Source organism: Candidatus Methylacidiphilales bacterium (assembly GCA_028713655.1).
Lineage (GTDB): Bacteria > Verrucomicrobiota > Verrucomicrobiia > Methylacidiphilales > JAAUTS01 > JAQTNW01.
On the sequence record JAQTNW010000002.1, the window covers coordinates 14,627 to 129,969 of the forward strand.

105 protein-coding genes and 1 pseudogene (1 of these 106 cut by a window edge) are annotated in these 115,343 nt (G+C 55.4%); 61 read left to right on the forward strand and 45 right to left on the reverse strand.

Features of this window, described 5'->3' with window-relative positions; all coding sequences use genetic code 11:
• Positions 1-278: 278 nt before the first annotated feature.
• The 4 genes from PHD76_00810 to PHD76_00825 all read left to right on the forward strand — a co-directional run bounded on the left by PHD76_00810 (position 279) and on the right by PHD76_00825 (position 4,993).
• Positions 279-1,502, forward strand: a complete 1,224-nt coding sequence (locus tag PHD76_00810; GenBank protein MDD5260365.1) for a hypothetical protein — start codon at positions 279-281, stop codon at positions 1,500-1,502.
• A gap of 355 nt (positions 1,503-1,857) precedes the next feature.
• Positions 1,858-2,607: a DUF1638 domain-containing protein gene (locus PHD76_00815; GenBank protein MDD5260366.1), complete on the forward strand. Its 750-nt coding sequence runs from the start codon at positions 1,858-1,860 to the stop codon at positions 2,605-2,607.
• Positions 2,604-4,262 carry an ASKHA domain-containing protein gene (locus tag PHD76_00820; GenBank protein MDD5260367.1) on the forward strand — a complete coding sequence of 553 codons (1,659 nt, stop codon included), beginning with the start codon at positions 2,604-2,606 and terminating at the stop codon, positions 4,260-4,262. The genes PHD76_00815 and PHD76_00820 overlap by 4 nt, the downstream gene beginning before the upstream one ends.
• Complete coding sequence (locus PHD76_00825) at positions 4,259-4,993, forward strand: AraC family transcriptional regulator (protein MDD5260368.1); 735 nt, start codon at positions 4,259-4,261, stop codon at positions 4,991-4,993. Before PHD76_00820 ends, PHD76_00825 begins: the two co-directional genes overlap by 4 nt.
• A gap of 93 nt (positions 4,994-5,086) precedes the next feature.
• Here PHD76_00825 and PHD76_00830 read toward each other — a convergent pair whose 3' ends face one another.
• Complete coding sequence (locus tag PHD76_00830; GenBank protein MDD5260369.1) at positions 5,087-6,277, reverse strand: uroporphyrinogen decarboxylase family protein; 1,191 nt, start codon at positions 6,275-6,277, stop codon at positions 5,087-5,089.
• 9 nt (positions 6,278-6,286) lie between these two features.
• Complete coding sequence (locus PHD76_00835) at positions 6,287-7,306, reverse strand: fatty acid desaturase (GenBank protein MDD5260370.1); 1,020 nt, start codon at positions 7,304-7,306, stop codon at positions 6,287-6,289.
• Between the two features lie 59 nt (positions 7,307-7,365).
• Between PHD76_00835 and PHD76_00840 the strand changes: the two genes are divergently transcribed.
• Positions 7,366-8,298, forward strand: coding sequence for an AraC family transcriptional regulator (locus tag PHD76_00840; GenBank protein MDD5260371.1), 933 nt, complete (start codon positions 7,366-7,368; stop codon positions 8,296-8,298).
• 268 nt (positions 8,299-8,566) lie between these two features.
• Positions 8,567-9,148 carry a hypothetical protein gene (locus PHD76_00845; protein ID MDD5260372.1) on the forward strand — a complete coding sequence of 194 codons (582 nt, stop codon included), beginning with the start codon at positions 8,567-8,569 and terminating at the stop codon, positions 9,146-9,148.
• 265 nt (positions 9,149-9,413) lie between these two features.
• Here PHD76_00845 and PHD76_00850 read toward each other — a convergent pair whose 3' ends face one another.
• The 3 genes from PHD76_00850 to PHD76_00860 all read right to left on the reverse strand — a co-directional run bounded on the left by PHD76_00850 (position 9,414) and on the right by PHD76_00860 (position 12,509).
• Positions 9,414-10,424: a uroporphyrinogen decarboxylase family protein gene (locus PHD76_00850; protein MDD5260373.1), complete on the reverse strand. Its 1,011-nt coding sequence runs from the start codon at positions 10,422-10,424 to the stop codon at positions 9,414-9,416.
• An 11-nt stretch (positions 10,425-10,435) separates the two neighbouring features.
• Positions 10,436-11,278, reverse strand: a complete 843-nt coding sequence (locus PHD76_00855; GenBank protein ID MDD5260374.1) for a homocysteine S-methyltransferase family protein — start codon at positions 11,276-11,278, stop codon at positions 10,436-10,438.
• Positions 11,279-11,447: 169 nt separating this feature from the next.
• Entirely contained in the window at positions 11,448-12,509 is a 1,062-nt protein-coding gene (locus tag PHD76_00860; GenBank protein ID MDD5260375.1) for a glycoside hydrolase family 5 protein, read from the reverse strand.
• Positions 12,510-12,831: 322 nt separating this feature from the next.
• On the opposite strand from PHD76_00860, the gene PHD76_00865 reads away from it, so the two are divergent.
• The 6 genes from PHD76_00865 (at position 12,832) to PHD76_00890 (ending at position 18,478) form a co-directional block, all read left to right on the forward strand.
• The gene (locus PHD76_00865) at positions 12,832-13,467 is read left to right on the forward strand and encodes a corrinoid protein (protein ID MDD5260376.1); all 636 of its coding nucleotides are present in this window, start codon (positions 12,832-12,834) and stop codon (positions 13,465-13,467) included.
• A gap of 24 nt (positions 13,468-13,491) precedes the next feature.
• Positions 13,492-13,788, forward strand: coding sequence for a hypothetical protein (locus PHD76_00870; protein ID MDD5260377.1), 297 nt, complete (start codon positions 13,492-13,494; stop codon positions 13,786-13,788).
• Positions 13,789-13,811: 23 nt separating this feature from the next.
• On the forward strand, positions 13,812-15,191 hold the full coding sequence (locus PHD76_00875) for a methyltransferase MtaB domain-containing protein (GenBank protein MDD5260378.1): 1,380 nt from the start codon (positions 13,812-13,814) through the stop codon (positions 15,189-15,191).
• Positions 15,192-15,202: 11 nt separating this feature from the next.
• Complete coding sequence (locus tag PHD76_00880) at positions 15,203-16,231, forward strand: uroporphyrinogen decarboxylase family protein (protein ID MDD5260379.1); 1,029 nt, start codon at positions 15,203-15,205, stop codon at positions 16,229-16,231.
• A 38-nt stretch (positions 16,232-16,269) separates the two neighbouring features.
• Entirely contained in the window at positions 16,270-16,869 is a 600-nt protein-coding gene (locus PHD76_00885) for a hypothetical protein (protein MDD5260380.1), read from the forward strand.
• Positions 16,870-17,110: 241 nt separating this feature from the next.
• On the forward strand, positions 17,111-18,478 hold the full coding sequence (locus tag PHD76_00890) for a hypothetical protein (GenBank protein MDD5260381.1): 1,368 nt from the start codon (positions 17,111-17,113) through the stop codon (positions 18,476-18,478).
• Positions 18,479-18,629: 151 nt separating this feature from the next.
• Here the strand turns inward: PHD76_00890 and PHD76_00895 are convergent, their stop codons facing one another.
• The 4 genes from PHD76_00895 to PHD76_00910 are packed head-to-tail and all read right to left on the reverse strand — an operon-like array spanning position 18,630 to position 22,512.
• Complete coding sequence (locus tag PHD76_00895; protein MDD5260382.1) at positions 18,630-19,418, reverse strand: sugar phosphate isomerase/epimerase; 789 nt, start codon at positions 19,416-19,418, stop codon at positions 18,630-18,632.
• A gap of 18 nt (positions 19,419-19,436) precedes the next feature.
• Positions 19,437-20,513: a Gfo/Idh/MocA family oxidoreductase gene (locus PHD76_00900; GenBank protein ID MDD5260383.1), complete on the reverse strand. Its 1,077-nt coding sequence runs from the start codon at positions 20,511-20,513 to the stop codon at positions 19,437-19,439.
• A gap of 18 nt (positions 20,514-20,531) precedes the next feature.
• Positions 20,532-21,314, reverse strand: coding sequence for a sugar phosphate isomerase/epimerase (locus PHD76_00905; protein ID MDD5260384.1), 783 nt, complete (start codon positions 21,312-21,314; stop codon positions 20,532-20,534).
• 25 nt (positions 21,315-21,339) lie between these two features.
• A complete protein-coding gene (locus PHD76_00910; protein MDD5260385.1) occupies positions 21,340-22,512 on the reverse strand; it encodes a Gfo/Idh/MocA family oxidoreductase in 1,173 nt (390 codons plus the stop codon).
• Between the two features lie 61 nt (positions 22,513-22,573).
• Between PHD76_00910 and PHD76_00915 the strand changes: the two genes are divergently transcribed.
• Genes PHD76_00915 through PHD76_00935 form a run of 5 tightly spaced genes read left to right on the forward strand, consistent with a single transcriptional unit; the run spans position 22,574 to position 27,676 of the window.
• Complete coding sequence (locus PHD76_00915) at positions 22,574-23,623, forward strand: LacI family DNA-binding transcriptional regulator (protein ID MDD5260386.1); 1,050 nt, start codon at positions 22,574-22,576, stop codon at positions 23,621-23,623.
• A gap of 24 nt (positions 23,624-23,647) precedes the next feature.
• The gene (gene uxaC / locus PHD76_00920) at positions 23,648-25,051 is read left to right on the forward strand and encodes a glucuronate isomerase (protein MDD5260387.1); all 1,404 of its coding nucleotides are present in this window, start codon (positions 23,648-23,650) and stop codon (positions 25,049-25,051) included.
• A 35-nt stretch (positions 25,052-25,086) separates the two neighbouring features.
• Entirely contained in the window at positions 25,087-25,896 is an 810-nt protein-coding gene (locus tag PHD76_00925) for an SDR family oxidoreductase (GenBank protein ID MDD5260388.1), read from the forward strand.
• Positions 25,881-27,179, forward strand: a complete 1,299-nt coding sequence (locus PHD76_00930; protein MDD5260389.1) for a lactate racemase domain-containing protein — start codon at positions 25,881-25,883, stop codon at positions 27,177-27,179. Before PHD76_00925 ends, PHD76_00930 begins: the two co-directional genes overlap by 16 nt.
• The gene (locus PHD76_00935) at positions 27,176-27,676 is read left to right on the forward strand and encodes a gluconokinase (protein ID MDD5260390.1); all 501 of its coding nucleotides are present in this window, start codon (positions 27,176-27,178) and stop codon (positions 27,674-27,676) included. Before PHD76_00930 ends, PHD76_00935 begins: the two co-directional genes overlap by 4 nt.
• A gap of 19 nt (positions 27,677-27,695) precedes the next feature.
• On the opposite strand, the gene PHD76_00940 is transcribed toward PHD76_00935, so the two are convergent.
• The 3 genes from PHD76_00940 to PHD76_00950 form a co-directional block, all read right to left on the reverse strand.
• Positions 27,696-28,208: a hypothetical protein gene (locus PHD76_00940; protein MDD5260391.1), complete on the reverse strand. Its 513-nt coding sequence runs from the start codon at positions 28,206-28,208 to the stop codon at positions 27,696-27,698.
• Between the two features lie 378 nt (positions 28,209-28,586).
• Complete coding sequence (locus PHD76_00945) at positions 28,587-28,880, reverse strand: virulence protein (GenBank protein ID MDD5260392.1); 294 nt, start codon at positions 28,878-28,880, stop codon at positions 28,587-28,589.
• A gap of 257 nt (positions 28,881-29,137) precedes the next feature.
• The gene (locus PHD76_00950; GenBank protein MDD5260393.1) at positions 29,138-30,454 is read right to left on the reverse strand and encodes a glycosyltransferase family 87 protein; all 1,317 of its coding nucleotides are present in this window, start codon (positions 30,452-30,454) and stop codon (positions 29,138-29,140) included.
• Between the two features lie 55 nt (positions 30,455-30,509).
• Between PHD76_00950 and PHD76_00955 the strand changes: the two genes are divergently transcribed.
• From PHD76_00955 to PHD76_00965, 3 genes are all read left to right on the forward strand, one after another.
• Entirely contained in the window at positions 30,510-31,070 is a 561-nt protein-coding gene (locus PHD76_00955) for a hypothetical protein (GenBank protein ID MDD5260394.1), read from the forward strand.
• Positions 31,071-31,586: 516 nt separating this feature from the next.
• The gene (locus PHD76_00960) at positions 31,587-32,009 is read left to right on the forward strand and encodes a hypothetical protein (GenBank protein MDD5260395.1); all 423 of its coding nucleotides are present in this window, start codon (positions 31,587-31,589) and stop codon (positions 32,007-32,009) included.
• A 74-nt stretch (positions 32,010-32,083) separates the two neighbouring features.
• Positions 32,084-32,326 carry a hypothetical protein gene (locus PHD76_00965; GenBank protein ID MDD5260396.1) on the forward strand — a complete coding sequence of 81 codons (243 nt, stop codon included), beginning with the start codon at positions 32,084-32,086 and terminating at the stop codon, positions 32,324-32,326.
• A 254-nt stretch (positions 32,327-32,580) separates the two neighbouring features.
• On the opposite strand, the gene PHD76_00970 is transcribed toward PHD76_00965, so the two are convergent.
• Positions 32,581-34,254 (reverse strand): hypothetical protein, encoded by a 1,674-nt coding sequence (locus tag PHD76_00970; GenBank protein MDD5260397.1) that lies wholly within the window; start codon positions 34,252-34,254, stop codon positions 32,581-32,583.
• Between the two features lie 116 nt (positions 34,255-34,370).
• Here PHD76_00970 and PHD76_00975 point away from each other — a divergent pair, with 116 nt between their 5' ends.
• Positions 34,371-35,126, forward strand: a complete 756-nt coding sequence (locus PHD76_00975) for a glycosyltransferase (GenBank protein ID MDD5260398.1) — start codon at positions 34,371-34,373, stop codon at positions 35,124-35,126.
• Positions 35,117-35,839, forward strand: a complete 723-nt coding sequence (locus PHD76_00980; GenBank protein MDD5260399.1) for a class I SAM-dependent methyltransferase — start codon at positions 35,117-35,119, stop codon at positions 35,837-35,839. Before PHD76_00975 ends, PHD76_00980 begins: the two co-directional genes overlap by 10 nt.
• A 196-nt stretch (positions 35,840-36,035) precedes the next feature.
• On the opposite strand, the gene PHD76_00985 is transcribed toward PHD76_00980, so the two are convergent.
• The 3 genes from PHD76_00985 to PHD76_00995 are packed head-to-tail and all read right to left on the reverse strand — an operon-like array spanning position 36,036 to position 40,372.
• Positions 36,036-37,820 (reverse strand): hypothetical protein, encoded by a 1,785-nt coding sequence (locus tag PHD76_00985; GenBank protein MDD5260400.1) that lies wholly within the window; start codon positions 37,818-37,820, stop codon positions 36,036-36,038.
• A gap of 50 nt (positions 37,821-37,870) precedes the next feature.
• Positions 37,871-39,700 (reverse strand): hypothetical protein, encoded by a 1,830-nt coding sequence (locus PHD76_00990; protein ID MDD5260401.1) that lies wholly within the window; start codon positions 39,698-39,700, stop codon positions 37,871-37,873.
• Positions 39,701-39,721: 21 nt separating this feature from the next.
• Positions 39,722-40,372 carry a DUF4410 domain-containing protein gene (locus PHD76_00995; protein MDD5260402.1) on the reverse strand — a complete coding sequence of 217 codons (651 nt, stop codon included), beginning with the start codon at positions 40,370-40,372 and terminating at the stop codon, positions 39,722-39,724.
• Between the two features lie 393 nt (positions 40,373-40,765).
• Here PHD76_00995 and PHD76_01000 point away from each other — a divergent pair, with 393 nt between their 5' ends.
• The 3 genes from PHD76_01000 (at position 40,766) to PHD76_01010 (ending at position 43,149) form a co-directional block, all read left to right on the forward strand.
• Positions 40,766-42,388 (forward strand): response regulator, encoded by a 1,623-nt coding sequence (locus PHD76_01000; protein ID MDD5260403.1) that lies wholly within the window; start codon positions 40,766-40,768, stop codon positions 42,386-42,388.
• 53 nt (positions 42,389-42,441) lie between these two features.
• On the forward strand, positions 42,442-42,861 hold the full coding sequence (locus PHD76_01005) for a YlbF family regulator (GenBank protein ID MDD5260404.1): 420 nt from the start codon (positions 42,442-42,444) through the stop codon (positions 42,859-42,861).
• Between the two features lie 117 nt (positions 42,862-42,978).
• On the forward strand, positions 42,979-43,149 hold the full coding sequence (locus PHD76_01010; GenBank protein ID MDD5260405.1) for a hypothetical protein: 171 nt from the start codon (positions 42,979-42,981) through the stop codon (positions 43,147-43,149).
• Position 43,150: 1 nt separating this feature from the next.
• Here PHD76_01010 and PHD76_01015 read toward each other — a convergent pair whose 3' ends face one another.
• Entirely contained in the window at positions 43,151-43,843 is a 693-nt protein-coding gene (locus PHD76_01015; GenBank protein ID MDD5260406.1) for a type I 3-dehydroquinate dehydratase, read from the reverse strand.
• A 48-nt stretch (positions 43,844-43,891) separates the two neighbouring features.
• A complete protein-coding gene (locus PHD76_01020; GenBank protein MDD5260407.1) occupies positions 43,892-44,749 on the reverse strand; it encodes an AraC family transcriptional regulator in 858 nt (285 codons plus the stop codon).
• Positions 44,750-44,923: 174 nt separating this feature from the next.
• Between PHD76_01020 and PHD76_01025 the strand changes: the two genes are divergently transcribed.
• From PHD76_01025 to PHD76_01045, 5 genes are all read left to right on the forward strand, one after another.
• A complete protein-coding gene (locus PHD76_01025) occupies positions 44,924-45,787 on the forward strand; it encodes a phytanoyl-CoA dioxygenase family protein (GenBank protein ID MDD5260408.1) in 864 nt (287 codons plus the stop codon).
• Positions 45,788-45,805: 18 nt separating this feature from the next.
• Positions 45,806-46,996: a hypothetical protein gene (locus tag PHD76_01030; protein MDD5260409.1), complete on the forward strand. Its 1,191-nt coding sequence runs from the start codon at positions 45,806-45,808 to the stop codon at positions 46,994-46,996.
• A 122-nt stretch (positions 46,997-47,118) separates the two neighbouring features.
• Complete coding sequence (locus PHD76_01035) at positions 47,119-47,700, forward strand: sigma-70 family RNA polymerase sigma factor (GenBank protein MDD5260410.1); 582 nt, start codon at positions 47,119-47,121, stop codon at positions 47,698-47,700.
• Positions 47,701-47,740: 40 nt separating this feature from the next.
• Complete coding sequence (locus PHD76_01040; protein MDD5260411.1) at positions 47,741-48,100, forward strand: hypothetical protein; 360 nt, start codon at positions 47,741-47,743, stop codon at positions 48,098-48,100.
• 13 nt (positions 48,101-48,113) lie between these two features.
• Positions 48,114-48,653, forward strand: a complete 540-nt coding sequence (locus PHD76_01045; GenBank protein ID MDD5260412.1) for a hypothetical protein — start codon at positions 48,114-48,116, stop codon at positions 48,651-48,653.
• Between the two features lie 52 nt (positions 48,654-48,705).
• Here PHD76_01045 and PHD76_01050 read toward each other — a convergent pair whose 3' ends face one another.
• Positions 48,706-49,008 carry a hypothetical protein gene (locus tag PHD76_01050; GenBank protein MDD5260413.1) on the reverse strand — a complete coding sequence of 101 codons (303 nt, stop codon included), beginning with the start codon at positions 49,006-49,008 and terminating at the stop codon, positions 48,706-48,708.
• Between the two features lie 488 nt (positions 49,009-49,496).
• Here PHD76_01050 and tatC point away from each other — a divergent pair, with 488 nt between their 5' ends.
• Positions 49,497-50,270, forward strand: a complete 774-nt coding sequence (gene tatC, locus PHD76_01055) for a twin-arginine translocase subunit TatC (GenBank protein ID MDD5260414.1) — start codon at positions 49,497-49,499, stop codon at positions 50,268-50,270.
• 113 nt (positions 50,271-50,383) lie between these two features.
• Here tatC and PHD76_01060 read toward each other — a convergent pair whose 3' ends face one another.
• A complete protein-coding gene (locus PHD76_01060; protein ID MDD5260415.1) occupies positions 50,384-51,562 on the reverse strand; it encodes a hypothetical protein in 1,179 nt (392 codons plus the stop codon).
• A gap of 279 nt (positions 51,563-51,841) precedes the next feature.
• On the opposite strand from PHD76_01060, the gene miaB reads away from it, so the two are divergent.
• A complete protein-coding gene (gene miaB / locus PHD76_01065; protein ID MDD5260416.1) occupies positions 51,842-53,200 on the forward strand; it encodes a tRNA (N6-isopentenyl adenosine(37)-C2)-methylthiotransferase MiaB in 1,359 nt (452 codons plus the stop codon).
• Positions 53,201-53,358: 158 nt separating this feature from the next.
• Here miaB and PHD76_01070 read toward each other — a convergent pair whose 3' ends face one another.
• The 8 genes from PHD76_01070 to PHD76_01105 form a co-directional block, all read right to left on the reverse strand.
• Positions 53,359-55,002: an ATP-binding protein gene (locus tag PHD76_01070; protein MDD5260417.1), complete on the reverse strand. Its 1,644-nt coding sequence runs from the start codon at positions 55,000-55,002 to the stop codon at positions 53,359-53,361.
• Positions 55,003-55,078: 76 nt separating this feature from the next.
• On the reverse strand, positions 55,079-56,161 hold the full coding sequence (locus tag PHD76_01075) for a TRAM domain-containing protein (protein MDD5260418.1): 1,083 nt from the start codon (positions 56,159-56,161) through the stop codon (positions 55,079-55,081).
• 74 nt (positions 56,162-56,235) lie between these two features.
• Positions 56,236-56,604, reverse strand: coding sequence for an exosortase system-associated protein, TIGR04073 family (locus PHD76_01080; GenBank protein ID MDD5260419.1), 369 nt, complete (start codon positions 56,602-56,604; stop codon positions 56,236-56,238).
• Positions 56,605-56,662: 58 nt separating this feature from the next.
• Positions 56,663-57,985: a hypothetical protein gene (locus PHD76_01085; protein ID MDD5260420.1), complete on the reverse strand. Its 1,323-nt coding sequence runs from the start codon at positions 57,983-57,985 to the stop codon at positions 56,663-56,665.
• Positions 57,975-58,562 carry a hypothetical protein gene (locus tag PHD76_01090; protein MDD5260421.1) on the reverse strand — a complete coding sequence of 196 codons (588 nt, stop codon included), beginning with the start codon at positions 58,560-58,562 and terminating at the stop codon, positions 57,975-57,977. Before PHD76_01090 ends, PHD76_01085 begins: the two co-directional genes overlap by 11 nt.
• 355 nt (positions 58,563-58,917) lie before the next feature.
• On the reverse strand, positions 58,918-59,490 hold the full coding sequence (gene pgsA, locus PHD76_01095) for a CDP-diacylglycerol--glycerol-3-phosphate 3-phosphatidyltransferase (GenBank protein MDD5260422.1): 573 nt from the start codon (positions 59,488-59,490) through the stop codon (positions 58,918-58,920).
• 45 nt (positions 59,491-59,535) lie between these two features.
• Positions 59,536-60,453: a helix-turn-helix domain-containing protein gene (locus PHD76_01100; protein MDD5260423.1), complete on the reverse strand. Its 918-nt coding sequence runs from the start codon at positions 60,451-60,453 to the stop codon at positions 59,536-59,538.
• Between the two features lie 13 nt (positions 60,454-60,466).
• A complete protein-coding gene (locus PHD76_01105; protein ID MDD5260424.1) occupies positions 60,467-62,911 on the reverse strand; it encodes a DNA translocase FtsK 4TM domain-containing protein in 2,445 nt (814 codons plus the stop codon).
• A gap of 86 nt (positions 62,912-62,997) precedes the next feature.
• On the opposite strand from PHD76_01105, the gene PHD76_01110 reads away from it, so the two are divergent.
• On the forward strand, positions 62,998-64,191 hold the full coding sequence (locus PHD76_01110) for a DUF3095 family protein (protein ID MDD5260425.1): 1,194 nt from the start codon (positions 62,998-63,000) through the stop codon (positions 64,189-64,191).
• Positions 64,192-64,300: 109 nt separating this feature from the next.
• Entirely contained in the window at positions 64,301-65,524 is a 1,224-nt protein-coding gene (locus tag PHD76_01115; protein MDD5260426.1) for a SpoIIE family protein phosphatase, read from the forward strand.
• A 170-nt stretch (positions 65,525-65,694) separates the two neighbouring features.
• Here the strand turns inward: PHD76_01115 and PHD76_01120 are convergent, their stop codons facing one another.
• Entirely contained in the window at positions 65,695-66,639 is a 945-nt protein-coding gene (locus PHD76_01120) for a class I mannose-6-phosphate isomerase (GenBank protein MDD5260427.1), read from the reverse strand.
• A gap of 45 nt (positions 66,640-66,684) precedes the next feature.
• Positions 66,685-67,554: an FHA domain-containing protein gene (locus PHD76_01125; protein MDD5260428.1), complete on the reverse strand. Its 870-nt coding sequence runs from the start codon at positions 67,552-67,554 to the stop codon at positions 66,685-66,687.
• A gap of 294 nt (positions 67,555-67,848) precedes the next feature.
• Between PHD76_01125 and PHD76_01130 the strand changes: the two genes are divergently transcribed.
• From PHD76_01130 to PHD76_01155, 6 genes are all read left to right on the forward strand, one after another.
• Entirely contained in the window at positions 67,849-69,438 is a 1,590-nt protein-coding gene (locus tag PHD76_01130; protein ID MDD5260429.1) for a DUF1800 family protein, read from the forward strand.
• Between the two features lie 19 nt (positions 69,439-69,457).
• Entirely contained in the window at positions 69,458-70,774 is a 1,317-nt protein-coding gene (locus tag PHD76_01135; protein ID MDD5260430.1) for a DUF1501 domain-containing protein, read from the forward strand.
• Positions 70,775-71,253: 479 nt separating this feature from the next.
• Positions 71,254-73,080 carry a GreA/GreB family elongation factor gene (locus PHD76_01140; protein ID MDD5260431.1) on the forward strand — a complete coding sequence of 609 codons (1,827 nt, stop codon included), beginning with the start codon at positions 71,254-71,256 and terminating at the stop codon, positions 73,078-73,080.
• A 55-nt stretch (positions 73,081-73,135) separates the two neighbouring features.
• Complete coding sequence (gene eno / locus PHD76_01145; protein MDD5260432.1) at positions 73,136-74,416, forward strand: phosphopyruvate hydratase; 1,281 nt, start codon at positions 73,136-73,138, stop codon at positions 74,414-74,416.
• Positions 74,400-74,792: a septum formation initiator family protein gene (locus PHD76_01150; GenBank protein ID MDD5260433.1), complete on the forward strand. Its 393-nt coding sequence runs from the start codon at positions 74,400-74,402 to the stop codon at positions 74,790-74,792. Before eno ends, PHD76_01150 begins: the two co-directional genes overlap by 17 nt.
• A gap of 92 nt (positions 74,793-74,884) precedes the next feature.
• The gene (locus PHD76_01155) at positions 74,885-75,874 is read left to right on the forward strand and encodes a malate dehydrogenase (GenBank protein ID MDD5260434.1); all 990 of its coding nucleotides are present in this window, start codon (positions 74,885-74,887) and stop codon (positions 75,872-75,874) included.
• Positions 75,875-76,161: 287 nt separating this feature from the next.
• Here PHD76_01155 and infA read toward each other — a convergent pair.
• A pseudogene (gene infA / locus PHD76_01160) lies at positions 76,162-76,377 on the reverse strand (translation initiation factor IF-1).
• A 295-nt stretch (positions 76,378-76,672) separates the two neighbouring features.
• Between infA and PHD76_01165 the strand changes: the two are divergent.
• The 10 genes from PHD76_01165 (at position 76,673) to PHD76_01210 (ending at position 87,903) form a co-directional block, all read left to right on the forward strand.
• Positions 76,673-77,452, forward strand: coding sequence for a hypothetical protein (locus PHD76_01165; GenBank protein ID MDD5260435.1), 780 nt, complete (start codon positions 76,673-76,675; stop codon positions 77,450-77,452).
• Positions 77,453-77,708: 256 nt separating this feature from the next.
• On the forward strand, positions 77,709-79,268 hold the full coding sequence (locus PHD76_01170) for a response regulator (GenBank protein MDD5260436.1): 1,560 nt from the start codon (positions 77,709-77,711) through the stop codon (positions 79,266-79,268).
• A gap of 275 nt (positions 79,269-79,543) precedes the next feature.
• Entirely contained in the window at positions 79,544-82,663 is a 3,120-nt protein-coding gene (mfd, locus tag PHD76_01175) for a transcription-repair coupling factor (protein MDD5260437.1), read from the forward strand.
• The gene (locus PHD76_01180) at positions 82,639-83,649 is read left to right on the forward strand and encodes a peptidylprolyl isomerase (protein MDD5260438.1); all 1,011 of its coding nucleotides are present in this window, start codon (positions 82,639-82,641) and stop codon (positions 83,647-83,649) included. The genes mfd and PHD76_01180 overlap by 25 nt, the downstream gene beginning before the upstream one ends.
• A gap of 271 nt (positions 83,650-83,920) precedes the next feature.
• Complete coding sequence (locus PHD76_01185) at positions 83,921-84,817, forward strand: 4-hydroxythreonine-4-phosphate dehydrogenase PdxA (protein MDD5260439.1); 897 nt, start codon at positions 83,921-83,923, stop codon at positions 84,815-84,817.
• Positions 84,814-86,082 (forward strand): hypothetical protein, encoded by a 1,269-nt coding sequence (locus PHD76_01190; protein MDD5260440.1) that lies wholly within the window; start codon positions 84,814-84,816, stop codon positions 86,080-86,082. Before PHD76_01185 ends, PHD76_01190 begins: the two co-directional genes overlap by 4 nt.
• Before the next feature lie 334 nt (positions 86,083-86,416).
• The gene (locus PHD76_01195) at positions 86,417-86,896 is read left to right on the forward strand and encodes a hypothetical protein (protein ID MDD5260441.1); all 480 of its coding nucleotides are present in this window, start codon (positions 86,417-86,419) and stop codon (positions 86,894-86,896) included.
• Positions 86,897-87,058: 162 nt separating this feature from the next.
• A complete protein-coding gene (locus PHD76_01200; protein ID MDD5260442.1) occupies positions 87,059-87,250 on the forward strand; it encodes a hypothetical protein in 192 nt (63 codons plus the stop codon).
• Positions 87,247-87,426 (forward strand): type II toxin-antitoxin system HicA family toxin, encoded by a 180-nt coding sequence (locus PHD76_01205; protein ID MDD5260443.1) that lies wholly within the window; start codon positions 87,247-87,249, stop codon positions 87,424-87,426. Before PHD76_01200 ends, PHD76_01205 begins: the two co-directional genes overlap by 4 nt.
• Positions 87,427-87,549: 123 nt before the next feature.
• Positions 87,550-87,903 carry a hypothetical protein gene (locus PHD76_01210; protein ID MDD5260444.1) on the forward strand — a complete coding sequence of 118 codons (354 nt, stop codon included), beginning with the start codon at positions 87,550-87,552 and terminating at the stop codon, positions 87,901-87,903.
• Between the two features lie 193 nt (positions 87,904-88,096).
• On the opposite strand, the gene PHD76_01215 is transcribed toward PHD76_01210, so the two are convergent.
• On the reverse strand, positions 88,097-89,323 hold the full coding sequence (locus PHD76_01215; protein MDD5260445.1) for a family 16 glycosylhydrolase: 1,227 nt from the start codon (positions 89,321-89,323) through the stop codon (positions 88,097-88,099).
• Positions 89,324-89,597: 274 nt separating this feature from the next.
• Between PHD76_01215 and PHD76_01220 the strand changes: the two genes are divergently transcribed.
• The 4 genes from PHD76_01220 to PHD76_01235 all read left to right on the forward strand — a co-directional run bounded on the left by PHD76_01220 (position 89,598) and on the right by PHD76_01235 (position 94,216).
• Positions 89,598-90,767, forward strand: a complete 1,170-nt coding sequence (locus PHD76_01220) for an outer membrane beta-barrel protein (protein MDD5260446.1) — start codon at positions 89,598-89,600, stop codon at positions 90,765-90,767.
• Positions 90,768-90,798: 31 nt separating this feature from the next.
• Positions 90,799-91,557 (forward strand): FecR domain-containing protein, encoded by a 759-nt coding sequence (locus tag PHD76_01225; GenBank protein ID MDD5260447.1) that lies wholly within the window; start codon positions 90,799-90,801, stop codon positions 91,555-91,557.
• A gap of 72 nt (positions 91,558-91,629) precedes the next feature.
• Entirely contained in the window at positions 91,630-92,262 is a 633-nt protein-coding gene (locus PHD76_01230) for a polysaccharide biosynthesis/export family protein (protein ID MDD5260448.1), read from the forward strand.
• A gap of 4 nt (positions 92,263-92,266) precedes the next feature.
• A complete protein-coding gene (locus tag PHD76_01235) occupies positions 92,267-94,216 on the forward strand; it encodes a polysaccharide biosynthesis tyrosine autokinase (GenBank protein MDD5260449.1) in 1,950 nt (649 codons plus the stop codon).
• Here PHD76_01235 and PHD76_01240 read toward each other — a convergent pair.
• Positions 94,113-95,459 carry an O-antigen ligase family protein gene (locus PHD76_01240; protein MDD5260450.1) on the reverse strand — a complete coding sequence of 449 codons (1,347 nt, stop codon included), beginning with the start codon at positions 95,457-95,459 and terminating at the stop codon, positions 94,113-94,115. The genes PHD76_01235 and PHD76_01240 overlap by 104 nt on opposite strands.
• Before the next feature lie 23 nt (positions 95,460-95,482).
• On the opposite strand from PHD76_01240, the gene PHD76_01245 reads away from it, so the two are divergent.
• Together PHD76_01245 and PHD76_01250 are read left to right on the forward strand one after the other, a co-directional pair.
• Positions 95,483-95,635 (forward strand): hypothetical protein, encoded by a 153-nt coding sequence (locus tag PHD76_01245; protein MDD5260451.1) that lies wholly within the window; start codon positions 95,483-95,485, stop codon positions 95,633-95,635.
• Positions 95,632-97,050 (forward strand): exopolysaccharide biosynthesis polyprenyl glycosylphosphotransferase, encoded by a 1,419-nt coding sequence (locus PHD76_01250; protein MDD5260452.1) that lies wholly within the window; start codon positions 95,632-95,634, stop codon positions 97,048-97,050. Before PHD76_01245 ends, PHD76_01250 begins: the two co-directional genes overlap by 4 nt.
• Here the strand turns inward: PHD76_01250 and PHD76_01255 are convergent.
• Genes PHD76_01255 through PHD76_01305 form a run of 11 tightly spaced genes read right to left on the reverse strand, consistent with a single transcriptional unit; the run spans position 97,032 to position 108,947 of the window.
• Entirely contained in the window at positions 97,032-98,192 is a 1,161-nt protein-coding gene (locus PHD76_01255; GenBank protein MDD5260453.1) for a glycosyltransferase family 4 protein, read from the reverse strand. The genes PHD76_01250 and PHD76_01255 overlap by 19 nt on opposite strands.
• The gene (locus PHD76_01260; protein MDD5260454.1) at positions 98,189-99,421 is read right to left on the reverse strand and encodes a glycosyltransferase family 4 protein; all 1,233 of its coding nucleotides are present in this window, start codon (positions 99,419-99,421) and stop codon (positions 98,189-98,191) included. Before PHD76_01260 ends, PHD76_01255 begins: the two co-directional genes overlap by 4 nt.
• Complete coding sequence (locus PHD76_01265) at positions 99,418-100,290, reverse strand: hypothetical protein (protein MDD5260455.1); 873 nt, start codon at positions 100,288-100,290, stop codon at positions 99,418-99,420. The genes PHD76_01260 and PHD76_01265 overlap by 4 nt, the downstream gene beginning before the upstream one ends.
• Complete coding sequence (locus tag PHD76_01270) at positions 100,280-101,341, reverse strand: hypothetical protein (GenBank protein ID MDD5260456.1); 1,062 nt, start codon at positions 101,339-101,341, stop codon at positions 100,280-100,282. The genes PHD76_01265 and PHD76_01270 overlap by 11 nt, the downstream gene beginning before the upstream one ends.
• Before the next feature lie 8 nt (positions 101,342-101,349).
• Entirely contained in the window at positions 101,350-102,669 is a 1,320-nt protein-coding gene (locus PHD76_01275) for an O-antigen ligase family protein (GenBank protein MDD5260457.1), read from the reverse strand.
• 50 nt (positions 102,670-102,719) lie between these two features.
• On the reverse strand, positions 102,720-103,817 hold the full coding sequence (locus tag PHD76_01280; protein MDD5260458.1) for a hypothetical protein: 1,098 nt from the start codon (positions 103,815-103,817) through the stop codon (positions 102,720-102,722).
• 60 nt (positions 103,818-103,877) lie between these two features.
• Positions 103,878-104,831: a sulfotransferase gene (locus PHD76_01285; GenBank protein MDD5260459.1), complete on the reverse strand. Its 954-nt coding sequence runs from the start codon at positions 104,829-104,831 to the stop codon at positions 103,878-103,880.
• Between the two features lie 37 nt (positions 104,832-104,868).
• On the reverse strand, positions 104,869-106,107 hold the full coding sequence (locus PHD76_01290; protein MDD5260460.1) for an ABC transporter ATP-binding protein: 1,239 nt from the start codon (positions 106,105-106,107) through the stop codon (positions 104,869-104,871).
• Positions 106,108-106,115: 8 nt separating this feature from the next.
• The gene (locus PHD76_01295) at positions 106,116-106,934 is read right to left on the reverse strand and encodes an ABC transporter permease (protein ID MDD5260461.1); all 819 of its coding nucleotides are present in this window, start codon (positions 106,932-106,934) and stop codon (positions 106,116-106,118) included.
• Positions 106,935-106,961: 27 nt separating this feature from the next.
• Entirely contained in the window at positions 106,962-107,975 is a 1,014-nt protein-coding gene (locus PHD76_01300; GenBank protein MDD5260462.1) for a glycosyltransferase, read from the reverse strand.
• Between the two features lie 27 nt (positions 107,976-108,002).
• Positions 108,003-108,947: a hypothetical protein gene (locus PHD76_01305; protein MDD5260463.1), complete on the reverse strand. Its 945-nt coding sequence runs from the start codon at positions 108,945-108,947 to the stop codon at positions 108,003-108,005.
• 187 nt (positions 108,948-109,134) lie between these two features.
• Here PHD76_01305 and PHD76_01310 point away from each other — a divergent pair, with 187 nt between their 5' ends.
• A complete protein-coding gene (locus PHD76_01310; GenBank protein ID MDD5260464.1) occupies positions 109,135-109,551 on the forward strand; it encodes a hypothetical protein in 417 nt (138 codons plus the stop codon).
• 276 nt (positions 109,552-109,827) lie between these two features.
• On the forward strand, positions 109,828-112,866 hold the full coding sequence (locus PHD76_01315) for an autotransporter domain-containing protein (protein ID MDD5260465.1): 3,039 nt from the start codon (positions 109,828-109,830) through the stop codon (positions 112,864-112,866).
• A 138-nt stretch (positions 112,867-113,004) separates the two neighbouring features.
• Here the strand turns inward: PHD76_01315 and PHD76_01320 are convergent, their stop codons facing one another.
• Positions 113,005-113,946, reverse strand: a complete 942-nt coding sequence (locus PHD76_01320) for a hypothetical protein (GenBank protein MDD5260466.1) — start codon at positions 113,944-113,946, stop codon at positions 113,005-113,007.
• Positions 113,947-114,260: 314 nt separating this feature from the next.
• On the opposite strand from PHD76_01320, the gene ssb reads away from it, so the two are divergent.
• The 3 genes from ssb to PHD76_01335 form a co-directional block, all read left to right on the forward strand.
• A complete protein-coding gene (gene ssb / locus PHD76_01325) occupies positions 114,261-114,740 on the forward strand; it encodes a single-stranded DNA-binding protein (GenBank protein MDD5260467.1) in 480 nt (159 codons plus the stop codon).
• 112 nt (positions 114,741-114,852) lie between these two features.
• A complete protein-coding gene (locus PHD76_01330) occupies positions 114,853-115,116 on the forward strand; it encodes a hypothetical protein (GenBank protein MDD5260468.1) in 264 nt (87 codons plus the stop codon).
• A protein-coding gene (locus tag PHD76_01335; GenBank protein MDD5260469.1) for a PIN domain-containing protein crosses the window boundary here: on the forward strand, positions 115,091-115,343 show its 5' portion. The gene runs 158 nt beyond the window's last position; the window shows 253 of its 411 coding nt (coding positions 1-253); it begins with the start codon at positions 115,091-115,093; its stop codon lies off the right edge, out of view. Before PHD76_01330 ends, PHD76_01335 begins: the two co-directional genes overlap by 26 nt.

A 115,343-nucleotide genomic window follows, 5' to 3' on the forward strand; every position in this document is an offset into this window, starting at 1 on the left:
CTTACAGGGCTTGGGGTTTTTGCATTCTTCGTATTCCTGGGGCGATGCCCCAGGCTGGTATAAATCCCGCGCTTTCAGCGCTCCACGAGTCCAGCAAACATCCGCGGTTAATAAATCCTTTGCGTGCGCAAAATCCTAGTTCCCCCCTTATCAGACGGATGCACTTTGTTTAACCCTCGCGTCTCGCGTCTTTTGCCCCCTTGCTCGCGACGCATGTCGGAGTTTGCGGCTTGGCGTTAAATTCTCTTACTATCCAAGTCGGGAGTGACAGTTCCGGGATGTCTGATACAATTCTCCACTCAGTCATGTCAGTAACTTTCAAAATCGTCGTGCTGACCTATGCCGCTATTTGCCTCGGTTTTTCGGCAATCGGACGCGCAGCAGACACGGAAAAGACGGCAACGCTTGCCGAGGTGCATACCTGGGGTGACTTGCTGGCACAGAAGCCGGTCACGTTGCAAATAAAAGCATCTCCAGCGGAAAAACAAGATGCGACGTCCGTTGAGAAAAAGCCCCTCAGCTTCCGCCTCGGAATTGATCGGACCCACGCAAAACTCTACGGGGCCGTCGTGCTTTACTGCCTTGCACAGGGCGACATCGGACAAATGGATGGCAAACTACCAGATAGAAATCCATCTATTGGGCCATTCCGGATCGATATTCAAAGACCAGTCAAATATGCAGAACTTGCAATGGGGATTCAGCATTTAAAACTTGTTACAACCTATTTCAATGCACTTTTCATACAGACCGTTCCACTAAACCAAACGGGTTCCTACACCATCACTTTCAAACAGTTGATCAACGGCGAAAAGGCTTGTGACATCGCCATGGTGAATGTGGCTGTTTCTTCGGAATCGGAAACGCTCTGGTCACCTTGGGTAGAGCCGGAGAGCAATACTGCGAAAAATGCGGAACCAGCCAATGGGCGCGACTATTGCATGATGGATGTTGCCAATCCTTCGAGTGGGATTGCATTGCCGAAATCGGAGGGCTCCGAACCAATATTTCTCAACAACATTCCCAATGCCAAATCCCCTCTTCCGGAATTTATTCCTTCCAAGCCGTATGAGGGCATTCAACTGTCCCTGAAAGGCAATGAACTCATCGTGAAGCTCGACGAGAAGGAAGGCCTTACAGATTGTTTTCCCGATGAATATTTCCTCACACGCTGGTGGATCAACGGAAAACCTTTCATACCCAAACTGGAGATTCCTACGAATGCCATCAAGCTTCGCGCCTGGTGCGGCCATGTATCCCCCGTAAAAGAAATGCATTTCAGAATGGAATTTCATCCGGAAGTTCTTGGCGTGAAAAAAGGAGACAGAGTCGGCATGCAGCTTCTCTATTGTCCTCGCGGCTGGGAATATGTCGGGCCTGTGCAAATGGACCAAGCACTGAAGGCACAAACAGAAGACGAGTATCCCAAACCCATCTCCCGCCTGTCGAACCGCATCGACTTTATCTATTCCGGCGATCCCAAGTCGATTGCGCAGCCTTAACCCGGCGTGTCTCGCGTGCTTTTGAATAGCCACGTGTTAGTGCGCCCTTACAGGGCTTGGGGTTTTTGCATTCTTCGTATTCCTGGGGCGATGCCCCAGGCTGGTATAAATCCCGCGCTTTCAGCGCTCCACGAGTCCAGCAAACATCCGCGGTTAATAAATCCTTTGCGTGCTTTGTGCGAAATCCTAGTTCCCCCCTTATCAGACGGATGCACTTTGTTTAACCCTCGCGTCTCGCGTCTTTTGCCCCCTTGCTCGCGACGTATGTCGGAGTTTGCGTCTTGGCGTTAAATTCTCTTACGCATCCAAGTCGGGAGTGACAGTTCCGGGATGTCTGATACAATTCTCCCTCATAATGTCAGCAACCCCCAGAATAGCCCTGCTTGCCTGCGCGGTGTTCGAACGCGAAATCGAACTGCATGCCGCAGGCGCATCCCACATCGCCGAGACACGTTTTTTCGAGGTCGGCTTGCACGACCGACCGGACAAACTCCGCGAAGCCTTGCAGGCCGCGCTGGATGAACTTGACGCCCGGAATGACATCGACGCCGTCGTGCTCGCCTACGGTCTTTGCGGCTGCGGCACGGCGGGCTTGCAACCGCACCGTCACAAATTCGTGATTCCGCGCGCCCACGATTGCATCACGGTTTTCATGGGCAGCAAGGAACGCTACGCCGGGCAACAAAAGAGTTGTCCGACTTGTTATTATTACACGCCCGGCTGGAACCGCGAGCGGCGCGTGCCCGGCCCCGACCGGCTCGAATCGCTCCGGACCGAGCTTTCCAAGCAGTTCGACGAGGACAACGTGGATTTCCTGCTCGAGTCCGAGCGCGAGCAATGGGCCCTGCATGACACGGCATTCTATCTCGACCTCGGCACCGATGACGCGGAGACCGAGGCGGAATACGCCCGCCGCTGCGCGGACTCGCTCGGCTGGAAATTTGAGCGCATGCGCGGCGATCCGGCGTTGCTGCGTGATTTGCTCTGGGGCAACTGGGATTCCGAACGGTTTCAAATCATCGAACCGGGCTCGCGGCTTGCGAACTCCACCGACGCGAATGTCATGCGCGCCGAACCTGCTGACAAAAAAACAGACGCTCCATGAGCAGCGGAACGCCGGTCATTATTGAATCCGAAGACGGAGCATCGCACGAGTTTGCCGTGTCCCCGCAGGCGGGCGGGCGTTCACTCGCGGATCTGCTGGCGGAACACGGCTTTCCATTGAACACCCGCTGCGGCCAGCGCGGGTTGTGCCGCGGCTGCGAAGTGCAGTTGCGCGAGGGAAAAGTGTCCATCGGCCAGGACGCGGCTTCCGCTCCCGCAACCATTCAAACATGCAAGGCGCGGATCACAGAGCGCGTCGTGATCCGGATACCGGCGCGTTCGAGGATCGAACACCGGCCGCAGGTGATCGACACTTTCCGCATTGATGTCCCCTGCGCGCACCAGCCCTTGTTTGAGCCTGTCGCAGGCAAACGGGACACGGCCTTCGCCGTCGATGTTGGAACGACAACCGTCGCCGTGCTGCTTGTGGATCTTGCAACGGGCGAGGTGCTCTCGCGGGCCGGCGGATTCAACGAGCAAATCCGCTTCGGCGACAATGTCCTGACACGGATCGATGCCGCGCGTTCCCGGGACGCACTAACAGCCATGCAATCCGCCGTCGTCACCGGTACAATAGTTCCGCTCTTATTGCGGGCGTGCGAACGCGCCGGGCGCACACCCTCGCGGCTGGCTGGCGGGACCATCGCGGGCAATACGACCATGCTGCATCTTCTTATTGGCGAAGATCCCTCATCGCTTGGAGTTGCGCCCTTCGTGCCTCGCTTTATCGAAGGCAAACGCCTGACAGCTTCCGGCATCGGCCTGGCCGCGGGCAAAAACGGGGACGCGCTTGCACCGGACACACCGGTGCAGCTTTTGCCCGGAATCGCCGCCTACATTGGCGCGGACATCACCGCGGGCGTGTATGCAACCGGAATGATTTTTGACGAATTGCCGAGCCTGCTGGTCGATATCGGCACCAACGGCGAAATTGTGCTTCAAAGCAGCGGACGCCTAACGGCCTGCGCTACGGCCGCGGGACCCGCTTTTGAAGGCTCCGGGCTCCGCTGCGGGACCCGGGCGCGCGAGGGCGCCATCAGCGGAATCGACCTTGCTCTGAACCCATTCCGTGTCGATGCGGTAACGATTGGAAATATTCCGCTTGCGCGCGCAGCCGGCATCTGCGGGTCGGCGTATATTGATTTTCTCTCTGTTGGGCGGCGCAGCGGACTGCTTCTTGAATCGGGGCGCTTCGATCCGGAAGTCTGGCAATGCATTCCCACCAGCCACCGGGTTGAGGCGGACGGCGAGCGCGCATTAAAAATCGCAGGGGCGAATGGCATAGGCGAACCGGTCATAAGCGAGGTGGACATCGCCGTGCTGTTGCAGGCGAAGGCTGCAATCGGAGCGGGCATCGAGACCCTGCTCAAGACGGCGCGAATCGAAGCCGGTGATATTTCACGGGTCTATCTGGCCGGGGGGTTTGGGATGCATTTGAACGTTGGCCACGCCATCGCGGCGGGACTGCTGCCCGGTTTCCGGGAAGAACAGGTACGCGTCGTGGGAAACACAGCGCTGGCCGGCGCATTGCTTGCGTTGCTGGACCGCACGACGCTCGACGAGATGGAAGCGTTGCGCGCGCAGGTGGATGTGTTGGAATTAAACCTTCAGGAAGGTTTCGAAGACCGCTTCGTCGATCACCTGATGCTTCCATGAACGATTTTCCCGCAGTTCCGTTGCTCGAACACCGGCCTTATGACCGGATTCGGGAATTTTACCTGTATCAGGAACCTGCACTGCTGGCGGCGATTCAGCGCGGCGACCGCGGGGAAGCCATACGCATCATCAACCATATCCTGGTCCACATCTACAGTGCGGGCCAGGAACGAAACGACCTTCTCAAAGGATTGCTGCTGGAACTTGTCGTAATGATGTCGCGAGCGGCTGTCGAGGCTGGCGCGACCCAGGCCGACGTTCTCGGAATGAATTATCATTGCATCACCGAGCTTGCGGGGATTGACGACGACGAACAGCTTGCAAAATGGCTGCGGGCAACACTTGAGCGGCTGTTCGCCGCCATGGAGCGGCAGGAAGACTTCACGCCGCCGCTGCTGATCACAAAAGCCCTCAATTACATCCGCGAGAACCTGCACCGCGATGTCACCCGCGATGAAACCGCGCGGTTCGCCGGGATTTCGCCCAGTCATTTCTCGCGCCTGCTGCGCGAGCGCTCAGGCCGTTCTTTCACCGATCTGCTGCGGCAATGCCGCGTCGATCTGGCGTCCGAACTTCTCCAGACGAGCGACCAATCACTCGCCGAGATTGCCGGCGCCTGCGGCTTTTGCGATCAAAGCTATTTCACGCATGTTTTCCAGCAGGCAAAGAAGATGACGCCCAAACAATTTCGCGCCGCGAATCAGGCGGGCGGGAACAAGACGGCGGATTAAGCGCATTTCACCGCCAAGAACGCCAAGGGTTGGCGGTAAAGAATCAAAGAACACAAAAGGATAATTCCTTGGCGATCTTGGTGTTCGATAATCTCAACCGGCCAACACTCCAAACTCACGGCCCGCGTGATACATCGCCTCGGTGTTTTCCAGCGGAGTGCCGGGCGGAAGATTGTTGCCTTCCCGCAGCACGAATTGCCCTCCCTCGAGTATGCCGGATTGCAGAATGCGACGGACTTCCTCACGGACTTCAGGGGGCTTGGCCCGCATCAGGAATTCCACATGCGGCCCGCCCTGGATGCGGACATTCGGCCCCAACTCGCGGCGAAGCGTTCCGAAATCAACCGGGAACCCGGTGTCAAAACCCTGGACATTCAGTTCATCCCGCAGCGTGCGAAAATGGCGGGTTGCATCTCCGCAGAGATGCATGCCGCGAGGCTTGGCTGTCGCAAGCGCATCGAAATACCTCCGATGATGGGGCAGAATATGTTCGCGATACATCGGGGTTGAGATCAACGCAATGCTATCGTCGTTAAGGCCGCAATTGTCATAGGGAATCGGCAGGCCTCCGAGCTTGCGCCAGGCCGTGATGCGCCGGATGATCGCCTCGGTGATAAAGTCCAGAAGCTTGCACAATCGGTCCGGATCATCCGCCATGGTTTCACAAACAAAGCCGGCTCCGAACAAGTTGCAGGCGCCCGTCATTGGCCCGTCCGTGCCGAGAAATGGAACTCCTATCTCAATCGGCCGGTCGAGAAATGTTTCCTTTTTTGCCCGCGCCTTGAAATGCTCCCAATATTCCAGCCCGCGCGCCATCAATCCGCCAAATGGGTCCGGGATTCCTTTTTCCATGATCCGCTCCGGTGCGTCGACAAAATCCGGCAGGGTGTCCGGGACCTGGTCTGGAAAGTAATGAACTTTGCATCCAAGCCAACCTGACTCGTAGTAGTTCTGAAAATCGGGGCCAAGGGTCCATTTTTCAGGCAGCCCCAGTTCGAAATCCTGAAGCAGGTTGAAGCGTATCCAGCGCTGGAATCGGAGCTGCGCGTCGAACATTGTGTCCGGATCTTCCGAATACTGCTGGAAATCCAAGCGGCTGGGATTGGCGGCCTGGGTAAACATGCAATAGCGCGTGTTCGTGCCGAGAATAATCGGGATGCGATGCGGCGGGCGCCGGGAATCGAGCGCGGCCCAGATTTTCCGGACTTCCTCATTGTGCCGTTTGAAATCAAAACCGGCAAGGCGGTCGGGTGTTGTATCAGGCGCGAGTTGGGTGGCGCTCATATATATCGCTCAAGAATTCGGCAGGGGCGCCGCATATTGATAGGCAGGATCTTCATCCTGCCGTTTTTGGATTTCAATGATTTCCTTCCATGTGGCGATCAAGCCATGGGGACAGGGCGGGAGGTCGTGCTTGATCAGCTCATGCAGTTTTCCAAGCCTGTAACAGGGCACAGCGGCATACATGTGATGCTCGGTATGATAGTTCATGTGCCAGTAGAGAAACTGCACAACCGGATTCAGGGTAAATGTTCGACAGCAAAGCCGGAAGTCCGGCACGTTGTCCTGGAGCCCGATGTGCTGGGTGTTGTTGCAGAGCCAAAACAGCCAACCACCATAACATGGCGCAAGTGTCACCAGCACGGGCAATAACCAGAGTTTGAAGTAGATCGAGATGCCAAGAATCAGCCCGTGCCCCACGAGCAGCGTGCGCGCCCAACAGATCGGACGGCGCCTATCGAGGTTTGATTCCGGGAACAGCGCCAGTTCCCATTCGCCCTGGAACTGTCCGCGCGCAATGCGGAAGGATCCCTTCAAGTTGTTCCAGGCTGCCATCGGATTCACAAATCCTTCTTTCAGAAAATTTTTGACCAGGGCCCGCATGGGCAGAACAACTTCAAGATCATCGGGGGGATGCAGCGTGTAACGATGATGGCGCGCATGGCTAACCTGGAACATTTCAAAATTGATCCAGCCCGGGAACGCCAGAATGTGGACGAAGAACCCGTTCAGCCATTTGGTTTTGAAAACCGTGCCGTGGCCCAGTTCATGAACGCCATTGATCAGAAAAGCGCAACCCATACCATGCAGAAACATCAGCAGCACCGTTGCTGGCAAAGGCCAGTGGAACGAGGAATAAAAGGCCGCGGTTCCAGTCAGTGCGATGGTGCCGAGGTACGACAGCGTCTGGAGCAGTCCCAGGAAGTCGCTCCGTTCATGAAGGCCCTTGAGAAACTTCGGATCGACAGGGCTTCTGTACCAGGCGACGACGCACGGTGCTTCCTTTTTCGACATTGTTATTGCGTAGCTCATACAACAAGCATAACCACTCTTGCCGAATCGGGCTTTCAAGTTAATATCGCAGTACGCGATTGAACATTCGAAACGCCATTCTGCAGCAAACATCCGAGCGGGTGATGCTTGACCTGCGCCATCTCGGCATCCCAGAGGTGCCGATGATTGGCCGCTACCGGTATTCCCGCGCTCACACAGGATTGGAGCAGCATGCGCACACCGGGGCGGTGGAAATCTGTTATCTCGCCAAGGGGACGCAACTCTACCGCGTGGGTCGGCGCGACTACGTGCTTCGGGGCGGCGATGTCTTTGTAACCTTTCCGGATGAACAGCACAGTACCGGTGAAGCGCCCGAGGAAAAGGGGTCGTTGTACTGGCTGCATCTTATTCTGCCGAGGCGCCCGTCACGCTTTCTGAATTGCGCTCCGGCTGATGCGCGGGTATTGGTTGGGCAGCTACTGGCGATCCGGCACCGCCATTTCAAAGGCGCTCCCATTCTCCAAACGCTGCTGGATGAAATCATTCTCGTCGGCTCTGCCAAACGCAATCCGCTCGGCAGAATAGCCATTTCAACCAAACTGGCCGCGTACCTTTTGAAAGTCATTGAATGTTCCCGGCGCCATCCCAAGCCTGCGCTTTCTCCGGCGACCCATCAGTTGCTCCGCATGATTGAGACGCAGATTGAAGGGCCGCTGGCCATCCGGGATCTGGCCGCGCGCATGGGGTTGTCGGTTTCGCGTTTCAAAACGCGTTTCAAACAGGAGATCGGAATTCCGCCCGCCGAGTACGTCCAGCGCTGCAAGATCGTCGCCGCAAAAATATTGCTGTCCAACCGAAAACTTACGATCACGGACATCGCCTTTCGCCTGAATTTTTCCTCATCCCAATATTTCGCAACCGTTTTCAAGCGATACACCGGCCAATCGCCGCGTACGTGCAGGCGGCAGGTTGTACCCTCTGGCAACACTCATACCACCTTCCGCGAAACACAGAGGACCTTCAGCGCATAGCGATGGTTGCTAAAACTCAGGCGCATTTTTGAACCGAAGGCGGCGCTTAGATGGCGAGCGGTGAGCACTTTCTCTTTTTCGCCCGCAGTGAGGACACGGCCCTCTTTCAAAATCAACACATGCGTGAAAACAGGCATGATTTCCTCAACGTGATGCGAAGGTTGGAGATGTCGAGGATCGGCTTCATGGGAAATGGAATGAGGATGGCAAAAGGATATCGAAAAGTGTGAAATATCCAGATTAATCCGCGGGCTAATTTTGAATTTTTATGCCAGATTTAGCATCACTGCATATTCCATGGCCTGTCGAATTCACGAAAATATTGTGGAAGGCGAAATTGACAACCGCGTGCGCGGACGTGTTGTTGGGCGCATCCGGCTTGCCGGGCGCGAGGAGCCGCTCATGCTTGACTTGTCCGGCAACTGCCTGCGCGACCTTGCGGGATGCCTTATCCAGTTCAAAAATCCGGCCGCAATCCGGCAACATAATCGCTCTGAACACACGGCAAAGCGGACGCGTCGGCGACATGACCGCTTCGCGCAAGGTGCGCGTCCTCGACGTACCACCTGCAGAGGCGCTGTGTTTGGCAAAGTCAGGCAAACCGGTGCCGGAACACATGGGCAACTGCCTGTATCTTGAATGGTTTAGTGATACCAACGGCCGGGTCGTCATCGAAAGCACCGATTACAAGCTTACCGTTTCCGCGCAGGAATGGACGCTTTCAACGGATGAGGAAAAAGAGCAAGCCGGAGCGAACCATGAAGCGATTCGCGACTGGTTTGATCAATTGGAAAAAGCATTCTCCGAGGAATCCAATCCAGAAGAAGACAAGCCGCCTGACTACTGTTGATTTGATCCGGATCAGCCCGGATGTTTCACACGCTTCTGCCCCCCCTGCAAAGTGTCTTGCTCCAAAGTGTGGCTGAAGCCGAGGGTGCGTTACATCCGAGTTACAAGCAAAACCGCCTAAATTGGCATTTTTTGATTTTTTGAATTGGAACCATCTTATTTCGAGGCGGTTTTGCAAGAGCCTGCATATCTCCAGCGTGTGTCTTCCCGCTGTTGCCTAAGAGTGCTAAAAGGCTGATTATTAAAATGGGTATGAAATATGCAGGCTAGCGCGCCAGAAACGGAATCGGCTCGCAAAGCGCGCGCAGATTTTCCTCCGGTGTGCCCGGTGGGATTTCGCAGCCGGCGTTGACCATGCAGGGATTGCCGACCTGCGCGTAAATTTCCAGGGACTTTCGGCGAATGTCTTCAGGCGTCCCGCGCAGAACGGCATTGACCGGATCGAGGTTGCCGGCGAGGACCTTGCCCGGTCCGAGCGCTTCGCGCGCGTGGCGCATATCGACCATCCAGTCAATATCCACAATGTTCACTTCGAGCTGTTTGATGAACGGCAGCAGATGCGTGATGTTGCCGCAAATGTGCAGCCGCACGCAGGCGCCCATCGCGCGAATCGCGCTCACAAGCCGCTGCTCGCGGGGCCAGACCAGTTCGTGGTATAAATCCACCGACATCTGGCTGCAAATGGCATCACCGATCCCGATGGTGTCGGCGCCGCTCTCAATCTGGATGCGGGCAAAATCAATTGCCACCTCCACGCAGAGGTCCATCAACTCGCCGCTCAACTCCGGTTCTTCGATCAGGTCGCATAGAAAATTTTCCATTCCGCGCAGATCACCGGCCTCGGCGGCCGGACCTTCGACCCAGCCCATGATGGAATATTGACCGCCGACGCGCCGTTTGTATTCACGTACCGCGTCGATCCGGTCGCGCATGCGGGACGCGGTGAGCGGATCCGGTTTCTTGATGGAAGCCGGGTCGAGCGCTTCATCAAACGGCGGTCGTACGCAATGTGGCACACCGTTTTTTTCATAGATGATTTCCGCACCGAAGCCCTGCGTCTCGCGATACGGATCGGACATGGTGTTCATCTGGTCGATGCCGAACGCCTCCGCGCAACGAATGTTTGCTTCCACGAGTACGCGGTAATCCGACGCGAACGCCGCGTAATTCGAGCCGATATAGTCCGCTGCAAAGGCCATCAAGATTGGCAATCGCGGGACAATATCCACGTCGTGGTTTTCGATCATGCCTGTGTAACGCTCAAAAGGAGTCATCATAAGTTATGGAGTCAGATTCTTGTTTTGATTGCAGCGCTGATGGCTGCAAGATGTTCGGGCGTGGTACCGCAACAGCCGCCGACTATCCGGACACCGGCGCCGAGCAGTTGCAATGCGGTTCTGGCCATTTGATCCGGCGTGGCGTCATAGACGGTGCGCCCGTCTTCCGTGCGAGGGGAACCTGCATTCGGCTGGATGATCACATGCGCGCCACCCGCAGCGCTAACGATTTGTTTTGCGAGCTCGACGTAGTCGTCAAGTCCCAGCGATGTTCCGCAGTTTGCGCCGACAATCTGCGCTCCAGCCCCGGTCGCGAGGCGGATGGCATCCCCAACACTGGTCCCCATCATCGTACGAAATTCGCAGGGCGCGGTTTTTTGAAAAGCATAGGTCACAACCACCGGAACATCCGGGTTGCAGGATTTTGCGGCTTCAACGCCAACGACCGCCTCTGCGGGATCGCTCATGGTTTCGACGAGGACCGCATCCGCGCCACCCGCGAGCAGCGCTTCAATTTGCGCGTGGAAAATGTCCCGGAGTTCATCCGCTGTCGTATCCCCCGCCGGTTCGAGAAAATCGCCAAAGGGTCCGACGTCGCCAAGGACCCAGCCGCTTTCGCCGGCTGCCGCTCGGGCAACCTGTGCGGCGGCGCGGTTGAGTTCCGCCACGCGGCCGGCCAGGCCGTGCCGTTCCAGTGCAAACGCCGAGCCACCGAAGGAATTCGTTGTAATCAAGTCGCACCCGGCGTGCCGATAGGCGTCATGGACCGCCTGGATATCGTCCGAGCGATCCACATTCCACAACATGCCGCATTCGCCGCTTGTTAGCCCGCGGGCGAGGAGTTGGGTTCCCATTGCGCCGTCGCAACAAAGGGGGCGAATCGCCAATGAGCTCAAGAGACTTGCCATTCGACCTGGCGCCATGTTGGACGGGATCATTGACTTGGCAGCCAGGCCATGTGTGTGTGGCGGATGAAAAAGCGAATGCCGGGCGGGGTCATGAGATCAGAGCATATATTGTTCTTCATCTGATATTATTCAATGTTTTCTTGGGCGGATGTTTTAATATCACGTTCATCTGCTGTGCATCCTGGGTATAGTTGTCATAAGGGAATACGCTTTTCGGATCGTTCATCCAGATGCCTGCGGCGAAATAGGTGGCGTCCATGCCGGCCGCATCCAGTTCCTGATAAACACTGTCAAGCAACGTCTGCCACCTGGGATCAAGATCCGGCTTCCTGCACTGCTTGTTGCCGGGCACCGAGAATTCGCCGAGGTAACCCCGCACCCCGTTGCGCCTGCACCAGTCCACAAACGGCTTCAAGCGCCGACGGCCGATATCGGCCATATCAGGGTTTTTGGCCAGTTCTTCTGCATAAGTCAGTGGATAAGTCCCGCTGTTGCCGCTGTCGAAGTATTGGTGGGCCGAGTACAGGATTTTATCCGCCGGGTCCTTGATCCAGGGGGTTTTCGCCTGGTCAGCTTCCCAATAGAGGGCACTGGAGTAATTCGAGCCGCGTCCACCCTCGATGACGATCAGGGTATTGTCGCCATTGCCGCGGATTGCATCGACGACCTGTTGTTGAACGATATTGAAATCAACCCCGCCCATGCTGTGCGGCTCGTTCATCAGGTCATAGGCATAGATGGCTGGGTTGTTATTGAACTCGTTTGACAGCTTCACCCATACGTCAGCAAAGTTGGACGTTGTCACCCAGACTTTTCCATTCGCATCCGGCGAATCAATGATGTGGGTATTCCCTCCGTAGCGGCCGTAGTTGTGGAGATCGAGAACCACTTTTAGCCCGTACTTTCCGGCCCATGTGATGTTCTCTTTGAGTTGCCTCAGGTATTCTGGCGCCAGAGGACCGCCAAGTGTGGGCTGCAGGCGCTCCCAAAGCATCGGCAGCCGGACCAGATCGAAACCCTTCCGCTCGAAATAGCGAAAAATGTCCTCGTTATTATGGGTATAGGTAAAATTCAACTTGTCCGGGTGTCCGAGCGGATACTCCAAGCCCTCGATTTGGAGCCCTCGATGATAGCCTTGGTCAGCCGCACTGGCAAAAGCCGGGCAGATCAGTGTCAATGCAAGAATAGTTGGGCATTGCAGGAGTGAATGGGCAATTTTCCGTTTGAAGCTTGAAGGCACGAGGATCTTCTTTTTATTTTGTTTTGGGAACAAGGAGGGATTTTGTCAACAACCGACAATGAAGAACAATTTGCGCCCAGTCAGTGAGGTTCCACATTGGAATCCACGTACAGAATTCCGATCTTCGGCAAGATACAACTAAAACTCTCTGATCTCACGGTCGGGGTATGTTTTAAACGCTGCTAAAGAGCACCAGATCACCAAAGATACGTTCCAGATCACAAGAATCACCGCGTCGGCCGTGTTACTCTATCAACACATGAACGAGCCACATCCTCTCACGCAAGCGGTGATCAATGGACGCCGCAAGGAAATCCCCGAACTGGTCAAACAGTGCCTGGACGCCGGCGAAAACGCCAAGTCCATCGTCGAGAACCGCCTGGTACCCGGCATGGCGATCGTTGGCGAACGATTCAAGAAAAACGAAATTTTTGTGCCTGAGATGCTCGTCGCCGCCCGCGCAATGAAGGAAGCCTTGAAAATTCTCGAGCCACAACTGGTGGCCGCAGGCGTGAAACCGGAATACACCGCCATCATCGGGACCGTCGAGGGCGACCTTCACGACATCGGCAAGAACCTCGTCGCCATGATGTGGAAAGGCGCCAACATGGAAGTGGTGGATCTTGGCGTGAACGTAACCGCTGCGAAATTCGTCGAGGCTGTCGCGCAACACAAGCCGAATCTGATCGGGCTATCCGCGCTGCTGACGACAACCATGCCGGCGATGCGCAGCACGGTGAAGGCAATCCGCGACGCAGGCTCCCAGGTAAAGATCGTCATCGGTGGCGCCCCTATCACGGAGGAATTCGCCAAGGAGATCGGCGCCGACGGATATTCCCGGGACGCCGGTTCGGCGGTGGACGCGGCCATGGCGCTGTTGCACGGGAAGGCCTGATCTTCCGCCAACAACCCAACGTCCATGACACTCGCCTCCCAGGCCATCGTCAATCCGTCCGCAGCCGCGCTGCCTCCACGGTTTTTTCTGGATCTTGCTGCCCGCGGCGTTCGAATGCCGATTGGCACCGAACTCGTGCTCAGCGAGAAACCCGACCCGGATGCCATCAAGCAAGTCAGCGAACTGGGCCGGGAAATCGCAACCCGGATGCGCGCAACACGCCATCCCTTCATTCTTGGAAGCGAATGCGATGTGTTAAGCGTTCCCGGTTCGGAACAAACCATCCGCGCCAAAGTCGCAGCCTTCCTGCAGGACGCTTAGACCGCAGCCATGACAATCTTACCATGAAATACAACTCCCTGGCCATCAGCGATCCGGCCGAACTGATATTCGGCATCGCACCACATCCACTCACCACCCGCAGCGGAATGAAAATCGGCGGCGGTACGGTTTATCCGGAACTCAATTTCACACTTCCGCCGATGACCATCGACGCGGCCAACATGCCGGATGTGCGCCGCAACTACGAGCAGATCATCGAAGGCGCACTCACCCGCGCCGCGGAACTGAATGCTCCCGGCGTTGTGATCGAGTTCGAAACATTGCCGCCGATGACCGAACATCCGGAGTGGGGCCTGGAAATTGCGAACATCCTGCTCGATGGAATGGAGAAGGAAAAAAGCCGCAGCGGTCTGAAGAGCGTCCTGCGCATGACCCCAAACGACAACCGCGAGTTCGAACGCCCGCCGCTCATGCGCCGCGGACGGTATTGGGAGGCAATGCTCCAACTTTTCGAGGGTTCCGCGGCTGCCGGCGCTGAGTTGCTGAGCATTGAATCTGTCGGCGGCAAGGAATTGCACGACGAGGCGCTGGTCAATGGCGATCTCGCAGCGAGCATCTTTTCACTCTGCATACTCGGCGCGCGCGACATGCGGTTCCTGTGGACACATCTCGAGACCATCGCGAAAAAACACGGCGTTCACTGCGCGGGTGATACGGCCTGCGGATTCGGCAACACCGCAATGGTTCTGGCCGAGCAAAAAATGATCCCGCGCGTGTTCGCCGCCGTGGTGCGCGCGGTGACCGCCGTCCGTTCCCTCGTGGCCTATGAATGCGGCGCCGTCGGGCCCGGCAAGGACTGTGGTTACGAAAATCCGATCTTGAAGGCAATCACCGGGTTCCCCATGGCGATGGAGGGCAAGACTTCCGCCTGTGCGCATCTGAGCCCGATGGGCAATCTCGCCGCCGCCACATGCGACACCTGGTCGAATGAATCCGTCCAGAATATCAAGCTGCTCGGAGGCATGGCCCCGACCTGTTACATGGAGCAGCTCATCTACGATTGCCGCTTGATGAACGGCGCCCGATCCGATGGCACAAAATCCGCGCGCCTGCTGCAACGCTGGCTGGTCGAGTCCGATGTGGCCACCGATCCCCAGGCGTTCATCATTTCTCCGGAATCAGCCGTTGAACTGGCGCGCGCCATCGTCGGGTCCGACACGCATTATCACGCCGGTATCGCCGTTGCCCGCAAAGCCGTTTCTCTTTTGCAAAATGCGCACAGCGCGGGACGGCTGCATATCGCCGCCAACGAGGCGGGCTGGTTTGACACCCTGAACGACACGCTGGACGATTTGCCCGAAAGCGAGGATGAGTTTATCTCCCAACAACTGGCATTGGCCGATCCCAAAAAATTCATCCCTGCGGAATACGGACTGTCCTGATTTCAAACTCCATGAGCACTCAGCCAACCAAACGCGAAGTCATCAAAATGGTGCTGAAAGGCGCCCGTCCCCCCTACGTACCGTGGTCGTTCAAATTTACCCAGGAGGCCGCCGAACGGCTGGAGAAGCACTATGGCACGCATGACCTTGAAACTGCCGTGGAAAACCACATTGCCCGCCTCGGCAGCGATATCGGTTTTTTTAAAAATATCGGCGGTGACCTATGGCGCGATGTTTTCGGCGTGGTCTGGGACCGCAGCGTGGACAAAGACATCGGTATTGTGAAGGAGTATCCCCTGCAGGAAGCGGCTCTGAAGGGTTATACGTTCCCCAATCCGCTTGACCGCCGCTTCTTCGAGGACATTCCGTCGAAGCTGAAGCAATACCACGATCGCTTCCGCGTCTTTGAACTTGGCTTTTCGCTTTATGAACGCGCCTGGACCCTGCGCGGCATGGAAAACCTGCTCATGGATTTTTATGACAACCCGGAGTTTGTACACGAGCTTTTCAATGCCATTGCCGATTACAATATAGCCCAGGTGCGCGAGGCATTGAAATACGACATCGACGCCGTGTATTTCGGCGACGATTGGGGCCAGCAACAGGGTTTGCAAATGGGCCACGATCTCTGGCAAAAATTCATCCTGCCCGCGCTCAAGCGGATGTATGGCGAGGTCCGATCGGCGGGCAAATTTGTCATGATCCACTCCTGCGGGGATGTGGACGAGTTGTTCGACGAATTGATCGGAATCGGACTCAACAGCTTCAACCCGTTCCAACCCGAGGTCATGGATGTCGCCGCTCTGTTGAAGCGTTATCACGGGCGGCTCGCGTTCCACGGCGGTCTTTCCACGCAAAAGACACTCCCCTACGGGACCGTGGAGGATGTCCGCCGCGAATCCCAGTGGCTGCTGGGCCTGGGCCGCGATGGCGGCTATATCTTTTCACCTGCTCACTCCGTCGAAGGCGACGTATCGCTTGAAAACATGCTCGCGTTCATCGATGAAGCGCGCCGCCAACCCGAATATCATTCCAAATAACCAACCCAAACAATCAAACCATCAAACAAAATACCATTATGATCCCTGCATTCATCCTGTTCGTCTTCGCTGTTATTTACCGTGTCGTCCTCGGTTTTATGGGAGGCGGCGATTCCTGGCTTCCAAACTTCGCGCCCGTTGCCGCCATCGCGCTTTGCGCGCCATGCCTTTTCCCGCGCCGCGCCGCCCTGGTCCTGCCGCTGGCCATTCTCCTGGCTTCGGATGTTGTCTTAAACTGGCACCTCAGCGCCGCCTTGATTACTGGCGAAATGTTTGCGCGCTACATCGCGCTGTTGGCGATCGCCATGGTCGGCCTGCATCTCAGCACAAACCCTCGTATCGGCCGTTTCGTGTTCGCAAGTGCAGCCGGCTCCACGGGCTTTTACCTGATCACGAATACCGCCTCCTGGTTTGCCGCGCCCGAATATGCAAAGACCCTCGGCGGCTGGGTCCAGGCCCTCACCATCGGGGTGCCCGGCTATCTCCCGACCTGGATGTTCTTCCGGAACACACTGGTGAGCGACATGGTGTTTACGCTGCTCTTCGTGGGTTGCTTTGCCTTGGACCGGCATCTTTCGGCCAAAAAGGCGGGTCTTGCGCAAGACCCATCAACAGCAGCCGGAAATGGTTTGAATTGAACCACGAAAACGGATTTGCCGCGCGAACTCCGACGCATATCGCGAGTTCGCGTTCTTCCTGTAAACGTGTTAAAGCCTCCCGTTTTCCATCTGCGGGTATCTGTGTAATCTGCGGTTAAAACATGTTCTTTTTTGCGTCTTGGCGCCTTTTGCCCTCCGCGTTAAATCTTGCTTGCTCCCTGCGACTGAGTGATGAGTAAATAGAACTCGCAGAATGATCCGCGCACGGTAGTTTCGCCCTATGAGCCGGGCGTGGCGTGTAATTCTGATCTTGGGCGGGCTGATGCTTCTTAGCTTGTTTGCGGCTGCTGCAGTTCTCTACTGGCAGGCGGCCCAATACCTGCGGAGCGAATCCTTCCTGAAGCTGGTTTCGCAGGCGACTGCGAATGCCCTCCAGGTCCGCGGCGAATTTTCACCGATCCAATGGACCGGCACATCGGCCTACGCGGACAGTTTCACCGCCAAGGGCCTGCCCGGCGGCGCCATCAAATCCCTCAAAGCCTATCAAATTCGTACGGAACTGGATTGGTTCGACCTGATATTCGGCAAATGGCATCTGACCACGATTGAAATTCGCTCGGCAGAGTTGCAACTTCAGGATTCTCCCGCGTCCACAAACCCGGCCGCGCCCGCCGCCGCCACCACAGAGCCCGGCTTGGAAGGCGCGGCCTCCCTCTCATCCGCAGGTTCGAGGAAACCTGTTTTGATCGACAAGATCCTCATTCAAAATGCCCGCGTTCTCTGGCCGATTGCCCCCGCTCCGGGGTCCGGATTGATCTCCGACACCAGGATAACCCTGACATCCGAAGGCAAATCCTGGCTGGTCACGCTTGCGGGGGGCAAAGTTCAGCAGGCCGGTTTTCCGGAATTTACCCTGCGTGAAGGCAGCCTGCGCTGCCATCAGGATATTATTTACATTCTCAATACCGTCCTGCTGCACCCCGATCACGGCCAGATTGCAATCACCGGGGAGGCCCGCCTGCAACCCACCCGTCAGTTGCAACTCGATTTTGATGTCCAAAAAATCCCGGTCACCTCCCTGCTTTCGGGAGACTGGCGCGCCCGGCTCACAGGCGATCTGAGCGGGACCATCCACCTTCGCGATCCCGACGGGACTACTCCCGCCAGCCGCCTCTACGGAAGCATCCAACTGGAAGACGGACGGTTGGAAGCATTGCCCGCTTTGGACCAATTGGCCGAGGTCACAGGAACGCGGGATTTTAAAAGCCTGCGACTGCATACAGCCCGTACCGACTTCGAAAAGAGCGGAGCCAACCTGAGTTTTTCAGGGATCAAGATTGAATCGGAATCGCTCCTTCGTCTGGAAGGCCGACTTGACATCACAGGCGGCACACTCAACGGCCTGCTGGACGCCGGCACGGTCCCCTCCGCCCTGCAATTGTTGCCGGGCGCCGCCGATAAAGTCTTCACGCGCAAGGCCGACGGCTATATATGGGCGGTTCCGGCAGTGGCCATTACCGGGACGCAGGACCAGCCGGTGGAGGATTTATCACCGCGCATCAAACAGGCCGCCATCGAAAAAATCACCGAAAAGGCCGGCGACGTGATCAACAGCGCCCTCGACTGGCTCAAGCCCTACATCAAATAGCAGCCTGCTCAAGATTCATCGGAGTTTACTCGCAATGACTATCGGAGTTGAGTCAATTCACGCTGGAAATCCATGTAAATTATAATTTATATGATAAAACACATTCAATTTTTTTTATTCAAATCCAGCCTCATTCCAGGTCCGTTTCAGCTTACATCAATCCTGCGGAAGCAGCCTGTTTTCTCAATACGCTGAAAGAATTTCCAACTTCAGCGGCCATCTCTTTCCAGCCCCCGGCTTCGATGGAAATCGGGCCGCTGTAACCAACGTCGCGCAGCGCGCGAAAAAAGTCGGAGAAATCGTCGCCAGCGGTTCCCGGCGGTGTGCGTTCTGCTCGTTCGGCCACATGCACATGATGCAGCAATTCTCCAAATTTTATGATTTCGCCAGGCCCCTCTCCCTCATGCAACATGTGAAAAATATCAGCCAGCAACCGGACATTTGAATGATCAACACGGCGCACGATTTCCGCGCCTTCAGCCAGAGTGTTGATGAAATTGCATTCGCCGGAATTCAAGGGTTCGATGACAACCGTAACGCCGTGACGTTGCGCCAAGGGTGCGAGGACTTTTCCAAATGCGATCAATTGTTCAATGGCATGCTCCTTGGGAAAACCATCCTGCAGTTGCCGGGCGCCGCCGCTGCCAAACACAATCGTATGGATGCCCGCCTTTTCCGCGCGGACGAACGCCACTGCGGCGTAGTTTGCAAGGCGAGCTTCATCAACCCGCGGGCCGGTACATTTAAGGCCGGCCGGCAGGAAACAATTTGCCGCACGAACCGGAAACGGCCCGCTTTTCGCGAGATCCAGGTTCGCCTGGAATTCGGCTTCGCTTTTTTCCGGGACGAGGAAACTCTGCACATTTTCTTCGACAAAATTGAAGACGCCCGCAGGAAGGGATTGGACTGCGCTGAGGGAGGTACAAAGACCGAAGAGCATAAAATATGCAGTTAAAGCTTACTCCAGCTTTTGAGCAGCGGCCTGTGCCAGCAGACAAAGTTCCGCGGCTTTGAAGGCGTGCTCCTGCGTCATTGCAGTTTCCGTTCGATTAAGGCTGTCCAGGATCAGCCGGCCAAAAAATGGAAAGCCTGTCTTTCCGCTGACATTCATGAATTTTTCGCCTTCATCATTGACCAGAATGAGGTTGTCGCCCTGGCAGGGCTCGCGGCCCACATCGATGTATTTGCGAAGTTCGATAAAACCTTTCGTGCCAAGGATGATCGTGCGGCCATCACCCCAGGTGCGCAATCCATCGGGAGTGAACCAATCCACACGGAAATAATTCGACGCTCCATTGTCAGCCACAAGGGAGGCTTCGCCGAAATCCTCCAGCTCCGGATGCTCGGGGTTGTTGAAATTGGCGACGGCGGCGTTGCTCACCCGGGCGTCTTTCGCTCCGGAGTAATATAGAAATTGCTCGATCTGATGGCTGCCGATGTCGCAAAGGATGCCTCCATATTTGACTTTCTCAAAAAACCACGCGGGACGGCTGGCAGCGCTCAGACGGTGCGGGCCAAGGCCCAACACCTGAATCACGCGTCCGATGGCACCGCCCTCTATGAGTTCTCCTGCCGCAATCGCGCATTCGACATGCAGACGTTCGCTATAATAGACCATGTATTTGCGGCTTGTCTTTTGTACCACTGCCCTCGCTTGAGCCAATTGCTCAAGCGTGGTGAAAGGACTTTTGTCAGTGAAGTAATCCTTGCCCGCTTCCATCACGCGGCAGCCAAGCGGCCCGCGATCACAAGGCACGGCGGCGGCGGCGACCATGTGTACCTGCGGATCATCCAGGATTTCGTCAAGACTCCGCGCAACCCTGGCCTGGGGATGGCTCTTTCTGAGGGCCTCAACCTTATTCGCGTCCGGATCGTAAATCCATTTAAGTACAGCCCCGGCTTCGGTCAGGGCGTTGCACTGGCCGTGAATATGCCCATGATCGAGATGGGCCGCGGCCAGGATAAATTCGCCGGGCTTGACCACCGGAGCGGGTTTGCCCTGTGGCGCATAATTCATTCCGTCGGCTTTGTTCATAGAGGATTGTACCATCAATCACCCCGCAAAGAAATTCGAGGACAAATAGTCGAAGCTCATTTTGATTGAGTCGAAAGGATCTCCGGGGCAGGTGTCTTGCTCAACGATATAGTATTCACACCCTGATGCCTCGGCAGCGGAAAGAATTCGATTCCAATTGAGCGTCCCCGAGCCGATTTCGGCATAGAATGGTTTGTCTTCAATGTTGTATCCGTAATCCTTGAGATGCAGCAGTGGCAACCGTCCCTTGAGTTTTTGGCACCATTCCACCGGATCGCCGCCGCCATATTGCACCCAGTAGGTATCAATTTCCGCGAGTACATTTTTCGGGTTCGTGCGGCTGTAGATGGCATCCAGCGCGATTTGGCCGTTGGGAAGTTTTACAAATTCAATGGCGTGATTGTGATAGGCGAGAACCTGTCCTGCGGCGCGCAATTTGGCTCCGGCGGCATCGAGCTCGCGAACCAACAAATCGACGTCCTCCTGCCTGTTGCATTTTACTCCGGCGGGATAGGGGTAGGCGGTATATTTGACGCCGAGTTTTTGCAGGCGCGCGATCACTTTCTCCGGCTCCTTGCGGATGATATCCGCAGGTTCATGAGTGGCGCAACAAACAAGGCCCTCTCCGTTGAGAATCCGGACGACTTCCTCCTCGGGTATGGATCCGGCGCCGCTGAGCTGGATCGTTTTGTAGCCGATGGCGCGAACTTTTTTGCAGGTGACTGCAAAATCGGCTGCCGTCGCGCAAAAATTGCGCAAGGTATAAAATTGAAGGGCGAGCTGGGATGGTTTCAGGCGCATTTTGGATGGCAGGCTAGGGATTTATCTAGGGGTTAAGGTAAGGTCTGTTGCCGAAGGATTTGCCAATGTCAACGGCGTGCGCGTTCCTGGGCTCCTTCTTTTTGATTTTCGAATTCGCGATCATTCCCTTAAGCCATTTTTCATAAACGGCGGATTTCATGGGAAGTTCAATGGTTTTGGCGCGCGCGGACGAAAGCAGCATGGCGTTGGCCAGTTCGACGGAATGAATGCCTTCGGCTGCCGGAGCGATCAGCCGTCCCTTGTCGAGAATGGCGGCGGCAAAATTGTTGATGATTTCCACATGCTGCCCGCCATGGCTCTTGCAGGGAATGAGCACATCCCAGGTTTCCGGCACGCTCCAGAACTCCTTGGTGGTCCGGCTGAATTCGCCCATGGGCGTTTCATTTCGCAAAAAGCGGAGTTGGTCGTTTTCATAGACGATCCGGCCGTTTTCGCCGACGACTTCCAGGCGGTTTGTGCCGGGTGCCTCACCGGTGGAGGCGATCCAGACACCGGTCATTCCGTCGGCATATTCGAGGTAGGCGGTCACATCATCCTCGACCTCGATTTTGTGATAGCGCCCGTAGGTGCAAAAGGCGCGGATGCGTTTCGGCATTCCGAACATCCACTGCCAGAGGTCCAGGTTGTGCGGGCATTGGTTCAAAAGCGTGCCGCCGCCTTCTCCGCCCCAGGTGGCGCGCCAGCCGCCGGAGTCATAATAGGCGTGCGAGCGGAACCAGTTGGTGATGGTCCATTGTACACGCCGGAGCTTGCCTAGCTCACCACTGCGGATAAGATTCCGCAACTTGATGTAATACGGATCGGTGCGCTGGTTGAACATGGCCGCAAAAACCTGCTTTTTATTCGTGTGGGCCTTGATGAGGCGCTCGCAATCGGCCTTGTGGACGGAAATCGGTTTTTCAACGAGCACATGCAGGCCCGCCTTGAGCGCGGCAATGCCGAGGGTGGTATGGGAATAATGGGGCGTGGCGATGAGCACGGCGTCGCACTTGCCGGACTGGATGAGGTCCATGCCGTCCCGGAAAAAATCCACCTGTGGGAATTTTTTCTGATGCTCGGGTTTGAGATCCGCGACGGCGGCGAGCTCGCAGCGGGGTGATTGGTTTTGGAGGATGGAATGGGAATGGGTGGTTCCCATGTTGCCGAGGCCGATGATGCCCAAACGCAATTTTTTCATAGGGTGTGATGGTTATCCTGCTTGACCCCACACGTGTAAGGTCTTAGCGTCACCCTGTCAAATGAAATCTTCCATCCAGTCCACCGCCGGCCTCGCCCAGGAACTCGGCCTCTCCCGGTGGTCCGTCTCCCGCGCCCTCAATTTCCAGCCCGGCCTCAACAAATCCACCGCGGATAAAATCCGCGAAACCGCCCGCCGGCACGGCTTCACCCCAAGCCTGCTCGGACGCGGCCTGCGCTCCGGTAAAACCGACCTCATCGGAGTTTGCGCCCCCAACCTTGTGGATTATTTCCTGACCGACAAAATTTCACGCCTCCGCGAGGCCATGTCGAAACGCGGGCTCCGCTGTGTCATGCAAATCATCAGCACCCTTCCCGCTGAGGAAAATGCGGCCTTGGTGCATTTTGCGGCCATGCGCTGTGCCGGAGTGGTGTCCCTGGCATCGAGCCTTCGCCTCGATGATGCCGGCATTCAGAGTCTGCATTCGGCCGGCATTCCGCTGGTACGGCTCGATCCACTGTTGGATGAATTCCACGGGGAAATAATGACCGACCGCGCTTTTGCCATGCGCCAGGCCGTCGAACATCTCCATTGCTTGGGCCATCGCAGACTGGCTGTGATGGGGATTAATCCGAACCACGCCTACGGCAGGCAAAGAATCCGGGGACTGCAGCAAGGCTGCCGGAAACAGGGCTTGGATTTCAACCGGGATGTCATTTTGTTGAACCGGGACGATTCCGGCGCAACTCCGGACTTTGAACTCGGCGCAATCCTCTCCCATGATTATATTTCACTCGGCAAAAAACGCCCCGCCGCGATTCTTGCCCTGAACGACCGGGTTGCGCTCGGCGCGATGCATCAACTGCAAAAGCAGGGAATCCGTGTGCCGCGGGATGTCTCAATCCTCGGATATGACAACGCCGATTTTTGCCCGCATGTCACACCCTCGCTTACCTCATTGGATTTACAGGCGCCGGTCCTGATCGATAACGCCGTGAAAATGCTTTTGCCGCCAAGTTCAAACAAAACCCGCACCGAAAGCGCAGGGGTCCGCATCAAGCCCCGGTTGATCATCCGGGAATCAACGGGACCCGCGCCACGAAACAGGTAATTCAATCCAGATGCCTCCAAATCCATGACTAACACCTTGATTCACCCGGATTTTCTTCTCGAAAATAAAACAGCCCGCCGACTTTATCACGAAGTCGCCGCGGAACTGCCCATCATCGACTACCACTGCCATTTGCCTCCGGCAGACATCGCCGCCGACCGGCGTTTCGCGAATCTTTATGACATCTGGCTGGAGGGCGACCACTACAAATGGCGGGCACTGCGGAGCAACGGAATCGCGGAGAATTTGATCACCGGCAACGCTGCGCCAAAGGAAAAATTTATGGCCTGGGCGCGGACACTTCCCATGCTTTGGCGTAATCCGCTCCATCATTGGACCCAGCTTGAACTCGCCCGTTACTTTGATATTTATGAGCCCTTGGATGAAACAACGGCCGGCTCCATCTGGGAACGCGCCAATGCGCGCCTTGCCGAACCGGATTTTACCGTGCGCGGAATTTTGAAAAAAATGCGCGTCAACGTTGTCTGCACCACCGATGACCCGACCGACTCCCTGGAGCATCATCAGGCTGCGAATGCCTCCGGATTGCCGGTCAAAATCCTGCCGACCTTCCGGCCTGATCGAGCCATGGCTATTCAGGATACAAAGACATGGAATGAATGGGTGGACGCACTCGCTGCAAGGAGCGGAGTGAGCATACGGGATTTTGGCGATTTTCTGGCAGCCTTGCGCGCGCGCCATGATTTTTTTCACAAAATCGGAGGACGGCTATCCGACCATGGGTTCAGTTGCTGCCCGAGTGCGGCGGCCACCAATGCGGAACTGCAATCCATTTTCGCAAAAGCCCGGCAGGACGGCACCGTAACGGATCATGAAGCGGAACAATTTGCCACCCGAATCCTGCTCGATGTCGCTCGCTGGAACCATGAGAAAGGCTGGATCCTCCAGCTTCACCTGGGTCCGATGCGCAACAATAACACCCGGAAAATGCGCCAGCTTGGCAGGGACTCCGGCTTTGATTCCATCGGCGACTGGCCGCAGGCGGAAAAACTCAGCCGCTTGCTCGATGCTCTGGATGCCACAGATCAACTGCCCCGGACCATCCTCTACAATAACAATCCGGCGGATAATTATGTTTTTGCGTCGCTGATTGGCAATTTCCAGGACGGATCCATCCCCGGCAAAGTCCAATTTGGCGCAGCCTGGTGGTTCCTGGACCAAAAGGAAGGCATGGAATGGCAGCTCAATGCGCTTTCCAATCTCGGTTTGCTCCGGCATTTTGTCGGGATGATCACCGATTCCCGGTCCTTCCTCTCCTACACGCGCCACGAATATTTCCGGCGCATCCTGTGCAATCTTCTGGGGCGCGACGTGGAAGCGGGCCTGGTCCCCAATGATAAAAAGCGGCTTTCGGAATACGTAACAGCAATTTGTTATGAAAATGCGCGCGCGTACTTTAAATTTTAACCCGGCAATGATCCACCCCAAACAAGGCAACTTCTATGAATCCACTCTTTACCCTCGAAAATGAAGCCGCCGTCGTGATCGGCGGCACGGGCGTGCTCGGCGCCACCATCGCACTGGCATTGTCGGAAGCGGGCGCGCGCGTCGCTGTGTGCGGACGTTCCGAAGAACGAGGTGCGGTCTGCGTCGAAGCCATCAAAAAGGCGGGTGGCAAGGCGGTCTTTGTCAAAGCGGATGCCCTGTCCAGGGAAAGCCTGGCGCTGGCTCATCGTGAAATTGAAACCCGTCTGGGCCGCCCAAGCATTCTCGTCAATGCGGCAGGTGGCAACGATCCCAAAGCGACGGTATCTGCGGATCATCCCTTTGACACAATCAACCTTCCCGACTGGCAGGCCTGTTTTGATGTCAATCTCGTCGGCGGCGCGCTGCTCCCCTGCCAGGAATTCGGCGCCGCAATGGCCTCACGCGGCAAAGGCAGCATCATCAACATCGCCAGCGTCTCCGCGCATTTGCCGCTCTCGCGGGTGGTGGCCTACTCCGCGGCCAAGGCGGCGGTGCTGAACCTCACGCAATTCCTCGCGCGCGAATGGGCGCCGCACGGCGTGCGCGTCAATTCGATCACTCCTGGATTTTTCCCGGCCGAACAAAACCGGCGTCTGCTTTTCAACGAAGACGGCACGCCGACCCCGCGCTCCAGGTCCATCCTCGGCCATACTCCGATGGCGCGATTCGGCGAACCGCGTGAACTCACCGGCGCCGCCATTTTTCTCGCATCACAAAAAGCCAGCAGCTTTGTCACCGGTTCGGATATCCGTGTGGACGGAGGCTTTTTATGCCAGACAATCTAAAACCAGTCGCTGGAGCAAGAACAGCAAAGGGCGCTGCGCTGGCTGACAAGGAAGTCCGTGAAATTATCGGCCGTGCGCTTGATCCGGCTGCCTATCAGGGCAAGCGCATCCTGCTGATTGTTCCCGACGGCACCCGCACCGCGCCGGTCGGGTTGTTGTTTCGGGAAATTTTTGAGAGGCTCTCAACCGTTGCGGCCAAAATCGACGTCATGATCGCCCTCGGCACGCATCCGCCGATGAGCGATGAGGCGATTCGCGCCCGCATGGAAATCAGCCTTGAGGAACGCCGTTCCAAATATGCTCGGGTCGAGTTCATCAATCACGCATGGAATTCACCCTCCGCGCTCCACCGGCTGGGGGTCATTCCCGCGAAGGAAATCAGCGATTTGTCAGGCGGGCTCTTCGCCATGGACGTGCCGGTCGAGATCAACCGGCGGATTTTCGATTACGATCAATTGATCATCGCAGGGCCGGTTTTCCCTCATGAGGTCGTCGGCTGCTCGGGCGGCAACAAATACCTCTTCCCCGGCATCGCCGGACCCGAAATTCTCAATTTTTTTCACTGGCTCGGCGCGGTGATCACCAATCCGATGATTATCGGGAACAAATGGACGCCCGTCCGCAAGGTGGTGGATCGCGCAGCCGCCATGGTGCCGGTGGACAGGTTTTGCTTTTGCATGGTCGTGGACCAGGCGGGGCTGGCCGGCCTTTATGCCGGAACACCCGAAGCCGCGTGGGACGCGGCCAGCGATCTTTCCCGCGAATTGCACATCGTTTACAAGGAACACCCGTTCCACACCGTCCTGTCCTGCGCCCCGAAGATGTATGACGAGCTCTGGACCGGCGGGAAATGCATGTACAAACTCGAACCCGTGGTCGCCGACGGGGGCGAGCTGATCATCTACGCCCCGCACATCACGGAAGTTTCGGAAGTGCACGGCGCCCTTATCCGGGAAATCGGCTACCATTGCCGCGATTACTTTGTGAAGCAATGGGACTGTTTCAAAAATTATCCCTGGGGCACTCTGGCCCATTCCACGCATGTCCATGGGATCGGCACGTACAAGGACGGCATTGAAACCCCGCGCATCCGGGTCACGCTGGCCACCGGCATCCCGGAAGCGGTCTGCCGCAAGATCAACCTCGGCTGGCGCGATCCGGCTTCGATCGACGTGGAAAGTTTTGCCAACCGCGAGGACGAAGGCGTCCTGCTTGTCCGAAAAGCAGGGGAAATGCTTTATCATCTGGACAACCCGCCGGGCTGGGCCGGGGGAAAAGCATGAGCCTTTTCGTGGTCATGGGTGTCTCGGGCTGCGGCAAGAGCAGCGTTGCGGATCTGCTGGCGAAAAAAACCGGCGGCCAATTTCTCGATGCCGACAGTTTCCATCCCGCTGCTAACAAGTCAAAAATGGCCGCGGGCATTCCTCTCACCGACGAGGATCGTTGGGATTGGCTGGACACCTTGAATCATGAATTGAAACGGCAGGCCGCATCGTCGGCGCGTCCTGTTTTTCTGGCTTGTTCCGCGCTACGCCAGGCTTACCGCGACCGCCTGGCCGACGGGTTGGATCACTTGCGTTTTATTTACCTGAAAGGCTCGAAGGAATGCATTCGCGCCCGTTTGGAAACCCGGCAGAATCACTACATGCCGCCCACGCTGCTGGAAAGCCAGTTCGCAACCCTTGAGGAACCTGAAGATGCGATTCTTGTGGATATCGAGCGGCCGCTGGCTGAAATCATCGGCAATATTTTGCCACAACTTTCCCGGTCCAAACCTTGAAACCCTTGCGGTATGCCCGCTATTTGGGAGCGTCAGGCTTGTAGGTGGTTTCCTTGTAATTGCGCCAGGCTGATTCGACACTCTTGAACAGGGACAACACCTGCTCCTCGCTGATAAGCCGGTATTCCACGGTCTTGGCATGGGTCGTTGTCGGGTAGTTCTTGATCACCGTGGTTTGCAGGTTTCCCTGTCCAGTTTTGTCCATCAGGTCTGAAAAGTGTTGCTGGATATCCCCCTTGATCGACTCTCCGATGCCGCCAGGGGCGTGTACATCCACGGGCGCCAGATAATAAAAGCGGGCCGTCGTATTGCCCGTGGTATCGACGGTCAGTTCCTTGACGCGGATTGTCCCATCCACCAGATACTCATGTGTGCTGACGGATGTGATGGAATCCAAGGCAACCACATAACTGCCTCCCGGCAGATCGACTCTCCAAAAGGGCTTTGCCTGGGCTGCGGACAGGCACACACAAAAAAGCAGGACCGGAATGGCGATGAAGAGGATGCGTTTCACGAGGGTGAGCCTAGACATTTTATCCGGCGTATTCGAGCCCTTTATTTTGCATCTCATGTGGCTTGGGCGAGAGGTGGTCGGCCCTGTACGACCTCATTGTTTGAATAGACTCTTCACGGAATAGAAAATAAAATAGGCCAATCCAAAAATCGCTGTAAATGCTGTGGCCCAGAACCCAAAGGGGCCTGGGGAGTAAATACCGCTCGCAATCCAGGAAACATCCTGATGCGATCTATGCGCGAGGAAGCAATCGATTAAATAAAATATTCCGCTCGCCAGAAAGACACACGCACCGACGATAGCCTTGTCTCGGTTGGTCTTCATATTTCTGACGAACGGTATATTAGGCTGAAACGTCTTTGTAAGATAACCACCCCACGACGTGAGGGGCAAAGATTATTTGTCCATCTGGATGGCGGGCATGAGGTCGTTATTTTCCTCGATCCGCATCATGCGAATGTCCCGGACAGAGGCGGCAAACCAGGGCAAGGTTTTTGATAATTCATTGATGGCGACGACGCAGGTGACGGCATTGACGACTTCCGGCTTGCCAAAATAGACGCTGCCCTGCTGCCAATCAAATCCCCTGGCATGGAGGATTTTTTTAATCTCCCCGTAGGCATTGTTATAGGGATCGCCATAGGTTTGCTTGAGAATTTCAATATCGAGGTCAAAAGCAACTGCGTACATACGTTGTTTTCCAGGAGGCGGAAGTGACGACTGGTCTTCCGACAACGGGACATGGAGTCCTTTTTTAGGAAGGATGGGTGTCGGGTTCACGCTCAATCACTAGCAAAACACACCGCTAAAAGCAATGGAATTATATTCCCATGCCGGGAGGCGCAACCTGTTTTCAATGTTCAACTTTGTGATCTTCGCGACCTTCCTGTAAAAAGTGTTGTGCTTTTCTTTGTGCCTTTGCGGACCGCGTGGTCGCGGGCTTTGCGTTAAGTGTTGCTTTCTCGGCACAAAAACTTTCGCAGAATGTTACAATCCTCCAGACAACCGGCCTTCAATTGCCGCAGCCGCGGTTGGTACACGATCCAGAACCCGCCCGCCAGCCAGGCCAGCAACAGAGGCGCCGTGGGGGCAACTTTCCAGCCTTCGAAGTTGATCGAAAACAGCGTGATCCCCCAGAAAAACAAAAGCAGCAGATTGCGACGAAGCTTCAGTCCGGAATCCGAACTGGCCATGACCGCAATCCACCAGCCGGCGCCCAGCAAAAGATCGTAATACATCACATAGGGCGAAATCAGCAAAACCAGGCTGATGGCAAACAGCAGCGCATGTTGGGAGCCGACAGCGCGCAACGGCCGCGACCAGCGCACAAGCAAAGCGGATGCGGCGAACAGCAGCATGGAAAAAACGGAAAAGGCAGCTTCGGCCAATCCCCGCGCCGTGGGCGAGGAATCGTGAAGGCTCAAAAGAAAATAACGCAGGCTCTGGTTCAGATTGAAGATTTGGTTCTGGCCGCCGCAGAGCAGATTTTTCATGACACCCAGCCAGGCCAGATGGGAATCGATCCCGCAGGTCCAGAGGCCGAGCAGGAGAAATCCCAGCGACCCGAGGCAGAGGCCCGAAAAATAGCGCCAATGCCCGGCAAGCAACATGAAGACACCCGGAGCCAGAAGGAATTGCGGTTTGTAAAAAAGACAGGCGGCGAGCAAGCCGGCGAGAAAGGGGCGGTTCCGGCAGAGCAGGAGCGCAGCCCCGGCGTAGATAAAAAAAGAAAGGGCGGCGTTTTGTCCGACAATCAAGCCATAAAAAAACACCGGCAGGCCCGCCATGAAAAGCAAGCCCGGCCTTCCCGCGAGAGAGGGGAAGCATTTCAAAATGAAATAGGCCCCTGCCAGGTAAAGGCCGACAGAAGCTGCCAGCCACAGGGCTGCAAATGTTTTATAAGGCAGTGTCACGAGCGACGAAACCATGAGAGCGTGCAGGGGCGGATATAAATAGTTGAACCCGCTGGTCTTCCCGAAATTGGGGCCTCCAAAAAGTTCACCCATGCGGTCGCCAAGTTTGCTGTCCCGGTAGAGATCCTGCATCCGGCCTTCGGCCACCATTTTTCCAGCGGCGTAGTGCTGCGTCAAATCGCTGCTGAGGATGCGCCCGTTCGTGGCATTAAATCCACTGGCGCCAAACCAAAAGGCGATCAGCCCGGCGCTGAAGATGCAGATGGAGGCGAGGCTCAGGACCTTCAGAAGCAGGAGTCCGGGGTCCGAAAAGGGACTTTTTGAAAGCGGTGTTGAATCCGAGGAAGGCATGGCGTGATAAAAAATATTTTGTGAACCTGTCGGGCTGTGCTTATGATCTCCATTTATGAGTGGAATTGCCAGTCCGGAATGGAACATCAAAACACGGTCCTCAGTCTGCCAAATCAGCGGCCGCGCCTTCCAGGAGGATGAACCTTTTTATACATTGCTGATCGACACACCCGAGGGCCTGTTGCGGACCGACATGTGCCAGGAAGCATGGGAGAGCCGCCAGCCTGCGCCGGAGATGGTTTCGAATTGGAAATCGATCTTCAAGCCCGACCCGCCGGTATCGCCGGATGCCGTGCGCAAGGAGGATGCGGAGTCCGAATTGCGGCGACTCCTGGAAAACCTCACGCCGGAAAACCACAAGACCTGTTATCTCCTGGCCCTGCTGCTGGAGCGGAAGCGCATTTTGAAGTCGCGCGAAAAAATCATGCGGAACGGGCAAAAGCTTGTGGTGTACGAGCATGCGGTGACGCAGGAAACGCTGCTGGTGCCGGAGATTGAGTTCAAGCTTACGGAAATGGACGGGCTGATCGCGGAAATCAGCAGTGGACACGGGATGGTGTTCCGGGTGAACAATCCGGTGGAGCCAATTCCCGAGGAAGCGACCGCCCAGACGTAAGCAGTTTTTGACCTTTTACCGCTGAGAACGCGAAGTGTTTAACACCAAGACGTCCGCCAGAGGACGGATTCGCCCCGTGTGCGAACAAGAGATGCAAAAATGAGGTGAAAGCTTAAAACCTGTCTTAAACCATCCCCCTGACAAGGGGGAAGAAAAGGGGTTTTATTTTGCCCGCGAAACACGCGAAAATCACAAAAGGAAGCCAAAATCCATTTCTCTCACAAAGCCGCGGAGGGCACGAAGGGAAACGGATGGAAATGAAGAATTCAGGATGTGGAATTCAAACTTCTGGATTTGATCTTGTTTCGGAAGTGCAAGCGCACAAACTGCCTTGATGCAGCGCCAACGGCAGGTTGTTCACAATTGGGTTGCCTTTGCAAGAGTTCTACAACACGTTGCAATTGCCGCGCGCGGTTGAACAATACTGTGAGGTCAAAAAATATGCCGCTATATAACATCGCAGCCCTCGTAATCCGGTTCTTTACACTGTCCTGGCTAATTACCGGATTATGCACTATGATTCCCCAGATGGTGTCTATTCCCTATGACTTTTCGTTGGGCACAGCATGCTGTCTTTCTACGCCAGTATTTTTATTTGCTCTGGCTTTTGTGTTTTGGCGTTTTGCCCCTTCTATATCGCGCCTTATGATTCGAGGTATCGAAACTGACATTACGTTTACAACCCTCACAAGAGCGGATTTATATTGCTTTGCCTTTGTTTTGGTTGGCCTTTGGTATTTTTTATCCAGCATTCCCAACGCCCTTAACTGGATACACTATTTACTGAAGATTGCTGCAGAGGGTCAAAAAAATGAGACTTTAGGGAGTTCTGATATTTACGCGCTGTCTCAAGCCATGATTTCTATGGTCTTTGGTGTTGCATGTATTGTAGCCGCCCCCCGTTGGGCGAAACTTTTATTAAGAAATGAAAAGAACTAACCAGACTGCGGAGAGCGTCGCCCGCCGAAGCTAGCGAAAGTTGGCCATTACGAACGCGACGGAATAAAAACATTATGATCAAACTCTTTATATCGTTAGCAACTCGTTATGCGCGTTTCTCGCTTCGCAATTCATCAGGTCCCCGAGTATCGGCATTTGTCTGTGCCGCATTACTCTTTGCCGGTTCACGTCACATATGGATTTACTTTGTTAAATCAGAAGGTGATTCCAATTTATGGTTTGGAGCACTGATGATTGTTGTTGCCTTATTTAATTTTCAAAACCTGGGATTTAAACAACTGTTTGATGAGAAATAAAAATATCGAGCCAGGCCGCCGAATCCTTCACACACCGGCACTTTACGGCTTGTGCCGGTTTTAAGTTCCTAAGTTTTACCTTCCTCTGCGCTGGTTCTAGCCTTTTGCGTCTTTTGCGCATTTTCGCGGCCAAAGCCAGTTTCTGGTTTTCCTCCGCGGCTTTGTGCGAGATTCTGTGTTAGCTTTCAAGAGTTTGAGATGGAGTAAGAGTAGGATTAAGAGTAAGATTTCCATCCGCGTTTGAGAACGGTTTTTTAGGGAATCTCCGACAGGCGCCAGGCCTGGTCCTGCCAGGTGATCCGGTAGTTGCGGCCACCGGCTTTTCGTACAAGTACGCTGGTGTTGCCCGGTTTATCGAAGGACAGGAAAATCAATTGCTCGCGATGTTGTAGGCCGGACAACTGCTCTTCGTAAAAACCCATGTAAAACGGCTGCGGCCCAAACCGATTGGAGGCGTTGGCGCGGGTGAGCGAATACCCGATGGCGCAGGGCACACGGAACAGGGAGCCATAGTTGCAGGAACCCAGCAGTATCGAGGCTTCGTCGTCGCGCGGGTTTCTGAACGGCAGCACCGCCGCAAAGTATTCGCCGGGAGCCTGCAACTGCCGGGCCAATTGCCAGAAGGATTCCGCTTTGCCTGACAAATAAAAATTGCGGTCGGCATTCAGAGGCTGGATGGTCGGCGCCGGGGAGGAAAACAGGGTGCCGCAAAACACAATCATCCCGATACCGAAATATAAAACGGCTTTTTTCCAGAAAATGCGCATCCCGTAGATGGACATCCAAAGGTGCAGGCCGAACAACAGCAAAAAGCCTTCCTTGAAAGGCCAGCGCAGGGAACGGAATACGGGCAGGCTGGAAAAAAGGTGCTGCACCGGCGCCGGGCGGACAAGAAGAACGAAGGCAAAGGCGATAAACAACGCCAGGCAGATTGTTTTGCCCGTCCAGGAGGCAGGCCGGCACAACAGGAGGCAAAAGGCGGCGGGACAGAATAACAAGCCGCAAGCATCCGCTTGTGGACCACCGACGGCAAGAGGCGCGCCGTCCAGGGCGCTAAGGCCGCCAAGAAACCAGGAAAGCGGGACGTGCCAGAACGGGATTTTTCCCTCCTGCAGCATCGAGGCTGACAACCCGTCGGCACGCGTGGCATGGGCAAACCCTGACAAGAATGGCAGGACAAAGGGCAGCAGAATGATGAATGCCAGGGCAAGTGAGCCAAAACAGCGCGCAGCCGGGACGATGTCCCGTTCCGCAACCGAAAGGCCCAAAGCCAGCAGCAACACTGCGAAGTTTTCAAACAGGAACGGCCCGGGATGCCCTCCCATGCAGGCATGAAGTTCCGCAAGGACGAAAACAGCAATCCCGATTTTGGTGTCGCGGCAAAGCAAGCCATAGAGCAACCACGGCAGGGCTGAGGTATTTGCCAGATAGAGCACCCAGGAAGAGCCGATCAGCAATTGGTACACGCCATAAGTCCAACTCAGGCTCAGGAGAGCCGACCAGCAGGGTGAAACCGCGCCCACCCACCGCTTCTGGGCTTCCAGGGCGCAGAAATAAAATCCCAGCGACTGAACGATCAACAGAAAAGAACCCCAGAGTTCCACAATCCAGCGTTCAAGGCCCGCGGAAGCCAGAAGCGAAATCAACAGCAAAACGGGGTGCCAACAATTGATGAAGCTGGGGTCGCGCAGCAGGCAATAGCCCCCGCCAAAGATATAGTCATTGTAGAAAGGATTTTGAAAATGCGCGAGGCGGCGTCCGATTTCGGCCATGACCGGCTGGAAATAGCACAGGTTGTCGTTCGTCAAAAAAAAGAACGGGCGCCACAACTGGAGCAGGAGCAGGACAAGCAGATTGGCTGCCAGCAGGCAGTGCGCGGGACGGGGGATGCCGCCCCATTTTGCAAAACCGGTTTGAGTGGAAGTCATGGTTGAATTTTCATGGCATGTGTGAGATAAGCAGGCTAAGCTGAGATTCACATACACGAGCCCAAAAGTCAAAGGCTGGTTGACATTCAGATCGCTAACGCTAAATGGCACATAAAATGAATGAGGATGCCCGCCCGCCCGATTTTTTCCTGGTTATACCCAGCTACAATGAAAGCGGCCGGTTGCCCGCTTATTTAAGCTCCCTGCTCGAGAACCTGTCCGCCCTGCCCTTCAGCACGGTTGTGCGGGTGGTCGATGACGGCTCCGACACCGGCGATTTGGAAAGCTTGAAAAAAATGCAGCGTTTCCCACAGACAACCGGAAATTGCAAATGCCCGGCCATCCTTGAGCTTCCGAAAAACCTCGGGAAGGGAAATGCCATCCTGGAAGGCTGGCAAAGCTCCGGTGGCGCAGCCTGGGTGGCTTTTGTGGATGCCGACGGCTCGATACCACCCGAGGAAGTCTGCCGCCTGTTTCAATTGGCGCGGCAAAACCCGGGTTTCTCCCTTTTTGCTTCGCGGGTTAAAATGCTGGGCCGGAAGGTTGAAAGAAAATTCTCCCGGCACCTGCTGGGCCGTTTTTTTGCCGCAATGGTCGGCTGCTCGATTTGCCCCGATATCTACGATTCCCAATGCGGTTTTAAAATTATCCCGAGGGAACATTACAATCGGATTTCCACGCTGTTGACGGAACGGAAATTTGCCTTCGACCTGGATTTGCTGATGGCGCTCCTGTCGAACCAACTGCCTGTCATAGAGGTTCCCATCGACTGGCTGGAACGGAAAGGCAGCAAAGTCAAAGTGCTGCGTGACTCGCTCGCGCTGGCGGCCAGCGTCCTGCGTCTCAAACGCAAATATCAACCATGGACCTGATCGAATCGCAACAGCTTGGCCCCGAGCAGGCCTGCTCCCACTGGTATTACCGGAGCAAGTTTAAATTGCTTGAAAAAAGCCTGGCATCCGTTTTGCGGAATCATCCGTCGCCGAAGCTGGCCGATTTTGGGTGCGGGGACGGGATTTTTTTGAAACTCATTGAGCGTTCCGGATTGATGAGCGCGGAGCAGATGACGGGCATTGACTCCGGCTATGCCCGGGCGCAGCAAAGCGGCGAAATCCGGATGCTGCCTGAATTTCCGCCTGGTGGAAAATTTGACGTCATTCTGATGATGGACGTGCTTGAGCATGTCGAGGATGAGCAGGCTGTATTGGCGGAAGTGCTCAAGCATCTGAACAGCGGCGGCACACTTTTTATCACCGTACCCGCATTGCCGATCCTCTGGTCGCGCCATGACGAAATCCTTCTGCATTACCGGCGCTACACGCTCAGCAGCCTCAAGAGTCTGTTGTCTGCTTTTCAGGAGCTGAAAATTTTCAGGCTGCATTATTATTACGGATTGCTGCTTCCCGTGGCGGCGCCGCTGCGCTTTTTCAAACGGCATTCCACGGAAACGCAGACGGACCTTCAACCTGCGCCCGCATTGCTCAACCTTTTGTTGGTAGCGCTTTTCGAGTTGGAATTGCATGTGGCGCGTTGGAATCGCCTGGCCGGACTTTCGGCCGTGGCGGTTTGCCGGTTGGAAAAATAGCAATTCAACCGCAAAGAGGCATTCACCGCAAGTCGCCGAGAGCGCAGAAAAACACATTTCTATCAGCAGATTAGGCATATCTTGGGAAGCCTTCAGCACTCGGCGAGGCGGGTGGCACACCCCCCGAAGCGGTCGCCGCAGCGACCATTCTGCCCCTCTTGATGGAGGGGATTTGGATCGCTTAGCAAAGCATACCTCAACGCGCGGCAGGCAGGTTGACCCGGTAAAGGCGGTAGCCTGAGGCAAGGTGAGGCGGGAGCGGCACGGGAATGAGCCAGTCCGGACATTGCCCGTTCAACAACTGGCTGTAGAAAACCGTTTGATTCCCGGGTTTGGAATACACCATGGGTTCGCCCGAGTGCGGAGCGAGCAGCAACAGGGTGATATGTTTCGAGGCAAGGAGTTGCCGGGTTGTATCCGCATTTGAGGCCGTCATGGCATGGTAGGCAAACAGAATGCCATCTTCATTCCGGTGGTTGGGCGTGGCGACAACCTCATAGGGAGTACGATAAATGATCTCGGTTCCAAAATCCTGGAACGCCAGGATGCGCTGTTTCGGAGGCAATCCGCTTTCCCGGTTGAGCCAATCACACAAGGTGTGGATCGATTCAACTTTCCCGGGGGACGAGGCGTTGGTTGCGGCGGGTGCTGTCTTTTCAGCCAATGCCAGCTTCAAGCCGAACCCGAGGAACAGGTTGGCGGTAAAAAAGGCCCCCATCATTGAAACTCTCAAGATGGAAAGCCTGACGCCCTGGTATCGCTCGGAAACCCATTCGAGGCAAGACCCTGTCAATTGCACAAAAAGAGGCAGCGCAACGGCCTCGGCGTACAAGACCCATCTGTATTGATAGAGCGCCAGTCCGCAAAAGACGAGCGTGGCAAGCAACAGATACAGGTCTTCCGTTTTGAATGCCGCGCCGCGCACAAAAAGACGCCAGACGGCCCAGGGTATGGCGAAGAGGCATGGAAACAGCCAAAGGATGACGGCCCCAGGGAAATCGTGCCAGGAGGAAAAAAGAGGGCGCTGTTCCTGGACCAGGTTCGCCCAGATTTTCATGGCTTCGGGGCTGACATTGGCCAGCGGCCCCAGAAGGAAGCGCGGGTTGGCCAGTTCGGCTGCGACGGCGGCAACGCCTGCTCCCGCAAGCCCGGCAACAATGCAAGCTGTTAGGGACTGCGGACACCGGCCTTTGCTATTCATAAAAGCCAGTACAGCCCAGAATGCGGCGACAACCGAAAAAACAAGCAAATGCACCAGCGACATCCTGTCCAATTCCCCGGCATTCCATTCATCAGGCCGGGTTTGAATGGAATAGAGCAGGGTGCTGCAGGCCAGGAGGCTGGTACTAAAGAAAAGATTTTTGTGCAGGGCGAGTTTTTCCCCCCGGAGCCAGAGCATGCCGAGTACCAGGAAGTTAATGGCTGTGATGACAAGTGTTTCGATGCTGATGGAAAGCGAAACGGCCTGCACAAGCCCGGCGACCCAGGCGGCTTTGGGTGAAAAGGGCAGGCACAAACAGCGAAGCATGCAGCCCATGTTCAGGGCCAGCAGGAAGAACAGCAGGGCATGGTGGTCGGGGCGCCCCGCTGCGCAGTAAAGAAGTATGCCCGGTTGTGTGGCTAGCAGAGGGCAGAGCATTCCCAGCCAGCCTGGCTTAACGACAGGTCGGCAGGCCCAGACGATGGCCAGGAGGCCCAGAACATAAAACAGCGGGCTGATCAGGATACCCGACCAGAGCAAGGCGGTTTTGAAATCCGTGAAGCAGCTTCCGGCCCCGGCGCAGAGCAGCAGGATCAAATCCAACAGGCGGCTCCATTGTGACGTTTCCGATTTGTCAGGGTTGCTGCGCGGAACGGTCGTGTCATACCAGTTGCCGGTATCGCGCAGGTGTTGGACGCGCATGAGGCGCGTGTAACCGTCCGCGTCGAGGAAATCACCAGGCTTGGCAAATATTCCAGCCTGATAAATGAACATCTGCATGAGAAACAGGCAGAGTCCGAAGCCAAGAACAGTTGTTAGCCGGATGCTTTTTATGGTTTTTTTACCCGGAAGAGATGATAGTCGGCCTGCAGGCCGGGCGGCAAAGGTATTTCCGAAAGCCAAACCGGGATTTTTTTATCCAGCAATTGGCGGTAGAACGAATTTTTGTTCCCGCTTTGATCGTAGAACCCGGCCTCGGCAGGGCTCCCGTCGATCAGTACAAGCGTGACTCCCCGTTTGTCCAAATCGAACCTTGCCTCGTCGGGATCGCTGCGATTCATCAGGTCATAGGTAAACAGCACGCCGTCCGCATTGCGGTGGTAAGGCGAACCCACCACTTCGATCCCCGTGCGGTAGAGGATCTCCGGGCCGTAATCGAGGTGGGTCAGGATGCGCTGGTGTGGCTCCCGCGACAGGGGCTGGCTTTTGAGCCAGCCTGCCAACTGCATCAGTGACCCGGCTTTTGCAGCTATGGCGGTCGGCTGATCCGGAGCATGCGCTGTACCCGACGGCCGGTTGAAAAGCAGGACAAACGGCAGATAAGCGGCGGCGAAAAACATGACAAGAAGGGTTCTCGCGGGAGAAAACCACTTGGGGTTGATGCGGGGTTCCAGCCAATCCAGCACCCGGGAAAGCAATTCCGTAAGTGGAAAAATCAGCATCAGCTCCGCGTAGGTCGCCCAGCGGATTTGGGCCAAAGTCAGGACGACAAAGAGGGCAATCCCGAACGCAAAATAAACGCCGACGCAAAGTTGCGCGGAATCCCTGATGCGGTTCTTGAAATCAAAGAACAGGAACGGCGCAACGAGAAAAATCGGCCCCAGCCACGTCAAGGTCTGGGGCAGCAGCGCTGAAGCGGAAGCGGCCAGGGGCGCCACTTCCCTGACATTTTTCAACCATAATTGCGCCAGTCGGGGATCAACGTTTGCATATGGCCCATGGAAAAAACGGGGCGAGAGAATATAAATGACAACGAGGCAAACAACCGCCCCGGCGGCGCCTGCCAACAGGCGTTGCGGCCACGATGCGATCACGCGCGGATTTTTTTCAAGGCGGGCCATCACAAACCAGAACAGGGTTTGGGCTGAAAACATTGCCAGATTCAACCCGCAGAGGCGGTCATACACGTCAAGGCGCAGGAGATGATCCGGCGTTTCAACCAGGAGCGCAACACACACACCACAGGTTAGGGCAAAGGACACGAGGAGATTTTGCCGGGCCGCATCCGGCCGCCGCGCCACCCATGCGAGCCCAAGCGCCAACTGCGCCAGCAGGCATACGGTCAAAGCTTCAACGCTGATCCATAGCATGAACGCCTGCATCAGGCCGGCGCAGATGAGAAGACGGTTGGAAGGGGGCCGTGTGAGAATGCGCAACATTTGGCCGGTGATGATGATAAAGCAAAACATCAGCAGACTGTGATGATCCGGCCTTCCGGCTTCATAGTAGTCGATGAGTGCGGGCTGGCAGAGAAAGAACAAACTCAAATGCATTCTGGATGCGGGTTTGAACAAAACGGCGCCGGCCCACGCCAAAGCCAGCACACTGAACGTTTGAACAACCGGACTGAACCAGACACCCCACCAGAACAGGGCGTTTTTCAGGCCGAGGAAGGGCCACAGAGGCAATGCTCCCAGAATCAACAGCACATCCAGAGGCCGGCTCCACTGCGAGCTTTCCCCGTGTGGCGCGTTGCTCTCGGGAACGGTTTGATCAAACCAATGCCCGCTGGAAAGCAAATGCTCAACGCGAAGGAGGCGCATGTAACCGTCGGGGTCCGCGAGTTCGCCATACGGTACCTGCGCGGAAATGCGATACAGCAGGGCCTGGATGACCAAAAAAAACAATGCGAGCGCGAGATGCGGGTAGTAGCGGCTCACGCTGGATGGCCTGATGAAGGTTTAACGCTGCGGCGCCTTTGTGGGCGCGGCAGACGCCGGAGCTGCGATCCAGCCTTGTTTCACGAAATAACTCTTCAAAAAGTCCGTCACCAGGCGGGCAATCCGCGCTGCGTCCTTGTCGAGGGCGGCATTTGGATTTTCTGCTTCCAACTTGAAAGCATACGGCTGGCCCGACGTGTCAAAAATCATCAGGCGCTCGGGATTTGTTTTATTATTAAGGGCCGCAAACTCCACATAAGCCTCGGAAGTGTGCTGTCCCGGGCCGTTTCCAAGTGAAAGGCTCAGGGCCTGGTTGGTTTCGTCCACTTTAAAGAGCCGTCCATCAATCAGCCAGAAATTGCCGGTTGGCAGCGGCAGATCCTTGCCATAGGGATAGGCGGGGAGAACTTCCCGGTTCAGCAATTCCACCAGCCGCCGGGTCACTGCGGTGCGGAGTTGTTCGCGAAACTGCACCAATTGGCCGCGTTTGCCTTCCATTTTGACCGTGGAGAGGTCCATATGAAAATCATAAACATAAATGGCGTCGGGACGGATGTTTGCGGCGGCAACCGTGGGCGGCGGCGGCTGGGGTTTGTTCCCCACACCGGTGGAGGCACAGCCGGCCAAAACCACAAGAACGCCGGCCCAAAGAACGGGAATGGGAAAACGCATAGTGGGGAAGTTTATGGATTCCTGTCCTGCGAGTAAAGAGTGATTCTAACCCGGATGTCTTTCGCACGCACCTACTTCTGAAAAGCCTGCAGTGCGTATAGGCGAAAGAGCGGCCAGAAATATGGGGTGCATCACCATCCGGGTTAAAAACAAAACCGCCTGAATGAGAATTTTTTTGAAAATAGAAGGGCCTTATTTTGAGGCGGTTTTGGAGTAGCCTGCTTGACCCCAAGCACATTCTCTTCTGCCTGCATAACAGCGCCAAGGGGAGATTTTCCATGACGGGTGTGAGATAAGCAGGCTACCGGCACGCCGTATGCTGCTCGACATAGGCATAAATAAGAGCAGATTTTCAGAGATCAAGGCAGGCGGTCGAATATGAATCGGGACGTCATGATAACAGCCATGCGGGAGGTGCTGCAATCCATCCAGGCCAGGAAATCCCTGGCGGATGTGCTGCAGGAAATTCTCAAGTGGGCCTGCCAGCTCACCAACAGCATCCATGGCTCATTTGTCACCGTGGACCATGAACGCGGCGTACTATTGATCACCAGCACACATGGGCCGGACTGGACCCCCGAGAAGAAAAGCCACACCATGAAAATCGGCGAGGGAATCACCGGCCTTGTCGCGGCGACAGGCAAACCTTATCTTTGCTCCGACACCACGCTCGATCCTCTTTACGTAAGCCTGTTTGATTTTGTCGAAAGCGAGCTGGCGGTGCCCGTCATCGCCCAGAACAAGGTCTGGGGCATCATCAATTTCGACGGGCGAAAAAAACACGAGTTCAACGAAACCACGGTTTCGGACATGGAATTATTCGCCCAACTGACTGCTGCCGCTATTGATATTCATCTGAGCTGGAGCCGGGAACAGCGCCTCCAACAGGAGCTGATGCAGGCGGAAAAATTGTCCTCGTTCAGCAAAATGCTTTCCGGGTTTGCGCATGAGATCAATAATCCGCTTGCCGCCATTCTGGGTGGCGCTTCTGTCCTGGCCTATGACAGCCCTGATTCCGGGCAGCGGCAGGAACTGGAGGCCATTGCCGCCGAAGCGCAGCGGGCCGCGACGCTGGTAAAAAATCTCCTGGCCTTTTCCCGGCGGCAAACCGCCAAAAAGGAGGTCCGGGACATCAATGTGCTGGTGCAGGACGCATGCGCTCTCGCCTGGCATCAACTCAAACAAAAGGGCATCAGCCTGGTTGTGTCGCTGTCTGAAAAGCCGCCCCATGCGGAAGTCCAGCCGCTGCAAATCCAGCAGGTGCTCTTGAACCTTTTCAGCAATGCGGAAAGCGCCATCGCGGAAGAAGGCCGTCCCGACGGCGAGATCCGGGTGGCAGTCAGCGAAGAAAATGGAGAGGTGTTGATTGAGGTGGCGGACAACGGCGTTGGCATGGAATCCGAAACAAGACGTTCGATCTACGACCCGTTTTTCACCACCCGCGATGTCGGCAAAGGCGCCGGACTTGGCCTGTCGATTGCGCACGACATCCTGAGCTTCCATGGAGGCAGCATCACCTGCAAAAGCGGATTGCATGCGGGATCGATATTTTACATCCGACTGCCCGCGAGCCGGATGCAACCGGAAGCGGCTTCTGTGATCCCACCCCCGGCGACCTCGAAAAAAAGCAAAATACAGCGTCCGGCCATAACCATGCGGGTTCTGGTTGTGGACGATGAAGACCAGATTCGGACCGCTCTGGAACGCTTTCTAAGTTCCAAAGGATTTCACGTCGAGACAGCCGTCGATGGAATGGCGGCTCATTCCCTGGCCCATGAGCAGGATTTTGACGTGGTGTTAAGCGACATCCGGATGCCGCGAATGGATGGATTTGAGTTGTATCGGGCGTTGAACGAGATCAACGAGTTGTACGGCAGGCGCTTTGTTTTTATGACGGGGAACCTTATTACGTCAGAGACCCATGAATTTATCCAAAACACCAAGTGTCCGTGCATTGAGAAACCGTTTCAATTCGATGTGATTTTCAAAACCCTTTTGGAACAGTCGTGCGTGTGAAGAGATCGCAATGACAGTTGCATTGCCGCGCGGCTTGGCATAAAAATGGCCGCATGATTCAAACCGCCGACCCTGAAGCCGCCATCCAGGAAAAGACAAAGGAACTTTGCGCGCTTATCCTCGCGTTGCCCCATTTTCACGGCTTGACGCAGGATGTGAAAGCTTTCCTGGATGACGAAAAATCGCAGGAACAATACCGCGCTGTCAGCCTGCGCGGGCGCGAGCTTCACGAGAAGCAAAAGGCCGGGGGCAAGGTGGCTGAAACAGAAGTCGGCGAATTTGAAAAGATGCGTTTTTCCCTCATGGAAAACCCCGTGGCCCGGAATTTTATTGAAGCCCAAGGTGAAATGAACCGGATTCAGGATTCCATCAACCGGTATCTGAGCAAATGCTTCGAACTGGGGCGGGTGCCCGAGGCGTCGGATTTTGAGAGCGAGGGTGATTGTTGCGGCGGCGGGTGCGATTGCAAGTGAGCGCAGGGTTGGCAATTGTGACGGATGTGTAAAATTTCACGGGTAAGGCAGCCCATGGCCAATTTTAGTCGGGACAAGGCGGGCTCGAAAGGGCTTTAATTTTGCCGGAGTTCCACCATGACAAAACACAAGCTCGATCCGTTTTTGGTTGAAAAAGAAAAGAACAAGCTTCTTAAAATCATGATCCTGCTGGCCAAGGTTTATAAGAAGGGCGCCAAGAACAAGGAACAAAAGCGGGCTTGCAGCCAGGTTGCCGATGACCTCAAGGCCCTCCGCAAGAAATCCTGAACTAGAATTCCAATTTCGCCGTGATGTCCTTCAAGGGCGGTTGGTTTTTGGCGGCGGGCGTGTCCAGATAACCATAGACCAGCTTGGAACCCAGCAGCGGCAGAACCTGCCGCGAGAGCGGCGCCATGGGTCCCATCGCCATTACCGCCAGACGCAGCTTTGGGAAATCCAACAAAAGTCGGACAAGCACGCCCAAATCCTTCGGGGTGCGGGTCAGGGCGGATATTTTATACGCATTCACACGGTGGCGCCGGAATATATCAAGCCAGCGCAGGGCCTTGCCGTAGGTGAGTTTTCTTTGAACCGAATGGGCGGACAAGATAATGCCCTTGCTCCGGTCGCGCGCCAGCCTCAACACAGGTTGCAACAGCTTCAGATTTTGCAGTTCGAGATCCACCGCATCGACATACGGGATGAGTTTTTCAAAGAGCAGGATGCGTTCGGTGGATTTCCAGGAATGGCTGCCGCCTTCCCGCCGGGTCCGAAGCGTCAGCAGGATGGGATTTTGCCTTTTTCTCAAATAGCCGATGATTTCGTCCGGATCAGCGCCGTTGCTGTGGAACGTGTCATAGCGCAATTCCACCAAATCGGTTTGGGGCTGGGGTCTGACAATGAGAGGAAGCCCGGCAGGTGTCGAAATGCAACCCACCGCCAGCACGGGTTTTTTCCAGTTAATACGGCGCAGCGACGGCATGTACTATCATAATAAAGAGAATGCGATTCCGCAAGTCCACCGGTAACTTCAATGAATCGATACGCTTCTTTTCCGCGACCGGTAGGCGCCGGGCGACATCCCGATATGGCGTTTAAAGGCCACGGAAAATGCAAAAGCGTCGTTGTAACCGGATTCCAGGGAAATGGTCCGGATCTTTGCGTTTGTTGACGCCAATGCGGACGCGGCATGCTGCATCCGGAGAAACGCGAGCTGTTTCATCGGACTGCGCCCCGTGGATTGCTTGCTGAGCACGCGCAACAATTCAATGCTTATGCCTCCTTCGCGGGCGAGTTCCTCCAGCGCCCAACTGCGCGCAAGATCCGACTCCACGAAAGCCCAGAGTTTCCACAAACGATCTTCCATGTGCAGATTTCGCGCGATGCGCAACGAATGTTCATGGATGAGTTCAACGTAGAGTTTTTGGATGGGGGCCGCCGCAAGCCGGATGGTTTCGCGGTGGAGGCCGCGGATCGCCTCCTCCAGCGGCTCCCCGACCGCACGCACGAGCATGGGTTTGGCGGATGAAATCATGGGCGCCTGCTCTTTCGGTTGGTTATAGCAAACCCAACAGATCCGCCAAAGGGCGCGGCCCGCGGCCTCGTACCCGTGCAGGACATGGGGAGGCATCAGATAAGCCATGCCACCAGAGAAATTTTTATATTTGCCATCAATGCAAGCCTTGCCCCGCCCTTTGACGGACACCATCAGGACGCTCATGTCCGGATTGGGCCGCACGAACCGGAATCCACTCAGGGCCTCGCTGATCCCAACGCTGCTGATGCCGTGAATCCGCAACAGCGGGCAGGCGCGCGAATCCACAATCCATTCGCGGGTGTGTTTTCCGATGGATTCGATTTCACCGGGTTCTTTCACGAAACGCGCCATATCGGTAGCATGAAGGAGCAACCTCCAAGAATCAACCTCCCGCATGCGCAGGGGATGCTTCCACCCGTGATTTCCCGGGGTAGCGCCTGTGTATTTTCCTGGATTGGGATTTCACAAATGTTTTATGGGATTACCCCCATGTTTCCCCTGCCGGGTTTTGCTTAAATTGACGGAATGCCGACCACAAAACCTGCCGCCCAGAAAATCTCCGCTACCGCCAATCTCCCGGATCTTTCCGGCGAATACCCGCTTGCGCCGGAGCAAATCAAACACTTCCGCTCCGAAGGATTTGTCATCCTACGCGGCGTCCTCACACCCGAAGAGGTCGAGGCTTACCGGGCGGAAATCAAACGGGCGACCTTTGAGTTGAACAAGGAAAAGCGGAAACTTGAGGAGCGTGACGCCTACGGCAAGGCATTTCTCCAAACATTGAATCTCCGGCTCCACAGCGAGGGGGTCAGAAAACTTGTCACAAGCCGTCGGCTCGGCAAAATTGCCGCAGATCTGATGGGTGTGGACGGTGTTCGTGTTTATCATGAACAGTCGCTGTTCAAGGAACCGGGTAAAGGAACCAATCCCACCCCTTGGCATCAGGACCAATACTACTGGCCGCTTGAAGAGTTGACGACGCTAGGCTTTTGGATGGCCTTGGTTGACGTTGAGCAGGGCATGGGAGGGATGAAGTGGGCTGCGGGGACCCACAAGCTTGGATTCCTGGGCCAGCACGCCATTTCCGACGAATCCCAGAAATATTATGAGGCCTATATCCAGGAGCATCACATTCGGGTCACGGAAGGCGTCCCGATGAAGCAGGGGGATGTTTCCTTCCATTACGGCTGGACGCTTCATGCCGCAGGCCCAAACTGTTCGAACAAACTGCGCGAAGCCATGATTGGCACCTATTTCGCCGACGGCATGCGGGTCATGAAACCAAGCAATGCTTCCCAGGAAGGGGACCGGGTGAAATTCCTCGGTGGAAAACAGCCCGGTGAACTCGCCGACAGCCCGCTCAATACTCTTGTTTACAAAAAATGCTAAAGCTCCAGTCGGCGTCTGTTGAGCGTAGCGTGTACGATCAAAATCAAGGCCAGCCGCCTGGTGGGAAAACAGATCATGTATTACAAGACCGATTGGGCTGATGCGAAAAAGCGTCTTGAGGCTTTCTGGTTCGGCGAATTGACAGACCGCTGTTGCGCCGTTATCCTGGCACCGCGCAAAACCTCGAAGTTGCCAAAGTTCCCCCATTTGACGAACGGCCCGTGGCTGGGTGGCCTTGAAAAATTCAAGGAGGACGACATCGAAGCCATCCGCAGGTGGTGGTGCGATCCGGAGCAAAACTATCAACGCGCCATCACTTGGATGGAAAACACCTATTTTGGCGGCGAGGCAGCCCCCGGCACCTACATCAACTGGGGCGCGTCGGCCGGCTGCGCATTTTGGGGCAGCCCGCCGGTGTTCAGCAAGACGAGTGTCTGGTATCACAAGGTGATTGAAGATTGGGAGACATGGAAATGGCATTTCGACCCGGCCACCAATCCCTCGCACCAAAACATTCTTGAGATCCAGCGTTGTTTCGCGGAGCGCTGCGGAGGGCGTTACTTTGTCGGGATGCCGGAGATCGGCAACGCCGCCGACAATCTTTCCCTGATGCGCGGCATGGACGACCTTTGCATGGATTTGCTGGGCGATCCCGATGAAGTCAAAAATGCCGTGGACGTCATGAGTGATGCCTGGGTGGCGCTGCACGAGGAACTCCACGCCATAAGCGCTCCCTTGAACGAAAACGGAGCCGTGCTGCCGTGGTTGAATCTATGGGCTCCGGGACGCCACGACCAGATCGCCAACGATTTTTCGACCACAATTTCGAGCCCCATGTTCCGGGAATTCTTTTTCCCTGAACTTCGCAAAATGGGCGGCTGGCTGGATTACACCACGTTTCATTTGGACGGTCCGCGCTGCATTCACAACCATGTGGATGCGCTGCTGGAATTGGAGGAAATCGATTGCATCCAGTTCACTCCGGGCGTGGGCAGCCCGCCCGCCACAACCCCGGAATACATCCCGATTTTCCAGAAAATCCAACGCGCCGGAAAGCGGCTTTACCTGCTCGCCGAGCCGGCTGAAATCGAGTTCCTGCTGTCGCAACTGTCCGCGCGCGGGCTGTTGCTCAACACTTGGGCGGATTCCGAGGACGCGGCAAACGATCTGCTCGGAAAAATGGCGAAGTGGTCCCGGGTGCGTGACTGAAAACTATGGCGTGATACCCTACCTCGCATTTATCCGCGGACGTACGCCCGCGGCCTTCTGCAGAGGCGGGTGAAAATTGTAATTTGTGAATCTCCGATTCTCCCTCTACCTTCCCATCAGGCATGCAGCACCTGAACGATGTAGAACTCATGGCCGAAATCGGCGGCGAAAATGAGGCGGCTTTTGCCGAGTTGCTGCGCCGGCATCAGAACCTTGTGTATGGCACTGTTTATAAATTGCTCGGACAGAATGCCTCCGACGCCGAGGACGTGGCCCAGCAGGTTTTTATCAAGGTTTACCGCGCGGCGCCCCGCTATCGCCCGGAAGCCAAATTCACCACATGGCTGCTGACCATTTGCCGAAACTGCGCCTTCACCCACATCAAACGCAACAAACGGCACCTGGCCCAGCCGCTGGTCTATCAGGACGAGGATGGCGAACGGGAAACCCTGTTGCCGGACCCGGCTGCCATTTCCCCGGACGACACTCTTTTGCACCGTGAAATGCAAAGCGCCATCGAAAACGCGGTGGCAAACCTGCCTCAAAGCCAGCGGGAAGCCCTGGTTTTGCGCCAATATCACCAGCTCGATTACGCGGAAATCGCCCGCGTGATGAAGATTTCGATCCCTTCGGTCAAATCCCTGCTGTTTCGAGCACGCGAAATGCTGCGTTTGGAATTGAGAAAATATATGGGAACAAGCTGATTTTCAGAGCAACTCCACACCCAAAACAGGGTTAAATATCATGAAAACAATGAAACAGGAACCGTCAGACCCTCTTGACCGGCTGTTGGCTGAGGCGCCCATGCCAAAGGCCCCGGCCTGGTTTGAGGCCAAAACACTCGCCCGGCTGCGCCGGGAAGAGCAAAACCGCGCGCAATGGCCCGGTTTTGTGGCTGTCTTCCTGACGGCCCGAGGCAGATTCTTCGCAGCCTGCGCCGTGGGTTGCACGGCCCTGCTGATTCTTGGAATCACCCTTGCGTGGCAGGGCGGCTCAAAGCCCGTTAGCGCCGGCACTGTGGCTGACAATAATATGTTTGATGCGTTTGCCGCATTCAAATCCGTGGCCACCGAGGAAGATGCTTGGAACTCCGAGGGGTTTTAAGCACACTATCGTCATGAAGAGGCTGCTTTTGTTTCCCGTCTTGCTTGTGACCCTCCTGGCCTGCGGTGGGACGGGCAACGCGCAAGTCCCCCCCCAGGAACCCCCGCCTTCAAATAATTCCGGGCCCGGCCCCGACGCGGGACATCACGGGCCTTTTGGGAAAAATGAAAAAGGCCCGCGCCCGCCCTTCCCCCATCCCTTTCTGGTCGCCGGAGATCCGCGATTCCAAAAAATGCTCATCATCGCACTGGTGCCACCCGACCAAGTCGATAAAAAACTTGCGGAATGGCCCGATTACAAAAATCTCGACGCGGAAAAAAAGGCGCAGATGGCGCAGAAAATGGGGGAGTTCCGGGAACGGATCCATCACACCGCGCTTGAGGAAGCCGAAAAACTGGGGTTGCAGCTTCCTGACAACAAGAAGGAAGCTTTTGTGCAGGCCTACTGGAACAAACGAATCGTGGCCGAGTCGGCGCTTCGCAAGGAAGCGGAGGAAAAAGACAAAGCCTCCATGCAAAGGATCCGCGACGAATTGAAAAAAGAGTTTCAGTGAAGCTCCCCAACCCTTTGATCTCAAAGGCAGATTAAGTTAGTGCCGTTGGCGCCTAACCTCTTTTGCGCGCTCTCTTGCTCGCCTTTTGTTCCTCAGGGCTGATCCTGAGAAGATTCACTACAACATAGCGGGCTTTGAGCAGGAGGAACAGCCCCAACACAAGATACAGAAGTCCATAGGGCGTCATCGTGGCCAGCACATCCCCGACCAAATGGCGAGAGACCTGACTCGGCTCTTCAAGCGCCATGGCGCGGAATATGCCGGAAATGCCGGAGACAACACCCACGATCCCGGAAAGGATGTTCGACAGGCCGAGAAGTTTTACGAGAACGGTTGCCAACGTGTATGGTTTCATATTGTTTTTGTACGTCAAACAATGATTTGCCCATCGATGATGTCACCGTAATTGCGAATGTTTAAGTCACTGATCTTTCTCTTCTCGATTAGTGAGGTCATGTTTTTTGCCGAACAGTATTGTTTAACGACGTGTTGTATAACTTCCTGCAAAGGCAACTCGATTGTGAACAACCTGCCCTTAGCGCTGCATGAAAACAGTTTGCCCGCTCGCATCATCGAAACAAGAGCAAATTCGGTGAGAACACCCTCCGAAGCGAATGATAAAAACATCCGCTGCGCAAGATGCGCAGCGGTGCGGGCAGGATGCCCGCGCTCCCGTTAAATGCCAAAGCATGATCCGCGCCTTCAGCGCTCGGGTTTTACTTCTGGATCCTGACTTCTGAATTCAAAATTCATCATTTCCTCCCCGCCCTCCGCGATCTTCCTGTAAAAATGCTTTTTTCGCAGAAGCTTGCAGCTTCCAACAGAACAAGGCATAAGGGGTGCGTGTTGAACGACGAACCCAAGCCCTTTTTCGAGCATCTGGAGGATTTTCGAACCATGCTGCTGCGCTGCATCACCGTGCTGCTTGTCACGACCGGTTTATCGCTGCTTTTCGTCCGTCAAATCCTGGAATTTCTCCAGCATCCCCTGGTCATCGCCGCCGCCAAGCAGGGCGGCGACATCAAGCAATTCCTGTTCGCCTTCGGCGTGATGGACTCGCTTTCCATCATCCTGAAAACAGCCCTCATGTCGGGACTGATCTTGGCGCTGCCGTTTTTATTTTATTTCATCGGGCTGTTCATCCTGCCGGCCCTCAACTTGAAGGAACGCCGCCTGCTGCTTCCGGCGTTTGCAGCCGGAGGAATCCTTTTCCTTTCCGGGACCGCCTTTTGTTACTTCCTCATCCTCCCCCAGGCCCTCACCTACATGATCAACCTCGGCAACTGGATCAATGTCCGTTCCAATTGGCCGCTGGATCAATACCTCAGCTTTGTCATGCAATTTCTGGCCTGTGTCGGACTGTCGTTTGAGTTGCCGCTGGTCATCATCATCCTGGCCAAGCTAAACATCGTCAACAAACCGCTCCTGTGCCGCTACCGCAAGCATGCATTTGTCCTCTTCCTGATCTTCGCCATGGTGATCACGCCGTCGCCCGACCCCTTCAGCATGCTGGCCCTGGCGGGGCCGATGTATGTCCTGTACGAAATCAGCATCTTTTTCACCGGGTGGATCGACCGCGACCGTCAGCGGCGCCAGGAAGAGGAATCCCTGAGTTAAAAAATGAATGGGACGGCACAGCGGCCGTCCCTCCAGTTCCAGCGTAACCATCAATGCTCAGTAGCTAAAATTTTGCGTCTTGGCGTCTTTGCGTGAGAAATGTTAGTGATCCATCAGGAATCCCACTCAACGAACTCAACCACGGTCCCGGTTTGCAGCGTCCAGATGTTCTGATACTCCGGATGAGGCGTGATTTTTTCGGGATTGAGCACAATGCCCTCGGCCACGACCCGGCCATTTTGAATTTCAAACGGCAAAAGCTCCCCGTTGATGCGGATACGGTACCGTGTTGGGTCCAAATAATTGATATACTTCTTCACCTTCCCCTTGCGGATGCCGCCAAGCAGCCCCAGCAGGATAAAGAACAGCGGGGTTGCCAAAACCATGAAGGCCAGGCCATAGATCCAGATATCCTGCCACGGCAACGCCCGGTGCAGGGGCCGACTCAACGACTCGTTGATGGAGGCCACCTGCGGCAATTGATTCAGCCTGTAACACAAATAGGGCGCCAGACGGGACAGAAACGGTACCGGCAACAGGTTGAAGGCAAAGGCCGCTGCGCCGATCTGCGGGCGTTGAATGTAAAGATAGAAGGTCCCCAGAATCCAAAAGACCCTGACAATAAGCCAGGTGGCTTCCATGTCCCCGCCAAAGGCCGAAACCAGCGCGCTGCCCCGTGGGCTGGGGCTGTCTTCCTCTTCCCGCTGTTGCACGATTTCCCGTTCGGGCGGAAGTGGCGGGAGCTTGTCCCCGGACAGTGCGGCACCGCGGCTCTCGCGGGTGACAACCGTGCGCACTTCCTCCTTCTGGGTGGTTGAACGGGTTGTGCCTGACGACATTGCGTTCTTATTGCAAACGGTGACGCTCACCGTTGCGACGTGCCAGTCCTCATCCTTGATGTCGGCGCCCAAGGCCCTGCAAATGGACCGGTACAGGCCCATGGAATTCCGCATGGTGACAAGCGGGTTGACCAGGCGCAACGAGGGCACCTCAGTTTCGGTCGCTTCCACGGATGATTTTCGGATGGTCTCAACACGTTCCATCACATCAGAGCCCTGGTTGGATCCAATATTGGAAACAACGCTCCCGGCAGCAGTCGCCGCCGGACTTGGATTTGTTTTTTCGGCCGCAACTTGAGGTTGATCCACCCATTCCTCCATCGGAGGCACCCAGATCATGTATTGCGAAAAATTGATGAAAATCAGGGCAATGAGCAGTTTCGGGCTTCGCTCCAAGACCGTAAAAGTAAATATGCAAATTAAAACCAGATCAAACAGAAGGTTTGCTTCCATGTATGATCCGATTTTCATCCGTTTGGGCCCTGCAATCCTGTTCCCTAAAATCGTTTAGATAACTGGCTTTATAATGCAGAAAAAAGGGCGCGCGACCACTCCCATTTTGAGGCTTACACCTATTAATTCATCCGGCATTAATGACGCTTTGTCTGTTGCCTGGATGCCACGTCGCCCGGCGTTGCCGCGCTCCTAGCAGTGACGCGCGCATTGCTTGATTTCTTCCTTTCATACCCGTGGTTGCCATTAGCCATCAAAACCCCTAGGATAAATTTTCTCATGCCCTCGTTTTACATCAAAACCTATGGCTGCCAGATGAATGAGCGGGACTCCGAACAGGTGGCCCGCCAGCTTCGCGAGCGCGGCTATGCCAAGGCAGCCAGCGAGGGTGAGGCCGATGTGATCCTGCTCAACACCTGTTCCGTGCGCGATATGGCGGAACAAAAGGCCCTCGATAAAATGAAAAACCTGCAGGGCTGCAAAAAACGCAAACCTTCCCTGGTGCTCGGCTTTATGGGTTGCATGGCCCAAAGCCGGGGGCAGGAACTGGCAGGGATGCTGCCCGGGCTGGACTTGGTGGTCGGCACGCAAAAATACCATAAAGTGGCCGATTATGTGGAGCAATTGCTCTCCCGCAGAAATCCCGACATGGACAACCTGCGCCAGGCAATTGTCGATACCGCGGAGGAACCCGGATCGCAAAACACCGTGCGAGACCACGAGTTGCGACAGCGTCAGGTTACGGCTTTTGTTTCCATCATGCAGGGCTGCGACATGCACTGCTCCTTCTGCATCGTGCCTGACACGCGCGGAGGCGAACGCAGCCGGCCCATCCCGGATATAGTCGCCGAAGTCCGGGAACTGGTGTCGAACGGCATCAAGGAAGTAACCCTGCTCGGACAGATTGTGAACCACTATGGCCGGCATGAGTTTCCGGCTGACGCGCCGGGCAGGAGCCCCTTTGTGCAACTGCTTTATGCGCTGGAGGAAATCGACGGCTTGGAACGCGTCCGCTTTACCTCGCCGCATCCCATCGGTTTCAAGGCAGACCTGGTCCGGGCGCTCGGAGAACTGGAAAAGCTCTGCGAGCATGTCCACCTGCCCGTCCAATCCGGCAGCAACCGGATCCTGAAAGCCATGCGCCGCGCCTATACAGCAGAACGCTATCTCCAACTTGTGAATGAAATCCGGGCCGTCTGCCCTGAAATGGCCCTGACCACGGACATCATTGTCGGATTTCCGGGGGAGACCGAGGAGGATTATCTCGAGACCCGCAAACTGGTGGAAACGGTGCAGTTCGACAACGCCTTCATCTTCCGTTATTCCGAGCGGCGCAACACTCCGGCGGCCTTACTGCCGGGACAGGTGCCCGAGGAAATCCGCGAGACCAGAAATCAAGACCTGCTGGGGGTGCTGGATACCATCGCTGCGCGCAAAGCCCCGTCAATCCTGGGGCAAACGGTGGAAATCCTGGTTGAAGGTCCGAGTAAAAATAATGCGGCCCGCCTCTTCGGCCGCACCCGCGGCAACAAGATTGTGATTTTTGAGGGCGACGAGCGCCATCGCGGCCAGCTCCTGCCGGTGAAGATCATCGACTCGACCGGATTTACATTTTACGGCGACCCGGTGATCTACTAGTGGTCTGTTTTCCGCGCAACCCTCCGGGCCGCTGTTCTTTGCACCGCTGGCTGTGTTGCTCGCTTGTCCCGTATCGTCCAGATAGGGGCCTGCGCTCGCGTCTTGCCAGCAGCGCAAATCCCAAGCGGCCAACCCGTCATTTCACGGAAAACAGGCCACTAGGCCTTCCGCCACTGCCGGAGGGCGGGCAGCATATTGACCCTCGACGTGATTTTTCTCAAAAATCTGCGCGGGCTCAATCTCAGAATGTTGATCAGGCTTTTTGAGTCGAACGGTTTTTGCAAAAGATACAGCGGAATGCCGTCGAACTCCTTGAGAAATTCGGAAAAGTGCTCGGGAGGAAACCCGCTCATGAGCACAATTTTCAGGAACGGCTGCTTGGAATTTTCGCGCATGATCTCATACGCCTTTCGCACAAAAGCCAGTCCATCCATGCTCGGCATGGTGTAATCGACCATGATGATTCCCGGCAATTCCCCCTGCTTTAAAAGCTCCAGGACGGCTTCCGGATTATAGAAGGATTTGGATTCGTAGCTGTTAAGCTTCATGAGGGATTCGATTGAAGACATGACATTTTCATCATCTTCAATGATATAGGTCAGGCGGGGCACATTTCCAACCGCCGGCAGCGGAATGCCGTCGGATTTTTCCGGCTGGATCAGGTCCATTTCATGCTCCGATTCAGGCTGATAGAGCGGCCAGGTAAATGTAAATTCCGTTCCGATATTTTTTTGCGACTTTATCTCCACGCGTCCGCCGTGTTGTTTCATGATGCCCTGCACCATGGGCAGGCCGAGGCCCGTGCCGGCACCGACGTCCTTTGTGGTAAAAAACGGCTCGAAAATACGCGGCATATCCCTCGGATCAATTCCCGCTCCTTCGTCCATTACCGCCACCGTCACGGTAGTGCCATGCACAGCGGAAAAGACCCGGATTTTCCCGCCGTTCGGCATCGCATCGCGCGAATTGTTCAGGACATTGAGAAAGCAGTGGCTCAGGGCGGAATAACAGCCATTGATCAACAACCTGCGTTCCTGCCGGGCCTCTTTGGGGCGTTCCAGCAATTCGTCCAATTCAACGACGTAACGGGAGCCATATGAGCGGCGGGCAAGCGCGACCACATCCTGCACAAGGTCGATCAAATCGATGACCTCCATGACGAGGCTTTGCTTGCGCGCATATCCCAGCAGGCTGCGTGTCAGCGAGGCCCCGTTCGCGCAGGCTTTCATGATCCGTTCCATGGCATCGGTCAATTCCCCGTCCTTTTTCCGGGTCATGAGAAAAAATTCGGCATGGCCCTGGATCGCCATGATCAAATTATTGAAGTCGTGAGCCACCCCGCTGGCCAGCGCGCCTATGCTCTCCAGCTTGCGCGCGTTCATCACCTCTTCCTGAAGCCCGAGCCAGGGTGAGACATCGCTGAAGGACAGAAAGAACCAGTAATACCACTCGTTTTGTTCCTGGTGCCTGTGAATCTGCACCTTCACGGCCAGGGAACTGTTCTCCGGCTGCCCTGTTTCAAAGATGGGCAGCGCGATGTTTTCGTCCCGGGAGAGCCCCTCGAAGGCCTGCGTCAGGTAAATGACAAGATTGTTAGGCAACTCCTCCCAGCGGACCGGCGCGTCGCCCAGGTTCGTTCTCGGGATGCCCAGGAGGTGCTGCGCCTGGTTGTTCGCCGACACCAGCAAATACTGCGCGTCCGACCCGACCCGGAACAAAATTTCCGCGGGCCCGCTGGCCTTTTCGCTAAAATCAGGCAGCAGGCGGCTTTCGAGATCCAAAATGGCGGGTGGAACCTTCACATGTGATATACAGCCAATTCCAAGTGATGTCTTAAACTCAACCCTCTTATTTTGGAATGTAAAGTTTCAATAATTGCTATTGTGCCGCTTGTTCGCTTCTTTCACATACCGCCAGGCATTCAAAATGCGCCGTCTGCGGGAAAAGATCCACCGGTTGAAATTGCAGCGGGTTCCATTGCGGGGCGATTTCCTTCAAATCCCGGGCCAGCGTCGAGGGATTACAGGAAAGATAAACCAGCTTCCGGGCCGGCAACCCGGCCAGCAGCTTCCGCATCCCCGGGCTGAGGCCTTCCCGCGGCGGGTCCACCACAATTTCCGCGTCTTTGAGTTCGGGCAAATGCAGGAACTCCGGCAACACTTCCTCGCATTCCGCCTCGCGCACTTCCACATTCTGCGCCGCAATTCCGCGGGCTTCCTGCGCCAGTTTTGCGTCCGATTCCACCAGAATCACCCGCTCCGCTTTTTTGGAAATGCCCGGCGTAAAAAAGCCCGCCCCGCCATAACACTCAATCACCAGCGGCGCGCCTGCCGTGATTTGCAAGGCCACAAGTTCGCGCAGGGGATCGAGCAGGAACCGGTTCGTTTGATAAAAACCTTCCCGGGGGATTTCATCCTCGCGGAGGGAATAATGCTCCCGTCGGCCCGGATGCGAGCGCAGGTATCTGAGCTTGCGGTTCACCTCGACCGAGGCAATCACGCATTCCTCGACTTCCACCAAACTGCGCCCATCGCAACCGCGAAATCCAACCCGTTCGTCCTCCTGATGGACGCTGATGCGGTTCCGGTATCCATAGGGCTGGGGCGATTTTAAAAAATGCAGGATATTCGGATTTTGGATCCCGCCAATCCGGCCCAGCACATCACGCAACTGCTTTTCTTTTATTGCCAGTTGGGTTTCATAATCCAGGTGCTGGTACTGGCAGCCGCCGCAAACCCGGTAATAGCGGCACTTCGGTTCGCAGCGTCCGGCCCCGCTCCGGATCAATTCCGCGATCTCTCCGTGCGCATAGTCCTTTTTTACGCGGGTGATTCGGACCTTCAACTGCTCTTGCGGCGCCGCATAGGGTATGAAAATCACACGGCCCTCGTGACGCGCCACCCCGTCGCCGCCAAAGGCAATATCATGAATCTCAACTTCGACGATGTCGCCCGGTTTCATATTTGGTGGTTGTCGATGGAAATGAAAAAACCCGCCCCTTGCGGAAGCGGGTTGTTCCAAAAAATAATGCCGACTCAATACCAATTGTTATACAGGTCCGCCGGAGGATAGGGCTGCACCTGGCCGGAATCGTACGCCGGGCTTTTTAAGGAATCATCGATTACCATGGCAAAGGGAAAGGTGGCAACTTCAGCTATTCCCACCATCACATCCATGATCATGCGTGTGGTGCCCTGAACAAAACCTTTTGTGGTGCCAACCGTGGGCCCATCGGACATGGTCAGACCATAAGGGGAATCAAAAAGTTCAGCGGGCGCCAATATGATATTGGCCAGGCCTTCGCCCAATTGATCATACACATTGCGCTTCTTCGGCATGCTCAGATCGGCAGAGGCCATGGAAACAAACGCCAATAACAGGACGGCAGTCATCAATTGCTTCATGGGTGAATTTTTACGCGTTTCACGTTAATAATGCAAGCCCAGAAGTACGCCCCGGCCTTTAACGCCCGGGAGGATCGTTCTCGAGGCTTTTCCGGTAATAATCGATCACTGCGTTTGCCACAATCTCGGCATATTCCCGGAAGACGCTCCGATACTTTTTGCCGCCGATATCGCGCTCTCCTTCGTAGTCTCCCGCAATAATCCGCGGGTATGCGTCCCGGTCGTTCATATAGGGGCCCTCGACAAAGACCACCGGCCCCGGGAACAAGCGGTTGGCCAGCAAATTTCGCGACCAGACATAGGGACTGGTTCCGGCGCGCGAGGCGCCTTCGGGGGAATTTTCGTAATTTTCCGGGGCGTAATTCCACACCTGGGTCACCCGGTCCGCAATGGAATCCGCCACCCGCTGCTCAACCCCGCTGGTTCTCTCCAATAATTTGTTAAACAGGACAAACTTCATGTCGTCAAACTCAAGCTCGGACGGCAGATAGGAGCCATGCACAAAAATCACAATCTTATTCACCCGCATAAGCCGGGGCCGCCTCCCCCATGCGGCGGCATTGTAATGGATGCACAGGGTCAGATCCGGCTTCAACTCGCTCACGGTTGTTGCGCGGGCGCGGATCTCCGCCACGCGGTAAAACAAAAGTTCCGAATACCACTTGGCGAGTTTAATCAGGCCGGCGGGGCCGAGACGCTGGGCCTTTTTCGCATCGCGGAGCCACATCATTTGGACTCCCTCGGCCTGCAAATTTTCAGGGCGCAGCGGGGTTGCGGGTATTCCCAATTGCCGCGTCCAAACCACCTCGGCGCCCGCTTCCTTGAGCAAAGGCTCCATCAATTGGCATGTCGTATAATTCAATTCCCCTTCTTCGACCACCGGCCCCTGGCCGATCCGGAATTTCCGCTCCTCAATGTCCGACCAATCGCCGCCAATATGGCCGGGGTCGAGGCAAATACGCAGCCCCTGCAAGGGCTTTTCCGGGGTGGCTCCGGCCAACTTCCGGATCAACAGCGGCTTTTCCGGCGGGGGCCAGGGTTGTTTTTCCCGATCTGAGTCGGCCAGATGGAGTTCCCAAAGCTGGTTTTGCTTTTCCTTGTCGGAGTAAACCCGGACGGCCCCGTCATCCAGCGCCAGATATTGATAGATCGATCCGTCCGGAGAATACAAACGGAGCCGCGACTCAAGCTCGGCGCGGGTAATCGTGTTTTGATACCGGTCGAGGAGCCGCCAGTCCGGCTCGGTCGCCAGCATGGTGAGCTTGGCCCATACCGAAGCGCAGCACAAAAGCCAGATGAACGCTGTCAGCGTCGCAAATCCCGGGCGGCCAACCCGCCATTTCAGAGCGCATGGGTCGCCAGTCCCGTGTCTATTTCCCAACTGCTTTTAAATCCAGCTTGAGTTGCATGACCTGCCCCGTCTGGGCGGAAACCCTGGCATAACCGAATTCCACTTCCTTGTCCCCTTTCGCATTTGGGCCAAAGAGATGGGCAATCCAAACTGCGGGCGATAACGGCCCGCTATCATCCTTCTTCAGCCAAAGGTTTACGCTGGAAATTTTCACGTCCTTGAGCGCCGAGCTGTTTTTCAAAATGGACAACAAATCCCGGGAATCGATTTTCAGTTTTGACTGGTCGATGATCTCCTCCTGTTTGTAGGCAAAAACGCGGAATTGATCCATCTGGGTGTAGCCATCGCGGATGCTGGTAATTGCATTGCCCGAAACCGTCACCATGCTCCCATCCTGGGCCGCATAGGGATCATAAAACAAAATCTGCCATTCCATCGGGAGGACGCCGACGGTCCCCGCTTTCCCGTAAATCTGCAACAGGCTTTTGCGGGCGGTATCATTCACCTGCTTCTTTGCCAAGTCCCGCGCCTCAAAGGCAGTGAGCGCAAAAGACTGAACTCCCAAGAGAAGCGCCAGAAAAACGGAACACAGAGCGGTTTTAATCATGATTGTCCTCTAGCAAAGCCGCGCCCCGCCTGCAACAGGCATTTAACCCGAATCGTTCTGCCCCTTCGGAACTATTCGCATCGGGCGGTTGCCGGGGCAGGCAAAGTCGGGGTTAGACCCCGCCCGGCCGTTCCGGCAACTGTTCAAGTTCAAACCAAAAAGCACCGTCGGATTCAGCTTCAGAACGCACTTGGGTGTGCTGTGAGCGAACAACCTCACCGATGCCCTTCATCCGACGGGCGGCCGCCCGTCGGATTCAGCTTCAGAGCGCACCAGTGCGCCCTGCAATCAAAAGATTACCACAAATGCCAACATACAAGGAGCGGCCTGAGTTCAGTATATGTTAGGGAACCCCCTATTTCTTTTCAGCCAGGACGAGGTTGTAGTTCTTGATGAAATAGGCCACGCCGGAAAAAATCGTGATGGCGAGCGTGAGATACAGCATCGGCTTCAGCAGGCAATCCTGCAGCTTGTGGACCAGGTCCGGATACCAGTTCATTTGCTGAAAACTCAACAAGGCCAGCCCGATCAAAACCGTCACGATCTGCGAGATGGTCTTGTGCTTGCCGATGCGCTCCGCCGCCAGAATGACGCCCTTGGCTGCCGCGAGCGTTCTCAGACCGGTGATCAAAAATTCCCGCGCGATGATGAAAACCACAATCCAGGCGGGCGCCATTTGATGGTCCACGAGGCCGATGTAGGCGGCGCTGATCAGGACTTTGTCCGCCAAGGGATCCAGCAGTTTGCCCAATTCCGTGATGAGATGATAGCGGCGGGCCAGGTAGCCATCCAGCCAATCGGTCAAACTGGCCGCAGCAAAAACGAAAAACGCGGCAAACCCGGACCAACGGGCGTCGATTTCCATTGTCAGGGCAAAAACAAGGCAAAGGAAAAGTCTGCCGACGGTCAGTTTGTTTGGGAGATTCACGGCGTTAAATGGGGCATTCGGTTCGTCAGCAATCGCAAGGGGGTATCATTGCGACGGAACGCGTACGCGTTGAAGACCGGGCTGGTCGTATTTCCCGTAATTCTGGCCGTTGTAGATAATGTTCACAACCGCGGCCTCGCGCATGTTGATCACGAACGCATCGGCAGTCCACGGGGTTTGGTCCGGCTTGGGCATGATATCCCCAGCCGGGAGAATGTCTTCAAAAAGGGTTTCTTCCTTGCCTGCCCGAATTGCGGTCACACGCACCCAGCGCGCTTCCTCCCTGGCATCGGCATCCGCCTGCAACTCGAGCCTGTTCGGATAAACCACAGGCTTGGGAACGGGAGGTTTGTCCGCCACGGGCGCGGGCGGAGTTACAGGCTCGGCTTTGGCGGGTTCGGCGGGGTTGGGAGCAACTGTCTCCGCGCGTGGAGTGATCGGTTCGGCTTTAACTGCCGGAAGCGCCTTTTTCTGGTCTTCCTTGGCCGTGGCGGCGGGCGCCTCGACTTCGTGGACTTGCTGCTTCTTTTCGTGTGTCAGGAGAGGGCTGCTGATGTACTGTCTGTAGGCCCATGTGCCACCGAAGCCCAGGGCTACCAACAAAACAAGCACAATCACGACCAGGCCAATTCCCTGCGGCGTGGCCACGGGCTGGGAGGAACGCTTGGGTATGGCTTCCAAGTCCTCCGGCTGAAGCTCGAGCATATCCAGCGATTCGCGCGCCACGCGGTTGAACTGCTTCAGCATGCCCCAACCGTCCAGTCCCAGTTCGCGCGCATACAGGCGGATAAAGCCGCGCGCATAGGCAACGCTCGGCAGGCGGTCAAATTCGTCCGACTCCATGAGTACCAAGGAGTCTTTCTTCAGCTTGGTCCGTTTGGCTGCTTCCTCAAGAGTCCAACCTTTTGCCTGCCGTCCGGCGGCCAGTTGTTGCCCTATTGTTTTTTCGTTTAAGGTCTTCATACGTGCGTACGTCTCATTCAAGCAAACTCTCGATATCGGTTTGGTCCAAGTCCATCAAAACCTCCCGATCTTTAGCCCCGTCCTTGGGGCCGACAATCCCTTTTTGCTCCATCCAATCCGTCACCCAGGAGGCCCGTGAATATCCAATGCGCAAGCGGCGTTGCAAGAGCGAAGTTGAAGCCCGTTTTTCCTGCCGGACCACTTCCAAGCATTTAAGAATCAATTCCTTGTCCTCGTCCGAGACCTCTTCCTCCTCGGCCCCCGTCCGTTTCAGCTTGGCATGGATCTCATTTTCATAGGCCGGACGGCATTGTTTGCTGATAAAATTCACGACCCGCGTCACTTCTTCCTCCGAAACATAAGCTCCCTGCGCGCGCACCAGCTTGGCCGAACCGGGCGGCAGATAGAGCAAATCCCCCTTGCCCAGGAGGTTCTCCGCGCCGTTCTCGTCCAAGATGACGCGGGAATCCAGTGCGCTTGGAACCTGGAACGCAATGCGGCAGGGGACGTTGGTTTTGATCACGCCGGTGATGACCTGGGCGCGAGGGGTCTGGGTGGCGATGATCAAATGAATGCCGGCAGCACGGGCCTTGGCCGAAAGTCGCGCAATCGCCAATTCGACATCCGCGGGCGAGGTCTGCATCAAATCGGCCAACTCATCAATTATCACCACGATATAGGGCAGACGGTCGGGCAGGGGCTCCTCCTCCGAGGGGTCGATGCTCAACAAATCCGGCGCTTCGGGGCCGCTTTCGCCGGATTCCAGTTCCTTGTCCAAATCGAGTTTTTCCTTTTGCCGTTTGTCGTGCGCCTGTTGGTTGTAGGCGGCGATGTTGCGCACGCCGGTCCGCGCCATGATGCGGTAGCGTTTTTCCATTTCATTGATCACCCAGCGCAGGGCCACCAGGACCTTCTTGGGGTCCGTCACCACCGGCACCACGAGATGCGGCAATTGGTTGTACACCTGCAATTCAACCACCTTCGGATCAACCAGGATGATCCGAAGATCGTCCGGGCTGAACCGGTACAGCAGGCTGAGCAAAATACAATTGATGCAGACTGACTTGCCAGACCCGGTCGTGCCCGCGATCAAAAGGTGCGGCATGTCGGCCAGGTCCGCCATCAGAACCGATCCGTACACGTCCTTGCCCAGGGCAATCGGAAGCCTGGCGCGCAAATTGCGCCATTGGCCGGACTCCAGCAGGTCGCGCAGGACAATCATCACCTTCTGCCGGTTGGGAACCTCGATGCCCACGGTGTCCTTGCCGGGGATGGGCGCGAGAATGTTCACGCGCTCCGCCTTCAACGCGCGCGCCAGGTTTTTTTCGAGGCTGGAAATGCGTTCGACCCGCACGCCGGCCGCAGGATAAACCTCGTAACGGGTGATGGTGGCCCCCTTGGTGATGTCGCCCGGAGTGACGTCGATCTCGAATTGCTTCAACGTGTCCACCAGCAACTGGCTGTTGTGCTCCATTTCCTCCTTGCCGCCGGCCACGACCTCGGTGGTGTTGGCCAGAAGCAAGTCCACACCGGGGAGCTGGTAGTTTTCATAGCTCTCAGTTGGAGCTATTTCAAGGGGCTCGCTGCTCTTGGGTTTGGCTTGCGGGTGCGGCGGCGCGGGCTTCTTTTCCGGCGCGGCCGCGGGCTCATGCTCCTCCACGGCGGGCTTGACTGTGGCATCAAAGATCTTGGGCGCAGGCCTCGACGCCGGGCCGGCTTCCCTCATGGATTTGGGCTCCTTTTCCACCATTCCCTTTTTCGCGAGTTCCTTTTCCAGTTGCCGGGCCGCGCGCTGGATTTTCTTTTGCTCGATCTCAAGCCGCTCGATCGGGTCGGCCGCTTCGAGTTTGGCCTGTTGCCGCGCTTCCCACCAAACCCGGACCCATCCGGCCAGCCGCTGGGCTATCTCGACGGGACGCACTTCAAACAGCAGGATAAAGCTCACGAGATAGGTGATGCCCATGGCAATCCCCGATCCGACCGGCCCCATCGCGGCGGCAAAAACGAGGTCGTTGAAAAAATGCCCCATGTAGCCGCCCGCATAGGCCATGCGCCCGAAGTCGGCCAGCGGTCCGAGCAGGGGTTGCCCCAATTGCAGAAGGGCGCAGCCGCTGAGCAGCAACAGCAAAAACCACAGGGCTTTCCAGGGATAATCCACCCGCGCGCTGAACAGCATGCCGATTCCCCCCAGCACCATGACCAGCGGGATGAGGAAGGAGCCCAGTCCGAAGGCCCACGCCAAAGTCCCGGCCACATAAGCCCCCGCCACACCGATGAAATTCACAGGCGGATCGTTGGGCGGCTTGCAAAAAAGCTCCAGGTCGTTCTTGTCGAACGAAATCAGGGCCAGAAGAATCAACAAGCCCAGTCCGATGAGGACGATGGCGATGATCTCCTGGAGCAGCTTTGCTTCCTTGTTATTTTCCTGTTTGGAGGGCGGCATGGATAAGGAAACCATACTGGCAGATTCCGCATGGAACCCGCAACAAAATCTACGGGCGGAAATTTCATGGGCATCCGCCGTTTTCCGGCTAAAGGGTTGGGATGGCGCACTCGAAGATTTTATCCCAAAATTTTTACGGGCAACTGCCTTTCCTGCCGGATTTCAACGCCGTGGCTGATGAGGCCAATTTTCATTCCTTGCCGGACGACTGGGTTTTGCTGGCCACGGATATCATGGATTCGACGGGGCACATCGCGGCCGGTGAATACAAAAACATCAATCTGATCGGGACCTCCTGCATTACCGCGGTCCTGAATGCGTTGGGCCGCGCGGATGTGCCCTTTTTCTTCGGCGGAGACGGCGCGCAAATCGCCTGCCCGGCGGCGGAGTCGGAGCGGTGCCTTCAAGTTTTACGTGGTGTGGCCCGGCGGGCGGGCGAAGCCTTTAATTTCCGGCTGCGGGTGGCCGGGTTTTCCGCGGGGTCCCTGAGGGCGGAGGGTTATGATTTGAAGGTGGCGCGGCTCAGATTAGCTCCTGAACTAAGTCAGGCCCTGTTTTCCGGGAACGGTTTGCCGGAAGTGGACCGCCGGCTGAAACAGCAGGATGCGGCAGGCGCAAAGGATGAGCCGGTTGCCGAACCCGACCTGGCCGGCCTGGAATGCCGCTGGAAACAAATCCCGAGCACGAAGGGGGAAATCATCAGTTTGCTCGTGCAGGTTTTGCCCGGGGCTTCCGACCCGGGAATTGTTTATCGCAGTGTGCTGGACCGGATTGCCGAAATCCTGGGCCGCAAGGAGGAACGGCACCCTCTGCGCCAGGAAGTGATGGAATTGGATTGCAGCGCGGAGGGGCAGCGGGCGGAACGCGCCCTTACGGGTTCTGGACAACCGGCTTTAATACGAGCCTCACTTAAAATTTTGAGCCGGCTTGCGATGCGGATGGGCAATTGGGTCCTGCACCATCGCGTACGGATGCCGGGTGTGGACTGGGGCGGGTATTTTGACGAGGTTGTACAATTCAGCGATTCCGAAAAATTCAACGGCATGCTTTCGATGGTGGCCGCCTGTTCCAGGCCGAACCGGGAAATTCTGGAAAATTACCTGGAGGAAAAATGCCTGGCCGGGGAACTGGTTTATGGACTGCACGTTTCACAAGCCGCGCTGCTTACCTGCATGGTTTTTGACCGCAAACAACGCCATGTGCATTTTGTGGACGGCGCGGATGGCGGCTATGCGATGGCCGCGAAGCAGCTCAAGGGCAAACTTGAAATCCTTGCGCAAGCACGGAACCGATGACTAGGATAAGGCGAAAGACGACTTGAGCACAGAAGCATGAGAAACATCTGAAAGAGCCCCAGCAGGCTTCAATGCGCCCTGCCGGACTCCTGATCCAATCCAAACCGATATGCCCGCAATCGATCAACACCTTTTGGCAGCCTTGATGGACAACATCCCGGATATGATTTATTTCAAGGACACGAAAGGGCATTTTATTTCCGTCAGCCGCGCCATGATGCAATATTTTGGGGTTGCAAGCCAGGAAGAGATCATGGGAAAGACGGACTTCGATTTTTTTCTGCATGAGCACGCCCAACAGGCTTACGACGACGAGCAAAAAGTCATCAGCACTGGCCAGGCGATGGTGGCAAAAATCGAGTTTGAACTTTTGCCGGACGGACGGAAACGCTGGGTCTCCACCACAAAAATTCCCCTGCGCGACGAAATGGGAAACATCACCGGGACCTGCGGGATTTCACGCGATGTCACCGAACAGTACGACCAGGCCGAAAAATTGCGCGAATATGCCCAAGCCCTTGCAGACAAACAAAACCAGATGGAGGAGGAACTCGCCTTTGCCCGTGAAATCCAAATGGCATTGCTGCCCCAGGAATACCCGGTTTTCCCCAAAGGCGTTTCCGCCCAGGAAAGCGCGCTGGCGTTTTCACATCGCTACCTGCCGACCACGCAGGTGGGGGGTGATTTTTTTACGATCCTTCCCATCTCAGACACCCAGGCGGGGGTACTCATTTGCGATGTGATGGGACATGGCGTCCACGCCGCCCTCGTCACCGTCATGCAGCGGATTTTTGTCGAGGAACTTCAACCGTGGTCCAGCAACCCCGGCGTTTTTCTGGGGCAATTGAACCGCCGCCTGCGCGCCATATTCCAGCGGGTGGAAACTCCGCTTTTTGTCACCGCCTTTTATGCCGTGATCGACTCGGCGAACGGCGCGCTGCGATTCGCCAATGCCGGACATCCGCTGCCCTTGCGCATCAACCGGCTAAAAGGCGAAGTCAAACGGCTCGGCGCAGCTCAGAAGGAAACCACCTTCCCACTTGCGATGATGGAGGATGCGGTTTACATGACCCAGCGCGAAACATTCAGCGTCGGCGATTTGCTGTTCCTGTTCACGGACGGCTTGTGTGATATCGAGGACAAAAACGGGGAGCGTTTTGAAGATAAGGCCTTTGTTTCCATCGTAAGGAATTGCGCTCAACTGCGGGGAGAGGCTTTTTTGGACGCCGTGGCGGCGGAGGTCAAGGCAGCCTCCGGACCGGAAGGCTTTGAAGATGATGTCTGCATGCTCGGGATCGAATACCAGTATCAGACCCATCATGCGCTGGAATAAATGAAAGGCATTTTTTTACAAAGAGATCGCGGAGAGCATAAAGAGTTGGATCGCCACAGCCCTCATGAGGGCTGAAAGCCCGTTTTATATCAGCCCAGGCTGGTATGGCTCGCACCTTCGGCGCTTTTTTTGCTCAACCCCAGATTGGCTGCGAGGCAGGAGCAATTTCCTCACTCCGGCCAGGTGACGGAGATCATCTCGCCAAAATCCTCCAACGATTCCATTTCCAGTGAACCAGGCTCGGCAGTTACGAGCAAGCTGCAGCCTCTTCCATATTCCTTGCCAGCAATCCGGAATTTCCCGGCGGAAATGAACAGATAATAAAAACTCGAGCCGTCCGTTGCCAAATCCTCCGTCTGGCCCTTTTGGTCGTAAAAATTCCGAAATACCGAAAAATAGGGGCAGGTGACAATGCGGTTGCCGTGGGGCTGCGCGAACTGTGGTTCAAAGTCGTGGAAGTCGATGCATTCCAACGATTCCCTGACATGCAACTCGCGCGCCTGTCCCGTCTTGGCATCGACCCGGTCCCAGTCATAAACGCGGAAGGTGGTGTCGGAATTCTGCTGGATTTCGAGAATGACGTTTCCGGCGCCGATGGCATGCACGCGGCCGGACGGCAGGAACATGGTCTCGCCGGGGGATGTTTTCAGACGGTGGAAACAATCGGCCACGCTTTTATCCGCCAAGGCGCGCTCAAAGGCGGCACGGTCGATGCCTTTTTTGAGTCCAACGTAGATCTCGGCAGAAGGCGCGGTTTCAAGAAAATACCACATTTCGGTCTTGGGTTCGCCCTTGAATTTCGGAGCCAGGGCGGCCGGGGGATGGACTTGAAGCGAGAGCTTGTCCTGGGCATCCAACAGCTTGATGAGGATGGGGAAATGCTCCTGGTCGGGACTTTGGGTCCCAAACACGGTTTTGCGTTGCGGGCTGCTCCATAGATCGTGAAGCGTCTGGCCGGATTCGGCCATGCGGCATTGGGCTTCCGGCCGGTCGCAAAGCTCCCAGGCTTCGCCGATGGGTTTGCCCGTAGGCAGTTCTCGGCCGAAAAGTTCCTTCAGGTTGGAGCCGCCCCAAATGCGCTCCTGATACACGGGCTGCAATGAAAAAACAGACATGTGGAAATGATTAGCAGCGGGCCTGTCCGAAAACCAATCCTCTTTTTATTTGCCGTCGCCTTCAATCACTTTGGGCATCGCCGATGTCATGTCCAATGACGCTCCCGATTTTCCAAACAATTTCCCGGCGGGAAGCCTCTGGGCGGTGCGGTTCAGGCGGTTCATGTGTTCCTCGGCTATCAACTTGTAAGCAGCCACGGTCATGTTTGCCGCATGGCGCACTTCCAGCCGCACATCCGCAAGCATCAGCTTGTCATGCATGGAAAATGGAACATTCGCATACGGAGTCAGACGTGTTCCGTTGAGAAAGGTCCCGTTGCGGGACCCCGTGTCCCAAAGAAACAAACCCTGTTTCCCGCAGCAAATGTGCGCATGGTAACGGCTGAGTGACTGGCTCTCCACCATGATGTCAGCATCCGGTGCGCGGCCCACCACCACTTCGTTCGCTTCCATGCGATTGTGCGCCGTTTTCCCGTCCGGCGTGATAAGAAGAAGGTCCAACGGCAGAATCGGTACCAACTTTTTTTTGTAAAGCTGGCACGTAATCCGGCTCCAACGCGCCGCACGGCGTTGGAGCGACTTGTCTTCCGTCAGGCTCAGGATCTCCCCTGCCTCGATCCTCAATACCGGATCTTCGCACTCTTCATTGTCATACCACTGAAGTTCGGGCTTCACCCAGCGCAGCACATTGAGCAATGTTTCTTCAATCGGTTCAGGCTCCGGGGAGGCGGACTCGTATTGGATGTCCAACCGGCAAAGCGTGCCTTCCATAAAATACAAATTTGCCCTGGCTTTGGCGCTCTTGTTTTCCACTTCCAGCCGCCCGGTCTTGCCATAGGTCCAGGACATGCGGAGATAATTGATCAAGGCCACATCAAAACCCTGGATTCGCGTCGGACGCGAGGGCTTGACCATAATTAGTGATGGAACTTCGGCGGCTACCCTCGCCGGTTCCGGTGTTAAACCCCCCGAGCTCATGTCTTTGCCATCAGGCATATAACCGACCTGACTTTCAGACACCCTATCCAAATCCGGGGTGCTTGCACAATAATAAAAGCAAGAAACACAACTCCTGAATATTAGAGGCCGTAATTTATGCGTCCCGGGCTGGCGCGAAAATGTGCTCAGTCATTTGGCATATGCATGTTTAAGCATGCCGGATTTTAAAATTGCTTGAAACTTTCCCTTATGAACTATGTTTAATAACTTATGCTCACGCCCCTGCCGGATTCCCAATGGAACCGCGACACCGCGGCGCATCTCCTTAGACGGGCAGGATTCGGCTCCAATCCCGAGCAGTTGGATTCCTGGTCCAAACTCAAACTTGGAGATGCGGTAGATCGCCTGGTGGACTGGCAGCAAGTCCCCGATCCAACCCCGAACCCGGATTGGGCCAAGCCGGACCCAACCCTTGAATCAAAACGCGAAGAATTGCGGATGATGAGCGAGGAGGACCGGAAAAAAGCCGTTCAAATGATCGGTCGCTCCCAGCGCGAACATGTTGAGAAATTGCGGCTCTGGTGGCTGACCCGCATGTTCGAAACCACGCGCCCGCTTCAGGAAAAGATGACGCTTTTCTGGCATGGCCATTTCGCGACCAGCGTGGAAAAGGTCAAGGACGCCTATTTCATGTGGAAACAGAACGATCTTTTCCGGCAACTCGGCAACGGCAATTTTGAGGAATTGCTCGTGGAAGGCGGCCGCGAACCCGCGATGTTGATCTGGCTTGACGGTGGAAGCAGCAACCTCCGGGCACCCAATGAAAACTATGCCCGTGAAGTCATGGAACTTTTCACGCTGGGCGAGGGCCATTACACGGAGGATGACATCAAGAACGCGGCCAAAGCGTTTACGGGGTGGGTCGTTGAACGCGAGAAACAAGCAAGCGAGTTCCGCCCCCAGCGATTCAGCAATGAACCCAAAACCTTCAAAGGACAAACCGGGGATTTCAACGACAAGGACATTGTTCACTTGATTCTCCAGGACCCGAATTGCGCGCCTTACCTTGCGAAAAAGCTCTGGACTTTTTTCGCTTATGAAAATCCCGAACCGGAGCTGGTGGGCGCCCTGGCCGGGCGGTTCCGCGACGCCAAATACGAAATCAAGCCCCTGCTGCGTACGCTGTTTCTTTCAGAGGAATTTTATTCGCAGAAATCGATTCGCAACCAGATCAAGAGCCCGGTGCAGTGGCTTGTCGGCTGCTGCAAGAGCCTGAATTTAGACCGTATTCCATGGCTTGCGCCCAATGCCATACGCTTGTTAGGCCAGGACCTTTTCGCCCCGCCCAGCGTGAAAGGCTGGGATGGCGGGCGCAATTGGATCAGCACGGCCACGCTCCTGCAGCGCTGCAACATCGCGCGTTTCATGATCTATGGCGGCAATCCGGCCAGCATGGGAATCCTGCCTCCCAATCTCGCCAAGGCCGAGGAAAAGGGCAAAATCGAAATCCCGCCCGGCCAGCAACCCGCGCAACCGGGGCAACCTGCGCAGCCCGGACAAAATCAACCCCCGCCCATGGACGAAAAAATGGAGCGTAAACAGGAAATTCTTCAGCGCCTTGCAAGAGTCAACATTCCGCCCATGGTGCAGGTTCAAAGCCTGGTTCCGCCGGACGCCTTGTCCGACAACAAAAAGCTCATTGCCGCCCTTTCCCAACGCCTGTACCAAAGCCCGCTTAATCCCCAACTGGAAAAAGCATGCGAGGACTATCTCGGGGGCGATGCAAAACCGGTTTCCAACGAAAAAATACAGGGCCTGCTCTATCTGATGATGACCCGGCCCGAATTCCAACTGGGCTAACCCAGAGGCCTCACCCCCTATGAAAACACGCCGTGAATTTCTAAAATCTGGTTGCATCGGACTGGCGGCCACCTGGACCCTGCCCGCCTTCCTCAGCAAAACCATTTTCACCCTTGATTTGCAGGCGGCTGACGCGCTCACGCAAAGTCTTTCGGGCGCGGATGGTCCCATTCTTGTCGTGCTCCAAATGGGCGGCGGGAATGACGGGTTGAGTACGGTGGTTCCATTTGCTCAGGATGCCTATTATAAAAGCCGCGCCAAACTGGGCATACCCGCGGACAAAATCCTCAAGTTGACCGCAGCCGCAGAGTTCGGCCTGAACCCCAATCTCACCGGGCTAAAAGAGCTGTACGACTCCGGCAGCCTGGCATTGCTCAATGGCGTGGGTTATCCCAATCCCAACCGCTCGCATTTCCGTTCGATGGAAATCTGGCAAACCGCTTCCGATTCCGACAAAAGCGAGTCCTACGGCTGGCTGGGCCGTTACTTCGACAATGCCTGTTCCGGCGCCGATCCCACTGTAGGCATCAATCTGGGCTCCATGCCACCCCAGGCCTTTCTTGGCCCCAAACCACTGGGCATCGCCATGGCCAGTCCCGACCGTTACCGTTTGATGGAATCGGGCGGCAGTGACAAACAGGTCGTCCAGGAATTTTATGAAGCCTTGAACAAGCCCCAGACCGGCGACTTCGACAGCAACGTCAGCGGAGGCTCGGTGCAGAATGTCGGCATGACCGCCAATCACGACACCGCCATCAGCAACCTCGATTATCTCCAAAGAACTGCTATGGATGCCGAGTTCAGCTCCCGCGAAATCCAGACGATTGCGAAAAAAACGTATTCCGGTGTAACCTATCCCCCCGGACAGTTGTCGAATGATTTGAGGCTCGTGGCTCGTCTCATTGGCGGCGGCTTAAAAACCCGCATTTATTACGTCAACCAGGGAGGCTACGACACCCATGCCAACCAGCAGGCAACGCACAGCCGCCTCATGACCGACCTTTCCGGAGCCCTGTCGGCCTTTGCTTCCGATCTCAAGGCTCAGGGCAATTTCGACCGTGTTCTGCTCATGACCTTCAGCGAGTTTGGACGCCGCGTGCAGGAAAACGCCTCAGGCGGCACCGACCACGGCGTGGCTGGCCCCATGTTTGTCCTGGGCGGAAAAGTCAAGGCCGGCGCCTACGGCCAATACCCGAGCCTTACGGACCTCGACCATGGCGACATCCGGCACAACCTGGATTTCCGTTCCGTCTATGCCACGGTATTGGACCGCTGGCTGAAAGCGGATTCCGCGGCGATCCTCAAACGCAAGTTTGACAGCCTGGATTTTGTTTAAAGGGGGAAATTAACCACGAAGACACCAAGCCACGAAGGAAGACAAAAACCATTTTAAACCGGTTAAAAACAAATAGATAATCTGCATCCAATCCCCTCTATCAAGAGGGGCAGAAAGCGGAGCGCTTCAATATGAAACCCTACCTGTTGCTCGGCATGTTCTTGGCCGTCACGGTTCATGCGTCAGATTTGGCGCCCGGCGCACCCGATCTTTATTATCGGGATCGGGCCAATGTATTCCCAAGGGCGGAAAGTCAGCCACAACCTCGTTGAGGTTGTATTCATTTCCGAACGGCATACCCAAGGTAGCCCGGCTGCGCGGGACAACCTTGCGCTGGAGGCCGCAATCCCGTTGGGATTGTTCACGCCATGTTTTTCGAACAAGTTCCCCCTTAATCCCTTCGGCCCTCAAGGTAATTACATAAGATTTTGATAATTCCCGTTGCATTCTTGATCCGTCTGCCCTAATCCATAAAATCGATGGATAGCGACCTGCAACAGATGGTGGACTCCGAGCAACTCCCGGCTGACTTGGTTCCTAAACTCGAAAAACTCACTCCGGGCACCTGTTGCCAGCACCGAAGTTGGGGCACCGGTAAAATCCGCGAATGGGACAAGGTACTCAACCGGATCGTCATTGATTTTCAGACCAAGGCCGGCCATCAGATGGAATTTAAATACGCCGCAGATTCCCTCATCCCCTTGCCGGACGACCATATTGAAGCCGTCAAATTGAATGATCCCGCAGGCGCACGCGAACTGGCGGCAAAAGATCCCCTGGCTCTCATGAAAATCGTGGTGCGCAGCCTGCAGAATTTTGCGACAGCGCCCCGGATCGAAGAAACCCTCTGCCCCTCCGTCATCCCCGTGGCCGATTGGAAAAAATGGTGGGAAGGCGCCAAGCGCGTGATGAAAAAAAATCCGCACTTCAGCGTCCCGGGCAAACGTTCCGAGCCCATCCTGCTGCATGATGCGCCGCCGGATCACAAACAGGACGCCCTGGCCAGCATTGCCCAGGCCATAGGACCCAAAGCCAAATTGTTAGCCTTGGAGGAATTGCTCAAACACTCGCGGGATCTGGATGCGCCCACCGTGGAACAAATCGTGGCCGACATCGATGCGACGATTGCCAAGACTCCCTCCTCCCAGCAGGTGGCCGCCGTCGAACTGGCCCTGGCCCGCGACGAACTCATCGAGGAAACCACCCTGAAAGGAAAGTTTGACGCCGCTTCCGTCAGCAAATTCATCCCCCGCGACCCCCGCCCGTTTGTCAATCTTGCGGAATCCCTCAGCGCCTCGAAACAATCCCGCTATGTGCTCCGCGTCTCGGTCATTTTGGGCGAACGCTGGCACAAATTTGCGACCGACATCCTTCCCTATGCCAACGGACGCATCGCGGAAGTCGTCATTGAATCCTACAAGAAAAACGGGCGCCTGGAGGAGGTGCTCGGCGCGGTCGAACGCCTCGTGCGCGAACGCAAACTGCATTACGACTTCCTGATCTGGATTTGCAAAAACCGCCGGAAAGAATTCCAACCGCTCATCAACGTCCAGTTGTTTTACGCGATTCTTTCCGTTCTTGAACTTGACACGCTTGAGGGCAGCCGGAAGTCCGGACGTCTCCAGGACCTCTTGATCAGCAACAAGGATTTGATCCGCGACCTGCTCGAAGGCGCGCGCGAAGACGAGGTGCGGGATGTGACTCGCGCCATCATGCTCAGCCCGATTTTTGACGAGCTCGACAAGCGCTCCGTCCTGGCCACGCTCGTCAAACTGTACCCGTTCATCCAGGTCATGATCATCGGCGGGGAAAACAAGTCCGAAAACATTTCGTTTGTTGTTTCCTGGGACAGCCTCGCCAAACGCAAAACCGAGCTCGAGGAAATCATCACGAAAAAAATCCCGGAAAACAGCCGGGACATCGCGGTCGCCCGCTCCTACGGCGATTTGCGGGAGAACAGCGAATTCAAGGCGGCCAAGGAAATGCAAAGCGTGCTCATGCGCAGGCGGGCCGAGTTGGAATCCATGCTGCTGCGCGCCCAGGGCACCGACTTCAAAGGCGCGGACACCTCCGCCGTCAACATCGGCACCATCGTGGATCTGGTGGACCTGAATGCCGGCGAAAAACTTTGCTACACCATTCTCGGCGCCTGGGACAGCGAACCTGAAAAGGGGATCATTTCCTATCTGACGCCTGTCGCGCAGGGGCTCCATAAAAAAGCCGTCGGTGATACGGCCGACGTGACGTTCGACAATGGAGAGACCCGCAAGGTGCGCATTGAAGCGATCCGCGCCTATAATCCCTGAGTATTACCTTAACCCCAACACCAACCCACTAACATAGATTAATTAAGCAGTAAAGATGAGCTCGACTAAAATTGTTGCAATCAAGGCAAGAGAAATACTGGACTCCCGCGGCAACCCCACACTGGAAGCGGAAGTGCATCTGGCAGGCGGCGCCATCGGCAGCGCCATGGTCCCTTCCGGCGCCAGCACCGGCGTCAACGAAGCCGTCGAATTACGCGATGGCGACAAGTCCCGCTACCTCGGCAAAGGCGTGTTGAAAGCCGTTGCGAATGTGGATAAAAAAATCGGCCCCGCTCTCATCGGCCACGACGCCCTTGACCAGATCGGCATCGACAAAGCCATGATCGCGCTCGACGGCACCCCGACCAAAAAGAAATTGGGCGCCAACGCAATTCTCGGAGTTTCCCTGGCCAATGCCAAAGCCGCCGCCGCCGCCCTCGGACAACCGCTCTACAAATACCTCGGCGGGCCCAATGCGAAAGTCCTTCCCGTTCCCATGGCCAACATCATGAACGGCGGCGCGCACTCCGACGCCCCCATCGATTTCCAGGAATTCATGATCGTCCCCAAAGGCGCCCCGAATTTCCGCGAAGCCATCCGCTATGGCGTGGAGGTCTTTCATGCCCTCAAAGGGATTCTGCATGACCGCCACCTCGGCACCGCCGTCGGCGACGAAGGCGGCTTCGCGCCCAAGCTAAGCTCGACCGAGGATGCCCTGGAAGTCATCGCACTCGCGGTGAAAAAAGCGGGATATGTCCTGGGCAAGGACATCTTTATAGCCCTGGACGTGGCCAGCAGCGAATTCTACAACGCCTCGACAAAAAAATATGTCTTCAAAAAATCCGACAAGAGCCAGCGTACCGCCGAGGAACTTGTTGCATTCTACAAAGATCTCCAGAAAAAATACCCGATCATCTCAATCGAAGACGGCACCGCCGAGGAAGATTGGGACGGTTGGAAGAAACTGACCGTCGGTTTGGGCGCCAATACCCAACTTGTGGGCGACGATCTGTTCGTCACCAATGTTTCCTTCCTCAAGAAGGGCATCGATCTGGGCGTGGCCAACTCGATCCTGGTCAAAGTCAACCAGATTGGTTCGCTCACCGAAACCTTTGACGCGATTGAAATGGCCAAGTGCGCGAAATATACCGCAGTCATCAGCCATCGCAGCGGCGAAACCGAGGACACGACCATTTCCGATATTGCCGTGGCGACCAATGCGGGCCAAATTAAAACCGGCTCGTTCTCCCGCTCCGATCGTCTTGCCAAGTATAACCGCTTGATCAAGATCGAGGAAGAGCTGGGTGATAACGCCGTCTATGGCGGTCAGATCTAAGTTTTTCGATCCGCGCAGTGTTAAAACCACTGCGCGAGCCCAACAGGCGCACCTGTGGCAGAAACTGCTGCCTTGGGTTTATTTCCTTCTCATTGTTGGCCTGGGCGTGCTGACTTTTGCCATCTTTGAGCCTGTCATCCGGCGCAGCCAAAACGAACAAGACCGCAAGATCAACCTGCAAAAGCAGATTGAGGAACAGCAACAGCTCAGCATCAAGATTCAGGAGGAATTGTGGGCGTTGAAGGACGATCCCTATTATATCGAACGCATGGCGCGCGATATCTTGAATTACGGGCGTGAGGGCGAGGTCATTTTCAAATTCCCGCCTTATGAACCCAATAGCAGCCACCCGCAGGACCCATCGGCAAAACCCTGAATGTCCCGCTTTTGATTCAGGCCTGCTTATGACGCAAGAAATTTTTCACTTCGTGTTGTCATGAACAAAACTAATCCCTAAATTGCATCATTATGAAAAAGCCCATTCGTGTTGCTGTTACCGGCGCTGCCGGACAGATCGGTTACTCCCTCCTCTTCCGCATTGCCTCAGGCGCCATGTTCGGCCCCGAGCAACCGCTCATCCTCCAATTGATTGAAGCCCCAATTGAAAAGGCCCTCAAGGCCCTCGAAGGCGTCGCCATGGAACTCGAAGATTGCGCGTTCCCGCTGCTCAAAGGCATTGTGCAAACCGGTGATGCGCGCGTTGGCTTCAAGGACGCCAATTGGTGCCTGCTCATCGGTGCCAAACCCCGCGGGCCCGGCATGGAACGCGCCGACCTGCTCAAGGACAACGGAAAAATTTTCATCGAACAAGGAAAAATCATCGACGAAGTCGCGGCTGACGACGCCCGCGTTGCCGTGGTCGGAAACCCTGCCAACACCAACTGCATGATCGCCGCCAGCCAGGCCAAACGCCTGCCTGCCGAACGTTTCACCGCGATGGTTCGCCTCGACCAAAACCGCGCACAGACCCAGCTCGCCAAAAAAGCCGGCGTGGATCTGACCGCCGTGAAAGACATCTTTATCTACGGCAACCACAGTCCGACCATGTTCCCCGCCTTCAACCACGCCACCATCAACGGCAAACCTGTTGTTGAAGTCATCGAAGACAAGGAATGGCTCAAAGGAGCGTTTTGCGAAACCGTCGGCAAGCGCGGCGCGGCGATCATTGCCGCCCGAGGCGCATCTTCGGCCGCATCGGCCGCCAATGCTCTCGTGGACCATGTGCATGATCTCGTCACGCCTGGCGCAATCCATTCTGTGGCTGTCAAATCAAACGGCGCCTATGGATTCGATCCCAATGTCTGGGCCGGCATGCCCGTCCGCACGACAACCCCCGGCAGTTATGAGGCCATCATCAACTACGAATTCTGCTGTGATTTCCCCAAGGGCAAGCTGGCGGCAACCAACAAGGAACTTGTTGAAGAACGTTCCTTTGTCGCCTCCATGATCGGCGCCTGAAAAAGAAAAAGCTCGGAATTTAACGCAAAGACGCCAAGGCGCAAAGGAAAGCCGAATGACCGGGTGGGTATGGAACAATCTGCTCCCATTCCCCTGACAAGGGGGAAGAGAAGGGGGTTTTGTTTGCCGCAAAAAAACGTCCGACAGAGGACCGGATTCGTCCGGTGCGCGAACATTTTTTGCCACAGTATGTGAAGATACTCCAACCGTAAGGTTGGGGAGCTTCACCTGCGGCGCTGGTGGGGAAGTGCGACGGAGAGAGCGGGATTATTGGGGTCCTGGCCTTCCCGGCAACGATAGGTAATGCGGCCTTTGGAAAGGTCGTACGGGCTCATTTCCATCTTCACTTTGTCGCCGATATTGAGGCGGATGAAGTTTTTCCGCATTTTGCCGGAGATATGGGCCAGTACTTCATGGCCATTAACGAGCTCGACACGAAAGGTGGTGCCTTTCATGACTGCTTTGATTTTTCCTTCAACTTCGATGGTTTCGCCTGCCACAATAATTCCGTATTTTTAGTTAGCCTAGCCCTTCATCATAACGAAAGGTGAAGAGTTGGCCAATGAAAAATTTAAGGAGTTGGAAATGCCTAAGCATCCGGCCTTTGTGATTTTTGAGTGCGAGGGCAGGCGGCCAAGGGAATCTTGCTCCTTGACGGGCTGAATCAAGGTCACTAATCCTGCCATTAGCAAAGGGACTGAGTACGGGCAAGGCTGGGCAGTTGCTGGTATTTTATAGGGGGCGAGAAGCGTTGATATCTTACAAAAGGTAATGCGGAGCTGTGTTATGAAAGGGTACATGAATCACAGAGTGGCCGTCGGAGCGGCTTTCGGAGCAATCGTTTTGACGATTGCCGCTGTGGTTTCGTGTCGTAATGACTCCAAGGCAGGCGCAGGGGTGGCTGCATCGCCCGCGCCAGGTTCGGTTTCGTCACAGCCTGCGCCTTTTATGCCGGAGAAAAGTGACACGAATACGCACACTTCCAGCACGGCCCAGGGTACTGTAAATCCCAGCCCTTGTAAAAATACCCCCGGTACTCCGGATCTTAAAACAGCGGGAAAGCAGCAAGTCCCGGCCGTGAGAACCACGGGGAAAAAACAGAGCGATAGGCCGGGCGCATACGTTCAGGACAAGGTTTTGCATAAACAACACGACGGAGTTTCCAACAGCGGGCTGGTGTTGGCAGCGGCCGGACCCGATGATGCCCTGCGGATCGCGAAAGATTGGAACATTCCCGGCAAGAACTATCCGGAGCAATGCCAGCCGTTTGCAGACGAGCTTTTTCGCCGCATGGATGCGGCCGGCGTTGAGGCGTACAAAGTGAAATTCAGTTGGGAGAGTTATAATTTTACCGCACGCACCCGGAACGGAGCCCATGTGATGGTCGTGTTCAAGGATGCCCGGGGGCGGTATTACGGCATGGACAACATGGCCTTGCAGCCAGTGTGGCTCCGCGGCGATTCTGCGGAAGCATGGACGGAATTTTTTGCTGGAATGGATCTGGGGGTCCGGGTTTTGGATTGTGTGGCCAGCCGTGCGGCGCGGAATCATGCAAGGGCTGTTGTGGCTGTTCGGTAAAGTGGGCGAGATGCGGATGGTTTTTTCTTCACATTCTTCGGCGCAGCTTGACTTGTGCTAATAGGCGGATTAAACTGACTACTGCAAGGCAAGCTCGTTTCTGCGGGGGATTCATTCAGGAGTGCTCTTTTATCTTTCCCGGCCCCATTCTCGACAGAATCCGCCGTGTGAATTCCATGTCCCTGAGTTTGTGTGACGAACCGCCCTGCCGGTGGCAAGATTTCATTCAGGAAACAACATTGTGGCAACTTCAGCTATGAAAACGCAAATCAAGATTTTGCATTTGGAAGACAGCCTCATGGATGCGGAATTGATCACCGCAAAACTGCGGGCGGGAGGCCTGAAATTTGAATCCATACGGGTCGAGAACCGTGACAACTTCCTGGCTGCCCTGAAGAAAGGCGGATTCGATTTGATTTTGGCGGATCGTACCACGCCGACATTCGACGGTATTTCCGCCCTTCAAGCGGCCCGGACGTACACGCCCGATGTGCCGTTTATTTTTGTTTCGGGCACCCTCGAAGAAGAAGTGGCGATTGAGTCGTTGAAAAATGGGGCGACAGATTATGTTCTCAAGCACCGGTTGTCCCGCCTCGTGCCGGCCATCAGCCGTGCATTGGACGAAGTCATCATCAGGAAAAAGCAAAAGCAACTCGAACAGCAGTTGATCCAGGCGCAGAAAATGGAGGGATTGGGCACCCTGGCCGGTGGAATCGCGCACGATTTCAACAATATCCTGACCGTCATCCAGTTTCACGCGACACTGTTGGCCCAGAAAGGCCACAGCGAGGCGGAGCTTGCTGAGGTGTCGGCCATTATCAAGACCGCAACCGAGCGCGGCGCCAGCCTTGTCAAACAATTGATGGCTTTTGCAAGAAAATCCGAGGCCGTTCAATCGCAAGTCGATGTGAACACGTTTGTGGAGGACCTGCTCAAAATGCTGCGCCGGACCTTTCCCCGAAACATTGCCTTTGAAAAAAAACTGGCGCACGGCCTTCCCTCGCTTGTGTCAGACCAGGGCCAATTGCATCAGGCGTTGCTGAACCTCTGCGTGAATGCGCGGGACGCCATGCCGAACGGAGGAAAGCTGTCGATCACAACGGGAAAAATTTCAGGAAAGTCGCTTGCGGCTCGTTATCCTCAGGCCAAGCGTGAGGAATATATCTTCATTGAAGTCGAGGACAATGGAAGCGGCATGGATAAGGACACGCAAAAGCGTATTTTCGACCCCTTTTTTACAACCAAGGGAATCGACAAGGGAACGGGCCTTGGCCTGGCGGTTGTGTATGGCATTGTTCAAAGCCATAACGGGTTCATTGAGGTGGACAGCCAGCCCGGCCGCGGCACGCGGTTTGAACTTTATTTTCCATGGGCGGCGAAAACAGCGCAGGTGGCCGATGACACTGAAGCTGGGAAGCCGCCAATGCCCGGTGGCAACGAGACAATCCTGTTGGTTGAGGATGAGCCCTTGCTGCTGGATTTGGTAAAACAATTGCTCCAGGCACGGGGATACAAAGTGATTTCGGCACAGGATGGTGTGGAAGCCGTTGAAACTTTTTCCCGGCACAGTCAGGAAATCGACATGGTCCTGTCCGATATGGGTTTGCCCAGGCAGGACGGCTTGCGGGCGTTTCTCGACATAAAGAAAATAAAACCGGATGTGAAGGCGGCGCTATGCAGCGGATCTTTGGAGCCCCGCATCAAGTCCCAGATGCTGATGGCCGGGGTGAAGGATTTTATTTTAAAACCGTTTGAACCGCACCAGATCCTGAAAAAAGTCCGGGATATTTTGGATGCGGATAAAACCGGAGCTTAAAACAGGAATTCGATTGGCCGCGAACTCCGACATCCGTCGCGAGCGGGAATGCGCAAAAGACGCAAAATTTGAAACGGAATGCTTGAAACCTTTGAGTTCTTTTGCGTTTCTCGCGCCAAAAATCCGCGTTTATCCGTGTGCATCCGTGGTTCTACGCAAGTTTAAAGCTTCCTTTATCTTTGCGTCCTTTCTGTAAAAAATGTGTTTCCCGTCGTGTGAAAAATCTTTTCATATTCCGGATGGCAGAGCTCCGGATCTTTCCCTAATCTCAATTTATGCCCGAACCCGGATTGGCTCAATTGCTGCATCATCCGGCTTTGGCCCGATTTTTCCACGCCTGGGACGCCAAGAAGGAAATTTGCCTGCATTCCCTGCCGGCAAGCGCCCAGGCCTATTTGCTGGCGGCATGGCGGCTTCAACATCCGGAACTCGCCATGGCGGTATTGGCGCCGTCCGTGCGGTTGCAGGAGGAAATTTCAAACGACCTGGAAGCATGGAAATGCGAGGCCCTGGTTTTTCCCGAAACCGGGGGCCTTGGACCCGGTGCCGCGCAAGATCCGGACTTGCAGGCTGAAACCCAGGACGCGTTGCATGCCTTGCTGGACAATTCCAACCGGCTGCTGATCGCCACGGAAAGCGCCTGGGAAAGAAAGCTTCCGCCACCCGGCTTGTTCAAAAAAAGCCTGCTTGCAATCCGGCGGGGCATTGCCTTGCCAATGGAAAATTTCCTCCAGGATTTGATCCGGGCCGGATACCAGCAGGAAGGCATGGCCGGCCAGCGGGGCCAGTTTTCGCGGCGCGGCGGAATCATGGATGTTTTTTCCTGGAACGGACAAATGCCGCTGCGCATTGAATGGTTCGGGGATGAAATCGAATCCATCCGGGAATTCGATCCCGCAGACCAGCAATCCATCCGGCAACTAACATCCGCCTCGGTTTCGCTTGCGGTGCTGGAACAGGACCCGGAAAGTTCGGTTTCTCTTGCCTCTTATTTTCAGCCCGTCCTGATTTATCTGGGCGCCCGCGAGGCGTCCTCGGTGGAAGCGCTGGATTTTATCGAGCATGGCTTTTTGCACGAAAATTCCCAGGACCCGGTCTTGCAGGAAAACCGGCGCAGGCTTTTGTCGAGGCAGTTGGGTGACTGGCTGGATGAGGATTGGGAGGTTTGGATCAGCAGCAACAACGAGGGCGAGGAGCAGCGTTTGCGCGAATGGCTGCGCGAACAAAACCTGCCCGGTTTGGAGGAGGGGAAGGCCCGCTTCCACTTTTGCCAAAGCCCGCTGTTGAGGGGCTTTGCATGGCCTTCAGAACGGCTGGCCTTGCTGACCGATGCCGAGATTTTCGGGCGCTACCAGACCTTGCGTTCCCTGCGGCGGACCGCGCGGGCGCAGGCTGTGCGGTCGCGGCTGGCGGCGGTCGATTTTTCGGATCTGCAGGATGGCGACAACGTGGTGCATGTTGAGCATGGCATTGCGCTGTATGGCGGGATGCAGGAATTGCCTTCGGCGCAGGGCGACGCCATGCAGCAGGTGCTGGTTTTGCAGTTTGCCGAAGGCGCCAAGTTGTACGTGCCGCTCGAGCAAGCCTATCTGGTCTCGAAATATGTCGGTGTCGGGAAAAGGAATCCTGCGCTGGACACCCTGGGAGGCAGCCGCTGGGAGCGGGCGAAACGGCAGGCGGAGCGGGCGGTGTATGACTATGCGGCCGAGCTGTTGAAAATCCAGGCCGAGCGGGAAACACTGGTTGGCACGGCCTTCCCAGCGGACACGCCGTGGCAGAATGAATTTGAAGCGGCCTTTCTTTACGAGGAAACGCCGGACCAGATCCGGTCGATTGCGGAGGTGAAACAGGACATGGAAAGTCGGCGTCCGATGGACCGCTTGATTTGCGGGGATGTGGGTTTTGGCAAAACGGAAGTCGCCATCCGGGCCGCATTCAAGGCGGCGACGGCGGGCAGGCAGGTGGCTTTTCTGGTTCCTACCACAGTGCTGGCGCAGCAACATTACGAAACCCTGGGGGAGCGCCTGGCGGATTACCCGGTGAACATCGGACTCCTGAGCCGCTTCCAATCCCCCGCACAGCAGCGCCGGGTGGTGGAACAACTGGCTTCGGGCGGGGTGGATATTGTGGTGGGGACCCACCGGTTGATTTCGCGCGATGTGAAATTCAAAAACCTCGGGCTTGTCATCATCGATGAAGAACAGCGGTTCGGTGTCAGGCAAAAGGAGCAGTTTAAGCGGAATTTTCGCCTGGTGGATGTGCTGACCCTGTCGGCTACGCCGATTCCACGCACGTTGTATCTTTCTCTCATGGGGGCCCGGGACATGAGCACCATTGAAACGGCGCCCCGAAACCGCCTTCCGGTGGAGACAACGATCTGCGCTTATGATGAGCGGATGATCCGCGCGGCCATAGAACGGGAAGTCCGGCGCGGCGGGCAGGTTTATTATCTGCACAACCGTGTGCAGACGATCGATGTGGTGGCCCGGCGGCTGGCTTTTTTGGTGCCGGATGCGCGGATTGACATCGGGCACGGACAGATGGCGGAGGATGAGCTGGAGGACGTGATGCACCGCTTTGTCAATGCGAAGACGGACGTCCTGGTTTCCACAACGATCATCGAAAGCGGCATTGATATTCCGAATGCCAACACGATCATTATCGACCGGGCGGACCGCTTCGGCCTTGCGGACTTGTACCAATTGCGCGGGAGGGTCGGGCGCGGCCAGAACCGGGCACATGCCATTTTGCTCCTGCCGCGGGACCTGCAGGGAGGCGACGCGGGCAAGCGGGTGGAGGCGATCCGGCAGTATTCACAACTGGGGGCGGGGTTCAAGATAGCGATGCGCGACCTGGAGATCCGGGGCGCCGGAAATTTGTTAGGAACCGCCCAAAGCGGGCATATTGTGGCGGTCGGCTTTGAACTGTACTGCCGGCTTTTGAAAAAGGCGGTGGCTTCGTTGAAGGGCAAGGCCCCGGAATCCCTGCCCGAAACGCGCCTGCATCTGGACTTTCTAAGGGTGGGTGGGAGCGAGGAAACCGCAGACGCCTTTATTCCGCACTCCTACATGCCTGAAGTGCGCTGGCGGATCGCCGCCTACCGGGAACTTTCGGAATTGCAGAGACTGGAAGAATGGGAGAGTCTAAGGGTGCGGTGGAAGGACCGCTTTGGCCGCTGGCCTGAATCCGTGGAGTTGCTCTTGTTTTACAATCGTGCTAGGATTCAGGCTGCACTTGCAAAGATCGCCAGTGTTGAAACAAAGGAAGACAAACTGATGATTTTTCGGAACGGGGACTATGTGATGGTCGGCGGGAAATTTCCAAGATTGTCTAAAACAGAGATCAAGGCGAGATTGCAGGAAATCGAAAAATGGATTTTATCGTTAAAAAACTGATTGGGCTGGCTGCCATCGCAGCTGTCCTGGCGGCCCTTGCCTGCGGGAGCCTTCAGGCCCAGGTGGTGGACGGCGTGGCCGCGGTGGTGAACGACAAAGTCATCACCTTCTCCCAGGTCCGCAAGGAAGTGGATCCGACCGAGGCGCAGTACCGCCAGTTGTACAGCGGCATGGAACTGGTTGAAAAGGTCAAGGAAGCCCGCCTGAGCGCGCTCAAGGCGCTGATTGAGCGAGAATTAATCATCCAGGAATTCACCACGGGCGGTTATTTCATCCCGGACAATGTGATTGAAGATCGGATGAAAAAAATCGTGGAAGACCAGTTTGGGGGCGACCGCGCCACGTTGATCCGTACCCTGCAGGCCCAGGGCGTTTCGATTGCCAACTTCAAGGAGAATCTCCGCAACCAAACCATCGTTCGAGGCATGCAGCAGCGCAATATTGCATCCGCCGTGATCGTTTCGCCTTATCAAATCGAACAATACTATCAGGACAACGCGCGCCTGTTTGTCCGCCCCGACGAAATCAAGCTCCGGGACATCTTCCTGAAAAAGGGCCTGTTCAAGGACAAGAGGATTGACAAAAGTGGCCAGGAAATCGAGGTGGATCCGCAACGGATGATTATTGATGAAATTCTCGGCAAAATCAGGACCGGTTCCGATTTCGCCAGCCTCGCCCGCGGATATTCCGAAGGCGGCCAGAAAAACGAAGGGGGCGATTTGGGCTGGGTTTCCGAATCCAGCCTCCGGTCAGAGCTGGTCAAGGTGGCGTTCAAACTTCATCCGGGCCAGAACAGTGGCGTGATCGAGACGGATGACGGCTACCACATTTTGCTGGTGGAAGAGGTGAAGAAGGCAACGGTCATGCCGATGTCCGAGGTGCGGGACCGCATTGAAAGCACGCTGCTGCAGCAGGAACGCGAGCGTCTCCAGCAGGAATGGCTCGACAGCCTGCGCTCCAAGGCCTTTATCAAAATGTTTTTCTAGGAAAAAGAAGAATGCAGAACTCGCAAGGCCGGAACCGCGGACTCCGACATTCGTCGCGAGCAGGTGGACACGGATAAATGCGGATGAAAACCAGCACAGGTTCTCGCGCAGGGACGCAAAGGCGCAGAGGAAAGCCGGAAGTTAAAACATACAAATCCGCCAAAGGTCGGATTCGCCGGGCGCGAACTTAAGACTTTAAACTGGCACAAGCAGCCTCCATCCCCCTGATAAGGGGGAAGACAAAGGGGTTTGTGTTGCCTGCAAAAACCTGATGAAACAAAACCAGAAAACCCCGGTCATCGGCATCACCCTGGGAGACCCGGGCGGGGTGGGGCCGGAAGTTGTGGCTGCCGCCTTGCGCCGGTTTCCCGCGTCAAAATCAGGCGTCCAACTGCGGGTGCTGGGCTCGAAAGCGGGCGTTGCTCCCGGTAAGCTGACAAAACGCTCCGCTCAATACGCCATCGACGCGTTGTTGGAGTCGGTGGATTTGTTGAGACGTGGAGAAATCCAGGCGGTGGTGAACGCTCCGGTCAGCAAGGAAAACCTTTCTCGCGTGGGGTTCCGCCATCCGGGGCAGACCGAATTTTACGCGGAGGCCTTCGGACTCGGACCTGAAGAGGTCACGATGTCCATGCAATCGGACAAACTCCGTGTTTTTCTGGTTTCCACACACTGCTCCCTGAAGGAGGCCATCCGCCGACTGGATGCGGACGGGATTTGCCTCCACGCGGGCCATGCGCTGGATGTTTTGAAAAAAATGGGAATCCGCCGCCCGAGAATTGCGGTTTGTGGGCTGAATCCGCATGCGGGCGAGCACGGGCTCTTCGGCGATGAAGAAGAACGGTTCATCGAGCCGGCGGTGTTGCGGTTGCGGAAAAAATTCGGGCCGCTGTTTCACGGCCCGTTTTCGCCCGACACAGTCTTCGGCCATGCCCTTTCTGGAAAATATGACGGGGTGCTCTGCCATTATCACGACCAGGGACTGATCCCGTTCAAGCTGGTCGCCTTCGAAGACGGGGTGAATCTGACGCTCGGCCTGCCGTTCTGGCGCTCCTCCCCGGATCACGGGACGGCGCTGGATATTGCCGGAAAGGGACTGGCATCCTGCAAGAGCTTTTTGGCGGCGTTGCGTCTCACAGCCGCTCTGGCGCGGAAGCCGGCCATATGAGCACGCCTGTTGAAACAGCCATCGGACGAATTCGCGAACAAATGCCCGCCAACGGGTTCTTCAAGGACAAAACGTGGAGAATCTCGCCGGAAGCCTTTTCGTTTGACGGGAAGACCGTTGAGACTTTGGAAAAGTTGGGGCCGCGCCTGCTTGCGTTTTTAAAGGCCGCGAACCTGTTGTATCGAAAAAGTGTGCAAGGGAAGGCGCCCGAATGGATCGCCCGCTGGCTGGACCAGGGAAAGCCGGAAGACTTGATTCAAATTTCACGTTCCGATGCGTTGCGGGATAAATTGCCCGGCATCATCAGGCCCGACTTGATTTTGACGGAGCACGGCTTTGCGCTTTCCGAAGTGGATTCGGTCCCCGGCGGGGTGGGGCTCACCGCATGGTTGAACGAAGTGTATGCCGGGCTCGGTGAAGCTGTCATCGGCGGCGCGAACAGGATGAAGGAAGCCGCAACGCGCCATTTTCCCACAGGCAGTGTGGTGATTTCCGAGGAAGCGCTCGACTACCGTCCCGAGTTCGAGTGGTTGTATGGCGCGGACCGGGTGAAGGCGGCGGAATCCTATCAATTCAATGGCGAGCCGGTTTACCGTTTTTTTGAATGTTTCGACTGGCCGAATCTGGGGGCCTTGCGGGGCAGTTGGAATGAGGGCTGCCGCTTGGACCCGCCCCTCAAACCCTTCCTCGAGGAAAAGTTGTGGCTGGCCCTTTTTTGGCTGAAGCCGCTGCAGGAATACTGGAGGCAGCAGTTGGGCGAACGTTATTACCTGGACCTGCGCGCGTTGATCCCGCAGGGCTGGGTCGTCGAGCCGGGGGTGCTTCCGCCGACGGCGGTGCTGCCGGGGCTGGAGGCGCAAAGCTGGCAGGAAGTGGCCGACTTTTCGCAGAAGGAGCGCGAGCTTATATTGAAGATCTCCGGGTTTTCGCCGCTGGCTTGGGGTTCCCGCGGGGTCACCCTGGGCTCCGATGTCAGCGGGCCCGAATGGCGGGAGGCGGTGGAGGAAGCGTTGCAGGTGTTTGCGAGATCGCCCTATATCATGCAGCGTTTTGCGAAGGGCAGGATGGTGGAGCATCCCTACTGGGACGAGCAGGCCGGGGTTTTGAAAAAGATGCAGGGCCGTGTCAGGGTTTGCCCGTATTATTTTGTGGAAGAGGAACACGCCGAATTGAAGGGGGTGCTGGTTACCCTGTGTCCCTCGGACAAGAAACTGATTCACGGGATGCAGGACGCGGTGATCGTGCCCGGCAAAAGCCAGAATTAACGCAAAGAGCATAAGACGCAAAGGCGCGGATCGTGCTCCGGAATTTAGCGGGAGCGCGGGCATCCTGCCCGCACCGCTGCGCATCCTGCCCGCACCGCTGCGCATCCTGCCCGCACCGCTGCGCATCCTGCCCGCACCGCTGCGCATCCTGCACAGCGGATGCTTTTATCGCTCGTTTCGGTGTGTGTCCCCCCCCAATTTCGGCTTGTATTGATGATGCGGGCGGACAAACTGCCTGGATGCAGCGCCAACGGCAGGTTGTTCACAATCGGGTTGCATTTGTAGGTAAAATGCCGCATGCGGCTGAACAATGCTGTTTGATCATAACAAAATTATGTTTTTAGCCGATGTAATATTTCCAGCCTTTTCGGCACCATATTTTGCAGACTTCTTTTTCCCTATGGCCGCAGGGTTGGCTATCGCCTCAGAAATATTGGTATTCAAATTCAGGTATAAATCATTACTTTCCTGGTTTCGCGCTTGCTGGTTCGCCATCCTCGCCAATATTGTTTCATGGATTTTTGGGCTTATTCTTAGTCTTATTTTGCCAAGCGGGCTAGTTCCCAAAGTTGAGCGGGCAGGCGATCATCCGATTAGCATTATTACCCAAGGACCCAATTTCACTATTTTGATGATATGCGGATTTATCCTGGCTTATTTATTGTCCATTTGCATTGAGTATGCCGTATGGCGACGTCTTCTTAAATCTTCCCCCTTACCATCTCTTTTTACTACCTGCATTATCGCCAACACGGTGAGCTATTGCCTTCTCGTTAGTATTGCCTATGCTTATATTCACTTTAACTGGTGGTAAATAGGAAAGGCCGAACAGGGTGACGGACCGCAACTGACCTAATCGCTGCGCGATTCCTTCTGCCATGCGCCGTGCGCAGCACGTCGCCCGCTGCAAGCAAGGGGCAGTTGGTCATCACGAACGGTCATTGAAATTATCCCGTGACCAGGCTAAGTTCGTGATATGAAGACCACGGGCTACACTTTCTGGCAGGACGGGGCACACTGGCTTGGCTACCTCGACGAATATCCCGATTACTGGACGCAGGGCGAATCAGAAAAGGAATTAAGAGATAATTTAATTGATCTGTTCCAGGATCTTTCCAGTGGAGCGATACCAGCCGCCAGGCGACACGCCGAGTTGGAGGTTGCGTGAAGCAACGCGACCTGCTTAGGAAAATCGAAGATTTAGGCGCAGTATTAATCAGGCATGGAGGAAACCATGACTGGTATCAGCACCCGGAAACAAAAATTTGTCAACCGGTACCGCGCCATCGCGAGATCAATGAAAATCTTGCCCGCCACATCATCAAAAAATTCACAAAGAAATAAAAGGCCGAACAAGGCAATGGATCGCGACTGCCCTAATCGTTGCGCGATTCCTTCTGTCATCCGCCGTGCAGGCAACTTCGCGCGTCAGAAGCGAGGGGCGGCTGTTCAACGTACGGGCGCAATATGAACAAGACCATCGATATCATATTTTATATGCTTCAGTTTGGGACGTTTGTCGCCGCACTCGGAGTTTCACTGTGGATATATTTCAGAACAAAATCGTACGTGCGCCTCATCCTAACTGCTTGGGGAGCAATGTTTATCTGGTCGCTTTTAAACTGCGTTTTCTTTCCACTCATTTTTCATTTAGCTGGCGTTAAAAAAGTCTTCAACTACGCACCGGAGATGACTGGAGTTGCGGCTTGTGGATTGGCGGGGTGGCTTTTTGGCATCGAACTCGCCATCATCATTTTTATCTGCCGCCTCTTATACGCAGGATTTAACCGGCTTTTCCGAAAGGCCAGACCGAAAGCCTAACTGTTTTGAAGCGTTGATCCCAAGCCTCCCTCCAAAGCGGTGTCGTCTCCATCGGGAGATCTTGACCTCCATAGTTTGAACGAAGGAGGTTGTCACCGCGCTCCATACAACTTCATTCAGGGCATTGGTGTGTCTGCAGAGTCCGACTGTGGCGGACGGCCACGGCGCTTTTTATCTGTGTTTTTCCGCAGCCTTACAACCCCTGATAGACCCGGACGTAATCGATGTACATGTCGGCCAGGCCGTTGTAGCGCGACAGGTTCACGGGCCAGCCGCCGCCGGTGGCCAGGTTGATCATGAAAAATAACGGGTACTTCCTGGAAACAGCGAACGTTTTGTGGCGGCCCACTTCAATGTTGTCGCAATAATACACCGTGTCCGACTCCGTGACCAGGCAGCCGTAGATATGGAATGTCTCATACCATGTGGAGGGGATGCCGAACTTGTTCATCCGGATCGGATTCTTAAGCGCTTTGAAGGCGGCGTCTGCAGTGGCCACGGCAGCCTTGCTTTGACCCCATGCGTGCGGGGTGACCATATAGCCGTCGCCGGCATTTGGTTCATGCGGCCCTTCTCCGCCATAGCCTTCAATAATGTCCAACTCATCGCAAGGGACGTCGTGGCCTTGGACATGGTCGGTCATGTAATCGGTCATCAGCCAGAAGGCCGGCCAGGTGCCGATGGCGTTCGGGCCGATCAAGCGGCATTCAAAATAGCAGGGGATCTTGGCCGTGAATCCGCTGGCGTCGTTTTTCATCGAGGAAATCAGGCCTGCGCTATGGGCCGATTCACTGGCACGGATGCGGAGATAACTGTCCACTTGAGTGAAGGGATTGTTGGGCTTCTCAAAACTTGTGAACGGCAGCGTACTGAAATCGGTGCTGCCATTCGGCGGTTTGTGGTCGTAGTAGGTAGCCTTGGGATCGGTGCCGGAGATGGAGAGCGGCTTGTCGAAGTCGTCTGAAAAGGCCAGCATCATGCCTTGGGCCGCGGGGGGCGGGTCCTTCGGGATTCCTTCATTCCAGGATACCCCGCCCTGGTTGTAGAGTTGGAGATAACAATTGTCCTTCAAGGTTCCGTTGTTGCCCTGGATGCGCACGTTGATAGGCCCGTGCGGATATTTGTCGGCCGGGAAAATGATCGAGCCGTTGCCTTGATCGTCCAAGGTGACTTCGCCCACGGTTGAATCGGATCCAAAAGCAGGCCCTTGCTGCCAGCACTTCACGGTGACTGTCTTGAAGCCCGGCGCGGCAATGGAGATCGGGGTGTCGCCCTTGATATCGGAGCAATAAGACGGGGAACTGACACGGATTTTGCCTGCGGCGTGAGTGGTTGTGGGAAGGGCGCAGGCGAGCAATAAGGCCGCGAGAGAGGCAGTGAAAGAGGCGTAGAGATCGGGTTTTTTTCGGATGGTTTGCATATTCATGGTTGGATGGGAGGGGTTGAGGGGTGTGGCTTGGAATCAGATTAGGGTGTTTGAAACGAACAGGTCAACAGTTTAGCCCGGAGTTTCACCCCATTCTTAAAACACCTGCAAAGCTTGGGAATCTAATTATTTAAATAGGTAACTCATTTAACTGAATAAGGGAAATTAAACATTTAAATTTGGAGGCTTTCCTACTTGCAAGTTGGCAAGCTGCTTGCTTACGTACAGCCATTCTATGAAGCAGACGGGTTTCATTATTAGTTTGGCTATGTTGGCGCTTAGGGTGGCTACTTTTCCGCTTTTGGCGGAAGAGGTTAAGGCCGCCGCACCTGATCCCGTTGTCGTGGAGGTGGATAATGTACCGGACAGCAAGAAGCTTCCCCTCCATGCCTGGCTCGATATCGACGGCAAATTTGACGACAATATTTTTATTTCGCACACGAATAAAAAATCCGACTTTATCTGGTCGCTGAGTCCCGGAGTTTCCTATGAGTCATCCGAACCCGACCTGAACAAGCGGAATTATGTGCTGCTGAGCTACAGCCCGACTTTCCAGCTTTTTACAGACCACACAACCGAGGACGCCATTGATCAGGACGCATTGCTGCGTTATCGCTACATGGATGACAAGGTTACCTTTACGCTCAGCCAGACGTACAAGCAGTTAACCGACAGCCTGATCGAGACCGGGGGACGGGTGCGTTGGGACGATTATGGAACTGATGTGGTGTTGAGCTATCTGCTGATGGAAAAAAACCATCTGGAACTGGATCTGAACCAGAAAGTCGTTGATTACCACACCCCGGGATACCTGGATTATAACCAATGGCAGGCAGGGCTTTTCTGGCTGTATGATCTTTCCCCGGTATTGACCCTGGGTTTTGGCCCGAATTTTGGGTGGGTGGATGTGGACCAGGCACCCAACCATAATTTTGAGCAAATTCTGGCGCGCCTGAATTATCAGCCTACGGAAAAGATATCCATTGCCCTCAGGGGCGGCGTTGAATTCCGCCAATATGAAGGCCCGAACGCCAACGAACTGGTATTGCCGGTTGCCAGCATGGACGCGTCGTACCAGCCGTTTGACGGCACAAAGCTGACCCTGGGCGTGTACCGGGAAGTCCATCCTTCCTCGCTTATTGGCAACGAGGTTTATGTGGACACAGGTGTGCGGGCCGCGATCCACCAGCGCTTCTGCCAGAGCCTGGATCTGGGGTTGACCGGCGGCTATGACAATTCGGATTACAGCAGCACGCAGTCCACGGCGTCCGCCAACCGCGCTGACGACTATTATTTTATCCGCCCATCGCTTGATGTTCTGGTGGCGAAATGGTGGAAGATCGGGTGCTATTACGAGTACCGGACAAATGACTCGAATATACCGGCATTCAGTTTTGACAACAATCAGGCCGGCATCCAGACCTCCTTTAACTACTAGAACAGACAAACTCCGGAGAGAATTTATGGTTATGAATTTCAAATCGGCAATTTGCTGTGTTCTGTGTCTGATTTTTACCATGGTTTCCGCACAGGCCGTGACGGTGGATGCGACGGTCATGAAAGTCATCGGCAATGCCTACGCCGTTTTGCCGGGCACCCAGGATAAGGTGCCGCTCAAGGAAGGAATGAAACTGCCTCCGGGCACTGTGGTGACAACGGAAGCGGGGGCTCTGGTAAGCCTGAACCTGCTGCCGGGGGCGGCTTCTGTGATTACCGGCAATTCCGAGATGAAAATCGGGGAGTTGTCTTATGGAAAAACGGAGGCCGACAACCGTGAAATCAAGCTGAACCTGAAAAAGGGCGGGATTTTTTCAAGCCTGAAATCGTCCGGCACCCACACGGATTTCCGTGTCGAGACACCTTTTGGCGTTGCTGCCGCCCGCGGAACCTCATGGGAAGTACTGGTGGATGGGGCCGGTGGATCGGTGCGCACCTACAATCACACGGTGATTTTGACGCTGAGTGACGGCACCACTTTCGAGATCACGAGCGGTCATTTTATCGAAATCAAGGACGGGCACGCAGTGGGTGATCCCAAGCCGCTGACGCAGGAGCAAATCGATGCCATCAAAAAACTTTTGGCTGATGCCGGCTTTACTGTGACGACCACCAACACCGGCACCGGCGGTTTGGGGGGCAACAATAATGTTAACTTTAATCCTGCGAATTTGGACGGCCAGGTACAATCGCCCGAAACCGGCGGGGATCTCAAGCCGTTGATTCGTTGAGCGGAAAAATTCAATTGCCTGGCAGCGGCAGATCGGGCAATTTCAAGCCGCATCAACCTGGGGTGCGATGCCATGTTGATCGTTTTTAAATCCAAACACAGCCTGCTGGCGTGCGCCGTCCTGCTTTTCGGGGGATGGATTTCCGCGGCCACCGCCCAAACCGCGCCTCCGCCCCTCGCCAAGCCAGCCGCCGCGAGTTTGCCGGAAAATTACACCCTGCAAAAAAATGATCTGATCCGGATCACAGTCTATCAGGAGGATGATATGATGACCGAAACCCGGATTTCAAAGTCCGGCTCCATTACCTTCCCCCTTCTTGGCTCCGTGGTGCTGGAAAATCTAACCATTCCCCAGGCGGTGGAAAAAATCCGCGCGGCCCTGGACAAGGATTACATCATAGACCCAAAGGTGACCCTGACAGTCTTGGAATATGCCAAGCGCCGTGTTACGGTATTGGGCGAAGTGAACCATCCCGGAACTTATGAAATGCCCGATGAAGGGGAGCTGGATTTGCTGGGTGCGATAGCAATGGCCGGAGGCTACACAAAAATTGCCAACCCCGGCGTGGTGACGTTGCGCCGGGTCGTTGACGGCAAAGACACGATCCTGAAGATCAACGCCAAACGATTGGCCTCCGACAAGGAAACCAAGCCGTTCTTTGTCCAACCCAACGACACCATCACGGTTGCAGAAAGCCTGTTTTAATCCCATGAGTCCCGAACATTCTCATTTCGGTCATGATTCGGACACGGATTTTCTCAGCATGCAGGCCCTTTCCGGGCATTTGATGCGGGTGGTACTCGAACGGTTTTGGGCGATCATTTTGATCCTCGTTCTGGTGGTTGCCGGAACCTTTGCCTACCTGCATTATGCCAAGCGGCTTTACCGCGCCACCGCTGTCATCGAAGTCGAACAAAAAGAGGAGCAAATTGTCGAAGTTGATGCGCAAAAAGCGCAGGACTTAAGCCACCCGGAAATCATCAAAACCATCGAACAAAATCTTTCGAGTACGGCCTTTTTGAAGCGCGTCCTGGGCCGTGATGAAATTAAAAACGATCCGCAGCTTTTCTCGGGTTGGGACCTGAAGGACCCGAATATGGAGCCGCTTTTACTGGCCCAGGTTCTGTACAAAAATTCAAACATTGAAGTGACCCGCGGTACGCGCCTGATTGAAATTTCCGTCTATCACGGCTCTCCTGAAACGGCCAAAAAAATCGCAAACGGCATTGCAAATCAATATCTGGAGGAACGAAGCCGCAGCAAAACGGGCACATCCACTTCCGCCTTTGAGTTTTTGATTGCCAAAACAGACGAATTAAAACGCAAGCTCCAGTCCGGACAGGATTCTTTGCAGGTCTATACGGACGCGGTGAAATACAAGGAAACGATTCTTGCGGAACGGAGCAATTACAAGACACTCAGCCAGCGCTATCGCAGCAAGCATCCTAAGATGCTCCAATCCCAAAGCCTGCTGGCGCAGATGGCGCGGGACTTTGATGCTGAAATCTCCAAAATCAAACAGGCAGCGCCCCCGGAAGCTGCATTCTGGCAGGAGCAGGAGGACAAATGGGCCGCCTCCGGAAGCGAGGACAAGCTGGGCTTCCAGCTCAAGGCCGTGGAAGCGCGTTATAATTTTTTAAGCACCGAATTACAAACGGACAAGGACATGCTGGATTCCCTTCTCAAACAAATGAAGGAATCCGATTTGTCCAAGCAACTGAACCCCATTGAGGTCAAATTGGAGGAACCGGCCCTTTTGCCGCTTTATCCCGCCATTCCCAATCTGCTGCTTGTCTGGGCGATTGCGGCGGCAGGCGGCCTGATGCTGTCCCTGGGTCTGGCTTTTGCGCTGGACGGCATTGATAACACGTTGAAAACCGTGGATGAAGCGGAGCGGTGCACCGGATGCCCGATTTTGGGGGCGATCCCGCGTTCCAAGCAGAGCCTTCTCAAGGGCGAGGTCATGCTGGAAAAATACCCCGGCAGCAATGTCTCGGAAGCTGTCCGCTCGCTGAGGGTCTCGCTGGGTTTATTGGGGCATCAGGACGATCGAAAGATCATTTTGTTTACCAGCGCAGTGCCGCAGGAGGGGAAGAGCTTCAGTTCCGCCAATGTATCGGTTTCATTTGCGCAACAAGGGCTGAAAACCCTGTTGATTGACGTGGATCTGAGGAGGCCGATGCTTCATCAAATCCTGGCGATTCCGACTGAACAGCCGGGCGTGGTGAATTATCTTACCGGGCAAAACACTCTGGATGGGGTCATCTGGCATTCTCCGACCGCGAACCTGGATGTCATTTGGGCGGGCGGCCGCGCGCCGAACCCGGCGGAATTGCTGGCTTCCGGGGCCATCGGCAACCTGATCCGCGAGGCCGCGGAGCGCTACGACAGGATTATTCTTGATTCGGCACCTGTCAATTCGGTAAGTGATACTCTGTCGCTGGTCAAATATGTGCAGACACTTTGCGTCGTGATCCGCGCGGGGCGGACTCCAAGGCGGGCGGTATTGCGGGCATTGCGCGTATTAAAACAGGCGGAAGCTCCCATTACCGGGATCATATTGAATTATCTGCCGCAACGGGGCCGCATGGGAATGGATCCGTATCATTATTATTATTCAAGCGAGGACAGCTACGGAAAGGTGTACGGCAGCCATTAGCCCAGAGGATTCCCAAAAAAACAACGGCATAAACCTGCAAAGACACGATTTGCAACGGAAAATCCACGGTTGCATGCAATAGAATTCCGGCCAGGGAAAACAGGCAGCCTTGAATCATCTGGCGTTGTTTAAAATCCACAGCGGCATTTTTCAGTTGGCGGAATCCGCGGGACAGCGCTCCGGCAAATAGTCCCAGCCACAAAAGACCCGCGGGCAATCCCCATTCCACCAATGTCTGCAAATAGTCCTGATGGGCGTGACGCCAGACCCCGGCGGTCAAAGCGCCTGAGTCCCAGGTGAAAGCTGGAAAGGCGGTTTGAAAGCACCCGGGTCCAAAACCGGTCCAGGGATGTTCAAGAAACATCGTCCAGCAAACTTTGTAAACTGCGATGCGTTTGGGATCGATTAGGAAGGGACTCCCCGGCCCGCCAATCCAGTGTTGGAACAGCAGTCCGGAATTTGGCGGCAAGAGGGCAATAAAAAGAAGCGCAAAGACCAATGCCCCGGCAAGCAGTCCCGCCCATGCGCGCGGAAAGCATTTTCCGCATGCCGGAAGCAGGGTTTTACTCTGCACAAGAATCCAGACGGCAAACAAGAAAAGGCCGATTCCGGCCGCGGCGCGGGAGAAGTTGACGCATAGGCCCAGAAGGCATGCCAGCATTCCAAAGGCGGAAAGCAGCGGGATTATTCGCAGGCGGGCGTTTTCATGCAATCCAAGAATGAAAAAATAGCCCAATACGGGCCATGCCAGGTTTAAAAAGGCCCCCGCATTTCCATGGTAACGATAGGTTGCAAAGAAGTTGTAGGACATGTCCTCGTGAATCCAGAAAATGGAAGGCGCATGCAGGGCCCGTTGCAGCAGTCCAAAAACCGCCACACTTCCGCCTGCCAGGGCGCATGACGCAAAGAAGCGCGTTCTCCATATGTCATGCCTGAAGGCATCGGCCAGCATGAGTAAAATCAGAAACAGAGCGGTGCAGCGTTCCATCCACGCCACCGAACGAAAGTAGTCCCACGCACCGGGCAGCCACGGGATGGTGTGGCTCAACGGAACCAGTACGGCATGGGAACGATCAAAGACATACGGGGCATTCAGCGCCGACAGCCAGCCGTAGGCCAATAATGGAACACAAAGCAGCCATAACCCGCATGGAATTTCTGGGAAGCGGCGTTTGAACACATGGGAAAAAATCCACAACAGGGTGGCAACATAGCTCCAATAGATATATATTTGGATTTCCATGGGGCCCGTTGTTCCAAGGGCCCATGGCAAAAGAAGCGGAAGAGGCAGCAGCAGCCAATAGGGCAGGCTATCAAGAACCTTATGCATACTTTGTTGTAGGATGGCGGTTTGAGGATATTGTGAAAATACTTTCTGCCGCATGCGCGCTTGAGCAGATGGAAATAGGATGGGAATGAACAGGACAAATCGCAATGAATTTGCGCGGGACGCCTACCTCGGCATTGTTGTGCTGGCGGACGCCCTGGTGTTTTTTGTTTCCCTGATGGCCGCATTTTGGTGCCGCTTCAGGCTGCCACTGGATACGGTCCTTTATACAGCCCCGTTGACCCTTGGAGAATTTTCGGGCCACTTTATCCTCGGCACCGTGGTGTTTCATGGAATCGCCGTCTGGCTCGGGATTTATAAAAAACCCAACTTGCTCAGATTTCAGCGTCCGTTTTTGCATTACCTGCAGATTTGCGCGCTTTGGGCCGGACTGTACCTGTTGTTGACCTTGCTGATCCGCTTTGAACCGGAGGTTTCCCGTCTCTATGTAATTTTCGCATTTCTTATTTCCTTTCCCGCACTTTGCGTGGAAAGGCGCCTGCTGGAGGTGTTGTTCGGGCGCGAATTTATCGCCCGCAAACTGCGCCAGAGAATTATTATTGTCGGTTGGACGGATGAAAGCGGAAAGCTGGCGGAATCCATTTCCGGAAGCGCGAATCATCCCTATGAAATCATGGGTTGTGTACCGCTGCCAAAGATTGGATTGAGGCAGAAACCTCCGTCCGGGATTCAAGTCCTGGGGACTTACGAATCGATCCCCGATATCCTGAAAGCCACGGCCCCGGATATTGTTGTATTGGCGGATGTTGACCTGGCGACGGCGGATGTGGCTGCCCTGGCCGAAAATTGTTACAGGGAACTTGTCCAGTTCAAGGTGGTGCCTTCATTTTTTCAGATTTTGATTTCAAATCTGAAACTGGAAACCATCGGAGCCATGCCGGTTCTCGGGGTGGAGGATCCGCCAATACTTTATTTGCATAACCGGGTGATGAAGCGGGCGGTTGATATTGTCGGCGCCATTGCCGGACTGTTGATCGGGCTTCCAGTCGTGGCGGCTTTTGCCCTGCTGATCCAATTGGAATCGCCGGGGCCTGTCTTTTATGGGCAGAAGCGCATCGGGCGCATGGGCCGGATTTTCCAGATCTGGAAATTGCGCAGCATGCGGCCGGATGCGGAGAAAGCCGGTGCAGGTTGGACCGTGAAACAGGATCCTCGTGTTTTAAAAATCGGGATGTTCATGCGGCGTTGGAATATTGATGAAATTCCGCAATTCTGGAATGTGTTGATGGGGCAGATGAGCCTGGTGGGGCCCCGGCCCGAACGGCCGGAATTCATTGAAAAATTCAAGGAGGAAATCCGCTACTACAACCTGCGGCACGGCATCATGCCGGGCATGACCGGCTGGGCCCAGATTCATGGCTGGCGCGGTGACACGGACATCGATCAGCGCATTCGTTTCGATCTTCACTACGCGGAAAATTGGTCGCCGTGGCTGGATTTTTACATCATATTTTTTACACTTTTCAGTTATCGTAATGCGCATTGATAGGCATTCACCAGCCTTTGAAATGCTGTTTCAAAGCCGAACTGTGCGAGGACGTGTTCCCTGTGGCTGCAGGGGCGCAGGCGAGCCCTGTCTTCAAACCACGCTTCAATGGCCCCCGAAAATGCAGGGTCGTCTCCCGGGCGTGCTGTCCAAAGATGGCTGAGCGGCAATGCGAGAATGTCGCCGGTCCCGCTTGTCTGGCTCAGGATCAAGGGGAGGTTGCAGGACAGGGCTTCTAGGACGGTACAGGGAAGCCCCTCATAGCGGGATGTCAGTATAAATGCGTCCAAAGCGTGGTAAAAGACGCGCGGATCGGCCAGGTAAGCGGTGCGGCGGATCCGTTCGGAGATGCCCAGCCGCTGCGCCAGTTGATCAAGGCGCTTTTCCAATCCGCCCTGCCCCAAATGCAGCAGCATCAATTTGGGGTTTGAGCCTGAAACCCGGGCAAACGCCCGGTAGAGGGTTTCAGGGTCTTTTTGCGGAACCAGCCGCCCTATCGTTCCCAAAATCACGTCGTCCGTACGAAATCCGCATTGGCGCCTTGCTTCCTCTTTTTCCAACGGTGTAGGCGTACAAAAGTGATGGGAATCAACGCCCAGGGAAATGACTTGTTGGCCGCGGGCGTCCAGGCCGAGGGTTTCCCGGGCAAAACGGGCTTCGTCTTCGGAGACATTCAGGGTTGTGCCGATGTTTCCTAAAAAGCGCTCCAGGGTATTTGCAATCAGGTTGGAAATTCCAGCCTCTGTGCGCATGCCGTAATACGCATGAGGGGTGTAGAGAATGGGGATTTCGCGCTGGAATTTTCCATAGGCTCGGACCAGAAAACCGGCTTTGAAACTGTGAGCGTGAATAAGATCGGGGTGGCATCGGCAGACGGCCTCATGAAGGCGATATAGGGCCCGTAGATCGCCGGATTCCGGATTGTTGGCAACGGCCAGGTTGACAACATATCCGCCCGCGGTTCGGATTGTATTGAGGAGGGGTTCAAGCAGGCTGCAACTGCGGCGGTTGGAATAAGCCAGATCGACCCTGTGGCCTGATTGCAGTAGATGATGGCAGAGATCCTTCACATGGCGGAACACACCATCTTGCGCCGGTTCGGCAACCTGCAAAATCCTCAATGGGGTGGAAGAAGGAGTCATGGCGATACATCCAGAGCGGCGCGGTAAACATCCAAAAGCCGATCCAGATGCTGGTCAGGGCCAAAGGGCTGCTTCCAAAACCAGTCGTAAGCCTGCCTGCCAAGACTGTCCACCCGTTCATCCGATTCCAATTTTTCCAGCTGCGTCTGCAGGCTGGGAATGCTGCTTGTTTCAAAATGAAGGGCCTGGATGCCATCGTGCAACAAATCCGCCGGCGCAGTGTGCCGCGAGACCACCACCGGGACTCCGTGGGCAGCGGCTTCGAAAACTGTAATGCCAAACGGCTCGGGCCATTGTGAGGGAAACACCAGGGCGCGGGCCTGGCGCAATTCCAAATCCATTTGTTCGGCATTGAGCCATCCGGTAATGCGGATGTTTCGCCCGTATTGCTCAAGGCGGGGGCGCATTTCCCCGTCGCCGATGTAAACAACAGGCCAGTTTTTCCCGCTTGCGGCTTCGGCCAGCAGGTGGGGCCCCTTTTCCGGAACCAGCCGCCCGCAAAATACCAGGTTTTTGTTTTTCGACACTTCCACCCGCGGGCGTTGCGGGACCTGGATCGGGGCCTCTATAATTGTTTGCGGTATGTGCGGGGGCAGGCGGCTTTGCAGGCGCTCCTTCATGAATGCGGATACAAAAATAAAATGATCCGCGTGTTGGGGGCATTGCCAGATTTTATTTTGAAAGACGGTTCTCAGTACCCGCCATTGCTTGTGAAGAATATTGCGCCGGTCACAGTTGCATGCCAGGCAGGAAGGTGAGAGGGGATCGAGGTGGCAGGCTTTTTCCCGCGGATAAATAAAAAATCCGCCGTTGGGGCAGCTGATAAAGTAGTCGTGCAGGGTAACGACCATGGGATGGGATGAGCGGCCTGCCAGTCCAAGCACGGCGGGCGAGAGGGCCTTGGTCCATGAGTGGACGTGTATGACGCTTTCTTGTGGGGTGAGTTGTTGCAGCAAAGCATCCAGTTGCTTGAGCGCCTGGCGATTGTAGATGCCGCGAAACATGGCCCGGAACCGGTTGGGTTCGTGTAAAATATCGCATTGGTTCAGGCAATGCACCTCGATATTGGGTTCGGAAGACAGGATGTCGCTGACGGGTCCGGCGGCGGCAAAAAACACCACGTGAATTCCGCGCCGGGCCAGCGCCACCGCACTGTGAAGTGCGACAGCGGATGCCCCGCCATTGATGTGCGCATAGTCGTTTAGGATCAGTACTTGGGCGGGTTTCATGGGATCTTGTTGCGGGCGCCCGCCCATTGCATCAGGGAATAGCTTCGGAGTTTCCGGGTGCTGAGGATGCGTTGCAGATAAACCGAAAAATTCAGCGCGTAGTATGCCAGCCGGGCCGCGGTTTGAAGAAAAGGCCCGGGTCGCTGCGGGAGGTGGCGGCATACCACTGTGCGGAACTCGGTTTCAAGGCGGTTTGTATCGCCCGAAATTTGTCCCGGATGCAGCCTGAACCGGGCAATTTCATTGGGATAAAACGCAAACCGGAATCCCTGACAATAAGCACGAAGCCAAAAATCCAGATCAGCGCAGACGGCCAGGCTTGTGTCAAATTGACCGAGCTTGCGAAGCACCTCGACGCCGAAGACGGTTCCCTGCTGCCCCATGGGTGAGATGCCGGAAGCCAGCAGATGGGCGAAGAGCCGGGGCCAGGGACAGACGCTCATAAATCCCAGCGAGCGGTTGTTTTCATCGATCAAGCGTATCCTGCCATAAAGAACGCTGTGGCGCAGTTGGTCTGCGGGAATACGCAGCAGCGCGCTCTCAAAATCAGGGGCCAAAACATCGTCGTCATTGAGGCAGGTAAAGCAGTCCCAGCCGTCTGCGCAGGCTTCCAATCCGGTGTTCAAGGCCGGATACAAGCCTGCTGGCGCGGATTCGTGCACAATCCTGCTTTGGGGAAAGCGATTGGCGAGGCCCTTTGCCGCAGCGGGCGGGCAAATGATGAGATGATGAATGGGGATGCGCAGGCGGTAAATCGAATCCACACAAGCGCCCAAATGGGCTGAAGTTCCCTGAGTGGCTGTGAGAATGAGAAGCCGGGGAACTGCAGCAGGGGCGGAATTCAGGGATGGGTTTGAATCAGTTGGCACTTGGTTTTGTTGCAGCCTTGATGATGTCAAAAGCCGGCTTTTTTCTGTCCAGTACCCATTTGCCATCATCGCTTTTTCTGACTTTTACCAGGCCGTAATTACCGTAGGGGGTGGTTGCCCCAAAATAAGGTTCGTCCAATAGCTCATAAACACAATAAACCCGGACCTTTGGAAATAATTTTTTCATCCGTTCCACCGTGTTGGCAAAATATTCCGCCTGGCGGACTTCCTGCTCTGGAGCCCCGCCTGGCCGGTAATTATTCTCCGTGATCCACAAAGGTTTCCCGTAACTCAGCAGCCTGTCCATCACCACAAGGTTTTTACGATACTTGGCCTCGTCGAGGTTTCCCATTTCCGAATACCAATGCCAGCCCAGTATGTCGAATGCCACGCCGTCTTGCACAAGACGGTCGATGAAGCCGAAATGGTGCCAGCCCGCGCTGTTGACCATGACTTTGGCGTTGGGATCCGCTGCCCGGACGCCTGCGATCAAGCCCTTGATCCGGTGCATGGCAAACTGATATCGCGCATCCTCGTAATTGTCTTTTTGGTCGCCGGCAGGCGGGTTGAAATTGTAAATATTGCCGTCCGCCATCATATCGCCTTTGTGCAGAATGGCCCAGCCGTCCAGTTCGTTGTCGATATCCCAATACTGGACGCAATCCTTCATTTTGCGCGCGACATTGAATGCATATTCGCGGGCGGAGGATTCAACTTCGTTCAAATCGGCTTTCGGATTTCTCTTTCCGGGTGGGACAAGAAGCGCCAGGGGCTCGATGTTATTTTTTTTGAGCTCGTGCGCAAAATCAATCCATTTCCCAAGAAAAAGCGTATTGCTGCCAATGTCGAACCGGTAAACCCGGACATTGAGTTCCTTAAGCAGCTCAAGCTGATTGTCAGCAGGAATATCATTGTAGGCGGCCTGGGTGAACGTATGGCCTCCGATGCCGATCTGCAGCGAGCCCGTTGGGGCGGGTGAAGGGTCTGTTTCGGCGCGCAAGCAAACAGCAGGCGCGAGGGCCATGCCCAGCAAAAGAAATATCCGGTTCATATAATGGTTCATCCTGATTTTTGGGATGGACTGGAATCTGCCGCAATCCGCAAGGCCAGCGCCATAAACACCCATTCGTACAGCATAGTATAAGTTGGATATGCCAGCCAGGCAAAATAGACCGAAAGCAGGCCTGAAAAAGCCAGTCTCGCCGCCGCAGTCCGGGCTTGTGTCATGACGCGGCAGGTCAGTCCCAAAATAAAACATCCAAATATCAATATGCCAAGCAGTCCCGTTTCGGACAACAGCTCCACATAGACGCAGTTGGCGATGTTCTTTTTTTCCGCGGGGTCAAAGCCGATTTCCTCCGGCGCATAATGCGTATAGTAAGGATACAAATAGCCGAAATTGGAAAGGCCAACCCCCAGAACCGGCGACGAGCGGAACATTTTCCAGCCCGCATCGATCAGGTCCCGGCGTTGGGACAGCGAACCGGAAAAGTCGTAGGCATTTTCCTGTTCCAACTTGTCCACAATCACTTTTTGAAAGATGTCCGTTCGGGTAAACCCCCAGGCGCCGCCCGCCCAAAACAATCCCAGTGGAATAATGAGCAGCCAGTTCCGGGACCTGGCCAGATTGAAGACGACAAATGTTCCGACGCAAACCCCGGCGGCGAGCAGGCCGATGGTGCTTTGCGTGGGAACAAGGCTGGCAATGAAAAACAGAACCAGCAGCGCGGGAATCAGGCGTGGTTTGACGGAGAATTGCATGGCGGCGATACAAGCCGAAAGGAGATAAAAAAGGCTGGCGTGGTTGCCTTCGCGAAAACTGCCGCCGCGGATGGCCCCGGGAAATAAAAAACCGGTGGTTTGAACTTCCTCATTTCCGGGCAGGCGCGGCGGATCCATGCCTCGCCAACTGGCGAGGAACAGGTACCAGCCGTACAAGGCCGACAAAAAAGCGCCGGCCAGCCAGAGATTGCAGATAAATCCCGCACGGATCTTTTTGTACCCCAGCAGGTAGGCGAAGAAAAAAATATCGAGGGCGACATAGCCGCACTTCAACACCGAAGCCAGTCCCGGATTGTCGCGCCAGGACATGAGATGAACGCTGTTGTGGGTGTTCACCAGTGTGATGCAGCCGATGAGGGATGACACGCAGCAGGCCACAAAGAATAAGCCTGCAACCACCAGGAGGCTCCTTTCCGGCGGAGCATAGGCAAGAGGGATGCGTTTGACGGCGACCAATTGCACTACGATGAGAAAAATAAGGAGCGCTGCGGCGGGTTCGCAAACTTTCAGCGGAAAACCAATGGGTACGGTGCCTGCATAGACAAACGGCAGGTCCATGAGTATGACGCATGTCAGCAATAGATGAATGATAGGCATGCGTGGAAACATTCCATCCCCGCCTGCATTTTCGGTTGGAATCGGCGAGGTCATGTAGCTTCCGGCGCGTTTCTCAGCAGGAAATGAAGCGCCTCGAGAACGGCGCTTGTATCAGGCGCTACAGGAGGCGGGGGCAGGAGCGCGGGTTGCCGCATCAGATCATCCAGGGCTTTCGGAAGCCCGTTCAAGTCTTCAAATTGGTGCAGGCCGGAAACGCAGTGGTAGGAGCGCGCGGCATGGCGGTTTGCCACAACCGGCACCCCTGCAACCAAAAAATCCATGATGCGCGTCAATTGGCCGGCGCCCTGCTCTTGAAAACAAAGGGCGGCCCGAATTCGCAGCAGGCACCGTTCCAGCTCTTCATCGGACAGGCGCCCCAAAATTTCGACGCCCTCGCCGTGCGGAAAATGTTCCGTGTCCTGTCCCGCGACCTGCAGCACACCAAATTTCTTGTATAAGCCGCGGCTTTCCCATTCCGCAATCACGCGGCGCATGCCCTCGCGCGTCGGCGGATTTTGCGCGGAGCCCAGCATCAAAAACCCTTCCGGCTTTGTGGTTTTTCTCCGGGCCCGGATGCGCAGCAGGCCGGCGAATTTTTCCGAAGCAGGATAATAGGGAAGCACCCGTGTTTTGATTCCAAGATTTGACAGGAGAAACGCCTCTTCGTCGCCCAGGCACAGGCTGAAGCCGGAACCTCGCAACGCGTCGGTTTCCCTTGCCAGCAATTTCCACAACTTTCCCCGCGCCGCACGGGCTGGCGCCAGCGATTCGATATTGTGTACTATGGAGACCCAGGGGATGCGATGTTTTTGCAGATAGGACGGCAGGGAGGGAAAGTAAGCGGGATCTTCCAGCAACACAAGCCCGGCTTCCCGCAAGTCCGGATTTTGCTTCAACGCAAGGCGGGCTCCGCAACGGAGTTGGAAAACGTGGCGTCTGTATCCTCGTGCCCAGAGAAAAAGCTCCGGTGAACACAATGGGGGGAGAAGCAGGTTTTTCAGCAAGTTCGGTATCGCTTGAATTGTGCCGTCAATGCGGATGACTTTCGTTTCGTGACCGGCCAGTAGCTCCAATACCTGGCGGGTCCGGGAGGCCCCTCCTTCCCTGCCGTCCAACGCAAAGCGCGTGATGTAAAATATTTTACCCATATAAGATGGCCCGCCTGATGGACCCGAGAATTCGGTAAACCTAGAGCCAGTGCAAGCCGATTATCGTCCCGCTTTCGGGAAAAGGGACCGGAGACGTTTAAGGGGGGGTAGAAGAATATTGACGGCCTTTGAAACCGGCGAGCCGAGGGGATGTTCCCAATTGTATCCGTATTCGCGAAGCAGACTTCCCGCAACCGCAAATACGGTTATTTTGTCAAGGAGATGCAGGTCCTTTTTCCAGCCGCCCGCAGCGGCTCTGCGGATGAACCCCCTGGGATTTCCGGAAAATGCCCCGAAGTCCTTCCGGGCCTGACCTTTCAATGGAATAAGAGTTCCGCCTCCTGCCCGAAGCTCATCCGGGCTATTTCTGTTAACTGTTTTCAAGATGTCTTTTTCATTCCAGCGCAGCCCGATAAAATCCACAATTTTGCGCAGCTCGGATGGAGTGTCCGCCAGCAGGTCTTCATAACGCAGTTCGTAAAACAGGGGGTCCCGGAATTTTCTTTTGTACTCACGTGCGGCGCCTGCGCAGAGCACCCACAAACTGGCGGCACGGAACGAGTTGCGGGGCGCCCAGAATTTGCCCCAACCCCGGCTTGCGGCCAGGAAGGAGGCAACCACATCACGCGGATCGCGGACCAGGTGGATGATTTTGGCTTTTGGAAGGAATCGGCGGATTTCCTCAAGGCAAAGCACGTGCAACGGGGTTTTTTCAATAAAATATTCGCCCGGACGGACCTCCTTGCCGATGACAGCCAACAGGGAATGAATCTGCGCTTTAAGAAATTCCCGAAATTCGGATTCCCGCATGTAGGTATAAAGTCCCACGGGCTTCTGGTCGTTTCCTCCCTTCCAGAACGCCTTCAATTGCGGAACAATGTGAAAATAAAAAAGGTGGCTTTCCTCTCCGGTATGGCAACCCGGGTGGCTGCTGACGAGCCGTTGCAACCATGTGGTGCCACTGCGGGCGGTGCCGACAATAAAAACAAGATTGCTGCCGTCCTTTTTAATCATGGGAATGCCCGTTAAATTTTCAAGTTGGTGGAGATCCTCAGCCGCGCCTCCAATAATGCGGCAGGGTAAAGCGCCCGTAGGAATCCTGGTTCAGCGGCCGGTTTTGAAGATGGCCGGGATGCACATCAAAGATACAGGCGCCCTCGACCTGGTCCTGGGTGGTGGATTTGCGCAACAGATGGGTATTAATGCGGTAGCGGCCCGGAAGCAGGAGAAATGCCGGACAGTCCCAGACAAGGACGCGCGTTGATTCGAGGTCCGGGTCATCCTCAGGGCTGCGCCCAAAGCTGTTGAAATGGCAAAGGGGCAGCCCGTGCATGTCGTAAATAATGAACGCGAAACGGTCGGTCCCGACAGGTTTGGAAAAATGGAAATGGAGGCGGGCGGTGGCTCCGCTGATCAGGGCTTCAGGCTCGATTTTAATGGCTTCCAAACGGTTTTCCCCCAGGCCCAGCCTGTCGCTTCTCTCCCGCAAACTCAGCGATGCGGATTTTTCAATGGTGCGCAAATATTCGGGCACGACGGAGCCGATGGGGCCGTCGGCCTGGAGCCTTCCCTGCTGGAGATAGATGCCGCGTTCGCAGAAGGCCTGTACAACGGCCATGTTATGGCTGACAAATACAATCGTCCTGCCGCTCCCGCGGGCCACGTCCTGCATTTTATCAATGCACTTTTTTTGGAACCGGGCGTCACCCACAGCCAGCACTTCATCGACGATGAGCACATCCGGGTCCAGGTGCGCGGCGACTGAAAAGGCGAGCCGCACATACATTCCGCTGGAGTAATGTTTGACCGGAGTGTCCAAAAATTTCTCCACGCCGGCAAATTCCACAATGGCGTCGAATTTTCTCCGGATTTCCTGCCGGCTCATGCCGAGGATGGCGCCATTCAGAAAGACGTTTTCCCGTCCGGTCAGTTCAGGGTGGAATCCCGTCCCCACTTCCAGCAGGCTGGCCACCCGCCCGTAGATGTCTGCGCGGCCCGCAGTGGGCTCCACAATGCGGGAAAGGATTTTTAAAAAAGTGGATTTTCCGGCGCCATTCGGCCCGATAATGCCCACGATCTCGCCGGGCTCGATCCGCAGGTCCAGGTCCTGCAGCGCCCAGAATGTTTCCATCGACGACGCTTTCCCCTGGCCGGGCCGGAAGACCGAGCGAAACGCCCCGAGGGCAAAATCGGCAATTTCCTCTCGCAGCGTTTTGTAATTCGCCTGCCGATGGTGGCGGAGGCTGTACTTTTTGCCCAGTTTCCGGGCGAGTATGGCAGGTTGGCTCATTGGATATGTTAAATTATGTCCGCCAGATTTTTTTCAAAATGCCGGAAAAACCACAGGCCACCGAGCAGGATGGCCAGCATCAGCACGGAGGAAAGCAGCAGCCCCGGCAGATACACTTCAGTCCTGCCCTGCAGGATCGACCATCGAAATCCGTCGATCACCTGAACCAGGGGATTCAGCGAATAAACCAGGCGCCACTTGTCCGGTATCACGTCACTGCAATAGCCGATGGGGGAGGCAAACATGGCCAGACGAAGGACAAAAGGCACGACGTAGCGGAAGTCCCGGTATTTGACCGTGAGGGCGGAGAGCCATACGCCAAACCCCGCTGAGGAAACCAGCGCCAGTCCGAAGAAAAAGGGTAGCGCCAGCAGGCGCCAGGTCGGGGCAATGCCGTACCACGCCATCAGGACGACAAATAAAACGGCCCCGATGCAGAATTCCACCAGCGAAGTGATCAGGCAGCTCAATGGTATGATCAGCCTTGGAAAATAAATTTTTGAAATCAAGTTTGCGCTCGCCAGCATGCTGCCGCTGGAGTTTTCAAGGGCGTTGGAAAAAAATTGCCAGGGAAGCAGGCCTGCCAGGACGAGCATGGGATAAGGCACGCCATAGGAGGGAAATTTCCCGACCTTGTGAAAAACAAATGTGAAGATCAATGTGCTGAGGATGGGAGTCAGCAGAGCCCAGGTAATTCCAAGCAGCGCATGGCGGTAACGCACCAGGAGGTCGCGCCAGGAAAAGAAATAAAACAGCTCCCGGTACTGCCAGAGGTCCTGCCAATACTGGCTGTTGGATTCATCGGCATGGATTGCTGTATGTTTCATTGTACTGCGGTTCAGAGTGGCATGCCGTCAGACTTTGTAAACCAAAGGAAACCGGGCATATAGAGCCCGCAAAATCCAGCCCGGAGTGGCATAAACCAGCAGAACGGTTGCCGCCCGTCTGAGCCGCGCGCGCGGACGCAGGCGGTAGTCTTCAAAAATCCCGATCAGGCATTGCACAAGCGGGAAATCCCCGGCCGCTTCGCGGGGATAGAACTTCGGCCAAAGCTTCAAACATGCCAGGCCGCAAAACAGAAAAAACGAACTGCGCCGCCACATGTTCGGATTTACGGCAAAACCCCGTTCCGCGCAGGCCTTGAGAAAGAAGCGAATCGAAACGGCATGTTTTGAAACCCGGTAGGGCAGGATTTTTTTGGAAAACGATTCCTCGAACCCGTGGTAGTCGGGACTGAAGTTGGCGTCATGTGTGGTTTTGCAAGCCAGGACCTTCGGCAAAAGAGTCCTCTCGCCGAAGAACGGGCAAAGCCGTGAAAGATGCGCGTCTGCAGACAGCCAATGGTCCACCGGAAGAGGAAACAGTTTTTTCAAAATCTTCGCATCGAATACGCAGCCGCTTTGGGGCGACCATGTGTAATAGCCGTAGTCATGAAGCGCTTCCATGACGCTTTCTCCGGAAAGACAGCGTGGAACGATGGGATGCTGCGGGATCACCTCCCCCGCAGGGTTTACATTCATGAGATAATAATGCAACACGCTGGTATCCGGGCGCCATGCCTTTGTGAATTCCTCCACGGCATGCGGCAGAAGATAATCGTCCGCATCCAAAAACAGGACGAGACTGCCGTGGCAGTGCTCAAAGCTGAGATTGAGGGCCCCCGTCTGGCCGCAACGCTTGGTGTGAAAAACCGGAATACGGCTTTCGTAGCTTTTCAATATTTCCAGGCTGTCGTCGCTTGAGCCGTCATCCACGGCGATCACTTCCAGGTTGGGATAGTCTTGGTTCAAGCAGCTATCCAGACTGCGCTTCAGAAAGCGGCCGTAGTTGTAATTATCTACTATCAGGGAAACCAGGGGCGGGTTCATGTGTGGCGTGCCAGAGGGATGAAGGCGTCAAAAGTTCCCGGGTGAATTTTGAGAATAAATCCGGCCGACGATCTGCGCGGCTATCAGGTCCAGCCTTTTTAATGCCCACAGCCATCCCGGGAAAAGACGGATGGGAGCCGTCACATAATTCCAATACTGCCGTTCGGCGCGCGTGGGTGTCAGACGCGAAAACAAGGCGCGGAAGAAGGAGAACATGCGCCACGGCTTGGGTTCGTTGATGGCATGCGACATGATGTAACCCCGGATTTCAAAATCCATGGCGTCCCGGCCCGCCCAGCTCAAGGACAGCTTGGTCGCCATGCAGGCCATGTTCATGGCATCCTGATACGGATGCTGGAAAGGATTGTCCCGGTCGCCGAAGCACATGGTGTGGTGGTTGCTTAAGCCGGTTTTCAGTTTGCTGACAATGGATTCCCACGTGTCCAGGATTTCCATGCAATCGCGGCGGATGCCAATGAAGCCGGCGTTAAAATGGGCCCTCAGACGTTGTTGCGGAGTGTAACCCCAGTCGGTCAGGACCTGTTCCCATCCCAAACGTATCGGATGGGTTTCCGGCATGCAGGTAACGTCCTCGCAAAGGGCGATTCCATGGGCGGCCCACTCCTCGAAAAAACTCCAGCGGCATTTGACCACAATATCCGGGTCGAAATAAAAGGCCGCTTCGGCGCCGGGTTCCAATTCGAGCAGGACTTTGCGCAACCAGGCGGGCTTTTGCGCCGAATAATGATGGGGTGGATTTTCCTCAAAAAAGCAGACTGTTAGTCCCTCGGCCGGCGAATAGTCCCAACCGTGCGCACCGCGCTTTGCGTTGCGCGCCCAAAAAGGCAGTTCCCCACCGCGGTAACCCGCCCAAATCGTTCCGCGATAGCCGTGGAGATACAGCGAGTTCACCAGGGCGCCGACCCCATAATGGTGGTGGCCTTCGAACAGGGTGCAAATGGTTCCGCGCATGGCATGGCAATTTATGCCAGCATCCATGCCAGGTCAAATTCATGTTGTGGGGAAGGGGTGAGGATGTGAACGTTTGCGGCAATGATTTCCGCCTCATTATGGCCATCCATTATAACCGGGGTATTATTTATAAGCTGCAATTTCTGACGCATGTCGAATGCGGCAAAGACAAATGGAAAAAGGAATTATGAAGACCAAATTTATTTTTAAAGACTTACCCGGGGATTACCGGGGATTGCTTGCCCTCTACATGCTTCGCCCGATCCATGACAAGGTGGATTACTCCAACGCACTGGAAATTCTCGATGCGATGGCCGGCCAGGCATTGAGCCCGGACCAAGACGACTACTTTGAGGCGCTTGCCTTGCTGGTGGAGGCTTACGAATCCTCGCATCTTCCAAGGCTGCCTTGCAAAAGGGGCTTGCCTCTTCTCAAACATCTCATTGAAGAAAACAAAATGACGGCCGCAGACTTGCCCCGTCTTTTGGGCGCCGACCGCAGCCTCGGCGTCAGAATCCTGAATAAAGAAAGGAATCTGACCATCGAGCACATTAAAAAGCTGGCGGCCCGGTTTCAAGTGCCGATGGGATTATTTCTTGCGTGAAATAGCCCCCGAAAACCCAATCCTGACCTGTCGCGCCACATTCCCTGTCTGCATGCCTATTTGAATGGGGTGAATGGGTCAACTCTCAACGCTTTGCACTGATAAACAACCGAAGCCCCCGCCTCGGATTATGAAGTCACCTATGCGTACGATAACGCCGGGCGCCTGGGTACCGTATTTCTTGCCCAGAATTTCCCCATGAACCCAAGCTCGGCCCTAGCATATGGGTAGAAGACCCCATAGTTCCAATTTATTTCATGGTTTACAAATCACACAATGAAAACGAATTCCGTAGCGCTGTACCCGCTGGCATTAATCATTTCCGTGTTGCTTGCCACCTCCCCTCCGGCAGTCGCCCAAACCGTTGCAGATTTGGGTGAGGGACAGAATTTTACAATTTTGGGTGGATCAGCAGTCACAAATACCGGAATCACAGTCGTAAATGGCAATTTAGGGGTGAGTCCTGGCAGTTCCATTTCCGGATTTCCGCCAGGCACGGTGATCAACGGGGCTATTTATAATAATGTCGCACCGGCCACCACGGCTCATGCCGATACGATTACGGCTTACAATTTACTGGCTGGCGTGGCAATGACAGCAAACCTGACCACGCTGGATCTGGGTGGTATGACGCTCGCCCCCGGAGTTTACAAATTCAACAGCACAGCCGGGCTGACGGGGACGCTCACGCTTAATAATGTTGGAAATCAAAATGGTACGTACGTTTTTCAGGTTGGCTCCGGTCTGACAACGGCTCCCAGTTCGGCAGTGGTATTGCTTGGCGGTTCGGACCCCAACATATTCTGGCAGATCGGCAGTTCAGCCACCCTGGGTACCGCGACCGTATTTGAAGGAAATATTGTAGCCAACACAAGCATTACCCTGGACCCCGGGGCCAGCATCGCAGTTGGAAGGGCCCTGGCGATCAATGGAGCTGTCACGATGGCTGGCGGTAATTCAGCCAACCTTAATGCATTGGCGCTTCCCCTGGTTTCAGTCGGCGCTTATTGGAATGGCACCACAAGCGCCAATTGGTCGGAGGCGAACTGGTCGCCCACCGTCATCGGTGGAGCCTCCACGACACTCACTCCCCTGGCGGATGTTGTTTTTTCAGTAAACGCCATACCTGCCGTCCAACCGTTGAATGAAAATACCATCCTCGATTACAATGCCAATATTTCAAGTCTTACGGTCAATGACCCAGTGCCGGTGACAATTAGCAGTCCAATACTTGGTCCCTTATCCACCCTCACGATCACCGGTGCAGCCGGTGCGGGCAGTACTGTTACGATTAGCAATGGAGCCGGCCTGACGACAATCAACAGCGATCTTGTTCTCGGCGGTTTGTCTCAGGGAATTAATGTCAGCAACTCGGCCGGTTTGGTGATTAATGGCGCAGTCAATGGGGCGATGGGACTGACAAAAGCGGGAAGCGGTGTGCTGACCCTGAATGGAGCCAACACTTATACTGGCGGCACAAATATCAACGCGGGATCGCTCGCCGTGGGCAGCGCCGGCGCACTTGGTGCGGGCAGTGTCACAAATTCAGCCACACTGGAAACAACGGCGGCATTGAGCGCGGTCGCGCCGCGTGCGATTCATGTAAATGGCTCGTTTGTCCAGAATGGAACCGGCACCCTGCTGCTGCAAGTGGCCAATTCACCGTTGCCAACGCCGTCGATGAACACCGGTATTGCGGGGACTGACTATGATACCCTCGTGGTGACCGGCACGGCATTGCCGGGAGGTGCACTGGATCTGAACTTTAAAGCCGGCACTGTTCCCAGCCAGGGACAACGGTATGTTGCAGTTACCGCCGGAGCCCCGGTGATGTCGCAGTTTATCTCACCAACCACAACCAATCTTCCGGCGTCGTTTTACACAGTTACAACATATAATGACACGTTTGGAGGATCGCAGCCGATTGATAGTGTGATTGTCACCCTGCTCAAGCCCTTTGCTTTGTCTCCCGGATTGACGCCGAATCAAACCAGCGTGGGTAATAATATTGACAACAATCTTGCACTTCTCGGCAACGGCGGCTCGATGGGAACGCCAACGGGTGCCGCAGCAGACTTTTTCAACAACATCGTTACGGGGTTGAATATCTCGTCCAACGCGAATGGCTCACTTGGGCCGGCATTGAATGAACTCTCACCGCAGCGCTTTCAAATCCTGCGCAATATCGCTTTCGACAACTATGCGTTTGAGGTCCAAAGCTTGGATAACGAATTGGCCCGCGAGCGGAATGGCCAGGGCGGGTTTGACATGTCCGGCTTTGTGTTTAATGACAGGACACTTGGAGCGCAGCTGTCATCCATCAAGAGCCGTCTGTACGCATGGAATCCCCCCCCTTCCGCCCCCGGCTTGTTGAGCGATTCCAACCAGACCATGCTGGCCGGCGCGACGATATCTGAAGACAAGGACCTCAATGCGATCGGATATCACGCACAAGCACCCATTCGTGAGCCCTTGAACAAATGGAACGGATTCATTGATGGCGGCGCCGAGCTGGGCGATCTCGATCATAATGTTGACGTTAGCCACTCTTCCTACACCACGGGCCGTGCCCGTATTGGAGTAGATTATCGCGTCGCAACAAATCTTCGAGTGGGCGCACTCTTCGGATTCAGCCATACGGACGCAGACCTGGATTACGAAGGCAGCAAAGCAAAGGTCGATAGCTATACGCCGGGTCTCTATCTGGCCTATGCGGACAAACAAGGGTTCTATGCAAACGGCTTGTTCACCTACACGCGCAATGAATACAGCACGGATCGCAGGATTGTCATCCCCGGCGTCGATCGTACCGCGAACGGCTCAACGGGCGGCGACCAATTCGGAGCCAATCTATCCGGCGGCTATGAATTTCACAGGAACAACTGGACATTCGGACCCGCCGTCGGCTTGACCTATGTAAATCTCGGGATCAACAGTTTTAATGAAACTGGCGCCGGCGCGGCGAACTTGAGTGTTAACAACCAGTCGGACGATTCACTCCGCAGCCGCCTGGGCGGAACCGTGCGCTATCAGGACAAGATCGGTTCGGTTGTTATAGTCCCACACCTGAGCGCCTTCTGGCAGCATGAGTTTCTTGACGAGTCCAAACTTATCACCAGTCAATTTGAAGGATTACCGGCTGGCACGTTCTCCGTTCAGACCGTCAAAGGTGATAGTGATAACGCTTTACTGGGGGCTGGAATCGATGTTGAAGTGACAGATAGGGTCACATTGTTTATCGATTATCAAGCAGAAGCAGGCGGTTCCACTTTCCTTGGGCAATCAGCCACCGGTGGCGTAAAGGTCAGTTTCTAACTCCGCAATGTGAATGGGGTCAACTCCGATAGTCATCGCGAGTGAACTCCGACATTCGTCGCGAGCGGGTTTCCTGACATTGACATATCTTTGACGAATTTTGCCTTTCGCTTTCTACACGCTTTTCGGAAAAAAAGTTCAAAGATTATTGGGGGGCCGATGGCGGAAAATCCTGGCAATCAAACGGGCCAGAAAGAGGTCCGCCTTCTTTAAAAGCATTTTCCAACGGGGATAAAGCCTTACAGGGGTACAAACATGCTGCCAGTAACTCCCTTGGGCCCGGGTCGGGGCCTTTCCTTGCAGGCAATACAGAGCGTAACGGATCTCCCAGGGCTTTGGCATGCCGATTGCGTGAAACATCATGGGTTTGCCGGTTTTAAAACTCATCCCGTCCGGACCAGCCGCGGAAAGGGCACAGTCTGAAATCATAAGGGCCACGTTGAGCGCATCCTGATCCGCCATCTGGAATGGATTGGTTCTGTCGCCATAGCTCAGGTGCTCGCGGTCCGGGTGCTGTTCCTGAATCAAAAAAATGAGCTTTTCCCAAAGCGATAAAAATCCGGCGTCCTCGCGTTTGATGCCGATGAATCCCGAGTTGAGATAAAAATCAAGATCGCGGAAGGAGGTATAACCCCGGGAACGAGCGTGGGATTTCCATTGGAGCCGCAACGGATGGGAAGCGCCGATGTTTGTCAGGTCCTCGCAAAGCGGAATCCCGAAGCGGATCCAATTTTCAAAAAAATCCCAGGAGCGGTGGATAACGATGTCCGGATCAAAATAATAAACCGCCGCGGCTTCAGTGTCGTATTCCTGCAATACGCGCAGCATCAGTTCCGGTTTATGGTGGGAAAGATGGCAGCCGGGGTTTTCCCGGCAAAAACAGAGCGTCAGGCCGGCTGCGGGCGAAAACTCCAGTCCATGAACGCCGGGGCTTGCGGCGCGCGCCCAAAACGGCAGATCGCCGCCGCGCCAGCCGATCCAAAACGTTCCCCGGTACCCATGAAGATAAAGGGAATTGAGCAGCGCGCCGACGCCATAATGGTAATCGCCCTCGAACAGGGTGCAGGCTGTTGCGCGCATACGGGACTAAACTTAGACAACAGTTGTGACCTGTCATGCTCTTTTGGGACAGGGACGGATGCTGCCAGGAATGCAAAAATCGCCTGCCAACCCCGCCTGTGGGCGCGCGCCGACAGGGGAAACCTCTCCCACCAGACATGTGATTTTGCACCGCAGGGTTCCGGCCTTTCTCAACCCATTTGTAACACCAACTTGATATGTCCGAAACATGGGCTTGATAGAAATGGTTCGTGACTTGCTCCAAAAGATGCTCGAACAGGAACCGCAAGGGCCGGGCAAGGGCCGTTGCCTAACCAACCTTAAACTTTATTATTATGAACTCTCTGAACAAAGTATTTTTAATCGGAAACCTGACGCGCGACCCGGAAATACGCCACACGCCCAAAGGGATCGCCGTGGGTGATTTGGGGATGGCAATCAACATGCTGTCCCGCGGGCCGGACGGGGCTGAAAAGGAAGAGGTTTGTTATGTGGATGTGGTGCTCTGGGGGCGCCAGGCGGAAGCCTGCAAGGAGTACCTGGGCAAGGGGGCTCCGGTTTTTGTGGAAGGCCGCCTGCAGTTCGACCAATGGGAAAGCCAGCAGGGCGAAAAGCGCAGCCGTCTGCGCGTGCGCGCCGAGCGGGTGCATTTTTTGGGCCGTGGTGGTGGAAACTCAGGCGGGAATTCCCGGGACGATGCTGCGGAACGCGGCTCCAGCGGCCGCAAAGCCGAGAGCAAGACGGGCGAGTCCCGGGTCCGGGAATCGCATGTCAGCCCGCTTTCCAACGCCACCGATGACGAGATGCCGTTGTAGATATTCATTCCACAAAAGCGCCGGATTTTTGATTTTGAAAACCATAGGCACAACCTTTCCGCCAGCCGCCGGCCATCTTGACAAGCGACACTCCGAGTGTCATTTTCAAATTATGAAGCTGAAGACGGTTTCCATGCTGGAATTGCGTTCCCGGGGGCGGGACGTGGTCAGGCGCCTCGAACGGGGGGAGAAACTGGCGCTGACCTACAGGGGGAAACGGGTGGCGACCCTGGTGCCCGAATGTTCCGGAAAGAACCGCCCGATTCCCGCTGACGATCCGATCTATCGTTTTGTGGAAAGCGCGGAACCGATGGGCTCCATGACCAACGAACAAATCGATCAGCTCCTCTATGGAAAGCCGTCGGATCTTCGTTGATACCCACGGATTTTACGTCTGGGCCGATACGGCGGACCCAATGCATGAGCGGGCGGCCTCCCTGCTTCGCCCGATTCAACGGAGGTTTATTACAACCGAATGGATTCTTATTGAAACGGTGAACCTTTTTGTTGCCAGGCGCAAGGCGCATTGGGCTGCGGAATTGCTCGATTTTGTCGCCCACACCTCAGCCCTTCAAATCGTTCCTGCGGCATCCGAGCAGTTTC

Bases quoted from the DNA above. Each gene is read 5' to 3' on its own strand.
- PHD76_00810 (MDD5260365.1), top strand. From the start codon at position 279: ATGTCTGATACAATTCTCCACTCAGTCATGTCAGTAACTTTCAAAATC.
- PHD76_00815 (MDD5260366.1), top strand. From the start codon at position 1,858: ATGTCAGCAACCCCCAGAATAGCCCTGCTTGCCTGCGCGGTGTTCGAA.
- PHD76_00820 (MDD5260367.1), top strand. From the start codon at position 2,604: ATGAGCAGCGGAACGCCGGTCATTATTGAATCCGAAGACGGAGCATCG.
- PHD76_00825 (MDD5260368.1), top strand. From the start codon at position 4,259: ATGAACGATTTTCCCGCAGTTCCGTTGCTCGAACACCGGCCTTATGAC.
- PHD76_00830 (MDD5260369.1), bottom strand. From the start codon at position 6,277: ATGAGCGCCACCCAACTCGCGCCTGATACAACACCCGACCGCCTTGCC.
- PHD76_00835 (MDD5260370.1), bottom strand. From the start codon at position 7,306: ATGAGCTACGCAATAACAATGTCGAAAAAGGAAGCACCGTGCGTCGTC.
- PHD76_00845 (MDD5260372.1), top strand. From the start codon at position 8,567: ATGCCAGATTTAGCATCACTGCATATTCCATGGCCTGTCGAATTCACG.
- PHD76_00850 (MDD5260373.1), bottom strand. From the start codon at position 10,424: ATGATGACTCCTTTTGAGCGTTACACAGGCATGATCGAAAACCACGAC.
- PHD76_00855 (MDD5260374.1), bottom strand. From the start codon at position 11,278: ATGGGAACCCAACTCCTCGCCCGCGGGCTAACAAGCGGCGAATGCGGC.
- PHD76_00865 (MDD5260376.1), top strand. From the start codon at position 12,832: ATGAACGAGCCACATCCTCTCACGCAAGCGGTGATCAATGGACGCCGC.
- PHD76_00870 (MDD5260377.1), top strand. From the start codon at position 13,492: ATGACACTCGCCTCCCAGGCCATCGTCAATCCGTCCGCAGCCGCGCTG.
- PHD76_00875 (MDD5260378.1), top strand. From the start codon at position 13,812: ATGAAATACAACTCCCTGGCCATCAGCGATCCGGCCGAACTGATATTC.
- PHD76_00880 (MDD5260379.1), top strand. From the start codon at position 15,203: ATGAGCACTCAGCCAACCAAACGCGAAGTCATCAAAATGGTGCTGAAA.
- PHD76_00885 (MDD5260380.1), top strand. From the start codon at position 16,270: ATGATCCCTGCATTCATCCTGTTCGTCTTCGCTGTTATTTACCGTGTC.
- PHD76_00890 (MDD5260381.1), top strand. From the start codon at position 17,111: ATGAGCCGGGCGTGGCGTGTAATTCTGATCTTGGGCGGGCTGATGCTT.
- PHD76_00895 (MDD5260382.1), bottom strand. From the start codon at position 19,418: ATGCTCTTCGGTCTTTGTACCTCCCTCAGCGCAGTCCAATCCCTTCCT.
- PHD76_00900 (MDD5260383.1), bottom strand. From the start codon at position 20,513: ATGAACAAAGCCGACGGAATGAATTATGCGCCACAGGGCAAACCCGCT.
- PHD76_00905 (MDD5260384.1), bottom strand. From the start codon at position 21,314: ATGCGCCTGAAACCATCCCAGCTCGCCCTTCAATTTTATACCTTGCGC.
- PHD76_00910 (MDD5260385.1), bottom strand. From the start codon at position 22,512: ATGAAAAAATTGCGTTTGGGCATCATCGGCCTCGGCAACATGGGAACC.
- PHD76_00915 (MDD5260386.1), top strand. From the start codon at position 22,574: ATGAAATCTTCCATCCAGTCCACCGCCGGCCTCGCCCAGGAACTCGGC.
- uxaC (MDD5260387.1), top strand. From the start codon at position 23,648: ATGACTAACACCTTGATTCACCCGGATTTTCTTCTCGAAAATAAAACA.
- PHD76_00925 (MDD5260388.1), top strand. From the start codon at position 25,087: ATGAATCCACTCTTTACCCTCGAAAATGAAGCCGCCGTCGTGATCGGC.
- PHD76_00930 (MDD5260389.1), top strand. From the start codon at position 25,881: ATGCCAGACAATCTAAAACCAGTCGCTGGAGCAAGAACAGCAAAGGGC.
- PHD76_00935 (MDD5260390.1), top strand. From the start codon at position 27,176: ATGAGCCTTTTCGTGGTCATGGGTGTCTCGGGCTGCGGCAAGAGCAGC.
- PHD76_00940 (MDD5260391.1), bottom strand. From the start codon at position 28,208: ATGTCTAGGCTCACCCTCGTGAAACGCATCCTCTTCATCGCCATTCCG.
- PHD76_00945 (MDD5260392.1), bottom strand. From the start codon at position 28,880: ATGTACGCAGTTGCTTTTGACCTCGATATTGAAATTCTCAAGCAAACC.
- PHD76_00950 (MDD5260393.1), bottom strand. From the start codon at position 30,454: ATGCCTTCCTCGGATTCAACACCGCTTTCAAAAAGTCCCTTTTCGGAC.
- PHD76_00955 (MDD5260394.1), top strand. From the start codon at position 30,510: ATGAGTGGAATTGCCAGTCCGGAATGGAACATCAAAACACGGTCCTCA.
- PHD76_00960 (MDD5260395.1), top strand. From the start codon at position 31,587: ATGATTCCCCAGATGGTGTCTATTCCCTATGACTTTTCGTTGGGCACA.
- PHD76_00965 (MDD5260396.1), top strand. From the start codon at position 32,084: ATGATCAAACTCTTTATATCGTTAGCAACTCGTTATGCGCGTTTCTCG.
- PHD76_00970 (MDD5260397.1), bottom strand. From the start codon at position 34,254: ATGACTTCCACTCAAACCGGTTTTGCAAAATGGGGCGGCATCCCCCGT.
- PHD76_00975 (MDD5260398.1), top strand. From the start codon at position 34,371: ATGAATGAGGATGCCCGCCCGCCCGATTTTTTCCTGGTTATACCCAGC.
- PHD76_00980 (MDD5260399.1), top strand. From the start codon at position 35,117: ATGGACCTGATCGAATCGCAACAGCTTGGCCCCGAGCAGGCCTGCTCC.
- PHD76_00985 (MDD5260400.1), bottom strand. From the start codon at position 37,820: ATGCAGATGTTCATTTATCAGGCTGGAATATTTGCCAAGCCTGGTGAT.
- PHD76_00995 (MDD5260402.1), bottom strand. From the start codon at position 40,372: ATGCGTTTTCCCATTCCCGTTCTTTGGGCCGGCGTTCTTGTGGTTTTG.
- PHD76_01000 (MDD5260403.1), top strand. From the start codon at position 40,766: ATGATAACAGCCATGCGGGAGGTGCTGCAATCCATCCAGGCCAGGAAA.
- PHD76_01005 (MDD5260404.1), top strand. From the start codon at position 42,442: ATGATTCAAACCGCCGACCCTGAAGCCGCCATCCAGGAAAAGACAAAG.
- PHD76_01010 (MDD5260405.1), top strand. From the start codon at position 42,979: ATGACAAAACACAAGCTCGATCCGTTTTTGGTTGAAAAAGAAAAGAAC.
- PHD76_01015 (MDD5260406.1), bottom strand. From the start codon at position 43,843: ATGCCGTCGCTGCGCCGTATTAACTGGAAAAAACCCGTGCTGGCGGTG.
- PHD76_01020 (MDD5260407.1), bottom strand. From the start codon at position 44,749: ATGGCGCGTTTCGTGAAAGAACCCGGTGAAATCGAATCCATCGGAAAA.
- PHD76_01025 (MDD5260408.1), top strand. From the start codon at position 44,924: ATGCCGACCACAAAACCTGCCGCCCAGAAAATCTCCGCTACCGCCAAT.
- PHD76_01035 (MDD5260410.1), top strand. From the start codon at position 47,119: ATGCAGCACCTGAACGATGTAGAACTCATGGCCGAAATCGGCGGCGAA.
- PHD76_01040 (MDD5260411.1), top strand. From the start codon at position 47,741: ATGAAAACAATGAAACAGGAACCGTCAGACCCTCTTGACCGGCTGTTG.
- PHD76_01045 (MDD5260412.1), top strand. From the start codon at position 48,114: ATGAAGAGGCTGCTTTTGTTTCCCGTCTTGCTTGTGACCCTCCTGGCC.
- PHD76_01050 (MDD5260413.1), bottom strand. From the start codon at position 49,008: ATGAAACCATACACGTTGGCAACCGTTCTCGTAAAACTTCTCGGCCTG.
- PHD76_01060 (MDD5260415.1), bottom strand. From the start codon at position 51,562: ATGGAAGCAAACCTTCTGTTTGATCTGGTTTTAATTTGCATATTTACT.
- miaB (MDD5260416.1), top strand. From the start codon at position 51,842: ATGCCCTCGTTTTACATCAAAACCTATGGCTGCCAGATGAATGAGCGG.
- PHD76_01075 (MDD5260418.1), bottom strand. From the start codon at position 56,161: ATGAAACCGGGCGACATCGTCGAAGTTGAGATTCATGATATTGCCTTT.
- PHD76_01080 (MDD5260419.1), bottom strand. From the start codon at position 56,604: ATGAAGCAATTGATGACTGCCGTCCTGTTATTGGCGTTTGTTTCCATG.
- PHD76_01090 (MDD5260421.1), bottom strand. From the start codon at position 58,562: ATGATTAAAACCGCTCTGTGTTCCGTTTTTCTGGCGCTTCTCTTGGGA.
- PHD76_01100 (MDD5260423.1), bottom strand. From the start codon at position 60,453: ATGAAGACCTTAAACGAAAAAACAATAGGGCAACAACTGGCCGCCGGA.
- PHD76_01105 (MDD5260424.1), bottom strand. From the start codon at position 62,911: ATGGTTTCCTTATCCATGCCGCCCTCCAAACAGGAAAATAACAAGGAA.
- PHD76_01110 (MDD5260425.1), top strand. From the start codon at position 62,998: ATGGCGCACTCGAAGATTTTATCCCAAAATTTTTACGGGCAACTGCCT.
- PHD76_01115 (MDD5260426.1), top strand. From the start codon at position 64,301: ATGCCCGCAATCGATCAACACCTTTTGGCAGCCTTGATGGACAACATC.
- PHD76_01120 (MDD5260427.1), bottom strand. From the start codon at position 66,639: ATGTCTGTTTTTTCATTGCAGCCCGTGTATCAGGAGCGCATTTGGGGC.
- PHD76_01125 (MDD5260428.1), bottom strand. From the start codon at position 67,554: ATGGTCAAGCCCTCGCGTCCGACGCGAATCCAGGGTTTTGATGTGGCC.
- PHD76_01130 (MDD5260429.1), top strand. From the start codon at position 67,849: ATGCTCACGCCCCTGCCGGATTCCCAATGGAACCGCGACACCGCGGCG.
- PHD76_01135 (MDD5260430.1), top strand. From the start codon at position 69,458: ATGAAAACACGCCGTGAATTTCTAAAATCTGGTTGCATCGGACTGGCG.
- PHD76_01140 (MDD5260431.1), top strand. From the start codon at position 71,254: ATGGATAGCGACCTGCAACAGATGGTGGACTCCGAGCAACTCCCGGCT.
- eno (MDD5260432.1), top strand. From the start codon at position 73,136: ATGAGCTCGACTAAAATTGTTGCAATCAAGGCAAGAGAAATACTGGAC.
- PHD76_01150 (MDD5260433.1), top strand. From the start codon at position 74,400: ATGGCGGTCAGATCTAAGTTTTTCGATCCGCGCAGTGTTAAAACCACT.
- PHD76_01155 (MDD5260434.1), top strand. From the start codon at position 74,885: ATGAAAAAGCCCATTCGTGTTGCTGTTACCGGCGCTGCCGGACAGATC.
- PHD76_01165 (MDD5260435.1), top strand. From the start codon at position 76,673: ATGAATCACAGAGTGGCCGTCGGAGCGGCTTTCGGAGCAATCGTTTTG.
- PHD76_01170 (MDD5260436.1), top strand. From the start codon at position 77,709: ATGAAAACGCAAATCAAGATTTTGCATTTGGAAGACAGCCTCATGGAT.
- mfd (MDD5260437.1), top strand. From the start codon at position 79,544: ATGCCCGAACCCGGATTGGCTCAATTGCTGCATCATCCGGCTTTGGCC.
- PHD76_01180 (MDD5260438.1), top strand. From the start codon at position 82,639: ATGGATTTTATCGTTAAAAAACTGATTGGGCTGGCTGCCATCGCAGCT.
- PHD76_01185 (MDD5260439.1), top strand. From the start codon at position 83,921: ATGAAACAAAACCAGAAAACCCCGGTCATCGGCATCACCCTGGGAGAC.
- PHD76_01190 (MDD5260440.1), top strand. From the start codon at position 84,814: ATGAGCACGCCTGTTGAAACAGCCATCGGACGAATTCGCGAACAAATG.
- PHD76_01195 (MDD5260441.1), top strand. From the start codon at position 86,417: ATGTTTTTAGCCGATGTAATATTTCCAGCCTTTTCGGCACCATATTTT.
- PHD76_01200 (MDD5260442.1), top strand. From the start codon at position 87,059: ATGAAGACCACGGGCTACACTTTCTGGCAGGACGGGGCACACTGGCTT.
- PHD76_01210 (MDD5260444.1), top strand. From the start codon at position 87,550: ATGAACAAGACCATCGATATCATATTTTATATGCTTCAGTTTGGGACG.
- PHD76_01215 (MDD5260445.1), bottom strand. From the start codon at position 89,323: ATGCAAACCATCCGAAAAAAACCCGATCTCTACGCCTCTTTCACTGCC.
- PHD76_01220 (MDD5260446.1), top strand. From the start codon at position 89,598: ATGTTGGCGCTTAGGGTGGCTACTTTTCCGCTTTTGGCGGAAGAGGTT.
- PHD76_01225 (MDD5260447.1), top strand. From the start codon at position 90,799: ATGAATTTCAAATCGGCAATTTGCTGTGTTCTGTGTCTGATTTTTACC.
- PHD76_01230 (MDD5260448.1), top strand. From the start codon at position 91,630: ATGTTGATCGTTTTTAAATCCAAACACAGCCTGCTGGCGTGCGCCGTC.
- PHD76_01235 (MDD5260449.1), top strand. From the start codon at position 92,267: ATGAGTCCCGAACATTCTCATTTCGGTCATGATTCGGACACGGATTTT.
- PHD76_01240 (MDD5260450.1), bottom strand. From the start codon at position 95,459: ATGGAAATCCAAATATATATCTATTGGAGCTATGTTGCCACCCTGTTG.
- PHD76_01245 (MDD5260451.1), top strand. From the start codon at position 95,483: ATGGCAAAAGAAGCGGAAGAGGCAGCAGCAGCCAATAGGGCAGGCTAT.
- PHD76_01250 (MDD5260452.1), top strand. From the start codon at position 95,632: ATGAACAGGACAAATCGCAATGAATTTGCGCGGGACGCCTACCTCGGC.
- PHD76_01255 (MDD5260453.1), bottom strand. From the start codon at position 98,192: ATGACTCCTTCTTCCACCCCATTGAGGATTTTGCAGGTTGCCGAACCG.
- PHD76_01260 (MDD5260454.1), bottom strand. From the start codon at position 99,421: ATGAAACCCGCCCAAGTACTGATCCTAAACGACTATGCGCACATCAAT.
- PHD76_01270 (MDD5260456.1), bottom strand. From the start codon at position 101,341: ATGAACCGGATATTTCTTTTGCTGGGCATGGCCCTCGCGCCTGCTGTT.
- PHD76_01275 (MDD5260457.1), bottom strand. From the start codon at position 102,669: ATGCCTATCATTCATCTATTGCTGACATGCGTCATACTCATGGACCTG.
- PHD76_01280 (MDD5260458.1), bottom strand. From the start codon at position 103,817: ATGGGTAAAATATTTTACATCACGCGCTTTGCGTTGGACGGCAGGGAA.
- PHD76_01285 (MDD5260459.1), bottom strand. From the start codon at position 104,831: ATGATTAAAAAGGACGGCAGCAATCTTGTTTTTATTGTCGGCACCGCC.
- PHD76_01290 (MDD5260460.1), bottom strand. From the start codon at position 106,107: ATGAGCCAACCTGCCATACTCGCCCGGAAACTGGGCAAAAAGTACAGC.
- PHD76_01295 (MDD5260461.1), bottom strand. From the start codon at position 106,934: ATGAAACATACAGCAATCCATGCCGATGAATCCAACAGCCAGTATTGG.
- PHD76_01300 (MDD5260462.1), bottom strand. From the start codon at position 107,975: ATGAACCCGCCCCTGGTTTCCCTGATAGTAGATAATTACAACTACGGC.
- PHD76_01305 (MDD5260463.1), bottom strand. From the start codon at position 108,947: ATGCGCGGAACCATTTGCACCCTGTTCGAAGGCCACCACCATTATGGG.
- PHD76_01310 (MDD5260464.1), top strand. From the start codon at position 109,135: ATGAAGACCAAATTTATTTTTAAAGACTTACCCGGGGATTACCGGGGA.
- PHD76_01315 (MDD5260465.1), top strand. From the start codon at position 109,828: ATGAAAACGAATTCCGTAGCGCTGTACCCGCTGGCATTAATCATTTCC.
- PHD76_01320 (MDD5260466.1), bottom strand. From the start codon at position 113,946: ATGCGCGCAACAGCCTGCACCCTGTTCGAGGGCGATTACCATTATGGC.
- ssb (MDD5260467.1), top strand. From the start codon at position 114,261: ATGAACTCTCTGAACAAAGTATTTTTAATCGGAAACCTGACGCGCGAC.
- PHD76_01330 (MDD5260468.1), top strand. From the start codon at position 114,853: ATGAAGCTGAAGACGGTTTCCATGCTGGAATTGCGTTCCCGGGGGCGG.